The organism is Myroides sp. TSA_177.3, from assembly GCF_052691955.1.
Genome location: NZ_JBQZGD010000003.1, coordinates 230,687 through 346,029 on the forward strand (window position 1 = coordinate 230,687; position 115,343 = coordinate 346,029).

Annotated in this window: 100 protein-coding genes; 50 read left to right on the forward strand and 50 right to left on the reverse strand. The window is 36.9% G+C overall.

Features of this window, described 5'->3' with window-relative positions; genetic code table 11:
• Window positions 1-16 precede the first annotated feature (16 nt).
• Window positions 17-829 (forward strand): endonuclease/exonuclease/phosphatase family protein, encoded by an 813-nt coding sequence (locus ACUTSE_RS04835; protein ID WP_445639448.1) that lies wholly within the window; start codon window positions 17-19, stop codon window positions 827-829.
• A gap of 61 nt (window positions 830-890) precedes the next feature.
• On the opposite strand, the gene ACUTSE_RS04840 is transcribed toward ACUTSE_RS04835, so the two are convergent.
• The 4 genes from ACUTSE_RS04840 to rimP form a co-directional block, all read right to left on the reverse strand.
• Window positions 891-1,562, reverse strand: a complete 672-nt coding sequence (locus ACUTSE_RS04840) for a zinc metallopeptidase (RefSeq protein WP_181816770.1) — start codon at window positions 1,560-1,562, stop codon at window positions 891-893.
• 130 nt (window positions 1,563-1,692) lie between these two features.
• A complete protein-coding gene (gene infB / locus ACUTSE_RS04845) occupies window positions 1,693-4,686 on the reverse strand; it encodes a translation initiation factor IF-2 (RefSeq protein ID WP_002989062.1) in 2,994 nt (997 codons plus the stop codon).
• Window positions 4,687-4,737: 51 nt separating this feature from the next.
• Window positions 4,738-5,976, reverse strand: coding sequence for a transcription termination factor NusA (gene nusA, locus ACUTSE_RS04850; RefSeq protein WP_002989060.1), 1,239 nt, complete (start codon window positions 5,974-5,976; stop codon window positions 4,738-4,740).
• Between the two features lie 11 nt (window positions 5,977-5,987).
• Window positions 5,988-6,455 (reverse strand): ribosome assembly cofactor RimP, encoded by a 468-nt coding sequence (gene rimP / locus ACUTSE_RS04855; protein ID WP_002989059.1) that lies wholly within the window; start codon window positions 6,453-6,455, stop codon window positions 5,988-5,990.
• A 179-nt stretch (window positions 6,456-6,634) separates the two neighbouring features.
• On the opposite strand from rimP, the gene ACUTSE_RS04860 reads away from it, so the two are divergent.
• Window positions 6,635-7,462, forward strand: a complete 828-nt coding sequence (locus ACUTSE_RS04860; protein WP_002989057.1) for a universal stress protein — start codon at window positions 6,635-6,637, stop codon at window positions 7,460-7,462.
• A gap of 471 nt (window positions 7,463-7,933) precedes the next feature.
• On the opposite strand, the gene ACUTSE_RS04865 is transcribed toward ACUTSE_RS04860, so the two are convergent.
• The 4 genes from ACUTSE_RS04865 to ACUTSE_RS04880 form a co-directional block, all read right to left on the reverse strand.
• Window positions 7,934-8,761, reverse strand: coding sequence for a mechanosensitive ion channel family protein (locus ACUTSE_RS04865; RefSeq protein ID WP_002989055.1), 828 nt, complete (start codon window positions 8,759-8,761; stop codon window positions 7,934-7,936).
• The gene (locus tag ACUTSE_RS04870) at window positions 8,742-8,972 is read right to left on the reverse strand and encodes a hypothetical protein (RefSeq protein ID WP_115092210.1); all 231 of its coding nucleotides are present in this window, start codon (window positions 8,970-8,972) and stop codon (window positions 8,742-8,744) included. The genes ACUTSE_RS04865 and ACUTSE_RS04870 overlap by 20 nt, the downstream gene beginning before the upstream one ends.
• A complete protein-coding gene (locus ACUTSE_RS04875) occupies window positions 8,972-9,556 on the reverse strand; it encodes an RNA polymerase sigma factor (protein ID WP_002989051.1) in 585 nt (194 codons plus the stop codon). The genes ACUTSE_RS04870 and ACUTSE_RS04875 overlap by 1 nt, the downstream gene beginning before the upstream one ends.
• A gap of 66 nt (window positions 9,557-9,622) precedes the next feature.
• Window positions 9,623-10,216, reverse strand: a complete 594-nt coding sequence (locus ACUTSE_RS04880; protein WP_445639449.1) for a riboflavin synthase — start codon at window positions 10,214-10,216, stop codon at window positions 9,623-9,625.
• 57 nt (window positions 10,217-10,273) lie between these two features.
• Between ACUTSE_RS04880 and pdxA the strand changes: the two genes are divergently transcribed.
• The 22 genes from pdxA (at window position 10,274) to ACUTSE_RS04990 (ending at window position 30,028) form a co-directional block, all read left to right on the forward strand.
• Window positions 10,274-11,344: a 4-hydroxythreonine-4-phosphate dehydrogenase PdxA gene (pdxA, locus tag ACUTSE_RS04885; RefSeq protein WP_445639450.1), complete on the forward strand. Its 1,071-nt coding sequence runs from the start codon at window positions 10,274-10,276 to the stop codon at window positions 11,342-11,344.
• A 50-nt stretch (window positions 11,345-11,394) separates the two neighbouring features.
• Window positions 11,395-11,967, forward strand: a complete 573-nt coding sequence (locus tag ACUTSE_RS04890) for a YceD family protein (RefSeq protein ID WP_445639451.1) — start codon at window positions 11,395-11,397, stop codon at window positions 11,965-11,967.
• A gap of 9 nt (window positions 11,968-11,976) precedes the next feature.
• A complete protein-coding gene (gene rpmF, locus ACUTSE_RS04895; protein WP_002989043.1) occupies window positions 11,977-12,174 on the forward strand; it encodes a 50S ribosomal protein L32 in 198 nt (65 codons plus the stop codon).
• A gap of 161 nt (window positions 12,175-12,335) precedes the next feature.
• Window positions 12,336-13,331: a beta-ketoacyl-ACP synthase III gene (locus ACUTSE_RS04900; protein ID WP_002989038.1), complete on the forward strand. Its 996-nt coding sequence runs from the start codon at window positions 12,336-12,338 to the stop codon at window positions 13,329-13,331.
• Between the two features lie 35 nt (window positions 13,332-13,366).
• Window positions 13,367-13,849 (forward strand): acetyl-CoA carboxylase biotin carboxyl carrier protein, encoded by a 483-nt coding sequence (gene accB / locus ACUTSE_RS04905; RefSeq protein ID WP_002989035.1) that lies wholly within the window; start codon window positions 13,367-13,369, stop codon window positions 13,847-13,849.
• Window positions 13,850-13,916: 67 nt separating this feature from the next.
• Window positions 13,917-15,269 carry an acetyl-CoA carboxylase biotin carboxylase subunit gene (gene accC, locus ACUTSE_RS04910; protein WP_060875513.1) on the forward strand — a complete coding sequence of 451 codons (1,353 nt, stop codon included), beginning with the start codon at window positions 13,917-13,919 and terminating at the stop codon, window positions 15,267-15,269.
• A 206-nt stretch (window positions 15,270-15,475) separates the two neighbouring features.
• A complete protein-coding gene (locus ACUTSE_RS04915) occupies window positions 15,476-15,676 on the forward strand; it encodes a cold-shock protein (protein ID WP_115092205.1) in 201 nt (66 codons plus the stop codon).
• A gap of 210 nt (window positions 15,677-15,886) precedes the next feature.
• The gene (locus tag ACUTSE_RS04920; RefSeq protein WP_002989025.1) at window positions 15,887-16,252 is read left to right on the forward strand and encodes an NADH-quinone oxidoreductase subunit A; all 366 of its coding nucleotides are present in this window, start codon (window positions 15,887-15,889) and stop codon (window positions 16,250-16,252) included.
• A 12-nt stretch (window positions 16,253-16,264) separates the two neighbouring features.
• Window positions 16,265-16,819, forward strand: coding sequence for an NADH-quinone oxidoreductase subunit B (locus tag ACUTSE_RS04925; RefSeq protein ID WP_002989023.1), 555 nt, complete (start codon window positions 16,265-16,267; stop codon window positions 16,817-16,819).
• 2 nt (window positions 16,820-16,821) lie between these two features.
• Window positions 16,822-17,343, forward strand: a complete 522-nt coding sequence (locus tag ACUTSE_RS04930) for an NADH-quinone oxidoreductase subunit C (protein WP_002989021.1) — start codon at window positions 16,822-16,824, stop codon at window positions 17,341-17,343.
• Window positions 17,344-17,365: 22 nt separating this feature from the next.
• Window positions 17,366-18,601, forward strand: coding sequence for an NADH-quinone oxidoreductase subunit D (locus tag ACUTSE_RS04935; RefSeq protein WP_002989019.1), 1,236 nt, complete (start codon window positions 17,366-17,368; stop codon window positions 18,599-18,601).
• Window positions 18,602-18,604: 3 nt separating this feature from the next.
• Window positions 18,605-19,135 carry an NADH-quinone oxidoreductase subunit NuoE family protein gene (locus tag ACUTSE_RS04940; RefSeq protein WP_002989017.1) on the forward strand — a complete coding sequence of 177 codons (531 nt, stop codon included), beginning with the start codon at window positions 18,605-18,607 and terminating at the stop codon, window positions 19,133-19,135.
• Window positions 19,136-19,139: 4 nt separating this feature from the next.
• Complete coding sequence (nuoF, locus tag ACUTSE_RS04945; RefSeq protein ID WP_353117325.1) at window positions 19,140-20,498, forward strand: NADH-quinone oxidoreductase subunit NuoF; 1,359 nt, start codon at window positions 19,140-19,142, stop codon at window positions 20,496-20,498.
• 30 nt (window positions 20,499-20,528) lie between these two features.
• Window positions 20,529-21,554 carry a 2Fe-2S iron-sulfur cluster-binding protein gene (locus tag ACUTSE_RS04950; RefSeq protein ID WP_002989013.1) on the forward strand — a complete coding sequence of 342 codons (1,026 nt, stop codon included), beginning with the start codon at window positions 20,529-20,531 and terminating at the stop codon, window positions 21,552-21,554.
• Between the two features lie 11 nt (window positions 21,555-21,565).
• Complete coding sequence (nuoH, locus tag ACUTSE_RS04955) at window positions 21,566-22,597, forward strand: NADH-quinone oxidoreductase subunit NuoH (protein ID WP_002989011.1); 1,032 nt, start codon at window positions 21,566-21,568, stop codon at window positions 22,595-22,597.
• Window positions 22,598-22,603: 6 nt separating this feature from the next.
• Entirely contained in the window at window positions 22,604-23,152 is a 549-nt protein-coding gene (locus ACUTSE_RS04960) for a NuoI/complex I 23 kDa subunit family protein (protein ID WP_002989009.1), read from the forward strand.
• Window positions 23,153-23,154: 2 nt separating this feature from the next.
• On the forward strand, window positions 23,155-23,670 hold the full coding sequence (locus tag ACUTSE_RS04965) for an NADH-quinone oxidoreductase subunit J family protein (protein WP_002989007.1): 516 nt from the start codon (window positions 23,155-23,157) through the stop codon (window positions 23,668-23,670).
• Window positions 23,671-23,672: 2 nt separating this feature from the next.
• Complete coding sequence (nuoK, locus tag ACUTSE_RS04970; protein ID WP_002989006.1) at window positions 23,673-23,993, forward strand: NADH-quinone oxidoreductase subunit NuoK; 321 nt, start codon at window positions 23,673-23,675, stop codon at window positions 23,991-23,993.
• Window positions 23,994-23,999: 6 nt separating this feature from the next.
• Window positions 24,000-25,886, forward strand: coding sequence for an NADH-quinone oxidoreductase subunit L (nuoL, locus tag ACUTSE_RS04975; RefSeq protein WP_115092201.1), 1,887 nt, complete (start codon window positions 24,000-24,002; stop codon window positions 25,884-25,886).
• A gap of 9 nt (window positions 25,887-25,895) precedes the next feature.
• Window positions 25,896-27,329 (forward strand): complex I subunit 4 family protein, encoded by a 1,434-nt coding sequence (locus ACUTSE_RS04980; RefSeq protein ID WP_445639452.1) that lies wholly within the window; start codon window positions 25,896-25,898, stop codon window positions 27,327-27,329.
• A gap of 48 nt (window positions 27,330-27,377) precedes the next feature.
• Entirely contained in the window at window positions 27,378-28,757 is a 1,380-nt protein-coding gene (locus tag ACUTSE_RS04985) for an NADH-quinone oxidoreductase subunit N (protein ID WP_445639453.1), read from the forward strand.
• Window positions 28,758-29,782: 1,025 nt separating this feature from the next.
• Complete coding sequence (locus tag ACUTSE_RS04990) at window positions 29,783-30,028, forward strand: hypothetical protein (RefSeq protein WP_445639454.1); 246 nt, start codon at window positions 29,783-29,785, stop codon at window positions 30,026-30,028.
• An 87-nt stretch (window positions 30,029-30,115) separates the two neighbouring features.
• Here the strand turns inward: ACUTSE_RS04990 and ACUTSE_RS04995 are convergent, their stop codons facing one another.
• The gene (locus ACUTSE_RS04995; protein WP_445639455.1) at window positions 30,116-30,649 is read right to left on the reverse strand and encodes a hypothetical protein; all 534 of its coding nucleotides are present in this window, start codon (window positions 30,647-30,649) and stop codon (window positions 30,116-30,118) included.
• A 38-nt stretch (window positions 30,650-30,687) separates the two neighbouring features.
• Window positions 30,688-30,825: a hypothetical protein gene (locus ACUTSE_RS05000; RefSeq protein WP_445639456.1), complete on the reverse strand. Its 138-nt coding sequence runs from the start codon at window positions 30,823-30,825 to the stop codon at window positions 30,688-30,690.
• A gap of 720 nt (window positions 30,826-31,545) precedes the next feature.
• Here ACUTSE_RS05000 and ACUTSE_RS05005 point away from each other — a divergent pair.
• Window positions 31,546-32,304: a hypothetical protein gene (locus tag ACUTSE_RS05005; protein WP_445639457.1), complete on the forward strand. Its 759-nt coding sequence runs from the start codon at window positions 31,546-31,548 to the stop codon at window positions 32,302-32,304.
• The gene (locus tag ACUTSE_RS05010; protein ID WP_445639458.1) at window positions 32,301-32,846 is read left to right on the forward strand and encodes a hypothetical protein; all 546 of its coding nucleotides are present in this window, start codon (window positions 32,301-32,303) and stop codon (window positions 32,844-32,846) included. The genes ACUTSE_RS05005 and ACUTSE_RS05010 overlap by 4 nt, the downstream gene beginning before the upstream one ends.
• A 180-nt stretch (window positions 32,847-33,026) precedes the next feature.
• On the opposite strand, the gene ACUTSE_RS05015 is transcribed toward ACUTSE_RS05010, so the two are convergent.
• The 4 genes from ACUTSE_RS05015 to ACUTSE_RS05030 form a co-directional block, all read right to left on the reverse strand.
• Window positions 33,027-33,161, reverse strand: a complete 135-nt coding sequence (locus tag ACUTSE_RS05015) for a FeoB-associated Cys-rich membrane protein (RefSeq protein ID WP_002988992.1) — start codon at window positions 33,159-33,161, stop codon at window positions 33,027-33,029.
• Between the two features lie 5 nt (window positions 33,162-33,166).
• Window positions 33,167-35,275, reverse strand: coding sequence for a ferrous iron transport protein B (feoB, locus tag ACUTSE_RS05020; RefSeq protein WP_002988990.1), 2,109 nt, complete (start codon window positions 35,273-35,275; stop codon window positions 33,167-33,169).
• Window positions 35,276-35,293: 18 nt separating this feature from the next.
• Entirely contained in the window at window positions 35,294-35,533 is a 240-nt protein-coding gene (locus ACUTSE_RS05025) for a FeoA family protein (protein WP_036462925.1), read from the reverse strand.
• A 189-nt stretch (window positions 35,534-35,722) separates the two neighbouring features.
• On the reverse strand, window positions 35,723-36,430 hold the full coding sequence (locus tag ACUTSE_RS05030; RefSeq protein ID WP_002988986.1) for an SCO family protein: 708 nt from the start codon (window positions 36,428-36,430) through the stop codon (window positions 35,723-35,725).
• A 241-nt stretch (window positions 36,431-36,671) separates the two neighbouring features.
• Here ACUTSE_RS05030 and ACUTSE_RS05035 point away from each other — a divergent pair, with 241 nt between their 5' ends.
• Window positions 36,672-38,738, forward strand: a complete 2,067-nt coding sequence (locus tag ACUTSE_RS05035) for a M13 family metallopeptidase (protein WP_445639459.1) — start codon at window positions 36,672-36,674, stop codon at window positions 38,736-38,738.
• Window positions 38,739-39,035: 297 nt separating this feature from the next.
• Here the strand turns inward: ACUTSE_RS05035 and ACUTSE_RS05040 are convergent, their stop codons facing one another.
• Together ACUTSE_RS05040 and ACUTSE_RS05045 are read right to left on the reverse strand one after the other, a co-directional pair.
• Window positions 39,036-40,607, reverse strand: coding sequence for a S41 family peptidase (locus tag ACUTSE_RS05040; protein WP_445639460.1), 1,572 nt, complete (start codon window positions 40,605-40,607; stop codon window positions 39,036-39,038).
• Between the two features lie 10 nt (window positions 40,608-40,617).
• On the reverse strand, window positions 40,618-41,046 hold the full coding sequence (locus ACUTSE_RS05045) for a deoxycytidylate deaminase (protein ID WP_002988978.1): 429 nt from the start codon (window positions 41,044-41,046) through the stop codon (window positions 40,618-40,620).
• Between the two features lie 255 nt (window positions 41,047-41,301).
• Here ACUTSE_RS05045 and ACUTSE_RS05050 point away from each other — a divergent pair, with 255 nt between their 5' ends.
• Complete coding sequence (locus tag ACUTSE_RS05050; RefSeq protein WP_002988976.1) at window positions 41,302-41,730, forward strand: TerB family tellurite resistance protein; 429 nt, start codon at window positions 41,302-41,304, stop codon at window positions 41,728-41,730.
• A gap of 51 nt (window positions 41,731-41,781) precedes the next feature.
• Here the strand turns inward: ACUTSE_RS05050 and fbp are convergent, their stop codons facing one another.
• Window positions 41,782-42,792 carry a class 1 fructose-bisphosphatase gene (gene fbp / locus ACUTSE_RS05055; protein ID WP_002988975.1) on the reverse strand — a complete coding sequence of 337 codons (1,011 nt, stop codon included), beginning with the start codon at window positions 42,790-42,792 and terminating at the stop codon, window positions 41,782-41,784.
• 94 nt (window positions 42,793-42,886) lie between these two features.
• Between fbp and ACUTSE_RS05060 the strand changes: the two genes are divergently transcribed.
• The 5 genes from ACUTSE_RS05060 to ACUTSE_RS05080 all read left to right on the forward strand — a co-directional run bounded on the left by ACUTSE_RS05060 (window position 42,887) and on the right by ACUTSE_RS05080 (window position 49,661).
• On the forward strand, window positions 42,887-43,357 hold the full coding sequence (locus ACUTSE_RS05060) for a GNAT family N-acetyltransferase (protein ID WP_181816769.1): 471 nt from the start codon (window positions 42,887-42,889) through the stop codon (window positions 43,355-43,357).
• A gap of 6 nt (window positions 43,358-43,363) precedes the next feature.
• Window positions 43,364-44,617, forward strand: a complete 1,254-nt coding sequence (locus ACUTSE_RS05065) for an aspartate kinase (protein ID WP_445639461.1) — start codon at window positions 43,364-43,366, stop codon at window positions 44,615-44,617.
• A gap of 198 nt (window positions 44,618-44,815) precedes the next feature.
• The gene (locus ACUTSE_RS05070; protein WP_445639462.1) at window positions 44,816-48,226 is read left to right on the forward strand and encodes a hypothetical protein; all 3,411 of its coding nucleotides are present in this window, start codon (window positions 44,816-44,818) and stop codon (window positions 48,224-48,226) included.
• A gap of 436 nt (window positions 48,227-48,662) precedes the next feature.
• Window positions 48,663-49,226, forward strand: coding sequence for a 2'-5' RNA ligase family protein (locus ACUTSE_RS05075; RefSeq protein ID WP_445639463.1), 564 nt, complete (start codon window positions 48,663-48,665; stop codon window positions 49,224-49,226).
• Window positions 49,227-49,310: 84 nt separating this feature from the next.
• Window positions 49,311-49,661 carry a tRNA-binding protein gene (locus tag ACUTSE_RS05080; RefSeq protein WP_002988966.1) on the forward strand — a complete coding sequence of 117 codons (351 nt, stop codon included), beginning with the start codon at window positions 49,311-49,313 and terminating at the stop codon, window positions 49,659-49,661.
• Window positions 49,662-49,697: 36 nt separating this feature from the next.
• Here the strand turns inward: ACUTSE_RS05080 and ACUTSE_RS05085 are convergent, their stop codons facing one another.
• The gene (locus ACUTSE_RS05085) at window positions 49,698-50,804 is read right to left on the reverse strand and encodes a DUF2891 domain-containing protein (RefSeq protein WP_445639464.1); all 1,107 of its coding nucleotides are present in this window, start codon (window positions 50,802-50,804) and stop codon (window positions 49,698-49,700) included.
• 187 nt (window positions 50,805-50,991) lie between these two features.
• On the opposite strand from ACUTSE_RS05085, the gene ACUTSE_RS05090 reads away from it, so the two are divergent.
• The 5 genes from ACUTSE_RS05090 (at window position 50,992) to metG (ending at window position 55,072) form a co-directional block, all read left to right on the forward strand.
• On the forward strand, window positions 50,992-51,558 hold the full coding sequence (locus ACUTSE_RS05090; RefSeq protein ID WP_445639465.1) for a hypothetical protein: 567 nt from the start codon (window positions 50,992-50,994) through the stop codon (window positions 51,556-51,558).
• A gap of 3 nt (window positions 51,559-51,561) precedes the next feature.
• Window positions 51,562-52,020, forward strand: coding sequence for a cytochrome d ubiquinol oxidase subunit II (locus tag ACUTSE_RS05095; RefSeq protein ID WP_115092184.1), 459 nt, complete (start codon window positions 51,562-51,564; stop codon window positions 52,018-52,020).
• Window positions 52,021-52,044: 24 nt separating this feature from the next.
• The gene (locus tag ACUTSE_RS05100) at window positions 52,045-52,293 is read left to right on the forward strand and encodes a hypothetical protein (protein WP_002988959.1); all 249 of its coding nucleotides are present in this window, start codon (window positions 52,045-52,047) and stop codon (window positions 52,291-52,293) included.
• A 71-nt stretch (window positions 52,294-52,364) separates the two neighbouring features.
• Window positions 52,365-52,838, forward strand: a complete 474-nt coding sequence (locus tag ACUTSE_RS05105; protein WP_002988957.1) for a hypothetical protein — start codon at window positions 52,365-52,367, stop codon at window positions 52,836-52,838.
• A gap of 173 nt (window positions 52,839-53,011) precedes the next feature.
• Window positions 53,012-55,072 carry a methionine--tRNA ligase gene (gene metG, locus ACUTSE_RS05110; protein ID WP_445639466.1) on the forward strand — a complete coding sequence of 687 codons (2,061 nt, stop codon included), beginning with the start codon at window positions 53,012-53,014 and terminating at the stop codon, window positions 55,070-55,072.
• A gap of 48 nt (window positions 55,073-55,120) precedes the next feature.
• Here metG and ACUTSE_RS05115 read toward each other — a convergent pair whose 3' ends face one another.
• Entirely contained in the window at window positions 55,121-55,576 is a 456-nt protein-coding gene (locus ACUTSE_RS05115) for an HAD family hydrolase (RefSeq protein ID WP_445639467.1), read from the reverse strand.
• Between the two features lie 32 nt (window positions 55,577-55,608).
• Window positions 55,609-56,043, reverse strand: a complete 435-nt coding sequence (locus ACUTSE_RS05120) for a hypothetical protein (protein WP_445639468.1) — start codon at window positions 56,041-56,043, stop codon at window positions 55,609-55,611.
• A gap of 133 nt (window positions 56,044-56,176) precedes the next feature.
• Between ACUTSE_RS05120 and ACUTSE_RS05125 the strand changes: the two genes are divergently transcribed.
• Complete coding sequence (locus tag ACUTSE_RS05125; protein WP_445639469.1) at window positions 56,177-57,568, forward strand: hypothetical protein; 1,392 nt, start codon at window positions 56,177-56,179, stop codon at window positions 57,566-57,568.
• 88 nt (window positions 57,569-57,656) lie between these two features.
• Here the strand turns inward: ACUTSE_RS05125 and ACUTSE_RS05130 are convergent, their stop codons facing one another.
• From ACUTSE_RS05130 to ACUTSE_RS05180, 11 genes are all read right to left on the reverse strand, one after another.
• Entirely contained in the window at window positions 57,657-58,607 is a 951-nt protein-coding gene (locus tag ACUTSE_RS05130) for an aldo/keto reductase (RefSeq protein ID WP_445639470.1), read from the reverse strand.
• Window positions 58,608-58,760: 153 nt separating this feature from the next.
• Window positions 58,761-61,625, reverse strand: coding sequence for a TonB-dependent receptor (locus ACUTSE_RS05135; protein ID WP_445639471.1), 2,865 nt, complete (start codon window positions 61,623-61,625; stop codon window positions 58,761-58,763).
• Between the two features lie 105 nt (window positions 61,626-61,730).
• Window positions 61,731-63,353 carry a glucose-6-phosphate isomerase gene (pgi, locus tag ACUTSE_RS05140; protein WP_445639472.1) on the reverse strand — a complete coding sequence of 541 codons (1,623 nt, stop codon included), beginning with the start codon at window positions 63,351-63,353 and terminating at the stop codon, window positions 61,731-61,733.
• 17 nt (window positions 63,354-63,370) lie between these two features.
• Window positions 63,371-64,594 (reverse strand): M23 family metallopeptidase, encoded by a 1,224-nt coding sequence (locus tag ACUTSE_RS05145; protein ID WP_394358318.1) that lies wholly within the window; start codon window positions 64,592-64,594, stop codon window positions 63,371-63,373.
• Window positions 64,595-64,631: 37 nt separating this feature from the next.
• The gene (locus tag ACUTSE_RS05150; RefSeq protein ID WP_445639510.1) at window positions 64,632-65,507 is read right to left on the reverse strand and encodes a tryptophan 2,3-dioxygenase family protein; all 876 of its coding nucleotides are present in this window, start codon (window positions 65,505-65,507) and stop codon (window positions 64,632-64,634) included.
• Between the two features lie 53 nt (window positions 65,508-65,560).
• A complete protein-coding gene (locus ACUTSE_RS05155) occupies window positions 65,561-66,340 on the reverse strand; it encodes a DUF3108 domain-containing protein (protein ID WP_445639473.1) in 780 nt (259 codons plus the stop codon).
• Window positions 66,341-66,597: 257 nt separating this feature from the next.
• The gene (gene hppD, locus ACUTSE_RS05160) at window positions 66,598-67,758 is read right to left on the reverse strand and encodes a 4-hydroxyphenylpyruvate dioxygenase (protein ID WP_002988933.1); all 1,161 of its coding nucleotides are present in this window, start codon (window positions 67,756-67,758) and stop codon (window positions 66,598-66,600) included.
• A gap of 49 nt (window positions 67,759-67,807) precedes the next feature.
• Entirely contained in the window at window positions 67,808-68,968 is a 1,161-nt protein-coding gene (locus ACUTSE_RS05165; protein WP_445639474.1) for a homogentisate 1,2-dioxygenase, read from the reverse strand.
• 219 nt (window positions 68,969-69,187) lie between these two features.
• Window positions 69,188-71,416 carry a patatin-like phospholipase family protein gene (locus ACUTSE_RS05170; RefSeq protein ID WP_445639475.1) on the reverse strand — a complete coding sequence of 743 codons (2,229 nt, stop codon included), beginning with the start codon at window positions 71,414-71,416 and terminating at the stop codon, window positions 69,188-69,190.
• A gap of 25 nt (window positions 71,417-71,441) precedes the next feature.
• Window positions 71,442-73,232, reverse strand: coding sequence for an excinuclease ABC subunit UvrC (uvrC, locus tag ACUTSE_RS05175; RefSeq protein ID WP_002988926.1), 1,791 nt, complete (start codon window positions 73,230-73,232; stop codon window positions 71,442-71,444).
• Window positions 73,233-73,823: 591 nt separating this feature from the next.
• On the reverse strand, window positions 73,824-74,405 hold the full coding sequence (locus ACUTSE_RS05180) for a hypothetical protein (protein ID WP_445639476.1): 582 nt from the start codon (window positions 74,403-74,405) through the stop codon (window positions 73,824-73,826).
• A gap of 303 nt (window positions 74,406-74,708) precedes the next feature.
• Here ACUTSE_RS05180 and ACUTSE_RS05185 point away from each other — a divergent pair, with 303 nt between their 5' ends.
• The gene (locus ACUTSE_RS05185; RefSeq protein WP_445639477.1) at window positions 74,709-76,487 is read left to right on the forward strand and encodes a helix-turn-helix domain-containing protein; all 1,779 of its coding nucleotides are present in this window, start codon (window positions 74,709-74,711) and stop codon (window positions 76,485-76,487) included.
• Between the two features lie 74 nt (window positions 76,488-76,561).
• Here the strand turns inward: ACUTSE_RS05185 and ACUTSE_RS05190 are convergent, their stop codons facing one another.
• The 7 genes from ACUTSE_RS05190 to porZ form a co-directional block, all read right to left on the reverse strand.
• Window positions 76,562-77,125, reverse strand: coding sequence for a 5-formyltetrahydrofolate cyclo-ligase (locus tag ACUTSE_RS05190; RefSeq protein ID WP_445639478.1), 564 nt, complete (start codon window positions 77,123-77,125; stop codon window positions 76,562-76,564).
• Window positions 77,118-78,074: a succinylglutamate desuccinylase/aspartoacylase family protein gene (locus tag ACUTSE_RS05195; protein ID WP_002988914.1), complete on the reverse strand. Its 957-nt coding sequence runs from the start codon at window positions 78,072-78,074 to the stop codon at window positions 77,118-77,120. The genes ACUTSE_RS05190 and ACUTSE_RS05195 overlap by 8 nt, the downstream gene beginning before the upstream one ends.
• 175 nt (window positions 78,075-78,249) lie before the next feature.
• Complete coding sequence (locus ACUTSE_RS05200; RefSeq protein WP_002988913.1) at window positions 78,250-78,843, reverse strand: lipoprotein signal peptidase; 594 nt, start codon at window positions 78,841-78,843, stop codon at window positions 78,250-78,252.
• A gap of 85 nt (window positions 78,844-78,928) precedes the next feature.
• Window positions 78,929-79,315: a TraR/DksA family transcriptional regulator gene (locus tag ACUTSE_RS05205; protein ID WP_002988912.1), complete on the reverse strand. Its 387-nt coding sequence runs from the start codon at window positions 79,313-79,315 to the stop codon at window positions 78,929-78,931.
• A gap of 10 nt (window positions 79,316-79,325) precedes the next feature.
• Entirely contained in the window at window positions 79,326-82,730 is a 3,405-nt protein-coding gene (gene ileS / locus ACUTSE_RS05210; protein WP_445639479.1) for an isoleucine--tRNA ligase, read from the reverse strand.
• Between the two features lie 478 nt (window positions 82,731-83,208).
• Window positions 83,209-83,922, reverse strand: coding sequence for a DNA repair protein RecO (gene recO, locus ACUTSE_RS05215; RefSeq protein ID WP_002988910.1), 714 nt, complete (start codon window positions 83,920-83,922; stop codon window positions 83,209-83,211).
• Entirely contained in the window at window positions 83,922-86,246 is a 2,325-nt protein-coding gene (gene porZ / locus ACUTSE_RS05220) for a type IX secretion system anionic LPS delivery protein PorZ (protein ID WP_445639480.1), read from the reverse strand. The genes recO and porZ overlap by 1 nt, the downstream gene beginning before the upstream one ends.
• Window positions 86,247-86,513: 267 nt before the next feature.
• Between porZ and ACUTSE_RS05225 the strand changes: the two genes are divergently transcribed.
• The 4 genes from ACUTSE_RS05225 to ACUTSE_RS05240 all read left to right on the forward strand — a co-directional run bounded on the left by ACUTSE_RS05225 (window position 86,514) and on the right by ACUTSE_RS05240 (window position 90,611).
• On the forward strand, window positions 86,514-87,599 hold the full coding sequence (locus ACUTSE_RS05225; RefSeq protein WP_445639481.1) for a PCMD domain-containing protein: 1,086 nt from the start codon (window positions 86,514-86,516) through the stop codon (window positions 87,597-87,599).
• A complete protein-coding gene (locus ACUTSE_RS05230; RefSeq protein ID WP_445639482.1) occupies window positions 87,586-88,407 on the forward strand; it encodes a porin family protein in 822 nt (273 codons plus the stop codon). The genes ACUTSE_RS05225 and ACUTSE_RS05230 overlap by 14 nt, the downstream gene beginning before the upstream one ends.
• 281 nt (window positions 88,408-88,688) lie before the next feature.
• Window positions 88,689-89,816, forward strand: coding sequence for a PCMD domain-containing protein (locus ACUTSE_RS05235; protein WP_353102250.1), 1,128 nt, complete (start codon window positions 88,689-88,691; stop codon window positions 89,814-89,816).
• 12 nt (window positions 89,817-89,828) lie between these two features.
• A complete protein-coding gene (locus tag ACUTSE_RS05240; RefSeq protein ID WP_002988899.1) occupies window positions 89,829-90,611 on the forward strand; it encodes an outer membrane beta-barrel protein in 783 nt (260 codons plus the stop codon).
• Between the two features lie 66 nt (window positions 90,612-90,677).
• On the opposite strand, the gene ACUTSE_RS05245 is transcribed toward ACUTSE_RS05240, so the two are convergent.
• Complete coding sequence (locus ACUTSE_RS05245) at window positions 90,678-91,946, reverse strand: alkaline phosphatase family protein (RefSeq protein ID WP_445639483.1); 1,269 nt, start codon at window positions 91,944-91,946, stop codon at window positions 90,678-90,680.
• 94 nt (window positions 91,947-92,040) lie between these two features.
• Between ACUTSE_RS05245 and ACUTSE_RS05250 the strand changes: the two genes are divergently transcribed.
• Window positions 92,041-92,835, forward strand: coding sequence for an NAD(P)H-binding protein (locus ACUTSE_RS05250; RefSeq protein ID WP_445639484.1), 795 nt, complete (start codon window positions 92,041-92,043; stop codon window positions 92,833-92,835).
• A 30-nt stretch (window positions 92,836-92,865) separates the two neighbouring features.
• Here ACUTSE_RS05250 and ACUTSE_RS05255 read toward each other — a convergent pair whose 3' ends face one another.
• From ACUTSE_RS05255 to ricT, 5 genes are all read right to left on the reverse strand, one after another.
• Complete coding sequence (locus tag ACUTSE_RS05255) at window positions 92,866-93,522, reverse strand: CoA transferase subunit B (protein ID WP_002988894.1); 657 nt, start codon at window positions 93,520-93,522, stop codon at window positions 92,866-92,868.
• 25 nt (window positions 93,523-93,547) lie between these two features.
• Window positions 93,548-94,249 carry a CoA transferase subunit A gene (locus tag ACUTSE_RS05260; protein WP_002988892.1) on the reverse strand — a complete coding sequence of 234 codons (702 nt, stop codon included), beginning with the start codon at window positions 94,247-94,249 and terminating at the stop codon, window positions 93,548-93,550.
• Between the two features lie 67 nt (window positions 94,250-94,316).
• Window positions 94,317-96,617, reverse strand: coding sequence for a penicillin-binding protein 1A (locus ACUTSE_RS05265; protein WP_445639485.1), 2,301 nt, complete (start codon window positions 96,615-96,617; stop codon window positions 94,317-94,319).
• A 15-nt stretch (window positions 96,618-96,632) separates the two neighbouring features.
• Window positions 96,633-97,127 carry a gliding motility lipoprotein GldH gene (locus ACUTSE_RS05270; protein ID WP_002988887.1) on the reverse strand — a complete coding sequence of 165 codons (495 nt, stop codon included), beginning with the start codon at window positions 97,125-97,127 and terminating at the stop codon, window positions 96,633-96,635.
• On the reverse strand, window positions 97,114-98,808 hold the full coding sequence (ricT, locus tag ACUTSE_RS05275; protein ID WP_445639486.1) for a regulatory iron-sulfur-containing complex subunit RicT: 1,695 nt from the start codon (window positions 98,806-98,808) through the stop codon (window positions 97,114-97,116). The genes ACUTSE_RS05270 and ricT overlap by 14 nt, the downstream gene beginning before the upstream one ends.
• Window positions 98,809-99,110: 302 nt before the next feature.
• On the opposite strand from ricT, the gene ACUTSE_RS05280 reads away from it, so the two are divergent.
• Complete coding sequence (locus ACUTSE_RS05280) at window positions 99,111-99,869, forward strand: 5'-methylthioadenosine/adenosylhomocysteine nucleosidase (RefSeq protein WP_353102245.1); 759 nt, start codon at window positions 99,111-99,113, stop codon at window positions 99,867-99,869.
• A 36-nt stretch (window positions 99,870-99,905) separates the two neighbouring features.
• Here ACUTSE_RS05280 and ACUTSE_RS05285 read toward each other — a convergent pair whose 3' ends face one another.
• A complete protein-coding gene (locus ACUTSE_RS05285) occupies window positions 99,906-100,979 on the reverse strand; it encodes an endonuclease/exonuclease/phosphatase family protein (protein WP_445639487.1) in 1,074 nt (357 codons plus the stop codon).
• A 112-nt stretch (window positions 100,980-101,091) separates the two neighbouring features.
• Between ACUTSE_RS05285 and ACUTSE_RS05290 the strand changes: the two genes are divergently transcribed.
• Both ACUTSE_RS05290 and ACUTSE_RS05295 read left to right on the forward strand, forming a co-directional pair.
• Complete coding sequence (locus ACUTSE_RS05290; RefSeq protein ID WP_445639488.1) at window positions 101,092-103,911, forward strand: carboxypeptidase-like regulatory domain-containing protein; 2,820 nt, start codon at window positions 101,092-101,094, stop codon at window positions 103,909-103,911.
• 16 nt (window positions 103,912-103,927) lie between these two features.
• The gene (locus tag ACUTSE_RS05295; protein ID WP_445639489.1) at window positions 103,928-105,403 is read left to right on the forward strand and encodes a DUF5689 domain-containing protein; all 1,476 of its coding nucleotides are present in this window, start codon (window positions 103,928-103,930) and stop codon (window positions 105,401-105,403) included.
• Window positions 105,404-105,463: 60 nt separating this feature from the next.
• On the opposite strand, the gene ACUTSE_RS05300 is transcribed toward ACUTSE_RS05295, so the two are convergent.
• On the reverse strand, window positions 105,464-106,531 hold the full coding sequence (locus tag ACUTSE_RS05300; protein WP_445639490.1) for an endonuclease/exonuclease/phosphatase family protein: 1,068 nt from the start codon (window positions 106,529-106,531) through the stop codon (window positions 105,464-105,466).
• A gap of 124 nt (window positions 106,532-106,655) precedes the next feature.
• On the opposite strand from ACUTSE_RS05300, the gene ACUTSE_RS05305 reads away from it, so the two are divergent.
• Together ACUTSE_RS05305 and ACUTSE_RS05310 are read left to right on the forward strand one after the other, a co-directional pair.
• Window positions 106,656-109,493 (forward strand): carboxypeptidase-like regulatory domain-containing protein, encoded by a 2,838-nt coding sequence (locus ACUTSE_RS05305; protein ID WP_445639491.1) that lies wholly within the window; start codon window positions 106,656-106,658, stop codon window positions 109,491-109,493.
• A 12-nt stretch (window positions 109,494-109,505) separates the two neighbouring features.
• Window positions 109,506-111,473 (forward strand): DUF5689 domain-containing protein, encoded by a 1,968-nt coding sequence (locus ACUTSE_RS05310; protein ID WP_445639492.1) that lies wholly within the window; start codon window positions 109,506-109,508, stop codon window positions 111,471-111,473.
• 190 nt (window positions 111,474-111,663) lie between these two features.
• Here ACUTSE_RS05310 and atpG read toward each other — a convergent pair whose 3' ends face one another.
• The 4 genes from atpG to ACUTSE_RS05330 all read right to left on the reverse strand — a co-directional run bounded on the left by atpG (window position 111,664) and on the right by ACUTSE_RS05330 (window position 115,256).
• Window positions 111,664-112,527, reverse strand: a complete 864-nt coding sequence (gene atpG / locus ACUTSE_RS05315) for an ATP synthase F1 subunit gamma (protein ID WP_445639493.1) — start codon at window positions 112,525-112,527, stop codon at window positions 111,664-111,666.
• Between the two features lie 67 nt (window positions 112,528-112,594).
• Window positions 112,595-114,169, reverse strand: a complete 1,575-nt coding sequence (gene atpA / locus ACUTSE_RS05320; protein ID WP_002988862.1) for a F0F1 ATP synthase subunit alpha — start codon at window positions 114,167-114,169, stop codon at window positions 112,595-112,597.
• A 42-nt stretch (window positions 114,170-114,211) separates the two neighbouring features.
• Window positions 114,212-114,748: an ATP synthase F1 subunit delta gene (gene atpH / locus ACUTSE_RS05325; protein WP_002988860.1), complete on the reverse strand. Its 537-nt coding sequence runs from the start codon at window positions 114,746-114,748 to the stop codon at window positions 114,212-114,214.
• Window positions 114,749-114,755: 7 nt separating this feature from the next.
• The gene (locus tag ACUTSE_RS05330) at window positions 114,756-115,256 is read right to left on the reverse strand and encodes a F0F1 ATP synthase subunit B (protein WP_002988857.1); all 501 of its coding nucleotides are present in this window, start codon (window positions 115,254-115,256) and stop codon (window positions 114,756-114,758) included.
• Window positions 115,257-115,343 lie beyond the last annotated feature (87 nt).

A 115,343-nucleotide genomic window follows, 5' to 3' on the forward strand; every position in this document is an offset into this window, starting at 1 on the left:
ATCTAAAGTAATTAACATGCCTCGTTTATTTAAAACCTCCTTGGTTTTCCTTTTTGTACTTGCCCCTCTTCTGTTATTCTCCCAAGTGAAAATCATGACTTGGAATCTAAAAAATGTTGGAAGCAGTAAAACAGAAGAAAATATCAGCTATATTGCTCAAATCATGAAACAAGCAGATGTAGTTGCTATTCAAGAAGTCGTAACAAATCCAAGTGGCGCGCAAACCATTTTAGCCCTACATGAAGAGCTCAATAGAAAAAGTGGTGCTAAATGGGATTATGCACTCAGTGATCCTACCGTAAGTTCTCCTTATCGATCAGAACGCTATGCTTATCTGTGGAAAACGAAACAGCTCAAGCTACAAAAAAAGGCCTTTTTAGAACCAACCTATCAAATGGAAATTGAACGCGAACCCTACATGGCTACCTTTCAACATAAAGATTTCCAATTTACCTTGGTCAGCCTGCATGCATTGCCCAAAAAACATCAACCTGAACAAGAGATCAAGTATTTGAAATTCTTACCTGCACTTTATGAGAATAAAAATCTTATTTTCTTAGGGGATTTCAATACACCCGAATCGAACTCTGTTTTCAACCCACTAAAGAAACAAGGATACACCCCTGCCTTTACCAATCAGAAAACATCTTTGCGCCAGAAATGTATCAAGGGAGACTGCTTGGCAAGCGAATATGACAATATTTTCTTGCAACAAGAACTTTTTACTGTCAAAACCGCCAAAGCTATTTTATTTTTTGAAGATTTTGAAACAATCAAAGAAGCAAATAAGGTTTCTGACCATATCCCTTTATTGATTGAGATAGAATAAAAAAAGGATTTCAGTAATTGAAATCCTTTTCTAAACAATTAAAATATAATAAAAACATCTATTACCTTCTATTCATGTAAATCATTACATAGTATAGCAATGTCCCTAAAGAAGAAAGCGCCGCTACTACATACGTTCTTGCAGCCCATTTCAAGGCATCTTTAGAGCCTACTAATTCTTGAGGAGTTACGATATGTTTCGCCTCCAACCATTTCAATGCACGATTACTCGCATCGTATTCAACTGGTAGTGTTACAAAAGAGAATATCGTAGTCAACGCAAAAAGAACAATTCCCAATAACAATAATTGAGGAAACGTTTTCAGCATTAATACACCTCCGATTAAAACAAACGGCATAAAGCGGGACGACACTTCTAAAATGGGAACCATTCTTGAGCGCATCGTTAACCAAGAGTAAGCCTGTGCATGTTGCACAGCGTGTCCTACTTCGTGAGCTGCTACAGCTGCCGCTGCCGCATTGCGTTGATTGTATACGGCTTCACTTAAGTTTACCGTTTTATCCATCGGATTATAGTGATCAGTTAATCTACCTGGTGTAGAAATCACGCGTACATCGCGAATACCGTGGTCTAAAAGCATTTTTTGTGCAATTTCGGCACCACTCATCCCATTCTGTAAATGAACCTCAGAATACTTCTTAAATTTAGCTTGTAAACGATTACCCACCCACCAACTGGCAAGCATCATGGCAATCATAAAAACCCATATCATCATAGATACAACAATTAATGTTCTTTACTGATATAGCAAATGACGCGCCAAATAAAAAAAGCAGTCATTTTGTCATAAAAAAAGAGAGACTCTTGCGAATCTCTCTTTTATATTTTGATTAGAAATCAGCTTATTTAAGCTTTTTCTTAACTTCCACTTCTTGGAATGCTTCAATCGTATCGTATTCTTTGATATCGTTGTAGTTTTTAATTTGAATACCACAATCATATCCTTTAGATACTTCTTTCACGTCATCTTTGAAACGTTTAAGCGCAGTAAGTTCTCCTGTATAGATAACTACACCTTCGCGGATTAAGCGGATCTTAGAGTTACGGAAGATCTTACCATCAATAACCATACATCCTGCAATTGTACCCACTTTAGAAATCTTGAATAACTCTCTAATTTCAGCAGTACCTGTTACTTCTTCTTTCAACTCTGGAGATAACATACCTTCCATTGCGTCTTTCAAGTCATCGATTGCATCATAGATAATTGAGTAGTTTCTGATGTCGATTTCCTCTTTATCTGCTAATACTTTAGCCGAAGCCATTGGACGAACGTTGAATCCGATGATAATTGCATCTGATGCAGAAGCTAACAATACGTCAGATTCTGTAATGGCACCCACTCCTTTGTGAATGATATTGATTTGAATTTCTTCTGTTGATAATTTCGAGAATGAATCCGAAAGTGCTTCAACAGATCCATCCACGTCTCCTTTTAAGATGATGTTCAATTCTTTGAAATCTCCTAAAGCGATACGACGTCCAATCTCAGCAAGTGTGATATGTCTTTGTGCACGAACTGATTGCTCACGTAATAATTGAGTACGTTTTGCAGCAATTTGTTTTGCCTCTTTTTCTTCTTCGAATACGTTGAATTTATCTCCGGCTCCTGGTGCTCCGTCTAATCCCAATACAGAGATTGGTCTTGATGGTCCAGCTTCTTGTACTGCATTTCCACGTTCATCATGCATTGCACGAACTTTACCGTGGTTACATCCTGCTAATAGGTAATCTCCTACTCTCAATGTACCAGCTTGTACTAATACCGTAGATACATATCCACGTCCTTTATCTAAGTATGCTTCTACAACAGTACCTGATGCTAATTTGTCTGGGTTTGCTTTTAATTCAAGCATTTCTGCCTCAAGTAAAACTTTCTCCAACAATTCTTTCATTCCGATACCTTGTTTTGCAGAAATATCTTGTGATTGGTATGTACCTCCCCATTCTTCAACCAATAAATTCATAGAAGCTAATTTCTCTTTAATCTTCTCTGGGTTAGCCGTTGGCTTATCCACTTTATTGATTGCAAAAATAATAGGTACTCCAGCAGCTTGTGCGTGACTAATCGCCTCTTTTGTTTGTGGCATGATGTCATCATCCGCTGCAATTACAATAATTACAATATCGGTAACTTGAGCTCCACGTGCACGCATTGCGGTAAACGCCTCGTGACCTGGTGTATCTAAGAAGGTAATTTGTTGACCATTCTCTAACGTTACTCCATATGCTCCGATGTGTTGTGTAATACCTCCAGACTCTCCTGCAATTACGTTCGCTTTACGTACGTAATCCAGTAAAGATGTTTTACCGTGATCCACGTGTCCCATTACAGTCACGATTGGTGCACGAGGTTTTAAATCTTCTGGTCTATCTGGAGTCTCTTCAATTGCTTCTTCTAAATCAGCAGTTGTAAAGTCAACTTCATAACCAAACTCATCAGCAACAATTGTCAATGTTTCAGCATCTAAACGTTGGTTCATGGTAACCATGATTCCCAAAGACATACATGTTCCGATTACCTTTGTAATAGGCACATCCATCATGGTAGCAACTTCACCTACAGTAACGAATTCTGTTACTTTCAGTACTTTGTTTCCTGCTTCTAATGCTCTTTGTTCCTCATCTGATTTTTTACGGTGAACATCACGTTTATCACGACGGTATTTCGCTGCTTTCGATCTGTTTCCTTTACCTTGTAAACGCTCAAGCGTTTCTTTAATTTGGTTTTTAACTTCTTCTTCCGTTGGCTCAGCTTTTACAACTGGAGCATTTCTACGGTTGTTGTTGTTATTTTTATTGAACTTACCATTGTTTCCACCTGGTTTATTCGCATTATTTCCACCTGGGCGGTTGTTATTTCCTCCTGGTCTATTTGCGTTTCCACCTGGTTTATTAGCAGTTCCACCTGCGTTATTTTGGTTTGCACCAGCGCCTTCTGCATTGGCAGGTTTTGCAATACGTTTTCTTTTATTACGCCCAGCAGCATTGCCTTTTTTGTCGTCTTTCTTCTCCTCCTTCTTCTTCTTAGGCTTGTCAAACTGAGACAAATCGATCGTTTGCCCTGTAAAAGTAGTCCCTGAAAGTTTTTGATAATTCGTTTTGATGATTTCATCACCTAACTTCGCATCAACTTTATCGTCTTCAACTACTTTAGTTTCTTCGTTTGCTATTTTAGCAGACTCCTTATGTTGCTTTTCTTCCACAGGTTTGTCTTTTACTTTTGATTCTTTATTCGCTACTTTCTTCGCTTCAACTTTTTTTGTCGTATTTTTTGCTGAATCAGTTTTTGAATCGACATCAACCTTAGCAACAGGAGCAGCCTCAACTTTCTCCTCTACTTTTTCTTGTGCAACGCTTTCTTTCGCAACTGGTTCTTCACTCTTTACAGGCTCAGCTTTCTTTTCTTCTTTCTCAACCACTTTTTCAGATACAGCTGAAGAAGATTCTAAAGTTTTTTTAGGTTCAAGATCAATTTGACCCACAGTTTTGATAGCAACTTGCTCTTCTGCTTTGGCTCTAATGATTTCTTGTTCTTTCTTGATACGAGCTTGTTCTTCTTGTTTTCTCTTTTCTTCTAATTCACGTTCACGCTCAACTTTAAGCGCTTCCTTTTCTTTTCTTTTCTCTTCACTCACTTCAATAGAAGCTTCCTTTTTCCCTCTATCAGCAGAAAACTGTTTATTCAGAACGTTAAATTCTTCTTGGGAGATCTTTGCATTTGGTGTTGCATCAATTTCATACCCTTTGCCTTTCAAAAAGTCCACGGCTCTATCTAGAGAAATATTTAATTCCCTTAAAACTTTATTTATTCTTATTGCTCTTTCTTCAGACATATTATCTTTTTAGTGTATTATTTGTGTTGTGTTTTTAATAGAAGTGTTGGTTTAATCCTCAAACTCTTCCTTAAGAATACGAAGAACCTCTTGAATCGTTTCTTCTTCTAAGTCTGTACGTTTGATTAGTTCCTCTACACTTAAATTCAACACGCTTTTTGCTGTATCTAATCCAATCTTCGCAAACTCCTCAATCACCCACACGTCGATTTCATCGCTGAATTCTCTTAATTCAACATCATCATCTTCTGGGTTCAATTCGCGCATTACATCGATATCAAATCCTGTTAACATTCCTGCTAACTTAATGTTTTGCCCTCCTTTTCCAATTGCTCTAGAAACTTCTTCCGTATCTAAATATACGTTTGCTTTTTTGGTTTCTTCATCAAATACAACCTTATTTACTTTTGCAGGCGCTAATGCACGTTTAATAAACAAGTCTGTATTGGTTGTGTAATGAATAACGTCGATATTTTCGTTTCCAAGTTCTCTAACGATTCCGTGGATACGCGACCCTTTCATTCCAACACAAGCTCCTACAGGATCAATTCTATCATCAGATCCTTCAACTGCAATCTTTGCTTTTTCACCTGGAATTCGAACTACCTTCTTAACTTGGATTTTGTCTTCTCCAATTTCAGGAATTTCTTGTTCTAACAAACGCTCTAGGAATCGGTTCGATGTTCTAGACATGATAATTTGAGGTTTTGCTCCTTTCAATTCAACAGCCTCAATAATTCCTTTTACTGTATCTCCTTTTCTGAAAAAGTCAGAAGGAATTTGTTTTTCTTTTGGCAAAACAATTTCGTTTCCTTCATCATCCATCAAAATTACAACTTTTGGTCGAATATGATGTACTTCTGCAGCGTAAATCTCTCCGATTACCTCTTTAAACTGCTTATATAGCGTAGCATTGTCATGCTCTGTTACTTTTGAGTTCAAATATTGACGTAAAGCTAAAACAGCTCTTCTTCCAATATCCTCTAACTTCACCTCTTCCGAAACTTCTTCTCCTACTTCAAAATCCGACTCAATCTTTCTAGCTTCACTTAATGAAATCTCATATTTATCATCCTCAACCTCACCATCGTTTACAACGACTCTACTTCTAAAAACCTGGAAATCTCCTTTATCAGGGTTAATAATGATATCGAAGTTATCGTCATCACCATATTTCTTTTTCAATGCATTTCTGAATACATCTTCTAAGATGGCCATTAACGTAACTCTATCAATGTATTTTAACTCTTGAAATTCTGAGAACGATTCTACTAAACCACTATTCTCCATCTGATATTTTTTTAAAATGAAATTATTATACTAGCTTCTTTTATATTTTCGAATGGTATAACAGCTTCTTTTTCAACTGTAACCTTTCCTTTTCCAACAGCTTTTGCTTCACGCGCTTTCCACTGTAATACGATCGATGCTTCTCCGACTGATGCGATTGTTGCTTCGTATTTCTCTTGATTTAAAGTAACTAATTTCACTTTTCTACCAATATTCTTCTTATACTGACGCAACAATTTCAACGGTGATGTCGCACCCGCAGAGGCAACTTCTAGAGCGAAATCGTGTTCTTCTCTATCTAAGTTGTGCTCTATGGCTCTACTTACATCAATACAGTCTTGCAAATTAACCCCGTTATCTCCGTCTAAGGTCACTAAGATCTTATTATCTGGAGAAATTGTCATTTCAATCAAAAACAACTCTTGCTTCTCAGCTAAAGCTGCATCCAACAACTCTTGTACTTTGTTTTTAAATGTCATATGCTATAAAAAGAGGGGACTATTATGTCCCCTCATTATTTAACTTCTTTAATAAATAACGGTGCAAATATACTATTTTTTTTGTACTAATAAAAACTTTTGTGTATTGATAATTATATGCTTAAATTTAGAACACTAAAAAAACATGTTAAACACTTAATCCACTTTTACACTTAATTATGAAAAAAATACTAATACCAACGGATTTTTCACAACAGGCACATAACGCAATTAAAGCAGGTGTAAATTTTGCGAAAAAACACAACGCTGAAATCATTTTACTACACATCCTTGATTTACCACAAGAAGCAAGTGATGGTATTAGTAAAGGAACACCAGCTCCAGAAGTAATGTTTTTCAAAAACGCTGCTGAACAAAAATTACAACAAATTGCACTAGATTCTTTATTTGATGGGTTAACGGTTTCTACAAGCTTAATTTTAGACCGTACTTCTCAAGGTGTGACCAAATCAGCCATTCACAATGAAGTGGACCTAATCGTTATGGGATCGCACGGAGCAAGTGGAATGAAAGAATATTTTGTTGGATCAAACACACAAAAAGTAGTGCGTACCTCTCCAGTTCCAGTATTTGTAGTAAAAGGGGAATTTGAAGACAACTGTATTAAGGACATCGTTTTTGCTTCTGATTTCACAAGCGAAATGAAAGATTCTTTCAAAAGCACATTAGCCTTAAACAAAGTAGTGGGTGCTGACTTACACTTATTAATGGTCAACACACCAAACAGTTTCAAAGCAACACATGTAGCAGAAGAAACGCTTGAAACATTCTTAGAAGATATTACAGATAAAGAATTTGATTTAAGCATCTACAATGATATCAACGTAGAAAAAGGGATTTTAAATTACTGTCAAAAAATTGACGCTGATTTAATCGCGATTGCTACGCATGGTCGTACAGGATTAGCACACTTCTTTAACGGAAGTATCAGTGAGGATTTGGTAAACCACTCACCTATTTCGGTATTGACATTTAAAATTGACTAATTTTTTGATTGGAGATGGGTTATGGGTAAATTTCTTTAGATTGATAAATCACACATCTTTACGACTTTACAAATAACAATTTCACTGGATAAAAATGCATAAATAAAAAAGGTTCGATTTAAAAAATCGAACCTTTTTTATTGGCAGTCAGTAGGAGGTTGTACTTTGTGAAGTCGTAGGTTGCTTTTTTGTGAAGTTGTGAGTTTTATCGATTAAAGAAGGAACTCAGTTTAATTAGAAGATGTTCTCTCCCTTTTCTCATTTCCCCTCTCCACTTGATTTGTGAGGTTTGGTTTTTATAAAATCATAAAGTTATTATTCACTCCTATCATTCATTAAATTTGAACTATACACTAAACAAATAATAGCAGCCAAAACCTTTCAAAAAAGCGAAAAACAAAAACACAAAAAAAAGCAAGTATCCTTTTCCCTTCGCTCAACTCCAAAAAAAAATGCCCGAAGGCATTTTTATTATTTTAATATTTCAATATGACTTTCCGAAACAGTCTTAATTGGAATGTAATTCTTTTTACCATCCACTAGCAGACACAGGTATATATTATCAATAGAAATCACATAACCTTTCAATCCATTGATTCCAATATATTGCCCTACTTCTAAATTTTTTCTCGCATAAAAAGAGTACAGCAATTTCGTAACCACATCTTTTGCACCCAACCCTAACGATAGTGCTACCGTCAGTAAGATAGCTCCTATAATAATAGAGATATTACTTGTAATTATAGACGTATCAATACCCATTTGATTCAACGTTGTAATCACAACGAAAATCAAAATCAAATAGAACAGAATATTTCCAATCATTCGCGCACCAACGAAATCTACCGCTTTCAGCACTTCTACAATTACCTTCTTAATCCAAGAAGCGAAGTACAGTCCACCAATAAAAATCAGCAAAGCCACAAATAACTTCGGCACGAACATCATCAGATTACCTATTTCACGCGAAACGATTTCTAACCCGAAAAGCTCTGCGCCAATAAGCACCATTAAAAACACAAGAAAAACCTTGACAAAGAAGAGCAGAATAGCATCAACTTTTACTCTAATCTTGATTTTGCTCAAAAACTCATTATCATCTAATCCCTCTTGAATTTTATCTAAACGAACCAGTTTAAACATCTTCTTAAGGATATAGGAAAAAAGCTTAAGCATTAGCCAGCAAAGCAATACATAACCTGCAATAAGCAGAAAACCAAAAACGCCCTTAACCAGTGAATTCATCACATCGTTAATCATCTCACTTGGATATTCAAAATTATATAATTTCTCCATCATGATCTTCTTTTTTAATTTTTTCTATTATTTTCTTTTCTTTCTCTTTATCAACATCTCCTAAAAACGATTCAACCACTTTGGGCACTTGAACCGTATAAAGTTCAGATACGTCTAAGGAAAGTTTAATAAAATTCAAATTGTCAATCACCCGATCTTTCAGATAGTCCGGCAATTTCTCGTCTTGCAGTATTTTCTTAAAAGGATTCTCCATTATGACAACGAATTATATAATTCTACAATCTTCTTTTTAGCCCTGTGTAATCGCATTTTTACAGCACTTTCTCCCAATTCAAGTAGTTGTGCTATTTCGCGTATCGATTTATCATCTTGATACTTCATTAATAAAACGATTTTATCCTCAGGATCAATTAAGCCTAGTGCTTCTTGAAGTTTTTCAACTGTTAATGAAAAAATTTCTTCGTCCGTCACTTCCTCGTCTGCAGTAGAAACATACATTGCTTCTTCCTGTAATTCCACATTATCTCTTTGCCGCTTTAAAATAGACTTCGAATAATTAACGCAATGATTATACGTAAAGGAATAAAGCCAAGTCGAAAATTTCGCTTCCCCCCTGAATGACTTTAAATTAAGGTATAATTTCACGAAAACATCTTGCGTCAAATCTTCTGCAGCATCTCGGGACTCAGCGAACCCCAAACATTTTTGATAGACTTTCTGCCCATACCGGTCATAAAGAATACCAAATAAACTTGTATTTCCATTGTGAATGATGAATTGTACCAACTCCTCATCCGTCATCGAAACAAAGTTTTGACTTTGCACATCCATTTTCATATTACTGTTTTACAATTCAAATGTAATAGATAGGAACAAATACATCGAATTTTTAACAAAAAGTTCTTAAATACTCCTAATGTGCAGTAATTTCTCCACATACTTTCCGATCACATCAAACTCCAAGTTTACTACTTGTCCTACCTCATAATGTTTGAAAATAGTATGCTCTTTTGTATACGGAATAATCGCAACGCTGAATGTATTAATTTCAGAATCCACAACAGTTAAGCTCGTTCCATCAATCGTAATTGACCCTTTAGAAATCGTCGTATGTTTTACGTTTTTATCAAATTCAAATCCGTAATACGTACTTCCATCCGCATCTTCAATTGACACACAACGACCAACCGTATCTACGTGTCCTTGCACAATATGTCCATCCAAACGCGCATTCGCCAACATCCCGCGTTCTAAATTAATTTCTTGTCCGATTTTCCACTGTCCGATTGTCGTAACATCAATCGTTTCTTTGATAGCCGTCACAGTAAAGGTTTCGTTTTCAATCGCCACGACTGTTAAACATATTCCATTGTGTAAAACACTCTGATCAATCTTCAGTTCATTAACGAATGAACACGATACAGTTAGGTGTATATTTTCTTTTTCTCGTGCAATATTTTTAACGATTGCAATTTCTTCAACAATTCCTGTAAACATTACTCCATTTATTTTATTAAATTTGTTTTCAAAATTACTAATAATTTATACGAAACTATGAGCCATAAAGAAGAAAATGTTAGGGTAGGTATATCAATAGGCGATTTAAACGGTATTGGACCCGAAGTTATCCTTAAATGTTTCGAAGACAACAGAATGCTTGAGCTCTGTACGCCCGTTATTTTCGGTAGTTCAAAGCCCTTATCTTATATTAAAAAGAACATCAATAGCAATGTGAATTTTCAAGGCATTGATAGTTTAGATCAAATTGTCACAGGTAAGCTTAACGTATTAAACCTTTGGAAAGAGAACGTCAACATCAACTTTGGCGTGAACGACCCAGTTGTAGGCAGCTATGCAATCAAATCATTTGTTGCAGCAACAGAAGCCTTAAAAAATGAGGAAATTGATATTTTAATCACTGCTCCGATTAATAAATACAACACCCAATCAGAAGAGTTTAAACACCCTGGGCATACAAATTATCTAAACGAACAGTTAGAAGGTAATGCTTTGATGCTTTTGGTTAGCGACGATTTAAAAGTGGGATTATTAACGGATCACCTTCCTTTAAAAGACGTTGCACAAGCAATTACTCCACAGCGCATCGAAGAAAAAGTAAAGACTATTCGCGAAGCACTGATGAACGATTTCAACATCTTCAATCCGCGTATTGCTGTTTTAGGACTTAATCCACATGCAGGAGATGAAGGCGTTATTGGAACGGAAGAGCAAGAAATCATCAAACCAACGATAACTAAACTAGCAGAAGAAGGCATACTCGTATCCGGTCCATTTCCAGCCGATGGCTTTTTTGGATCACAACTTTACAACAGCTTTGACGCAGTCATTGCGTGTTATCACGACCAGGGCTTAGCACCTTTCAAAGCGCTTTCTTTCAGTAAAGGTGTAAATTACACCGCAGGTCTAAATAAAATTAGAACTTCGCCTGATCACGGAACAGCTTATGATATAGCAGGTAAAAACCTAGCTGACCCTACTTCTTTTCGCGAGGCCTTGTACTTAGCCCTTGATGTTTTCAGAAACCGAAACCGAAACATTGAAGCCAAGAGTAACCCACTTGTGCCCCAAGAAAAAGAAAATAATACAAAAAAATTTGATAATTAGCTTGTAATAATAATAATTTTTTATCTTTGCACGCTCAAATCATGTATTTGATGAATACTGAAAAAACATATTCGATATCCTTCATAGGATTGAAAAATGGAGAACATACTTTTGAATATCAAATAGATAGTGATTTTTTCAAAAATTACGACTACGATGATTTCAACCGTATAGAAGCAAATATTAGCGTTCTTTTAAATAAAAAAGCTACCCTTTTAGAGGTAAACTTTAAGGCAAAAGGAGTTGTAAACGTTCCTTGTGATGTCACAAATGAAGACTTTGATCTTCCTATTGAGAATGAATTCAATCTAGTTGTAAAATTTGGAGAAGAATTCAATGACGATCACGATGAAATACTCATCCTCCCAATGAATGAATACGAGATTAAGCTCTCGCAGTACATCTATGAATTACTTGTATTGTCCATTCCTGTCAAACGAGTGAGCCCTGAAGCAGCAGAAGACGAAGACTTCGATGAAGAAGAATTTGATTTTTTATTTGGAGACGAAGACGAAGACAATGAAATGGAAGAATTACAAGAAGAAGAAACGACAAGTGATTCAGACAAGGCAGATATAGACCCTAGATGGGAAAAATTAAAAAAACTATTAACGGATAAATAATATAGTAAAATGGCACATCCTAAGAGAAAGACCTCGAAAACAAGAAGAGATAAAAGAAGAACGCACTACAAAGCTGTAGCTCCAACTATCGCTACTTGTCCTGTTACTGGTGAAGCTCACTTATTCCACAGAGCTTACTGGCACGAAGGAAAACTTTACTACAGAGGACAAGTTGTAATAGACAAAACAACAGCAGTAGAAGCATAAGCTTTTCAAAAACACAATAAACTCTCACAATGTGTGAGAGTTTTTTTTTGCCGAAATTTACCAAGAGAGCGAGTTTTAAGACTTAAAAAGGCTCCAGTTCGTTTTTTTTTCGTAATTTTCGCTTCTTTTTGGAATGTTTTTATAAAGTAAAGCAACACCATATGACAAAAATACATGCAGCCATTACTGCTGTTGGTTGTTATTTGCCCGAGACAAAGTTAACCAACGCGGATTTAGAAAAAATGGTTGAAACTAACGACGAGTGGATAACCTCTCGAACAGGAATTAAAGAACGTCGCATTCTTAGAGAACCTGGACAAGGCTCTTCGTATATGGCTATCAAAGCTGCGGAGAATCTAATTAAAAAATCAGGAGTAGATCCGAAAGAAATAGACTTAGTCCTATTATCAACCGCTACCCCAGACATGCCTGTAGCAATTACAGGAGTATACGTAGCTTCTCAAATTGGTGCTACAAATGCTTTTGCTTTTGACTTACAAGCTGCTTGTTCAAGCTTCTTATATGGAATGTCTGTTGCTTCTGCTTATATCGAATCTGGTAAGTACAAAAAGGTACTACTAATCGGATCGGATAAAATGTCTTCTATTATCGATTATACGGATCGTGCAACTTGCATTATTTTTGGAGATGCTGCCGGAGCAGTTTTATTTGAACCCAACACGGATGGTTACGGAATTATAGATGAATATCTAAGAAGTGACGGAATCGGAAGAGAATACTTAAAAATTGACGCTGGTGGCTCTATTTTACCAGCAAGCGCTGAAACAGTTGCCAATAAGCAACACTATGTTTTCCAAGACGGAAAAACTGTTTTCAAATACGCCGTATCAAACATGGCTGATGTGAGTGAGAAAATCATGCAACGCAACAATTTAACACACAGTGATGTAAATTGGTTGGCAGCACATCAAGCAAACAAACGCATTATCGATGCTACTGCTCACCGCATGGGAGTGGATGATTCTAAAGTTCTAATGAACATCGAGCGATACGGAAATACAACCTCTGCTACTTTACCCTTATTATTATGTGATTATGAAAACCAATTGAAGAAAGGTGATAATATTATCTTTGCTACCTTTGGTGGAGGTTTCACATGGGGATCGATATATTTAAAGTGGGCTTACAATAGTTAATTAATTTAGGAAAAACAACTAACCAATACATTAGTATGGACATTAAAGAAATTCAAAACCTAATCAAATTCGTAGCGAAATCAGGAGCTACAGAAGTAAAATTAGAAATGGATGATTTTAAAATCACCATCAAAACGACAGAAACAGGAAGCACTGAAACAACGTATATCCAACAAGTTCCAGTTGCACCATCAATGCCACAAGCACCTGTAGCTGCAGCACCAGTTGCAACTAGTGAAGCTCCAGCAGCTGCACCACAAGCAGGAGAAGATGCAAAATACATCACTGTAAAATCTCCAATCATTGGAACATTCTACAGAAAACCAGCTCCAGACAAAGCTCCTTTCGCAGAAGTAGGAACAGTAATCAAACCTGGAGATGTAGTTTGTGTTATTGAAGCAATGAAGTTATTCAACGAAATCGAATCTGAAGTATCAGGTAAAATCGTGAAAATCTTAGTTGACGATTCGTCACCTGTTGAGTTTGATCAACCTTTATTCTTAGTTGACCCATCTTAAGAAATTAAACAACCCTTTTTTGCTTGCGAAAAAGAAAAGTACAATTTAGAATTTAAAATTTCAGAAGATGTTTAAAAAAATATTAGTAGCTAATAGAGGTGAAATTGCTTTACGCATCATTAGAACGTGTAAAGAAATGGGAATAAAAACTGTAGCTGTTTATTCAACTGCAGATGCAGACAGCCTTCACGTACGTTTCGCTGACGAAGCAGTATGTATCGGACCTGCACCCTCAAACCTATCGTATTTAAAAATTTCCAACATTATCGCTGCAGCTGAAATCACAAATGCTGATGCGATTCACCCTGGATATGGTTTCTTAGCTGAAAATGCAAAGTTTTCTAAGATCTGTCAAGAGCACGGAGTAAAGTTTATCGGTGCTTCTCCTGAGATGATCGAAAAAATGGGAGACAAAGCAACAGCGAAAGAAACAATGAAGTTAGCTGGAGTACCAACGGTTCCAGGTTCAGATGGCTTATTAGAGTCATTAGAACACGCAAAGAAAACAGCCAAAGAAATTGGTTACCCTGTCATGATGAAAGCAACTGCTGGAGGTGGTGGTAAAGGGATGCGTGAGATCTTCAAAGAAGAAGAAATCGAGAGAGCGTGGGAAAGTGCTCGTCAAGAAGCTGCTGCTGCTTTTGGAAATGATGGAATGTACATGGAAAAACTAATCGTTGATCCACGTCACATCGAAATCCAAGTTGTAGGAGATTCGTATGGTAAAGCATGTCACTTATCTGAAAGAGACTGTTCAATCCAAAGACGTCACCAAAAACTTACTGAAGAAACTCCTTCTCCATTCATGACTGATGAATTGAGAGACAAGATGGGATTAGCTGCTGTAAAAGCTGCAGAATTCATCAAATACGAAGGAGCAGGAACGATTGAGTTCTTAGTGGACAAAGATCGCAACTTCTACTTCATGGAAATGAATACGCGTATCCAAGTGGAGCACCCAATTACAGAACAAGTGATTGATTACGATTTAATTCGCGAACAAATCCTAGTTGCTGCAGGTGTGCCAATCTCTGGTAAAAACTATACGCCTAAATTACACTCTATCGAATGTCGTATCAACGCTGAAGATCCATTTAATGACTTCAGACCTTCTCCAGGAAGAATTACTACGTTGCATGCGCCAGGAGGTCATGGAGTGCGTTTAGATACACACGTGTATTCTGGATACTCTATTCCACCAAACTACGATTCAATGATTGCAAAGTTGATCACAACCGCTCAAACAAGAGAAGAAGCAATCAACAAAATGAAACGTGCATTAGACGAGTTTGTAATCGAAGGAATTAAAACAACAATTCCTTTCCACAGACAGTTGATGGATGATCCAAATTACAGAGCAGGTAACTATACAACTGCTTTCATGGAATCATTCCACATGAAACCGTTAGAAGAAGAATAAACATATTCTACCTATACAAATAGAGGGAGCTAAATTTAGCTCCCTCTATTTTTTTTCTAAAAATCCATCTTTTAAAGCGTCAAAAACGCGATAAAAATTAGAAAAAACACAAGCTAGAATATTTTTTAGTAAAAAATTCAAATTCAATTCTTTTAGACTCCAAAAAAACTATATATTTGGTGTTCTAATATTTTTATTTTTTTAAAATGCACACAGGCGTAATTAAATTCTTCAACGAAGACAAAGGATTCGGTTTCATTACTAATGAAGCTACTAAACAAGACATCTTTGTTCACATCACAGGTTTAAGAACAAAGAATGTTGAACAAGGTAACCGCGTTTCTTACGAAGAGGAACAAGGTAAAAAAGGGCTTATTGCCACTAATGTACAAGTGATAGAAGATTAAGAAAATATATATAATTTTCCGTTACAGTAAAGCTATCTAACTCGCGTTAGGTAGCTTTTTTTTTATTCCTTTAATCACTATTTATAATTAATCTAAATACATATTGGGCTATATTAAAGAATTAGCACAAGACCAAGAGTTCCAAAGCTTTGTAAAGACGATCTAGGGCTCTATATTTGTATGTTGTATTCTAACATAAAACTTGTACTTATGCAATCAAGTCAACTCGATTTTATACCAATTTTAATGCAAATTGCACTAGCTGCGGGATTTGTATCTATGACGATATGGGTTTCTGGGAAACTAGGACCTAGAAAAAAATCAAAAATCAAGGATAGTACTTGGGAATGTGGACTAGAATCATTGGGAAACGCACGTATTCCTTTTAACGTAAAGTATTTCTTAGTTGCTATTCTCTTTGTTCTATTTGATGTTGAAGTAGTATTCCTTTATCCTTGGGCGATGAACTTTCAAGAATTGGGATGGGAAGGATTGGCCAAAATGGGAATTTTCTTATTCCTTTTGGTAGTTGGACTATTATATGAATTTAAAAAGAAGGGTCTCGAATGGGATTAAAAAACTAGGAAGATGAGCGATAAAAAATATAAAACAGTAGAAGCTCCTGATGGATATGTAGGAGAAGGTTTTTTTGCCACTAAATTAAGTGAAGTAGTTGGTTTGGCACGTTCTAACTCAATGTGGCCTTTACCTTTTGCCACTTCATGTTGTGGTATTGAATTTATGGCAACCATGGCTGCAACATATGATATTGCCCGTTTCGGATCAGAGCGTATGAGTTTCTCTCCTAGACAAGCAGATATGTTGATGGTAATGGGAACTATTTCGAAAAAAATGGCCCCTATCCTACGCCAAGTATACGAACAAATGGCTGAACCTAAATGGGTAATCGCTGTTGGTGCTTGCGCTTCTTCAGGTGGTATTTTTGATACTTATTCTGTATTACAAGGAATTGACAAAGTGATTCCAGTAGACGTATATGTACCAGGATGCCCTCCTCGACCAGAACAGATTCTTGATGGCGTTATGAGATTGCATGAAATCGTTAAAGCAGAATCAGTTTATAGACGTGGTACAAAAGAATACGATGAGTTATTAAAATCTTATAACATAGAAAGTAAATAGATATGGCATTAGATAATCAAACCATTCAAAAAGCTTTAATCGACCAATTTGGTTTGTCGGTTAAGGAATTTCACGAACAACACGACATGCTTATTTTTGAAGTCGCGCCTGATACTCTTCACGCAGTTGTTCAGTTTTTGAAAGAAAATGACCAGATGAATTTCAACTTTCTAACGGATGTTTGTGGGGTTCACTACCCAGATTCAGAAGAAGATCGTCAATTTGCCGTGGTATACCACATGCACAATTGGATGGACAACGTGAGAATTCGCTTCAAAACCTTTTTGAACAGCAAAAATCCAACGGTTGATTCTGTTGTAGATTTATTCAAATCTGCGAATTGGCAAGAAAGAGAAACCTATGATTTCTACGGCATTAAGTTCAAGAATCATCCACAATTAAAACGTATTTTAAATATGGATGAAATGGAATCTTTCCCACTGCGCAAAGAATTTCCATTGGAAGATGAAGGAAGAACAGACAAAGACGATCGATTCTTTGGTAGAACGATTCACAATTGTTAATAACTGATTAAGATTCAAGATTATGTCAGATTTATTATTACCACCGGAACAGAGATACGCGAAGCTGATTGAGGAAAAGTTTCAAGAAGATGGAACAGAGTTACAGATCTTAAACTTAGGTCCTACACACCCAGCAACGCATGGTATCTTTCAAAATATTATCTTATTAGATGGGGAAAAGGTACTAGATGGAGAAGGAACGATCGGTTATATTCACCGTGCCTTTGAAAAAATCGCAGAAAACCGCCCATTCTACCAAATCAACGTATTAACGGATCGTTTGAACTATTGTTCATCGCCAATCAACAATACGGCTTGGTGGATGACAGTAGAAAAAGCTTTAGGTATTGATATTCCAAAACGCGTGCAATATATGCGCGTGATTGTCATGGAATTAGCACGTATCGCAGACCACATCATTTGTAGTTCTGTTATGGGTGTAGATACAGGAGCCTTAACTGGATTCTTATATGTATTCCAATACAGAGAAAAAATATACGAAATCTACGAAGAAATCTCAGGGGCTCGTTTAACGACAAACATGGGACGTATTGGTGGATTCGAAAGAGAATGGAGCCCAACAGTATTCAAAAAAATTGAAGAATTTTTAGCTGAATTCCCTGCTATTTGGAGCGAATTTGAAGGTTTATTAACTAGAAATAGAATCTTCATGGATCGTACAGTAGGTGTAGGTGGAATCTCCGCAGAAGAAGCAATCAACTTCGGATTTACAGGACCAAACTTACGTGCGGCTGGTGTAGATTACGACGTTCGTATCGCTACTCCTTATTGTTCTTATGAGGATTTTGAATTTGAAGTTCCTGTAGGAACAGCTGGTGATTGTTACGATCGTTTCTGTGTGCGTAACGCAGAAGTTTGGGAAAGTATGAAAATCATCCGTCAAGCATTGGATAAAATGCCAGAAGGGCCTTTCCACGCAGATGTTCCGGAGTACTACCTTCCTCCAAAAGAAGATGTATACACCAATATGGAGGCTTTAATTTATCACTTCAAAATTGTGATGGGTGAAGTACCTGTTCCAGTAACTGAATTGTATCACGCCGTTGAAGGAGGTAATGGTGAACTAGGATTCTACTTGATCACAGATGGTAGTAGAACACCGTATCGCTTGCATTTCAGAAGACCTTGCTTTATCATTTACCAAGCGTACAATGACATCGTAAGAGGAGGTATGCTATCAGATGCGATTATTACCCTATCAAGTTTAAACATCATTGCAGGAGAATTAGACGCTTAAATCATGGAAACGAAGAAATACAAACAAAATATAAATATCACGCCTGAACTTCAACAACGCATTGACGAATTGTTGAGCCACTACCCTGCTGATAAAAAGAAATCAGCACTTTTACCTGTTTTACACGCAGCACAAGATGCACATGACAACTGGTTGAGCGTAGAATTAATGGATAAAGTGGCGGAGATATTAGGCATTTCATCTATCGAAGTATACGAGGTAGTTACATTCTATACGATGTACAACCAAAAACCAATGGGTACGTATATGTTTGAGTTTTGCTTAACTTCATGCTGTGGCATTCGTGGAGCAGACGATATGATGGAATACGCTTGTGAAAAATTAGGTATTAAACCAGGAGAAACAACACCTGATGGGTTATTTTCTGTGGTGGGTGTTCAGTGTTTAGGCGCTTGTGGATATGCACCAATGATGCAGTTAGGCGACTTCTACAAAGAGCACCTGACGCGAGAAAAAATCGACCAAATCATTGATGATTGTAAAGCAGGAAAAGTAATTCTTCACGACAAATAGTAATATGGCGACAAAAATATTATTAGACAAAATCAATATCCCTGGGATAAAATCATACGAAGTATATCGTCAAAATGGCGGGTATGCATCGGTTGAAAAGGCATTGAAAACAATGGCTCCAGACGATATTACAGAACAGGTAAAAGCATCAGGACTAAGAGGTCGTGGAGGTGCAGGTTTCCCTGTTGGTTTAAAATGGAGTTTCATCGACAAAAAATCAGGTAAACCAAGACACTTGGTATGCAACGCCGATGAGTCTGAACCAGGAACATTTAAAGATAGATACTTAATGGAATATATCCCTCACTTATTAATTGAGGGAATGATTACGGCAAGTTATGCTTTAGGAGCAAACTTATCGTACATCTATATCCGTGGTGAATATATGTGGGTATTCAAAACCTTAGAAAGAGCCATCAAAGAAGCGTATGCTGCAGGATGGTTAGGGAAGAATATCCTAGGAACTGATTACTCTCTTGATTTACATGTGCACTGTGGTGCTGGAGCGTATATCTGTGGAGAAGAAACAGCCTTAATTGAATCCTTAGAAGGAAAAAGAGGAAATCCTCGAATCAAACCACCTTTCCCTGCGGTAAGTGGTTTATGGGGAAACCCAACGGTAGTAAACAACGTAGAATCAATTGCTAATATTCCATGGATTGTCAACAATTCTGGTGATGATTATGCTAAAATTGGTTTAGGTCGTTCTACAGGAACAAAATTAATTTCTGCTTCAGGACACATCAGAAAACCTGGCGTTTATGAAATTGAAATGGGTATTACCGTAGATGAATTTATCAATTCGGATGAATACTGTGGTGGAATGATGGATGATCGTCCAATCAAGGCTTTAATCCCTGGTGGATCATCAGTGCCTATCTTACCTGCTCACTTAATATACAAAACAGCGAATGGTGAAGATCGTCTCATGACGTATGAATCTTTATCTGATGGTGGTTTTGAAAGTGGATCCATGTTGGGATCAGGTGGTTTTATTGTTTACAATGATACCGCTTGTATCGTAAGAAATACATGGAACTTTGCTCGTTTCTATGCACATGAAAGCTGTGGACAATGTTCACCATGTCGCGAAGGAACAGGATGGATGGAAAAAGTATTGCACCGCATTGAAACTGGACACGGAACAATGGAGGATATTGACCTATTATGGAATATCCAAAGCAATATTGAAGGTAACACAATTTGTCCATTAGGAGATGCTGCTGCTTGGCCAGTTGCTGCTGCTATTAGACATTTTAGAGAAGAGTTTGAATATCACGTTTTATTCCCTGAAAAAGTAAAAGACAGAAATCACTATGTCAATGAACCTTTTGAGAGCGTAAAACACCTGATTAATAAATAATGCTAATTTTTTAGCTAAAAAGCACAATTTATGAAAGTTACTATAGACGGACATGAAATAGAAGTAGAACCAGGAACATCCATTCTACAAGCAGCAAGAATGATTGGTGGGGAATCAGTTCCACCAGCGATGTGCTATTACTCAAAACTAGAAGGAACGGGAGGAAAATGTAGAGCTTGTTTGGTTGAAGTTTCGAAAGGTAGTGAAGCAGATCCACGTCCGATGCCTAAACTAATGGCTTCTTGTAAAACAGGAGTTATGGATGGTATGGAAGTAAAAAGCATCTCTTCACCACGAGTTTTAGAAGCGAGAAAATCAGTAACCGAATTTCTTCTTATTAATCACCCTTTAGACTGTCCTGTTTGTGATCAAGCGGGAGAATGTGATTTACAAAACTTAGCGTTTCAACACGGAAAAGAACAAAAAAGATACCAGGAAGAAAAAAGAACATTTGAACCTGAAAACATAGGAGATAACATCCAATTACACATGAATCGTTGTATTTTGTGCTACCGTTGTGTAAAAACAGCAGAGCAATTAACAGATGAACGCGTACACGGTGTTTGTGGTAGAGGGGAACACGCTCAAATCTCAACTTATATTTCAGCAGCAATTGAAAATGAATTCTCTGGAAACATGATTGACGTATGTCCAGTGGGTGCATTAACAGATAAAACCTTCCGTTTTAAATCTCGTGTTTGGTTTAATAAACCGTACAATGCACACCGCAACTGCCCTACTTGTTCTGGAAAAACGACGGTATGGATGTTTGGAGATGAAATTCAACGTGTAACGGCTCGTAAAGACGAATTCCACGAAGTAGAAGAATTTATCTGTAACTCGTGTCGCTTTGACCACAAAGAAACAAGTGATTGGGTAATTGAAGGACCGCGTAAATTCGAAAAATTCTCTGTAATCAATCAAAATAATTACACGAAGAAATTAGATCACGTAGTAATTAAAACAGAAGAACATATTTTAGAAGGACGTGAGCAGGATCGCAAAAAGATCAGTATGAAAGCTATCCCTTTTACTAACGAAGAATCTAAAGAATAAAACGGTATAAAATGGATAAAGCTATTATTATTGATAAAGCAGTTATTATTGTAGTTGTATTCGCAATTACAATGCTTATGGCGATGTATGCTACGTTAGCTGAACGAAAAATTGCAGCGTGGATACAAGATCGTTTAGGTCCAAACCGTGCAGGTAAAGGAGGGGTTTTACAACCTTTGGCCGATGGTTTAAAACTATTTGCTAAAGAAGAATATGAACCAACAACACCTAACCGATTCTTATTCAAATTTGGTCCTTTCCTAGCCATGACCTTGGCACTTATGACAAGTGCTGTATTGCCTTGGGGTGACAAATTTGTTCTTTTTGGAAGAGAGATTATTCTACAAGCCGCAGATCTTAACGTAGGAATCTTATACGTTCTTGCTGTATTATCTGTTGGAGTTTACGGAATTATGATTGGTGCTTGGGCATCTAATAATAAATATTCATTGATGAGTGGTATTCGTGCTGCTTCTCAAATGATTTCATACGAAATTGCAATGGGACTTTCACTTATCTCTTTGTTGTTATTGACACAAAGTATGAGTATGAGAGAAATTGCATTGCAACAAAGTGGAATGAACTGGAACGTATTTTATCAACCTTTAGGGTTCTTAATCTTCCTAATTTGTTCATTCGCTGAAACAAATAGAGCCCCTTTCGACTTAGCTGAATGTGAGCAAGAGTTAATCGGTGGATTCCACACGGAATACTCTTCGATGAAAATGGGATTCTTCTTATTCGCAGAATATGCAAACTTGTTTATTTCTTCTGCTATCATCGCGGTGTTGTACTTTGGAGCTTATAACTATCCAGGTATGTCATGGGCTGTTGAAAATTGGGGAGTGAACATTGCCAATGTTTTGGGAATTGTAGCCCTATTTATAAAAATCTGTTTCTTCATCTTTGTATACATGTGGGTACGTTGGACTTTACCGCGTTTCCGTTATGACCAATTGATGAACTTAGGATGGAAATCATTAATCCCATTGGCATTATTGAACTTAATCGTTACAGCAGTTGTAATCTTACTATTAAACTAATTAAACATGTCATCAACTAATACATATTCTTTATCAGGAAGAAAGAAGATGGTTTCTAACAAGAAACTAACTTGGAGTGAGCGCATCTATTTGGTTGCGATTTTCAAAGGAATGATGGTTACCTTAAAACACATGTTTAAGAAAAAGGTGACAATCTCTTATCCTGAACAAACCCGTCCATTTAGCCCTGTATACCGTGGTAGACATACGCTAATGCGCGACGACGAAGGAAGAGAGCGCTGTACTGCTTGTGGTTTATGTGCTTTATCTTGTCCTGCAGAAGCAATCACGATGAAAGCTGCAGAACGTAAACCAGAAGAAAAACACTTATACCGCGAGGAAAAGTATGCTGAAATCTATGAGATCAACATGCTTCGTTGTATCTTCTGTGGTTTATGTGAAGAATCTTGTCCTAAACAAGCCATTTACTTGACTAAATCAGGAGAGATTACCAAAGCAGATATCACGCGTGAAAACTTTATCTACGGAAAAGATAAATTGGTTATGCCTTTAGAGGCAGCTATTGCTAATACGAACAAACAGAATCAAGCGTAATTATGATAGAAATTTTATTTTACATCCTTTCGACCATTACACTCGGAAGTGCAGCGTTAACGTTGTTGAGTAAAAACCCTATTCACAGCGCTTTGTGGTTGGTTGTTAGTTTCTTCTCAATAGCAGGTCATTACATCCTATTGAACTCACAGTTTTTAGGAATGATCCATATTATGGTATACTCAGGGGCCATTATGATTTTAATGTTATTTACCATCATGTTAATGAACTTAAATATCAGCCACGAAGTATCTAAACCTTTAGTGTCTAAAGTAGTAGCAACGATTGCCTTCTGTTTAGTAGGGTTATTGTTGTTATCAATCACTTTAAGAGGAAATCAAGCGTACGAATTACAATATGCTAGCCACGGACAAGACTTCCAATCTGTTCACGTACTAGGAAAAGTATTATTGAATGAATACGTAGTTCCATTTGAAATGATTGCAGTATTATTATTACTAGCAATGATTGGAGCTGTATTGATTTCTAAAAAAGATAAATCTGAAAAAGCAGCATAATTATGGAAAATGTAATTGAAATCATCGGTATTGATAAATACATCTACTTATCGATTCTATTATTCTGCATCGGAGTATTTGGAATATTATATAGACGAAACGCAATTGTGATGTTTATGTGTATTGAGATTATGTTGAACTCAGCTAATATGTTATTAGTTGCATTTTCAACTTATCACCAAGATGCACAAGGACAAGTTTTTGTTTTCTTTACTATGGCAGTAGCCGCAGCAGAAGTTGCCGTTGGATTAGCTATCCTCGTATCGATTTACAGAAATATCGGCGCAATTGATATTGATAAATTAAAGAACTTAAAAGGATAATTCCTTATGGATACAAACGTAATTTTACTTTTATTATTAGTCCCATTAATTGGGTCTTTGGTCAATGTTTTCTTCGGAAAAAAATTAGGTAATGGTTCAGGAATTATCGCAACTGTAGCAGTTTTAATTTCTTTTATCATTTCACTATTGGCATTCATCCAGGTGAACAGTACCAAACAACCTATTGAGATTGAACTATTCGAATGGATGGCCTTAGCTAACTTCAATGTTACTTTTGGCTTTTTGCTGGATCAACTTTCTTTGTTGTGGTTGTTATTTGTTACTGGAATCGGAACATTGATTCACTGGTATTCGACCAACTACATGAAAAATGACGAAAACTACGGTAAGTTTTTCGCTTATTTAAATCTATTCATCTTCTTCATGATTGTGTTAGTTACAGGAAGTAACTTATTAATCACATTCATCGGATGGGAAGGTGTAGGATTATGTTCTTACTTATTAATCGGATTTTGGCATAAAAACCAGTCGTATAACGACGCCGCTAAAAAAGCATTCATCATGAACCGCATTGGGGATTTAGGCTTTTTAGTTGGGGTATTTATCTTGGCTTTCTTATTCCAATCTTTGGATTATATGACGATTAAAGAAGCATTAATGCACGGAACAAACCACCAAATCAATACGTGGATTGGATGGGCTGCTTTAGCCTTATTCATTGGTGCAGTAGGAAAAAGTGCTCAAATTCCATTGTATACTTGGTTACCCGATGCGATGGCAGGACCAACACCTGTTTCTGCGTTAATTCACGCGGCAACAATGGTTACTGCAGGTATCTTCTTAATCACTAGATTAAACTTTGTTTTTGACTTAGCACCGCATATCCAAAATATCATTGCCATTGTAGGAGCTGTAACTTCTTTGTTTGCTGCTACTATTGGTTTGGTACAAACCGATATCAAAAAAGTATTGGCCTATTCAACCGTATCTCAATTGGGGTTAATGTTTATGGCTGTTGGTTTTGGTGCTTACGAAATCGCGGTGTTCCACGTGGTAACACACGCTTTCTTCAAAGCTTGTTTATTCTTAGGATCAGGATCTGTTATCCACGCTATGGGTGGTGAACAAGACATGAGAAATATGGGAGGTTTAAAGAAATTTATGCCTGCAACTTATGCTACTTTTCTTTTAGCAACAATCGCTATTTCAGGATTCCCTCCTTTCTCGGGATTCTTCTCGAAAGACGAAATCTTATTAACAGCTTTCAGTCATAATCCAGTATTATACGTAATCGGATCTATCGCGTCTATCATGACGGCATTCTATATGTTCCGATTGTTATACTTGACTTTCTTCAAAAATTTCAGAGGAACGCAAGAACAAAAAAATCATTTGCATGAAAGTCCAGCTGCCATTACCGTTCCTTTATGGATTTTAGGTATTTTATCTGTGGTAGGTGGAGCAATTAGCTTACCTGGAAACAGTTGGTTAAATAGCTATTTAGAACCTATTATCGTGAACAGTGCTAACGCACATCCACACGTATTAGGTACAACAGAATACATCCTAATGGCTATCGCAGTTATTGGCGCATGTATTGGTTTATTTATTGCGTATAGCAAATACATCAAAAAAGGTGAACTTCCTCCTGCAGATGAACAAATGACAGGATTCCACAAGGTATTATACAACAAATACTATATCGACGAAATCTACATGAAAGTAATTGTAAAACCAATTTACGCGCTTGCAGTATTCTTTAGAGATGTAGTAGAAGTAGTATTGTCTGAAGCCATTTATGGATTAGGAAAAATAGCAGATGGATTATCACTACAAGGGAAAAAAGCACAAAACGGAAATATCGGATTGTACTTATTTGCTTTTGTATTTGGAATCTGTTTGATGTTGTATTATTTATTCATTGCAAGATAATTTAGAGAGATGAACGTAACTATATTATTATTAACGTTATTAGTTGGAGCATTTGCTACGTTTTTAGCAAATAAAACACTTGCCCCTAAAATTGCTTTGCTATTCGGGTTAGTCGCATTTGTAGAAACAATTGCCATCATTTGCCAACACAATTCAGGAGTAAATGCCGGTTTTACAACGCAATGGATTATGAATCCTAATATTCACATTGCCTTAAAAGCGGATGGATTAGCTTTAGCCCTTGTTTTATTAACAACGATGCTAACACCGCTAATCATTTTATCCTCTTTTGGAAATCACATTGAAAAATCAAATCTATTCTACGGGTTAGTGATGTTTATGTCATTCGCTATGACTGGAACATTCTTAGCTGCAGACGGATTTTTATACTATATTTTCTGGGAATTATCTTTAATTCCAATCTACTTCATTGCTTTACTATGGGGGAATGATACTTTCGAAGCGCGTAAAAAAGCTATTTTTAAATTCTTTATTTACACCTTTGCAGGATCTTTATTCATGTTGGTTGGGTTCATTTACCTTTACCAAAAAGCAGGTAGCTTCTTATTAGCAGATTTATACAACGTAAGCTTAACAAGTCAAGAGCAATACTGGATTTTCCTAGCGTTCTTCTTAGCTTATGCAATTAAAATTCCTATTTTCCCTTTCCATACTTGGCAAGCATCAACCTACGAAAAAGCACCTACTGTTGGAACCATGCTTTTATCTGGGATTATGTTGAAAATGGGATTATACTCGATCATCCGTTGGCAATTACCGATCACTTCATCAGCAGCGAAAGAGTTGATGCCAACTATTTTAGTATTGTGTATCATCGGAGTGGTATATGGATCAATCGTAGCTCTAAAACAAGTGAATATCAAGCGTTTCTTCGCTTATTCTTCACTAGCTCACGTTGGTTTAATTGCAGCAGGTGCTTATACCCTAACATTGGATGGTTTACTAGGAGCAGTTTATCAAATGCTAGCCCACGGTTTTGTAATCGTTGGTTTATTCTACGTAGCTGAAATTATGTACAATCGATTCGAAACTAGAGCAATTAATGAAATGGGAGGAATTCGCCAACAAGCGCCACAATTCGCTTCTCTATTCATGATCTTGTTGTTTGCTTCGATTGGTTTACCAGGAACATTCAGTTTCATTGGTGAATTCAGCTTACTATACGGTCTATCGCAAATCAATATTTGGTACGCGATCATTGGAGGAACAAGTGTCATTTTCGGAGCTTTCTATATGTTGCGTATGTTCCAAAGATCTATGCTAGGGGAAACGAATACCAAAGTATTTAAAGAAGTGTCAGTAAACGAGAAAATTGTATTAGGCGTATTAGTAATCACCGTGATTTTCTTAGGTATTTACCCTAAACCAATTACCGATTTAATTACACCAAGTTTGGTTGAAATCGTATCCTATATTAAATAACAATTGAGATTCAGCTTATTCTGAAGCCATAATTCCAAAATATAAAAGATGAATACATTAATAGCAGTTGGAGTATTAGCGGTTATCGTTCTACTAGCAGAGATCATTAATTTGAGAAAATTAATCATCCCGCTAACGATTGTAGGACTACTGGGAATTCTGGGTTACACGCTTTGTACAATTGATGTGGTGGAAGCCCATTACAACAATATGATTGTGACTACTAAGTTTTCTAGTGCCTTTACTTCTTTATTTCTTGCATTAACTATTTTGTTAGTTGCTTTGAGTAAAGACTTTTATCAAACGCAATTTTCTAAAATATCAGACTATATTTCTTTAAAGTTATTCTTGCTGATGGGAGCGATTTCCATGGTGAGTTTTGGAAATATGGCGATGTTTTTCGTGGGATTAGAAATTCTTTCTATCACCCTATACATTCTTTGTGGATCAGATCGTACCAACATCAAGAGTAACGAATCTGCCATGAAATATTTCTTATTAGGATCTTTTGCTTCAGGGGTAGTTCTATTCGGAATTGCTTTGATTTACGGAGCAACAGGATCTTTTGATTTGGCTCAAATCACACAATTAACGACAAGTAATCCAATGCCTGTTTGGTATGCATTAGGAGTGACGATGGTTATTATCGGTATGCTTTTCAAAATCGCAGCTGTACCTTTCCACTTCTGGGCACCAGACGTATACCAAGGAGCACCAAACTTAACAACGGCGATGATGAGTACGTTGGTAAAAGTAACAGCGGTTGCCACTTTGTATAAAGTATCGATTAACTTGTTACACCAAATGCCTTCACACTACACTACTGCTATTGTTATCATTGCAATTTTAACGATGACTGTAGGTAACATCATGGCGTTACGTCAAGATAATATGAAGCGTTTATTAGCGTATTCTGGTATTTCACATGCTGGTTTTATGATGATGGCTTTAACAGCATTAGGTAGTGCAACACCAAACCTATTCTACTACGCTACATCATACGCGTTCGCAGGTATCGCAGCTTTTACGGTATTAACCATTGTAACTAAAGGAAAAGATAACGAACACATCAATAACTTCAAAGGATTAGGCAAATCTAACCCCCTTTTAGCGGTTATCTTATCTGTTGCGTTATTATCTATGGGAGGGATTCCAATCTTCGCTGGTTTCTTCGGAAAATTCTTCTTATTCACAGAAGCAGTGAAAAACGGATTCATCACTTTAGTCATCTTTGGGGTAATTAACTCTTTCATCAGTATTTACTACTACCTGAAAATTATCATCTTGATGTTTACAACACAAGAAGAGGAAGAAGAAACAACAACAATCCAAGTGCCTTTATCTTACAAAATCGTTGGTTTAATCGCTGTTGCTGCTGTTGTAGTATTCGGTTTATTCCCATCATTAGTATTGGGATTATTCAACTAAGAACAAATAAATAACAATTCAATAAATTACCTAAGACCAAGTATTCATCTGGATACTTGGTCTTTTTTTGTTTACAATAACAGTTGGCAGTTCACCCTCTTTTTTTTATAATTTATCTTGTTACTTGGCAAATTGCCATTTGCCACTACGGGGTTCTACATCTCATCATCTCACCTTCTCATCATCTCACCTTCTCATCAACCACACCTCCTCACCTTCTCATCGCCTCACCTCCTCACCCTCTCATCGCCTCACCATCTATCTCACAGCGTTTATATTTTGTTTTGGTGTTCGATGAATCTACACTGCGTTTCGATTTCACCCCCTCTACAACTCACCTTCCTTCGCCCTCTCTTCGACCTTTCTTCGACCTTTCTTCAACCTTTCTTCAACCTTCCTTCGACCTTCCTTCGACTTTCCTTCGACAAAAAGGCCTTTTTTCCTAGTATACTCCAAGCATTCTCCAAGGAATGTCGAACAAAACCACTACTAACCCATTACTAACCTAATACTAACCCCCTTTTGTGAAAGATAAATGGTAAGAGTAAAAGACTCACCTCCTCGCCCTCTCATCGCCTCACCATCTATCTCACAGCGTTTATATTTTGTTTTGGTGTTCGATGAATCTACACTGCGTTTCGATTTCACCCCCTCACCCTCTCACCATTCTCACCTTCTATCTCACGGGTTTCTATTTGTTTTGGTATTCGATGAATCTACACTGCGTTTCGATTTCACCCTCTCACCCTCTCACCATTCTCAACATCTCACCCCCTTCCCCCAAATCAACAATTCAAACAACAACCAAAAATCTCGTTCACAAAACAAATAAAACACAGATTTACAACAACTTAAGTTAATTTTTATAATAAAAAAAAACTATTTTAGTACTCTCAACATTAACTTTTTAACTTACTATAACACCAGTGATCTCTTTGGTACTTGTACATAAACCAACCAGCACAACACATGCTTGGTACACAAGTTCCATCACGAGGATAACTGGGTTATTTAAATCACAACTTATGAGTACAAAACCCCAACATCGTGTCATTTCAGCCAATGATTGGCACAACCTTTCTCTTTTACAACAATTGTATAACCACAATCCCAACTTTGCGTCTTATGCGAAAAGTATCAGGGCGCTTTTCTTTTTCTATATGCACAATTGCACACAACAAAATGATGACTTTACCCTAAATACAGATGATGTACAAGGCGTGCTAGAGTTAGTCAATGCACTACAGAATCTAAAACACCCCAGAACTTAAGGATTCAACTAAACTATTTTTCATAATTAAAAAAAGCAGTAGCAAACCAAGTTTGTTACTGCTTTTTATCTTTTTTATTCAAGAATCTCAACGTTCTTTTTTCATTTGCTTCCAAATCTCCATCGTTGATTCATAACACTCAAGGCTTCTCAACGTATTGTGTCGCTGTTTTTCTCGAAACAAAGTTCGCAATGAATCAATATATTGATCCAAGTCTTCACTTTCATAAAAATCAAAAGCTCGCCTAAACGTCATATGTGCTTTTAAGTTTTTATCGTCCAAAGGCATATAGGGCCCATATTCCTTCTTTAACCATTTATCTCTTATCCGATTGTAGTTTTCATCTATATACGAAGGATGATCCTCAGAATAAAAATCCATTACTATACAAAACTCATGAAATAATTCCATTCTTGAAATATCAACTAAGGAATCATACGGAATCTTAAACTGTTCTTTCTCTTTCGTTAAAGCTCTATTGTATAAATCCATAAAAGCATATTGCCGATGGATTGCCAACAAACCTTCTATTTTTTGATTAATGAGCTCTTGTTCTCTTTTTACAGTTGTTGAACAACTAATGAGAAACAGGCATCCGAAAATAAAAATTACTTTTTTCATCTAAAAATATCCGTTACCATTAAAGCCATATTACAAACCTACTTTATATTAATGATTTTATCAACTATAGCTAGTAGTTCTCCTTTATGAATTTCATTAACAGCTTCGTAACCCACGTCTAATTCATTAGTTAAAATACTTTCCAAATAGATAATCAACTTTTCTTTATTCTCCATATTTTTAATTATTCCAGGAATATAAGCCTGACACTCATCTTGCGCAATCTGCTGATAGCCAATAGCTAACGGATCTAACTCTGATAAAATTTGATTAATTGCCCTTATTTTTTTTCATACTTTTCAGTTAAAAGAATTAATGTTACCTGCTCCTACTTAATCCTTTACATCAGTTACTGGGCCTGTAAATATACGAGGTTCTAAAACTAGTGAATTATACTTCCTCTAATTCTATCGCTTACTTACTAATTCAAAATTAAACAAAACAAATCTAAATCAACAATCTCATTCAAAATTCAAATAACCACCTAAAAAACAACACATTAACTAATTAAAAAAAACGAAATACATAGTATATTTAAAATTCCTAAACAATAACATTATACTTCTAAAAGATACTTCCGTAAGACAAGGTGGCATACTTGGAAACAACTGCAATGCTGTTATTGGCATAGGACACCTAAACCTCACGGTTTTTCATATCATTCTTAAAACAATAACATTTATGAGCACAAAACCTCAACCCAGCATGCTATCCAAAAACGATAGCCACAACATAACCTTGTTACAAGAGTTGTATGACCTAAATCCCAATTTTGTCTCTTACACACAAAGAATCAATGCACACATTTTCTTCATAAAGTTTAATTAAAAATGAGCTTTAATCACAATATAAAAAAACAACATAGACTATTTTACTATATGCATTTATTAAAAATAATGAGAATAGCAATAATTTGTTTGCTTTTTACAGCTTGTGTAAAAGAAAAAAAAACAAATATCGACTACGAGGCTAAATATACATATATAGAAAACAGATTCCCTCTGCTACTTAATAATTTAAACAAGAAAGAAATTGACTCTTTTATTAATGTAATGAAATTTAATGAACAAGGCATACTATCATCATTAGATATAGATTTATTAAAAAAGGGAAGTAAAAAAGAGTTTAAAAATTACATTGTAAACTTCACTAAAGATTTGGGTAGTAATGTAGATTATATCGCAATAATAAATGAAGTCGGTGAAGAGGAACCATTAGTAAATGATTATTTTACTAATACCTCTAATGAAGAGATTCCTTTAAGTGAAATAGAAACATGGGATGGTTTGTTCGTAATTACGTCCTTAAGGTGTGGACATTGTTTAGAATTTTTCAAAACTTTAAATAACTTATCTAGTAGTGATGTAAAATTAGTGGCTCTTTTTCCACAATCATCTATCATTCTTGAAAATTATAAAAAAGGAACCGCATATTCAAATTTTGGTTTTCTTAATAACAATTGGAATATTTTCTTTAATTCAGAAGATATAGTAAAACAACTACTTCCATCATATAGTGATAATACTGATGGTTTTCCCTATGTCTTTTATAGGAAACATGGCAAAACAATTAGATTAAAAATGGATATGAATTTTTTCACAGAAGAAAATCTAAAATCCCTTTTAAAAAAATACAATCAAAATCATATAAAATGAGAAAAAACTTTTTTTGTTTAGGACTGCTTTTATGCACAATTTCTTTTATCTCTTGTGAAACAGAAGAAAAAGAATTAGTATCAAATAATAATTCAACCTTAGATTTACCTGCTAAACCTGGAACATATTTATATAAAAACATGGAAAATAGATGGTTTTGGTTAAGTGGTTGTACAGGGACAAGTGGTTTATGTGTTATAGAAGTCAAAAAACTAGAAACTGCCCCAGATAGAATTAACCTTACCCCTTATAAGGGCGATCATTTACAATTAGAAAACTTAAAGAATGTATATATCGCTGAAAATTTAATTGAGGTACAAAAAAATTTAGATGTTAATGAATTAATTACGTTTAAAGAAATAATGAAATTCAATAGCGATAAGAATTTAGTTTCGTATGATTTAGATTTATTAGAAAAAGCGTATCAATCAAAGGATTTATTTTATAATAAAGTTTCTGAGATAACTTTAAAACTTGATCAAAAAACTGAAAATATAATTATTGTAGAAGAATCAGGTAAAGAAATAATAATTAAAAAATAAGTGAATAAAAACAAGCACCAATACTTAATTGCAAACAAAATATTTTAGAAATTTATCTTAATTTAAAAATTGTAACTAAATTACTTTAACCAGGTGCACAAAAAAAAAGCAGCAATAAACTCAAGTCTATTGCTGCTTTTCTATTTTTATTTACTTGCCTTTATAAGGCCTTACATTGCATTATGAACATCCACAGTTTCCGCTCCCACAAGAGCCTCCACCTTTTTTGTTACTTTTCTTTCCAAAGCTTTTTTTAATAAAATAACCAATGGCAAAAAGCAATAAACCATAAACGATAATCTCTTGGTAATCCATCTACTTTACTTTAAGAGTTGATAGGCTATAAACGCTGCCACATAAGCGAGAACCGTCATAAAGACCAATTGATAAATGGTCCATTTCCAAGATTTTGTTTCTCTTCGTACAATCGCTACTGTAGCGGTACACTGCATCGCGAAAGCATAGAAAAACATCAAGGATACTCCACTTGCTAGGGTAAATACTTTTTCACCTGTATCTGGCCAAATCTCAGCAGCCATTTTTTGTTTGATACGTCCATCTTCGTCGTTTTCATCTCCCGATCCAACATTGTAGATCGTTCCTAAAACACCGACAAAAATCTCACGTCCTACAAAAGAAGACAATACTGCAATTCCCACTTTCCAATCATACCCCAACGGTTTGATTACAGGTTCAATCGATTTACCTAATATACCAATATACGAGTTTTCTAAGCGGTAACTTGCCACATATTCACTCATTTCCTCTTCTGATACTTCTTTATCTTGGTGCATTTGAGCCATGTGCTCTTCTGCATTTTCAAATTTATCACCAGGACCATGTGCACCTAAGAACCATATAATGATTGACAGTACGAAAATAATCTTTCCAGCTCCCACAACGAAAGCCTTTGTTTTTTCGTACATATTCGCCACTACGTTTTTGATAATAGGCGTACGGTAATTTGGCATCTCAATCACAAAATACGATTTGCGTTCGCTTTTGATGTACTTGCTCAGCGCCCAAGAAGACACAAGTGCTGCTAAGAATCCGATAAAATAGAACAACGTTAAGGTCAATCCTTGCAAGCTCAAGAACCCAAATAAACGCGTTTCTGGGATTACTAAAGCAATGATGATAATATATACCGGAATACGGGCAGAACACGTTGTAAATGGCGTTACTAAGATGGTAATCAATCGCTCTTTGGGATTCTCGATATTACGCGCAGACATAATCGCCGGAATAGCACAAGCATTTCCAGAAATCAAAGGCACTACTGATTTTCCACTCAATCCAAAAGGACGCATTAATTTATCCATCAAGAATACTACACGACTCATATAGCCTGTCTCTTCTAGAATAGAGATAAACATGAATAGGATAGCAATCTGCGGAATGAACGGCATTACTCCCCCAATTCCTGGCACAATACCATCGGCTATTAAATCCGTTAGTTTACCTGGTTCCATTACTTCATGTACCCATGAACCTAAATTTGAGAATTGCTCATCAATCCAATCCATTGGAATACTCGACCATTCAAAAATCGCTTGAAAAACCAACATCATGATTCCGAAGAAAATCAAATACCCATACACTTTATGCGTTAAGATTCGATCTACTTTCGTACGAAGTCCCGTTGCTTTTGTTGTATCACGTGTATACGTTTCTTTCAGCGTATCATTAATAAACTGATAGCGCTTAATCGTCTTCTTATGTTGTAATTTTTTTATTTCATTATCTGACAAGTGAATGCCTTTAGCCTCGATGTCTTTCTTCCCAATATTTCCAATGGTAATATCTTGCGAATAAATCATCCATAACTTGAATACAGATAAATTCGAGAAAGTCAAGGCTAATTTTCCAAAGAATGCTGGATCAACATCTGTTGCATTCAGACAAGGTTCGATGGAATAATTTTTATAATCTAATACGGCTTGTTTTAATTCTTGAATACCCAATTTCTTCTTGGCACTCATCAAAACAATTTTAGTATTGAGTTTCTTTTCTAAGGCTGCAACCTGAATGCTAATTCCCTTTTCATCCATGTGATCCGCCATATTAATGGCTAAAACCGTAGGGAATCCCAATTCTTTCACTTGGGTAAATAGCAGTAAGTTTCGCTTTAAGTTTTCGATTTCAGCAACGACAATCGCTACATCGGGATAGTCTTCATTGGTTGAATCAAACAATAAATCCAACACAATACGCTCATCTTCTGAGCTGGCATTGATACTATAGGTTCCAGGTAAGTCGATGATGGTAGCGGTTACCTCATCATTTAACTTTGTTGTACCTGATTTTTTATCAACGGTAATACCAGGATAGTTCCCGATTTTGTGATTTAAACCCGTTAAGGCATTGAATACAGAGGTTTTACCTACGTTAGGATTACCTATTAGGGCAACTTTAATATCTTTTTTCATCAATTGGTTCTACTAATCTTACTTCAAATCGCCTTCTAGGCTCACTACAATTTCTCTCGCTAATTCCTTGCGAATTGATAGATGTGTATCATTGATACAGAAATAAATTGGGTCTCCTAATGGAGCAACTTCCAAAAGCTCAACAGCATTACCTGGTAAACATCCCATTTCTAATAATTTTAAAGGAACTTTATGCATGTCAAAATCAGCAATTACGCCCTTTTCATTTCTTTTCAATAAGTCTAATGTTGTATTCACCTTATTTAGATTTAATTCACATTGCAAAAATAAGCAATAAAAAAAGAATTAGAACATAATTTAAGGATTAATTAGTCCAAATACTACTAAGTCAACGTCTTGAATCTGCATTGTAGACTAGGATTTTGGTAAAAACGAAAAAGCCATGCTGTTTTCTCAGCATGGCTTTCTTCTATTCTTGTTATTCGTTTACTTTGTTTCCTTTTCATGTTGGTATAACCATTGGATATCTTCCCATAGTTCTTCCATATTCTTATTTTCAGGATCCTTGGTATTCAAATTTGTTCCGTCATAAAATCCTCGGATACGTCCTTCACTATCTACTAAAACGAAATTCTCCGTATGTACCATATCGTACATCTCCTCTGGTGAACCTGTTTTTACAGCCAAGTACGAATTTCTGGCGATATAGTAAATGTCGCGTTTATCTCCCGTGACTAAATTCCAAATGGAATCGTCTACTCCGCGTTTCAAAGCGTATTCCTTCAAAACTGGAACGCTATCAATATCAGGCGTAACGGTATGGGAAAGTAACTTCACCCCAGGTAGTGTTTTGATTTTATCTTGTAACCACTCCATATTATCACCCATAATAGGGCAAATGGTTGGACAAGTAGTAAAGAAGAAATCGGCGATATAAATATGCCCTTCGTAATCTTTATTGGTAATGGTATCTCCATTTTGATTGATAAAAGTAAAAGGAGCAATACGATGCTTTTGCTTATTCGCCTCGTGTTGAATTAAACTATCTACCATTTCTGGATTAACCATGGAAGGTGTATACACTGGCAAGCTCTTTCTATATTTCAATGCATTGTAAAACAAAACGAGAATTCCACAACTCATCAAAAAGAAAAATAGAAAGAAATATCTATAGCGTTTAAAAAATTGAAACATGATACTTTGAGTTTCCTACAAACTTACAAATTCCAACCTATAAATACGTTAAAGCTAGCTTAAAACCGCACCCCTTTCCTCTATGCTTTTCTCCTTTCTTTTTTGCATTTTAAAACCGTAAATCACGCCAAAAAAGAAGATTTATTCCTAAAAATTCAATTTATAGCCTCAAAAGGAAATTACTCAAAAGATATTTTCTATTTTTGTTTAAACTAGAATTAAAGTAAAAACTTAAATACAAATGAAAAAAAGAGTATTATTAACCTCTGGTCTAGCTCTAGCTTCATTAGTTGCTTGTAAAGATGGCAAGAAAACAGAAGAAGTTGCAGATCAAGAAAATCACGGAATTAACTTAGAGTACATGGACCTAAGTGTTAATCCTGGTGACGACTTTTTCCGTTTTGTAAACGGTACGTGGTATGATAACACAGAAATTCCTAATGATAGAACACGTTGGGGAAGTTTTGATGAATTGAGACAGAATACAGATAAAGATGCCTTGGCTATTTTAAAGAAAGCAGCTGAAGCTCATGATTTGGATGCAAAATCAGATCAAGCGAAAGCAGTTGCTTTATTTGAAACGTATTTAGATGATGCTACACGTAACAGTGTAGGTGTAACTCCTCTAAAACCTTACTTGGATCAAATCAACGCGATTCAAACTCCTGCTGATGTTACGAAGTTAATCAATGACTTAGCGGACGAAGGTGGTTTAGGGTTCTATTCTTCTTATGTTTATGCGGATGCAAAAAACTCAAATGAAAACACGATTTATTTAAGTACAGGTTCTCTAGGGTTACCTGATCGTGATTACTATGTGTTGCAAGATGCTGACATGAAAGAAAAACGCGAACAATACGTTGCACACGTAGCACGTATGTTAGAGATGGCAGGTGAATCAAAAGAAGAAGCTACTGCAGACTCAAAACGCGTTTTAGCAATCGAAACAAAAATGGCTGAGCCTCGTTTAACAAGAGTAGAACGCAGAGATAGCCGTTTAACTTATAACCCAATGACAATTGCTGAGTTACAAAAAACAACTCCAGTAGTTGATTGGACTGCTTATTTTGATGCAACAGGTTTGAAAAACATCGATAAAGTTGTTGTTTCTCAACCAAGATATATGAAAGCATTAAATGACATTTTATCGGCTAAAAACATCGCAGATGCAAAAGCGTATTTAAAATGGACGTTAGTGAACGGATATGCTAGTACATTGTCTACAGACATGGAGACAGCAAACTGGGAGTTCTATTCTAAAACATTAGAAGGAGCAAAAGAACAAAGACCTGCTGAAGAAAGAGCACTTGCTGTTGTAAACAATACAATTGGTGAGGCTTTAGGTCAATTATACGTAGCTGAAAAATTCCCTGCTGAAGCGAAAGCAAAAGCTCAGGCGATGATTAAAAACGTATTAACAGCATTTGGTGAGCGTATCAAAAACTTACCTTGGATGGCTGAAGAGACTAAAAAAGGAGCGTTAGAGAAATTAGCGACTACTACAGTTAAAATTGGTTACCCTGATAAATGGGAGGATTATTCTAAAATGGATATCAAAGCTCCTGCTGCTAAAGGAAACTACTTTGAGAACATGAGAAATGCTTCGAAATGGGAAGTAGCTAAAAACAGAGAAGATTTCGGTAAACCAGTAGATAAAACTAAATGGGGAATGTCACCGCAAACAGTAAATGCGTATTTCAACCCATTATACAACGAAATCGTATTCCCTGCAGCTATCTTACAACCTCCATTCTACGATTATAAAGCAGATGAGGCAATCAACTACGGTGGTATTGGTGCTGTTATTGGACACGAGATCTCTCATAGTTTTGATGATTCTGGTGCTCGTTATGACAAGAATGGTAACTTAAACAACTGGTGGACAGATGCTGACTTAGAAAGATTTACAGTATTAGGTAATAAATTAGCGGATCAATACAGCGCATTAGAGCCTCTTCCAGGTGTATTTGTAGATGGTAAATTTACTTTAGGTGAAAACATCGGAGATTTAGGTGGTGTGAATGCTGCTTACGACGGATTAAAAATCTACTTGAAAGAGAATGGAGATCCAGGTCTAATCGATGGATATACACCAGAACAACGTTTCTTCATTTCATGGGGAACAATCTGGAGAACGAAAGCACGTGATGAAGCGGTTAAAAACCAAGTGAAAACAGATCCACACGCGCCAGGTTATTATAGAGCATTTGTTCCTTTGCAAAATGTTGATGCTTTCTACGAAGCATTTGATATCAAAGAAACAAACAAACTTTACATCAAACCAGAAGAACGAGTTAAGATTTGGTAACAAAAAAAGGGGGAAATTTCTAAATGAAATTTCCCCCCTTTTTTTATGGGTTATCAGTTATGGGTTATGGGTTATCAGTTATGGGTTATCAGTTATGTGTGATGAGTTACGGCTCCTAGCTCTTAACTCCTAACTCTTAACTCCTAACTCTTAACTCCTAACTCCTAACTCCTAACTCCTAACTCCTAACTCCTAACTCTTAACTCCTAATTCCTAACTCTTAACTCCTAACTCCTAACTCTTAACTCTTAACTCTTAACTCCTAACTCCTAACTCTTAACTCCTAACTCTTAACTCCTAACTCTCAACTACTTTCAAAACCATTGGATCAATCTTCAACAACCATTCATAATAGTCCTTTTGTCCTTTCAATTGATTCAAATATTCAGCTATTAGAAAATGCATGACTAATTCTTTATGGCGGTCTAGTTTAAAAAACAACTTATTGCTTTCTAAATGACGCTTGAAGGAACTGTATTCTTTTTTATCTGCTTGTAGATAGGCAATCAGTTCTGCTGTGGTCATGTTATTATACATTTGGCGTGCTTGATCAATTTCTTGAAACACATAATAGCTCACCATTCCTGATTTCATCATCATGACAATCGCCTCTTCTCCGTGTTTTCTGGCAATAGGAACAAACAAGTCGGGAACGATTCCACCACCTCCATACACAATTCGTCCTTTTAGTGTTTTAAACTGCAAGCTATCCGCCACTTTAATACTATCGGCAGCATACAATTCACCATGCTCATAACGCGAACGGAAATCGTTGTTGTAATCTTCTATACCATTCTTGTAATTCTTTTGAATAGAACGCCCAGAAGGTGTGTAATAACGCGCTGTTGTTAGCCGAATGGCAGAACCATCACCCAACATTAATTCACGTTGTACTAATCCTTTTCCGAAAGTGCGTCTTCCAACAATAGTCCCTCGATCATTATCCTGAATCGCTCCGGCAATAATTTCACTAGCTGAAGCACTATTTTCATTCACTAATACATAAAGGGGTTTCGTCGTAAAGAGATTCGTGCTCTTCGCTTTGGTTACTTTTTCTTGTCCGCCGCGATTAATCGTTTTAACGATGGTTTGATCCGTCAGCAATAAATCATTTAAGATCTTGCTCGACTGATCCATATAGCCTCCACTGTTATCGCGTAAATCAATAATCAACCCTTGAATGCCTTCTTCAATGAGTTGTAACAATCCCGCTTGAAACTCTTCATAGGTTGTGCTCGCAAAGCGATTGATCTTGATATAGCCATATTGGTTGTCCAACTTAATAGCAATATCGACACTTTTCAATGGGATAGGCTCTCGTTTTACCTTGATATTTTTTCTTTCTTTGGTGGTTTTCCGGTACACTTCTAGGGTAATAGCAGTGCCTTCATCGCCCCTTAATACCGAAGAAATCGTATCGGAAGAGATTTCCTTTCCATATAATACTTCTTGATTTGCTTTGAGGATGCGGTCACCAGCCAGAATACCAGCTTGAATAGAAGGACCTCCCTCTATTGGTTTAATCACAGCTAAAGAATCTTGATACAAATAATATTGCACCCCAATACCGACAAAACTTCCTTGCATCGATTCTGTCACCTCTTTCATGAGGTCTTTACCAATGTAAACCGAATGGGGATCGAGTTGTTCTAGGATCGTGGTTACTGTGCGATCTACAATAGAATCTGTATCTACTTGATCCACGTATTCCTGTTCAATGAAATCAAGCAAGCGATTTAGCTTTAGTTTATTGTGATTGGTAAAAAAGTTACCTTGTGAACGCTGAGAAGCGGACACTAAAAAACCACCTAACAAAACGCCAAGGGAAATAGAAATTGCAACAATAAAAGGCCAAAAAAACTTTTTCATAGCACACGCATTAATCTAGGTCCTCGATGTGGACCACCTCAACTCCGGCTTTATGTAGAAAATCAATTCCAGCCATATCTTTGTATCCTTCCACATACACCACGCGTTTTATACCCGCTTGATGGATTAATTTACTACAATCACGACAAGGAGACATGGTAATATATAAAGTTGCATCTTGACAGCTTTGGGTAGAGCTTGCTACTTTAAGGATGGCATTGGCTTCGGCATGTAATACATACCAATGCGTTTGGTCATTATCATCTTCACAACAATTATCGAATCCTGTAGGTGTTCCATTATATCCATCCGATATAATCATGCGATCTTTGACTATGATTGCACCAACTTTTTTGCGCTTACAGTAAGACAATTGGCCCCATTCACGTGCAATACGCAAATACGCCTTATCGTACTTAGTTACTTTAGGATTTGACATAAACCTCTATTTTATAACTCATAATATACGACAAAAATACACATAAGTTTCACGTGACTCTCTATACTCGTTTGAAATAATGTAATTATCCTCGTAGAATTACTTATTTAAGACTCCCTAACACCCGCTATCTCCATCATTAGCGTCTTTTTGACCTCCATTTTTTTTTGCTTCGAACACGCATTATTATAAAGATTTTTTGTACATTACTTCTAATTAACACCTTAAACCAATTAACAACAAAAATGAACTCATATGGCTTATTTAGATTTATATAACAGTGATTTTAAAGAGCGTAACAAAGGGCACTTTGCTTCTATTGTTCGCGTTGCCTTAGCGGATGGAGATATCAGTGAAGAAGAGCTTAAATTCTTAAATGAATTAGCAGATAAATTGGATATCTCAACAGATGATTATGATAAAATCATGGCCAGCCCCGAAAAATACCCTGTTAACCCTCCTTACTTAGAGATTAACAGAATTGAACGTTTGTATGATTTGGCTCGTATGGTCTATGTGAATCACATCTTGGGACCAAAACAAAAGGATATCTTGCGCAAATTTGCTTCTGCACTTGGATTTACGGGAGATATTGACTTGATTGTAAACAAATCTTTGTCACTCTTAGTTCTAGAAGTTGATATCGATACTTTTATAGCAGAAATTCAAAAAATAAAGCATTAAAAAAAGGGGGTTTTACGATGTAAAACCCCCTTTTTGGTGCTTGCTATTTTCTTATTGGTGCAAAGCCATAAATTCTTCTGCTTTTTCCACCATATTTTTACTTCCACAGAAGAACGGAACACGTTGATGTAACTCCGTTGGTTCAATTTCCATGATACGGTTATATCCGTCTGACGCTCTTCCTCCCGCTTGTTCCATGATAAAAGCAATTGGATTACATTCATACAACAATCTCAATTTTCCTTTCGGTGCTTTTGTACTTGTTGGATAAATATAAATTCCTCCTTTTAAAATATTGCGGTGAATATCAGAAACTAAACTTCCGATATAACGAGCTGAATAAGGACGATTTCCTTGTTCTTCTTGACAATATTTCAAGTAGTCTTTCACCCCTTGTGGGAATTGGATATAGTTTCCTTCATTGATGGAATAAATACTTCCGTCTTCTTTAATTTTCATGTTTGGATGAGACAAGTAGAACGTTCCAATCGCTGGGTTCAATGTAAAACCATTTACTCCTGCCCCTGTTGTGTATACCAACATCGTTGATGAACCATACACAATATAACCCGCTGCTACTTGGTTTTCTCCTTTTTGTAAGAAATCTTCCAATTGCACTGGAGTTCCAGTAGGCGTTACACGACGATAGATAGAGAAAATAGTCCCTACTGAAACGTTTACATCAATATTAGAAGATCCGTCTAATGGATCAATCAATACCACGTATTTACTGTCGTTATCTCCTTTTTTTCCTTGAATGGTAATAAAATCATCTTCCTCTTCAGAAGCAATTCCACATACAATTTCGCGATTAACTAACGTATTGATAAAAACCTCATTCGCGTAAACGTCCAATTTTTGTTGTTGTTCTCCTTGTACGTTTTCAGTACCAAAAGCTCCTACGATATCAACTAAACCAGCTTGGTTTACTTGATGACTAACTACCTTCGCTGCAAGTCGTAAAGAGTTAATTAAGCGAGAAAGCTCTCCCGATGAGTATTTAAAATCCTCTTGTTTGTCAATAATAAACTCCCCTAGTGTTTGGTGTCTTTTTGTTGTCATGGAAAAATGATTCTTTAGTTGTGTATTTTGCTGTGCAAATATCGTTAATTTTGTCATTCAAATGAAGTTATTAACCATAAATCCAACAAAAGACATGAATGTTAGAGCCGCTACTCCAGCTGATATGCCAGCTGTACTACAATTAATTCAAGAATTAGCCACATTCGAGAAGCAGCCCGATGCAGTTGTCCTAACGCCAGAGGACCTTATTCGAGATGGTTTTGGTGCCCATCCCCTTTTTCGCGTATTAGTTGCAGAGCACGAAGGTGAAATTATTGGTATGGCCCTATTCTACTATCGATATTCTACTTGGAAAGGCAAGACCATCCATTTAGAGGACCTCATCGTAACAGCAGAAGCAAGAGGAACAGGAGCGGGAATGGCTTTATATAAAAACGTGATTCAACTAGCCAAAGAAGAACAGGTAAGACGCGTAGAATGGGTGGTTTTAAATTGGAATCAACCCGCTATTGAATTTTATCAGAAATCAGGCGCGCATGTTTTGGAAGATTGGTATACGGTACAAATGGATGAACAAGGTATTCATGCCTTTATCAATAATTAGTGGACAATGAGAATATATAAATTTGGTGGAGCTTCGGTAAAAGATGCCGATAATGTAAAAAATGTAGGTCATGTTTTGCGTACTGTCGGTTATTCAGATAGTTTACTGATTGCCTCTGCAATGGGTAAGACAACCAATGCCTTAGAAGTTGTGGTGCACAACTATTTTCAAAATCGTTTTGATTTGGCCGAATCGGTTCAGGTAGTGAAAGACTATCACCTTGCGATTCTACGTGATTTATTCGCCGATTCAACAGATGCCGTTTATCAAGCTGTCGATCATCTATTTGAATCGCTCACTTCATTTTTACTCAACAACAAATCGCCCAACTACAATTTTGTCTATGATCAGATTGTCAGCTATGGGGAGTTGTTGTCTACAACGATTTTACATCATTATTTGCTGTGCTGCAATATTGAAAACACGTGGATTGATGCGCGTAATCTAATTAAAACAGATACAACGTATCGCGATGCCAATGTGCAATGGGAGAGCACTGAAGCTGCTATTACACAAGCAATAGACAAAAAAGAATTATATATTACCCAAGGTTTTATCGGGTCAGATTACAATGGTTTTTCAACTACATTAGGTCGAGAAGGCTCAGATTACTCTGCTGCAATTTTTGCGTATGCACTAAACGCAGAAAGCGTAACCATTTGGAAGGATGTACCAGGCGTCCTCAATGCAGACCCACGTTACTTTGACGAGACTACATTATTGGAGCAAATTTCCTATCAAGAAGCTATTGAATTAGCCTTTTATGGTGCTTCTGTCATCCACCCTAAAACCTTACAACCCCTGCGTCAAAAGGAAATTCCGTTATATGTAAAATCCTTTGTCAACCCAACGTTAGCAGGAACCTCTGTATCGAAAGGAGCTGATCTAAAGCCAGCAATTCCTTGTTTCATCGTAAAGAAAAATCAATTGTTGATTTCTCTTTCTTCGAAAGATTTCTCTTTTATTATGGAACAAAACATCAGTGATATTTTCAAATTATTCTGTGAATACAACATTAAGGTGAATGTCATCCAAAACTCAGCGATTAGCTTTTCAGTTTGTGTGGAAGATAAATTCAATCACTTTGAAGAATTGCGTCAAAAACTAAATGATCAATATCGCGTCAGCTATAATGAAAATGTTTCACTCTATACCATTCGCCATTTTGACGAAACCTCAGCGGACCGTATCCTACAGGATAAAACCCTGTTATTAAAACAAGTAAATAGAGAAACCATGCAAATGGTGACAAGAGAATAAAGAAAAAAGCTTCACGTCGTTGAAGCTTTTTTTATCTCTATTCATCCTTTTTGGTATAAAACTGATTTCATCACGCTGCTTTTTTCATTCCCCTAAGGCAAGTACTTACACTTCCTTCGTTTTAAAATTTCATTGCATGAGATTTCGTTAATTTTGGGTTAAATACACTACTTTTGGTATTTTGGAGTTTATACTTACATGAACCTACAGCGATTTCTTTTTCTTTTCCTTTTTTGGTATTCTTGTACTTATGCACAAGAAGGAAATTCGCTGTATCAACAACGGACATGGGAAGAACAACAAACCACATTGCAGCTTCCACTCACTCCTTTAAACAATAGCTATTTTGAAATTTTAGATGCCCAAGAAGTGGTTGTTCCAACATCGGCTTATCGCATCGATTTTGACACCAATACCGTTACCTTACTCCAAGCGAATCTCGCCTTTCCGTTAACGGTCTACTATTTAGAACTTCCCTCTTTCCTAACGACACCAATTAGTTATTATGATACCTCGCGTATTGTTCCCAATGAAGCGGGTAGCTTTACCTATCAACATCAAACCAACAACCGCGCTGCATTTGTACCGTTTGAGGGTTTAAATACAATGGGAAGTTTATCTCGAGGACTAACGATGGGAACCAATCAAAGTGCGGTGACTTCTTCGAATTTAGATTTACAAATCACGGGAAATTTATCGGATCGCGTCAAGATTCGCGCTTCCATACAAGATAATAATTTACCCTTACAATACGGCGGATATTCTCAGAAAATTAATGAATTCGACCAGATTTTTATCGAGTTATTCTCCGACGATTGGTCGATTCGCGCAGGAGATATTTACTTAGAAAATCGAGCGAGACGCTTTTTAAATTTCAATAAAAAAGTACAGGGATTATCCACGCGTTTTGTCTTTGATCACGGCGAAAGCAAAACAACTGTTGAAGCAGCGGCAGCCTTAGCTAGAGGACAATATACCCGCAGTACGTTTAATGGACAAGAAGGCAATCAAGGGCCTTATAAATTAAAGGGGAGTAATGGAGAATTGTACATCCTCATTGTTTCTGGCTCAGAAAAAGTATACGTCAATGGTTTACTGCTCAAACGAGGAGAAGAAAATGACTATGTTATTGATTATAATTCGGGCGAATTGCGTTTTACCACGCGATATCCCATTACATCAGATATGCGAATTGCGGTGGAGTATCAATATACCGACCGCAACTACACGCGTTTTGTGGGGTATGGCAATATTCAACACGAGGCTGAAACCTGGCAATTGGGGTTGAGTGTATTTACAGAAACCGATTTAAAAAATCAATCCCTTCAACAGAATCTAACGGAAGAGCAAATTGACATTCTCAAACAAGCAGGAAACGACCCTAATCGCATGATTGCTCCTTCTGCTTATAGAGATACCTATTCCGAGAATAAAGTGTTGTATACTCGAGAGCAAACCCCAGAAGGGCAGTATTATTTTGTATTTTCCACCGATCCTGAAGCAGAACTCTATCACGTTACCTTTACTACTGTAGGAAACAATCAAGGAGATTACGTCATACAAAGTACACAGTCTATTGGACGTATTTATGAATACCGAGCACCTGTGGGAGGCATTCCGCAAGGGAACTATTCCCCTGTCGTGAAACTTATTGCTCCCATACAAAATACAATCGCAACAATTAACGCCGCTTATCATCCTTCTGAAAAGACTACTGTTGATTTAGAGCTTGCCTTTAGCAATCACGATGCAAACCTTTTCTCTTCTATTGACCAAGAAGAAAACAAAGGTTGGGCTACTGCATTGAAAGGAAAACAGCGCTTGTGGACGCACAATCAAGCGCAACTAAATGTATTAACCGACATTCAATTCATCCACAAAAATTTCCATGCTTTAGAGAATTTATTCTCTATTGAATTTGATCGCGATTGGAATTTACAATATGCTGAAGGGAACCAGAGTTTAGTCACAGGAGGATTGGAATTTCTTCTTCCTGGTAAAGCAAGTGCTACGTACTTATTTGAGCAGCTCAATTTTGGTACAGATTACAAGGGAAATAGACAAAATTTAGCTGGAAAATGGCAAGCAGACCCTTGGTTGATCCAAACGCAGAACAGCTTGATGCAAGCAGATGGATTAACCTCCAAAACGACCTTCATTCAAAGTCATTCCCAAGCGAAATACCACTGGCGTACCAATTATATAGGGACAAAACTCGACTTTGAACAAAACAAAGAAACCAATCAAGAGACTCAACTACTCAATCCGTTGAGTCACCGTTATTCCTCCCTTGATTTATTTATCGGTAAAGGAGATTCTCTAGGACAAAATATCGAATTGGGGTATCAATTTCGATTAAATGACAGCTTGCAAAACAATCAATTGCAACGTTTTTCGAAAGCTCATACCTTTTACCTCAAATCCCAATTGCTCAAGTCTGAAACAAGGGATTTGAATCTCTATGCAAATTATCGATCGGTTCGCCATGAAGACACCAATAAACCCACTGAGAATACAATTAACAGTGTCCTCACCTATCGCGACCAATTTTTCAAAGGATTTGTTCAAGCCCACACCTTATATGAAATCAGTGCGGGAACAATTGCGCAACAAGAATACACTTATTTAGAGGTGGAGCCTGGCCGTGGACAATACATGTGGATTGATTACAACAACAATGGCATTCAAGAATTGGAAGAATTTGAGCTTGCGCCCTACCCTGATTTAGGGAAATATGTGCGTTTGTACTTACCGAGTCAGGTGTTTTTACCGACCAACCAAAATAAGTTCACGCAGACCTTAACCTTGAACCCTGCAGCACTTTGGCAAAATGAGACGGGTATCAAACGAATTTTAGCTTTCTTCTACAACCAAACGTCTTATAGTATAGACCGCAAAGATTTGAAGAAAGGCAACCAGATTCGACTTCATCCTTTTACTGCTGATGAGGAACAAATGGTGGGATTAATCGAGAACTTCAACAACTATTTATATTACAATCGCGGGAAAAAACGCCACAGCGTAACCTATATGTATACCCAATCGAAGAGTAAAAATCTACTGTCTTTTGGTTCAACGGAAAACACCATTAAAACGCATCAATTGGGTTATAATCACTTGATTCGAAAAACTTGGTTGGTAGATCTTTTAGGAAAAACAACCCAACAAGAAACAAAGTCGCCTTCGTATGCTAGTAAGAATTACGAACTCCAAATTCAAGGTTTTGAGACGAAATTATCCTATTTATTTTCCTCTCAAGCACAAGTAGATATCTTTTATAATTTCCAGGAAAAGAAAAACCAAACGGCTGATTTTGAAACCTTAGAACAACATCGTTTGGGTGTGTCTTTTGCTGTGAATCAGATTAAATTATTCACGATGAATGGTGAATTCTCCTTTTTTCAGAATACCTTTACGGGTAATGCCTTTTCGCCTATTGGTTATCAAATGTTGGAAGGATTACAACCCGGAAAGAATATGACTTGGCGATTGATGTTCCAGAAAAACCTAACGAATTACTTGGATTTAAGTTTGAATTACCAAGGTAGAAGCAATGAATCAACAGCAACTATTCACACGGGAAGTGTGCAGTTGAGAGCGTTTTTTTAAGGGCGATGAGAGGGTGTGGTGATGGTGAGAAGGTGTGGCGGTGTGATGTAAAACCCCGTAGTGGCAAATGGCAATTTGCCAAGTAACTGGATAATTCCGGATGAGAGCGTGAGGTGGTGTGATGTAAAACCCTGTAGTGGCAAATGGCAATTTGCCAAGTAACTGGAGAATTCCCGATGAGAGCGTGAGGCGATGAGGCGGTATGATGTAAAACCCTGTAATGGCAAATGGCAATTTGCCAAGTAACTGGATAATTCCGGATGAGAGCGTGAGGCAGTGTGAAGGTGAGGCTTTGTAATGTAAAACCCCGTAGTGGCAAATGGCAATTTACCCAGTAACTGTCACTTCTTATTTCTCACAAAAAATGAAATTATAAATTTAGAACTAGAAACTAAACGGTACACTGTTCTCCGTAAACTGTAAACTATAAACCACCATGTATAGCGATAAATATTCTTTGTGTTTTCAGCCTGATGAAGTTTTGATTGAACAAGTCAAAATCATGAAGTTAGATTTAGCAGAAGTCATTGGGTGGTATCACAGTAAAAATTCGCTGGCTCATTTAACCATTGCGGAATTTCAGGCCAGTGAAAAAGATATTGCGCGCATGCATCAACAAATTACGCGTTGTTGTACAGGTTTTACTCCTGTTGAAACCCATCTAACTTCTTTCGGAACTTATCCCAACGGCACTTTTTTCCTTGAAGTGGACGGCGTTGCTAAACCTCAATTAAAAGCCTATGCGCAAAAGCTCTTTCAAACCTTACAATTGAAAAATGCCTACAAATGCACAGATCCTCATCTTTCTATTGGGCGAAAATTAGAAGAAGCTAAGATCCAACAAGCCTATGCGGCATTCAAACAACCGAACCTTTCCTTTTGTTGCAACCAAATTGTACTACGTAGACTGAATATGGAGCGTAGACAATTCGATATTATCCAGTATTATCCTTTTCTATCCCAACCCACATCAGAAGAAACACAATTAACCTTATTTTAAACGAGTGGATTTGATCTTTTTCGCATTTGGCAAGTCGTCTTTTTTATTTTTTCTTTATTTTTGAGTTTACACAAAACTTAAATTATGGAAAACAGCAACAATAATACGCTAACGTGGGATGATTTTATGAAAGTAGAAATGCGCGTTGGTACGATTATTCAAGCCGAAGAATTCAAAGAAGTCCGCAATCCTGCTTATAAATTAGTTGTTGATTTTGGAGAAGAAATTGGAATGAGAAAAACATCTGCCCAAATCACAAAATTATACACCGCTGAAGAATTAATCGGCAAACAAGTGATTGCGGTTGTTAACTTTCCTCCAAAGCAAATTGCCAATATCATGAGTGAATGTTTGGTTATGGGTGCAGTGGAAGGCAAAGAAGTAACCTTGATGAGTTTAGACAAACCCGTTAAAAACGGATTGAGAATAGGATAATAAAAAAGGTTTCGCATGGCGAAACCTTTTTTTATATTATTGATGGAGTAAAGCGTATAAGGCAAAGGTTCCTAACCAGTGACTTCCCATATAATCATCGTTTGTAATATTCCCGAAAGAAGATTCAAAATGATGCTTTCCAATGGCTTTTACATGGGCTAATTCTGGTAATTTCTTAGCCAAATCACTTAAACAGGCAGCTCTACTAAAATTCAGCCCATCCAAATGAACTAAATGTCCATCTGTTCGATCCGATACTTTTCCTACTTCCAATTGAAAATCCGGTTCAAATATTTCTGGTAAAAATGCCGTCAACCACGTTTTAAAAGTAGCTGCATCTTGAATCTTGCTCATCAATCGAGCTTCTTCTAGACAAGGAGACAGAAAATCATGCCCACTAGGCTCAAAGGCTAGATTGCAGTTGGTATCTTTCGCATATAGACGATTTGCCGTTTCAACCAGTAGCTGTTCAAAAGCCGTTTCTTTCATTAATCGCGCATATTCCAAAGACAGCGATAATCCGTAGGCTGTATTATCATGTGTTCCCGTGCGAATAGGGTAATTCAATTTGGGCAAATAAGTTTCATAGCGCTCCATTAATACTTTGGCTAAAGGCTCTAATAATTTTGCCCAACGCTGTGCATCCTCATCCTCCCAAGTCGCTAAAGCACCATGTAGTTGGAATAACCAAGCCCATCCATAGGTACGCTCAAACGTTTTATTATTGGGATCATCAAAAAAGGCCAACTCTACTTGCACATTTTCTGCTGTAATCAACGTATTCAAGCGTTTGCGAATTTGATGTGTTTCATTGAGTGCTGGAAAGCGTTTCATCAATTCAATAATCGACCAATACCCATGAACAGAAGAATGCCAATCAAAACAACCATAAAAAATAGGACGTAGTTGCTTCGGTGTTTTCAAGTCTGAATCAGCACCTAACACTTGCCCCAATTTATTGGGGTATTCTTGTTCAATACAATGTAAAGGCAACGCAATAATTTTTTCAGCTTCCTTGATAGTCAACGTCAAAGGAGTAACTTCCTCCACAATTTTCGTTCCTTCCTCGTCTGCTTTTTTCTCTTTGGGTGTACATCCCAATAACAATAATCCGGCAAGGGCAACTACACTAATTTTTCTCATGGTTTTACTTTTATTGCCTAATGTAGGAATTATTTGAAAATAAAGACTTCAAAAATTCGAATATTCTTGTTCCCACAGCACATCAACCCCCGCCTAACTATTTGATGTTCTTTTTCTTACAAAAAAGAATCCAATCTAAAATTAATACGTTTTAGCCTGCTACTTTTTTGTACATTTGAAATAAAAAATGCAAAAATTCATCGTATCATTTGTAGGCTTATTTTTAGTTGCCCTCACGGTTATTTCCTGTGATAATAAATCGCTAAATTCCTCCAAAGCCCTTAGTGCCATTGAATCATACATGGAAACGCAACCCATATATGAGAGCACAACATTTACGGTAGGCGACACCAAATTAAGACAAAAGAAAGATGCTGCACTGATTGAGCGCTATCAACAATTAGCGGATGAAGGGTATTTAAATCTCGCTGATTTCACCGCAAAGAAACGTTTTCTTTCTAAAGACAGCATTTGGCAAGGAACCATTAAGCTAACGGAAAAGGCACATCCGTATGTACTAGAGCAAAAAGGCAATAAAATCAAAATTAAAACCATCGAATACTTGGTGGACAAAGACAATGGTTTTCAATTGGATGCTAAAGGTAAAAAATCGGCAACAGCGACCGTTATGCTAAAGAAAAATCCAACGCCTTTTCATTTCTTAAAAGAAGATAAATCTCCTCATACGGAATTTATTACGAAAAAGTTCAGAATGAAATACGCAGAAGAAACGGGTTGGAGAATTACAAATTAACAGATGGGAAAAAATATTTTCATTTTAGTTTTAATACAGGCACTTATGGCTGTATTAATGTCCTTTATGATTGCTAAGATGTCCTTTATGGGACGTATGGGCATTACCTTTTTATATCGCGAATACTTGGTTCTGAAATCTCCATGGAAAACAGCGGCACTTATTTTTGCTATTCAGCTTTTTCTCATTGTCATTTTAGCTTTCTTCAAGTATTTCACCCCTGCTAAAATTGCCAATGCGCTTTCCATCTTTACGATCTTACTTGGTATTGGTGCGGCCTATTTTACTTACTTAGATTTCACGACTACCTCACACAAATACATGAAGAGTAATTTTCATATTGGGGTCTATTTATTTTGGGTTGCTTGGGTCTTTTCTGCTATTTTCTTTTTATTTTTAAAGAAAAAGAAAGTGGCTTTGACGGATTTAGAGCCAACAACCGCTATTCCAGAAACGGAATAGTTCTTTAATTTTAAACGAATGACTATGAGATTATCAGCTATACTCCCTTTATTTGTTCTTGCTTTGGGATTGACCAATTGTACAGACAAAAGTAAAGAAACACAGGAGCCACAGTACATTAAACGCGAACAGACTACTTCTACATCTGGATCACAGCCTGTTCAAATTCCGATGCACGGAACAAAAGAAAACAGTTCTTCTGGCATGAGTTCTTTCAAAATGAAAGAAGACATGAAAGAAAATACAACCGAAAAAAATACAGCGGACGAATAAGGTTTAACACGCTACTATTTTTTTTCCAATAAAAATTAGTTAAGTTTACTTAACAAACCAATAGGCTAATCATGAAAAATTATTTATTTGCGTTATCCACGCTATTACTTTTAGGCTTAACTGCTTGTAAAGATACAGGAAAAGAACCTTCAAATATTTCTATTGATGGGACTACAACAGAACAACCTGCTACACCAGCTGATGGAGAAGCAACGCCTGTTCAGAGTACTCCAGCAACAGCAAACGAAGGTGCTGCTGTAGCAAACAACAATATCAACCCTGCCCATGGACAACCAGGACACCGTTGTGATATTCCAGTAGGAGCTCCATTAGATTCACCTCCTGGAGGTGGTAATGCGATGCAAACTTCTGCACAACCAGCAACTAGTAGCCAAGGACAGCCATTCTTAGTTAATGATGAGGCAAAAAACCGCATCATGCAAGAACAAGGACAACCTGCAACAGCGAATAGTGGAAAAATCAACCCTCCACATGGTCAACCAGGACACAGCTGTGAAATACCTGTAGGACAACCACTACCATAATGTAGTTATTTTATTATTTAATATCCGTAAAAAGGCGAAATCAAGTTGATTTCGCCTTTTTTATTGCTTTATTCGATTCAAAAGAACGCCAAAACACCACAAAATAATCCATTCAACTTCCAGCAATATTGCTTATTTTTGCATTCTTATTAATTTCATATAGAATATAGTTTATGATACAAGATCCGAAGAGATATACGCTAACTGCGGCATTGCCTTATACCAATGGGCCAATCCATATTGGACACCTAGCAGGTGTTTATGTTCCAGCTGATATTTATGCTCGATTCTTGCGAATGCAAGGCAAAGATGTTGCCTTCATCTGTGGAAGCGACGAACACGGGGTGGCTATTTCTATGAAAGCGAAAAAAGAAGGCATTACCCCTCAACAGGTAATTGATAAATACAACAGCATTATCAAACAATCTTTTGAAGATTTTGGTATTTCTTTTGACAACTATTCTCGTACTTCCTCTTCTATTCACCATCAAACAGCTTCTGAATTTTTCAAGAAATTGTACAACGAAGGGAAATTCATCGAAGAGGTAACGGAGCAATTATACGATGAACAAGCACAACAATTCTTAGCAGACCGTTTTGTAACGGGAACTTGCCCGAAATGTGGAAATGAAGAAGCGTATGGAGACCAATGTGAAAAATGTGGTACCTCTTTAAATGCGACGGATTTAATCAATCCTAAATCAACCATTTCAGGTAGTAAACCCATTTTAAAAGCAACAAAACACTGGTTTTTACCATTAGATCAATACGACGGATTCTTGCGTCAGTGGATTTTAGAAGGACATAAAAACGATTGGAAACCCAATGTATATGGACAAGTAAAATCTTGGTTAGATGATGGATTAAAACCGCGTGCAGTAACTCGAGATTTAGACTGGGGTATTCCTGTTCCTGTTGAAGGTGCAGACGGAAAAGTATTATACGTTTGGTTTGATGCACCTATTGGGTACATTTCATCAACGAAAGAATGGGCTGCCCGTGAAGGGAAAGATTGGGAACCGTATTGGAAATCAGAAGATACTAAATTGGTTCACTTCATCGGAAAAGATAATATTGTATTCCACTGTGTTATCTTCCCAGCGATGTTAAAAGCAGAAGGAAGCTATATCTTACCTGATAATGTACCTGCGAATGAGTTCTTAAACTTAGAAGGAAACAAACTTTCTACGTCGAAGAACTGGGCCGTTTGGCTGCATGAATACTTGGAAGATTTCCCAGGAAAACAAGATGTATTGCGTTATGCTTTAACTGCAAATGCACCAGAAACAAAAGACAATGACTTTACATGGAAAGATTTCCAAGCGAGAAATAACAACGAATTAGTGGCTATTTTTGGAAATTTCATCAACCGTGTAGTGGTATTAACGAATAAATATTACAACGGTGTAGTTCCACAACCGCATGCCTTTTCTGATGTGGATATTGCTACATTAGAAGAATTAAGAGCTTATCCAGCTGTCATCGAAAGTTCAATCGATCGTTACCGCTTCAGAGAAGCTTTGGGTGAAGTAATGAATGTGGCGCGTTTAGGAAATAAATACTTGGCGGATGAAGAACCTTGGAAATTAATCAAGGAAGATGCGGACCGCGTTCAAACGCAAATGTATGTAGCTTTACAAATTGCTGCTGCCTTAAGTACATTAGCCGAGCCATTCTTGCCCTTTACTGCAGCAAAATTAAAGTCAATTTTGCGCTTAGAAACACCGATTGCATGGTCTGCTGTTGAAGTAGATCAACCGTTAATTCAACATGGACACCAAATTGGAGAAGCTGAGTTATTGTTTGCTAAGATTGAAGACGAAGAAGTTCAAAAACAATTGGATCGTTTAGAAGCATCTAAACAAGCAAATAAAGCAGCGAATGCTGTGGTGGAGCCGCAAAAAGAAACAGCTACCTATGATGATTTCACTAAGTTAGATTTACGTGTAGGAACAATTGTAGAAGCGGAGAAAATGCCAAAAGCAAACAAACTTTTAGTATTAAAAGTGGATACCGGAATGGATGTAAGAACGATTGTATCGGGAATTGCTGAGCATTTCAAACCGGAAGATATCATCGGGAAACGCGTAACGGTTTTAGCGAACTTAGCACCACGTGCTTTACGCGGTGTAGAAAGTCAAGGGATGATCTTAATGACAGAAGATGCCAACGGTAAATTGGTTTTTGTCAACCCAGATGAAGAGGGTGTAAAAAACGGAGCAACGATTAATTAATCGAATCGCTATAGAAAAAAGGGTGTCTAGTGGACACCCTTTTTTTGTTTATTCTTGTTCTATTCTTTGAATTTCTTGTTTGATGTAAGACTCCCAATTCTCCTGCTTTGGATCGACGATAATTGTTTTAAAATTATACTTTTCTCCTTCCATTCCCACACCTTTGGAATCATCAATATGTACATCAAAATCAAAACCTCTGGGGTATTTAGAAGCATAAACGTTGAGCTCCTTTAATCGAGTACTATTCTCTTTTTGATTAACAATGCGATTGACCTGTATCCCATAATAACGCAACGTCCATCGAATTCGATGCTGCGTTCGATAGGAGGTTGTATAAATGTGAATTTCATGTCCTTGCTGTTGCAAATCCTGAATCAAAGTTCTCGTTCCTTTCCGAATAGGTTCAAAACCAACTAATTTTGCTACCCAATTTCTTTTCTCGGTTTCAAACTCTTTCCCATTGGGAATTAACGTACTATCTAAATCGAAGCTGATGTTCATTTACAGGTGGCTTATTCAAACAAAATTATTTTTTACGAGGACTTTAAAATGGATACAATCTTTTTGGGCTTAAGCATTTGTTTAGACCAAAATACAATAGCTCCATCATAGCCTCCTGTTTGTTCTTTTTGATTTTCATCAAATACGTACAGCGTACTTGAAACTGAAGAGTTGAATTCAAAATACCAAGATTTCACATCTCGAAAAAAACGGGCTTTATCTGTTTTTGACACTGAACAAATAAATGCTATTTTTTTACCTTTCAAATCCAAAGACTGTCCGTCTTGCTTAAAATAATCCGCTAAGAAAAGGCCTTCCTCTTCACTCAAGATGGACAAACCATCTTGTCCCAAAGTATTCAATTTTTCACACCAATGTTCGGGTATATCTTTCCAATCTACACGGAATTGCTGAGCAAGGCAGCTATAACCCACCAATACAAAAAATAAAACTAAATAGTTTTTCATCTAAAACAATGCTAAAATAACTACTCAAATATAGAAATAAATACCAAGCAATAGCAGTATTCCTAAGCGATATACTCTTCCTCCCAATTATACCTAGATAAAATCTATATTTGCATAAAATTGAGTACAACTAATGAAATTTATTTCAACCCTACTCCTACTTTGTTTTGTAGGCATTTTACAAGCCCAAGTGAAAGAGGTAAAAATACCGACGAATTTGGGAAAAATTACCCAAGCGTATCACTATAACACCCAGCAAAAGAATTTCTTTTTCTTAAAATCTTATAATCAACTACAAGGGGTGCAAATGACGGATAGCCTAACGGTGAAACAATCCTTGTTCACACTTGTTCCTGATTATTTTGATGATACGGTTGTTGCCTTTACTGCGGCTGAAGAGAACAAAGCCACCATGTATATCGTGACAAAAAAAAATATTCTGACAAAAACCTTTGATTTTGAGCAAAATATAACAACTACAGCCGCTCCTTTTACCTGGGACCCGCAAGAAGAGGATTCCTTTTTACATTTTTCACATGGAGATAAGTTTTATGCGTTTCATTCTAGAATCAGAAATAGTCAAATCCGTTTCTTGCAATTGGATGCAGACTTAAAACCGCAAAAAGATACCATGATAAACTTTACAGGGCATAATTTTTATTTAGGCCCTCACAGTCAGGTATCTCTTAATCAAGCTTTACAAGATTCAGTACCAATGACGTACATAGAAATGAATCAACCCACAGATTTACTAAAGGCAGCAGCACAGAGAAAGTACTATATTCACAACGATGTTCTTTATATTACCTTGGATACATCAAACCAAAGTACAGAAGTTTTGAGCATTGACCTAACGACGCAAGAAACTACCTATGCTAGTTATCCACAACCATTCAACAAACCCCGTTTAAACCATCCTGGTTCTAACTCCCTACTTTTCGATAATAAGCTTGTACAAGCCTATTTTGACAAACAATTTATTACAATTGTACTACGAGATGAACAAGGGGAACCGATAAAAACGTACCAAATGACAAAGGATCATGCTGATTTTATAACAGGAGGCATGGTATCGATTAGCAATATCAGGGGTTTATATAAAGACAAGTATGCTCCAATAGAGAAACGAAGTAATTTTTTACTCCGAGCAAAAAATGCAAGTTTATATGGAGTTATTGCCTATCCCGTTGGAGACCATATTGTTCTACAATTTGGATCGGGAAATCGAACAAAACCATTCGCTCGTAACTTTTTCTTTGATGCTTTTATCAATGGACCTAGAACAAATATGTTTAACCCCTATTTTAAATCAGTTGTTGCCCTTGCATCTACAGCCTTAGATCAGCAATTAAATCCTGATTTTTCTTTTACAATACCCAGCGAAGATAAACTGAGAACATTGAGAACAAAACGAGGATTCAGAATAACAAGTAACAAGTATAAGCTTGTACTAAAAATTAACGATCAACACTACTACGGTAAACAGGAATCGAGAAGCAAAACATTTGATTTAGTACCGTTTTAAACTAAAAACCCGCTTGCATCAATTGATGCAAGCGGGTTTGTTTTAGTATATTTTTTCTTTGATAATCACAAGAAGAAGTAGTCATTCCTTACTTCCATTGACTTGCTGTTTCCAATACAGCTAAATCATCAATATCTAGCTGAATAGCTGTTGAACGCACAAGACTCTGCAATTGAGTTGAATTAGTTGCGCTAACAATTGGCGCCGTAATTACAGGTTGATGCAACAACCAAGCAATTGCTATTTCGGCACTTGTTGCTTGATGTTTTTGAGCCGTTTTCGCTAAAGCATCTAAAATAGCTAACCCGCGATCGTTTAGATAATGTTCAACCATCATTTTTCGTGCACTTCCTTCTAAATCTGCGGCTGTTTTATACTTCCCTGATAAGAAACCACTAGCTAAAGCGAAATAAGGCGCTACAGCCAGCTTTTCTTTCACAACAATATCTTTGTACTCCGTTTCGAATTGCGCTCGGTCATAGAGGTTATATAGCGGTTGTAGGGCGATGTATTTCGTCCATCCTTTGGCTTCCGCTACTTGATTACTTTCAAGTAAGCGTTCTCCACTTAGATTAGACGCTCCAAGTGTACGAACTTTTCCTGCTTGAATTAGTTCCTGAAATGTTCCCATGATTTCTTCTACTCCAACATTCACATCATCGTGGTGAGAATAGTATAAATCAATATAATCTGTACGCAAACGCTGTAAAGAAGCATCGACTCCATCGATAATCTGTTGTCTAGTCAACCCTTTCTCTACTCCTTGCATGCCTCCACCTACTTTAGTAGCTAATACAATATCTTGTCTTTTTTTACTTTCTGCAAACCACTTTCCTAAAATGCGTTCTGACTCTCCACCAGTATTCCCTTCTACCCAGTGAGAGTAACTATTTGCTGTATCAATAAAATTAATGCCTTGATCGTGTAATTCATCTAACATGCGCAGCGATGCTTTTTCATCTAAAGTCCATCCAAATACATTTCCTCCGAAGCAAATTGGAGCAATACTCATTTCCGCATTTAAATTCTTTCTTTTCATGGTGTTTTGGTTTTTGTTATTTTTTGTAGTTTCATTCATTGACTAAACCGCACTAAACTCTATAGTGGAGTACCTTTGTCCTAGCTTACAAAATACAAAAAAAAGGGCGATTATAAAAATAATCGCCCTTTTTTAGCTTATAAAAATAACTTACTAGAAGTTAAATCTCATTGTAAAGTTCCATGTTCTACCAGCTCCTAACATTACTTCGTTACGAACATCAATTCCTTTCCAAGTAGTACTCTCAGGAGTTGCTTCAATATTTGTTCTTGCAGAAGAAATATAAGTCGTATCGAATACGTTATTTACGTTGAAACGCATAGTCAAAGCATTTTGTTTTTCTTTTCCAACTTCCATACGGTAAGATAATCCAGCATCAACTAAGTTAAATGCAGGTAGTTTCATTGAACCGCTTTTTTCTTTTGAATCTGTTTTTTCAACATCTAATGAACCATAGAAATTATCATTGTATCGGTAGTTAGCATCGATTTTCAATCCTTTTACGATTTCATAGCTAGCTCCTAAGTTAGCAATCAACTGAGGTGCTCCACCCACTTTTGCTCCATCAATATATAAAGTCTGTGTTTTAAATCCTGACTCAGGTTCTCCTGGGTTATTATAGATAGGTTGATTCGTCTCTTCGTTATAGTACGTTCCTGTTACATTTGATGCATATTTCCAATCACCCCATGAAAAAGATCCTGTAATTGTTAAACGATCAACTGGGTAGTAAATGAAATCCATTTCCATTCCAGAGTGAATTTGTTCCACCCCAACTAAAGTAGCATACCCATTTGCATCAACAATACTTCCATCTGTTCCTATATCTTTAACTTTAGAAGTTACACGCGTCACTCTATCTTTCCAAGATGTTCTATACAAGTTTAAATTAGCTCTTAATTTATGACTTCTATATCCATAACCAGCCTCTAATCCAAATACTTTTTCATTTGTCAAATCAGGATTCAACGTATTTGTATTATTTAAATACACTCCATTGTTCATAAATGGTTGACGAGAGAAATAACCTGAATTCACAAATACATTATGATTTTCGTCAATGTTATAGTTTGCTCCCCCTTTAATACTACCTCCTAAAATACTTTCCCAATCCGTTTTGTAATCTTTTGCTCCTTCAGCAGTAGAACGGTCATAACCAAAATAATCAACACGTTGCATCCATTGGTTTGAAATAGCTCCTTGAACGAATACTGAAAGATTCTCTTTAGAGTATTCCACTTGTCCAAATCCACCTAACCATTTTACATTACCATCATTGTGGTATCCAACTTTTTCTCTATTATTCCAGTTTACCCATGGATTCATAGAAGCTTTAGCATCATATGTTTGACCTACAATATAATGTTGGTTATTATTATTCTTATTTTTAGCTACATAGAAACCATCAGCTCCCATTAAATTATCTAATAATTGATAGTGGTATCCTTTATAAATACGTCCATCAGCACCAAAATCAACCGTCCAGTTCTCATTTACTTTCGCATTTAAATTAATTACCGTACCATACCAGTCATGTGAGTTGATACTTGAACGACGTGCCCAACCACCTCTATATGCCTTAGTTTTATTATCGAAATCAGTAATATAGTATCCTTGTTGACCTGGATTCATAGGATCATCCATCAAACTATTACTTGTACCAGGTCCAAATGGTTTTTTATCTTTACCAATTTCTTTCCAATCAGCAATGGTTTCACCTCTATTCCAAGCAGCGATATCATCAAAACGCATATGTCCATTAGCATCTCTTACTTCCGTACCGAAATCTCTGTAACCATTTGGTCCACCACCAATTGTTCCAGTTCCTCCACCACGTCCCCAAGATCCGTAAAATACAGCTCCTAACGTCCAAGTTTCGTTAATATTGAAATCGTAGTTAATAGACATCACAGGTTTGTTATAGTAGTTCGATCTAAAATTAAAACGTTCTCCATTATAAAATCCTGTATCAGGGTTGAATCTTTTGTTCATTTTCCCGTCATTCCATTTTTGGATATTTTCGATAGAAACTGAAGTTGATCGTTGATCGTGATCTTGTTTCGCACCAGTAAATGTAAATTGAACATTGTGACGAGAATCTTTTGATTTATATCCTAAACCTAAGTAATAGTTATATCCTTCAAATCCCGTTCCTTCAACATATCCATCACCTCTTGTATAACCTAATAATACCGAAGCAGACAATCCGTTTTCCAACACACCCGTATTGTAAGAAGCTAAACCTTTAAAGTAGTTTTCATTTCCAATACCTGCAGAAATAGATCCACCTTCCCTAGCATCAGATGTACGTGTCAAAACATTGATTGTTCCTCCTACAGAAGAAATCGCAATTTTAGAAGAACCTAAACCGCGTTGTACTTGCATTGCAGAAGTTACGTCTGATAAACCAGCCCAGTTTGACCAGTATACAGCTCCACCTTCCATATCATTAACAGGCATCCCGTTAATTAATACAGCTACGTTTCTTTGGTCGAATCCACGAATATTAATATTCGAGTCTCCATAGCCTCCACCACCTTTAGAAGCATATACTGAAGGTGTAGTGTTTAAAATTTCAGGAAATTCTTGAGATCCTAATTTTTCTTGAATTTCAGCTGCTTTAATTGTAGAAACAGCAACTGGTGTTTTACGGTCTTTTGCAACGTCCGCAACTCCCATGATTACAATGTCAGCTAACATGTTTTCATCAGGGTTAACCACAATGTTGCCTAAGTTAGCAACTTTGTTTGCATCAACGGTAAAAGCAACCGTTTTTGATTGATAACCAATAAAAGAGATAACTACTTCTCCTTTATCGCTAGTAACGTTCAAGGTAAACGCTCCATTTGCATCTGTCGACACTCCATTTTGCGTTCCTTTCACCAATACAGTAGCTCCTGGTAAGCTCATATTAAGCTCTCCATCGATAACCGTACCCTTTACTTTGTTTTGTGAAAATGCAGATGTTGACGTAATAACCATTACGATAAACAACATCCAGTTCTTCAAGTTTTTCATTTTGTAAGTGTAAGTGATAATTAATTTCACGGCAAATGTACAAAAAGAAAATCCTATAATGTTATCTAATTATTAAATTTTGTGTGTGTCCCAATTTATTGAATTCTAAATACTTCTGTTCGTTAGGTAGTAATTCAGCAAAAAGGCTGTAGAACTGTCGTGTTTCAATACATTATTCGAAATAATTTCACGCTGAATATTTTTTGCTAAAACCTTGCCATATTCCACGCCAAATTGGTCAAAACTATAAATATTCCATATCACTCCTTGCACAAAAGTCTTATGTTCATATAAGGCCACTAAGGCTCCTAATGTTTCTGGAGTAAGCTTATCAATCAACAACGTATTCGACGGTTTGTTTCCAGCAAATTCTCTAAAGTTCTGAATCAATGCATCTTCTTCTTCTCCTTCACGTGTGGCTGCTTTTCCATTCAACAAGGCTTCTGTTTGTCCAAAAAAGTTAGACATCAAAATTGTATGATTGGTATCTTGATCCGAAAAAGGATTGACAAAGCCTATAAAATCAACAGGAACTACTTTCGTTCCTTGGTGAAACAATTGGAAAAAGGCATGCTGAGCAGATACGCCTACCTCACCCCAGATTAATGTTCCAGTTTCATACGACAATTGTTCGCCATTGCGATTCTTGTCTTTTCCATTACTTTCCATAATCATCTGTTGTAGATGGGCAGGAAATTTTTCTAAAAATTGACTATACGGCACAACGGCTTCTGTCTGGTACCCATAAAAATTGTTATACCATACACTTAGTAAAGCACAAACAACAGGAATATTATCTTGAAAAGGGGCTGTTCTAAAATGCTGATCCATTTTATGTGCACCTTTTAATAATTGTTCGAAGTTAGCATAACCAATAGACAACGCAATCGACAATCCAACAGAGCTCCAAAGCGAAAATCGTCCTCCAATATAATCCCACATTGGAAAAATAGTCGATCGATCAATACCGTAAGCAACCGCGCGTTCCACCTCAGCGGTAACCCCCACTAAATGTTTGGCTAAATCCTTTTGTTCTACCGCTGCTGAAAGCCATTGTACAACTTTGTCTGCATTTAATACTGTTTCTTGCGTAGTAAATGTCTTAGAAACAATCAAGACTAACGTAGTTGCAGGGTTTAACTTATTTAATACCGCATACAAATAATCATCATCAACATTAGAGATAAAATGAGTCTTTAGATGATTGCGATAATTTTCTAATCCATTTACAACCATCTTTGGTCCTAGATCAGATCCTCCAATACCAATATTGACAACATCTGTAAAAGGTTGTCCTGTACTTGAAAGATAACGTCCTTCTACCACTGCTGTAACGAAATGCTCAATGCGCGTTCTTGCTTCTTGAATTTCTTCTAACACATTGACACCGTCCACCATAATTGGTGACGCTTGAGTAAAATCACGTAAAGCCGTATGCAATACGGCTCTATTTTCTGTTTTATTTATCTTACCGCCTGTGAATAAAGCTTCAATTGCTTGTTTCAATTGTACTTCTTCACCTAATTGAAGCAAATACGATAAGGTTTCTTTTGTAATTTTATTCTTAGAATAATCGAGCAAAAATGCATCGAAATGAATATTAAAAGAATTCCCTCTACTAGCATCCTCTTGGAAGAGGTCTTGCATTTGGATAGACTTCATTTGCTCAAAGTGCTCACGTAGCTTGGTCCATGCAGCAGTACTAGTAGGATTAATAGATTGTAACATTTTACTTGAAACAGAGGTTATTTATTAAATTTTTCTTTAATCACAGCATCTAACTCTGCTTTTAAAGGTTGAATATGCTCTTTAAAAGCGGGGATATCTTTTTTATCCATGGGTTCTGAGTTTGGTAGAACCTGTCCTAGAGGATCTACTTGTACTCCGTTTTTCCAAAAGCGATAACACACGTGTGGTCCTGTGGCTAATCCCGTACTACCAACAAGTCCGATGGATTGCCCTTGTTCTACAAACTGTCCTTTTCTCACTAAGATCTTAGACATGTGCAAATACTGTGTAGAATAAGTCCCGTTGTGTTTTACCTTCACATAGTTTCCATTTCCTGCCGTATATCCTGTGCGTTCTACCACTCCAGAGGCAGTAGTCATAATTGGCGTTCCTGTTGGAGCGGCATAATCCGTTCCGTTATGGGATTTCCATGTTTTCTGTACAGGGTGGAATCGACTCTTGGTATATCTTGAAGTAATTCTAAAGAACTTCAATGGTGCTTTTAAGAACATACTCTTCATTGGACGTCCCTCTTCATCGTAATAATCCTTGCCTTTCGCTCCAGTTCTTTGGTATGGGAATGAATATAAATCCTTTCCTCTATAGTTAAAATAAGCCGCTTCCACTTTTGAAATTCCAACATAAACCGTATCGTTAATGTATTTCTCTTCAATCGTAACAGCAAAGCGATCTTCCGGTTGTAATTTAAAGAAGTCAATCGACCAGGCAAAAATTTGCGACATACGTGTTGCTAGCGATTGATCCACTCCTTCTTTGCTCAAACTCATCGATAGCGATCCATCAATTGTAGAAGCAACTGTTCTTCTTTTAATCGTTACAGGATATGTTTTTGTATAAGCTGTAATCGTATCGCGGAGATCAATCACTTGATAACCTGAAATATTAGGATGATAAACAAATGCAGCTAATTTATCCGGGTTATTTTTGTATTTAATCAACGTATACGGTTGTCCTGCTCGAATTCCTCGAACATTGATTGTATCTTTTACTTTGGTAACAATATTGTGTACGTCTGAAGCATTGAGGTTATAATTGCCAAAAATCTTCCCAAGGTTATCTCCAGACCTAATCGTATCTTCTGATACCACATAGTCCTTCAAATTAAACCCATACAATTCAGCGACAATCTCCTCTACTGTTTCATTTTCCGTATCCGTACTCACTTCTATTTCTCCTTCTTTTTTACAAGAAGAAAAAAGAAGCAAGCCTGCTAACAACATAAAAATTTTATACTTCAAAACTTCCTTTTTTCTATTTTTAAACCAATCCTTTACCCCAATTTGCTAATTCCTCTTCTGACCATAAGCCTGGGAAAAATATTCTCTTTTGATATTCTGGCAACATATATTTTTTCCAATCACTACCACCTGTAGCTTCTTTGGTAACTCCTGTACTTTCTAAATACTTCAGCGCTGTTTTGTAATGTCCAATCACCCAAGTAACATTAACGGTATAATCGTAATGTTTCATCGCTTGAATTAATTCTGGACATGCTTGTGCTTCTTTAGGAAGCTCAACAAATTTCTGCCATAAATTTGTTTTTTCATAATCTTTCATTGCTTTAACAAAAGTTTGACTGTATTTTTTTTCAAACGCACCAAGCAAGTAGGACTTTTCGCCTGTCTTGTAATTTTTTCCTGCTGCTTGCCAGTATAGATATTCTAACGCTTCTTCTTCAGAAATATTCTCTGGCAAATCGCGAATAAAGCGTTTATCAATTAAATTAATCCAATCTGTTGAAGCAAATTCGATTAAGCGGTATTGTGCGCTTTGAAATCCGCTGGCAGGAGCTAGTGTATTTCTGAACTTATTATACTGTTCTACATCCATTCCATCACCCATAATGCTAAAAGAATTAGTCAACATATCAAAATATCGGCTAATTCTCATCAATTTATCGGTAAAGACATCTACTGCGATTGGTGTAGGTACAGCTAATTGCTCCATTTCCCACAAAATCATTTTAAACAATAATTCATTGACCTGATGGTACATGATAAACACCATTTCATCTGGGTATAAGGTACGCTGAATTTGCAACCCTAATAAGGCATCTGTTTGAATATAATCCCAATACGTCAAAGGCTTGCCATACAACAAACCTTCTAAATGTACATTGGGATTTTGTCCCATTTGGGTAAATTTTTCTTCTAAATTTTTTATATGTTGATTGGTGATATCATTCATTACTTTTCTGTTTTTAACGTTGAAACTAATCCTTTGTACTCTTCTAAATCTGCTTTTAGCGAACCAACTGCTAAACTTGCTTTGATTCGCAATGGAACTTTATTCGCATCAGCAGAAACCCAAACAGTCAAACTTTCTTTTTCTTTGAAAACACGTCCTGCCATTACATAAGGTCTAAAACTCAAGGCTTTCACCTTTCCAAATTTAGTTTTCAATTCCGTTGTACCGAGGTATAACAATTTAAAACGAAACACTTCTCCATCGAAAAACATATCAATTTCAACAGCTTCGTTCTTTTTTAAATTATCTAATTTCGGGTGATTTCTCAGGTAATAAAAGGCAGATACAATATCCTGTACTTCAGAAACAATAGGATAGGTACTTTCTTTCTTTTTCTCGTAATCTTTTACGAGTACATTTTTTTTGGTATAATCGAAGAAACCTTCTTGGTCTTTGGTATAACCGCCTTCATCAATTTTTCGGATAAAACGATGGGGTACGACTTGATCTTTCTCAAAATAACTTTGATAATCGTCATACACTTTAAAGAAAACCTTAGAAAGCCCAGTAGTATAGCCAATACCTTTGGCATGATACATACTTTTTCCTTTGTAGGTTGTTTCAGATAAGGTCAGTTCTGCAATACCTGCATTCAAAATACCATAGGACACTCTGAATTTCAAGTATTCTCCCGCTTTAAACGCTTGAGGTTTAGTTTGTGCAAAAGTAGTTAGTGCACATAATAGGAAGGTATAAAAAACAAATAATACTTTTTTCATAGTTGGCTAATTTTATTCAAAAATAACAAACAAAAAAACCCAGTCAAATAATTGACTGAGTTTTTATGCTATTAACCAACCAAAAAACTATAAATTATGAAAAATTTATTACACTCAAATAAAGCTTATGACATCTTTATTTTTGCGAGTGCAAATGTACAGTTTTTTATTGATTATTTATATATCTCCTATCTTTTAACCCCACTTTAACGATAACACGTTCAAAATGAAGGTTTTTAAGATATTCTTAACTCAGATTATAACGTTCCTCTCAACTCTTGCTCACGCTCAATTGATTCGAAAAGCGCCTTGAAGTTACCTGCACCGAATCCTCTTGCACCCATTCTTTGAATAATTTCGAAGAATAAAGTTGGACGATCCTCTACTGGTTTTGTAAAGATTTGTAATAAATATCCTTCTTCATCAGCGTCAACTAAGATACTCAATTTTTGTAATTCTTTGATATCTTCTTTCATCATATCCATGTGAACTCCTAAACGACCAGGAATTGCATCATAGTACGCTTGTGGTGGAGCAGATAAAAACTCAACTCCTCTTGCTCTCATTTCACCAACTGTTTTGATGATATCATCTGTTGCAACAGCAATGTGCTGAACTCCAGGACCGTTATAAAAATCTAAATATTCTTCTACTTGTGATCTTTTCGCTCCTTCAGCAGGTTCGTTGATAGGGAATTTAATACGTCCATTACCGTTTGACATTACTTTACTCATCAAAGCAGAATATTCTGTATTAATTTGTTTATCATCAAAAGATAAGAAGTTTACGAATCCCATTACGTCTTCGTACCATTTTACCCACGTATTCATTTCGTTCCATCCCACGTTTCCTACCATGTGATCCACGTATTTCAATCCAACTGGTTTTGGATTGTATTCGCTTTCCCATTTAACGAAACCAGGTAAGAATACACCTGTATAATTTTTTCTTTCAACAAACATGTGAACAGTTTCACCGTATGTATAGATACCAGCGCGAACAGTTTCACCAAATTCGTCTTTTTCAACAACTGGTTCCATGTATGATTTAGCACCACGGCTTGTTGTTTCTTCGTATGCTTTACGTGCATCTTCTACCCAAAGTGCAACTACTTTAATTCCATCTCCGTGTTTTACGATATGGTCATTTAATTCAGACTCCGCTGTTAAAGGTGTAGTTAAAACGATGCGGATTTTATCTTGTACTAATACGTAAGATGCTCTGTCTTTCACTCCTGTTTCTAATCCTGCATACGCTAATGATTGGAAACCAAACGCTGTTTTATAAAAGTGAGCCGCTTGTTTTGCGTTCCCAACGATAAATTCAACGTAATCTGTTCCTAATAAAGGCAAGAAATCTTGCGCTCCTTCAAATATTTTTTCTAAGCCAAATTCAACCGACTTTACTTCTTTACTCATAATATAGTTTTTGTTGTTGTTTATTTATTCTCTTTACTCTTGTTGTTTGTTATTCTTCTAACCACGATTGGTAGTACTGTTCATCGGCAATCTTCATTGCTTCTTCTGTTACCATCAACGGTTTAAAAGTATCTACCATTACGGCTAACTCTTCTGTAATGGTTTTTCCGATTGAACGCTCTGCAGCACCTGGATGCGGTCCGTGTGGAATACCTGCAGGGTGTAATGAAATATGACCTGGCGCGATATCATTACGACTCATAAAATCACCATCAACATAGTACAACACCTCATCACTGTCAATATTACTGTGATTGTAAGGAGCAGGAATAGCATCTGGGTGATAGTCATATAATCTCGGTACAAAAGAACAAACGACGAAACCAGCGGTTTCAAATGTTTGATGTACTGGAGGTGGTTGGTGAATACGTCCGGTAATCGGCTCAAAATCGTGAATTGAAAAGGCATACGGATAGTTATATCCATCATAGCCTACGACATCAAAAGGATGCGTTGCATATACCATTTCGAAGATCTCATCTTGTTTTCTCAACTTGATTAAAAAATCTCCTTTTTCGTCATAGGTTTCTAGGTTTTCTGGTCGACGGATATCTCTTTCACAGAAAGGAGAGTGCTCCATCAATTGTCCAAACCAGTTTCTATAACGTTTAGGTGTATAAAACGGATGTTTAGATTCCACAATAAACAAACGATTATCTTCGGTATCGAAATCCATTTTATAAATCATTCCTCTTGGAACAACTAAGTAATCACCATACTTAAAGGTTAAATTTCCTAAAAAAGTACGCAGGGTTCCTGATCCTTTATGGATAAAAATCAATTCATCAGAATCGGTATTCTTGTAGAAATAGTCCTCCATTGATTTCTTAGGAGCCGCTAATACAATGGTACAGTCACTATTGGTCAAAACTGCTTTTCGGCTTTCTAAAAAATCATTTTCGGGTTCTACCTGGAATCCTCTTAGTCGGTAAGATTGAATGTTATTTGCTTTCGCAATTTTAGGTGCAACTGAATACTGTTTACGTATTTCTTTCACCTGTGTCGGTCGGTGTACATGGTACATATTTGTTGACATTCCGTCAAAACCAACTGTACCAAACAATTGTTCATAGTATAAGTCACCGTTTTCCTTACGGAAAATCGTATGACGTTTAGGGGGAATACTCCCTAAGCGATGATATAAAGGCATAATTACTTATAGTTTTAAGGTTGGAAAAAAAATGATATAAGTAAAAGTTTCTCATTCAGGATTTCTCTTGATCAGAAACTTAATGTAAGCCAATAAACCGTCCCATTGTATTTTCATAATATCACAAATATCGAAATAAAAATGATATATCCAACTTCTTAACCAAATTTTATTTGCGTATTGCTAAAACACAAGGAGTTAAGTCGCTTTAATTCTTAACTAAAACCAAAAGCCAACAGAGAAATAAGTATAGCTTCCTCCTGTATCTGGTGAATAGCTGTATTTCACTTCAATAGGCCCAATCATCGTTTGCATCCCATACCCTATTGCATACCCTGAATACTTTGATTTAAACAACCATTCAGAGCCAGAAAAGATATCTTCTCCTACATTCGCTAGGTTTGCAGAAAAGTTTATGTGATGCTTTTTAAAGATTTCATAATCTAAGTTCAATGATCCTGTGATATACGAATTACCAGCTATGCTCAACAAATCATACCCATAAAAAGGAATAAGATTATCCCGATCAGCAAATCCATATCCTCCTAGAAAATACATGAAGCCCATAGAAGGTGTATTGCCAATGGTTGCCCCCACACGTGAACGCAAATCGACAAACAATTTATCTGCTAGGCGTGTTGCATACCCCACCTGCCCAGTAACCATCGAAAAGTTCTGGAAATTCCCAAGGTAATCCGACGAGTAGAAGTAGTTTTTATACTCTCCTTTGAACATGAATCCTTTGCGTGGAAAATACTTATTGTCATAGGTATCAAAAGTAAAATTTGCAAATGCGCCCAAATAGGTACTGCGATCAAAATTGCTTTCTTTTACATTCAGCGTATTGCTCTTAATATCGAAGTAACGATGCTCTAATCCTGCCGCTAATAGGAATTTCTGTTGATAAAAAGTTTGAAAAACCAAGCGATTTTCTAAGTCTTTGTAATCGACATTAAACTTCGCAGGCAAACTAGCGAGATCAATATCGGAAGGCAACTCAAAATGGTCATTTTTCAATAGCATTTTAAAGCGTAAGTCATGACTAAATTGATTGTATTTTGAGTTAATCCCTACACTCCAATAAAATCCATTATCCACGAAATAATTGAAATTGTAGCGCACATTATCCCCAACAGCAACATCTAAAGAAGCCACATCACTTTTCATCAATAGATTCTTCTGTGTTATGTTTAATAAGGCAGCTGATTTGTATAACCCGTCATAGTGAACACCTAATTTTAAATAGCGTTTCGTTGGGTTTTCAACTAAATCTAAAACCAATTCATCTCCTTCTCCATTCGCATCAAAGCGATAGGATATACTGCTAAAGTTGTCCGTTCCGTTCAGCTGATCTATTCCTTTTTCAAGTTCATCAAACGTCACCATACTATTCGGTTTAAACCCTAACTTTCCGTGCACATAACGTTGTGTATATCGTGTTAATCCATTAATATCAATCGAATTTACATATATTTTATCGGTGTATTTCGGTACAAATTGCTTCTGCAATACATCCTTTTTCCCGCCAATTTTCTTTATTTCATCCAATTTCGTTTCAGCCGCTGCAACTCCACGTTGAATAATTGCTTTCCCATCTTCAAAAGAGACTACGGTATACCCCGAGATATCGGGTTTGATGTAGATATCCGTTTCTCCAATCTTATTCTTCATCTGATTGATGGTTGAATAATTGGAAATTTGCAACAACACATCCGCAGCACCACTGATAGCATCTATATCTTTTAATCCATCTTGAACATCAACTCCAATCACGATATCTGCTCCTAATGCTTTTAGTTCTTCGATCGGATAATTATTGACAATACCACCATCGATCAAGTGTTTATCATCAATTAATACAGGGGCAAATAAAGAGGGAAAAGCCCCACTCGCCAAGATGGCTTGCGGTAAATATCCCGAATCAATCAAAACAGGTTTACCTGTTTCGATATTCGTTGCAACACATAAAAAGGGAATATTGAGATCATTAAAATCACGCACATGTCGAACATGCGCTAATAATCGATTCATCAAGTTGTAGTTGTACATGCCTCGCGAAAAAGCTTTTGGCAATCCAATCTTAAACTTATCAAAGGGCAACGTTAAGGCATAAATTTCATCGTTTTTCTTTTCGTAAAACGATTTAGAAATACGGGGAATATAGTCTCTAATTAGCGCTGTAGCATCAATACTGCTAAAGATGGAATCCAATTCTGAAGCGGTATATCCAGAGGCATATAATCCCCCTACAATAGCTCCCATACTAGTTCCTGTAATATAGTCTACTTGTACGCCTTGCTCTTCCAACACTTTCAATACGCCGATATGTGCAAGACCTTTTGCACCACCACCACTCAGCACCACTCCTACTTTAGGACGATCCTCTTCTTGGGCAAAACTCGTACCTGCCGCTAATACTATTGCTAATAATGCTATAATTCTGCGCATAGTTATCCTTTTTTATCCTACTAATTTAGTTTAAATGTTCCAATAAAACTTTAGTTTTTGCTTTTCCGATTACACTTTCTATCTCTTCCATAGAAGCTTCTTTGATTCGCTTCACTGATTTAAAGTGATTCATCAACTTCGTTTTTGTTTTTTCTCCAATACCAGGTACCTCGTCTAATCGACTTGTAATCGCATTTTTACTGCGTTGATTGCGGTGAAACGTCAATCCAAAGCGATGGGCCTCATCTCGAAGGTGAATAATTACTTTCATCGTTTCCGATCGTTTATCCAAATAAAGCGGATAACTATCCCCTGGGTAAAAAATTTCTTCTAAGCGTTCAGCCAAACTGATAATGGGAATTTTTCCTCTTAGCCCTAAATTTTCCAAACTCTTTAAGGCAACGCCCAATTGTCCTTTTCCTCCATCGATAACGATAAGATCAGGAAGTGCTTCTTTTTCTTCGAGTAAACGCTTATATCTTCGGAAGACAATTTCTTCCATCGAAGCAAAATCATTTGGTCCTTCAACGGTCTTAACATTAAAATGACGGTAGTCTTTTTTACTTGGTTTACCATCTTTGAAGACAACACAAGCGGCAACTGGATTGGTTCCTTGAATATTGGAGTTATCAAAACACTCAATATGGCGTGGTTCTTTTGGCAAGCGCAAATCTTTCATCATCTGTTGCATGATGCGCTTTACGTGACGATCTGGATCCACAATTTTAATTTGTTTTAATTGATCCATGCGATAAAATTTGGCATTGCGTTCTGATAAATCCAACAGCGCTTTTTTATCTCCCATTTTGGGTACCGTCACTTTCATCTGTTCCCCTAAATCTAAATCAAAAGGAACGAGAATTTCTTTGGTTAGCAATTCAAATCTACTGCGGATCTCTATAATAGCTAAGGCCAATAATTCTTCATCTGTTTCTTCTAGCTTCTTCTTTAGCTCTAAGTTATGTGAGCGAATAATGGCTCCGTATGAAACTTGTAAAAAGTTGACATAGGCATTAGTTTCATCAGAGATAATAGAGAAGACATCCACATTGCCAATTTTTGGGTTAACAATGGTTGATTTCGCTTGGTAATTCTCAAGCAATTCTATTTTTTCTTTGATTTGTTGAGCTTCTTCAAAACGCATCGCCGTGGCCAATTCCAACATATAGGCTTTAAACCCCTTCAAACTTTCTTTGAAGTTCCCTTTTAGGATATCGCGTATTTCAGTGATTTTCTTATCGTATTGTATGCTCGTTTCATAGGCTTCACAAGGTCCTCCGCAATTGCCGATGTGATATTCTAAACAAACTTTAAACTTTTCACTTCGGATATTCTGCAAGGACAAATCATAACTACAAGTTCGAATAGCGTACAGTTCTTTGATCAGCTCCATGAGCGTATTCACTGTTTTGATACTTGTATAGGGTCCATAGTATTCTGAACCATCTTTCACCATACGACGCGTAACAAACACTCGAGGGAAAGGTTCTTTTTTAATACAAATCCACGGATAGGATTTATCATCCTTTAATAGGACATTATAACGAGGCTGCAATTGTTTGATTAAATTGTTTTCCAACAGCAACGCATCTGTTTCCGTGGGCACAACGATATGTTTAATCTTCACAATTTTTTTGACTAATACATTGGTCTTTGCATTATCGTGAATTTTATTAAAGTAAGAGCTCACCCTTTTTTTCAAGTTCTTCGCCTTACCAACATAAAGAATCTTACCTTCTTTATCAAAATACTGATATACACCAGGTTGATCTGGTAAGGTTTGTATCTGTAACGCTAACTCTTCTTTTACTTGCATCTACTCTGTAATTTAGGAACAAAAATAAAGCTTAAAATTAGGACGGCAAAAGATGCTTTCCTAAAACGTAGTATTCTTGGTTGAAGTTACAACATTTACTTCTAGGAGAATCTCAATTGCAGTCAATAAAAAAGGGTGTTCGATTGAACACCCTTTTTACCATCTAAATTAATCAATTATAATGGATATAATTCCTCTATTTTTTACCCGTCTAAAACGATAAAGCTTACTATTTTTTGCCTCGCTTGTTGATTTACTGATTATCGTATTAAAAGTTAAGGCTTTGCCTTGAACAACTTAACACTGATCCCCAAAACCAGAATCATACAAACAATGGCAACCCAAAACCAGGCCGGTGGAAACACCCAAAAGTTCATCCCTGCCCATAGTAGCAATAACACTGCAAATATTTTAAACCGATAGGTAATTATAAGTTCCATTACTATTTTTACTTTCTAAGGATATTAGTATTTATTTCACTCTCATGTACCCTCTTCTTTGTTCATTTTCTCTTTTGTATCAATTACTTTGTTTCTGACCAGCATTCCGGACTGCTAGCTCTATAGAAACAACACTTATTGATTTCTTGATTTACTTTTTTTCTACTTGTTCTAGCACTAAAGACAAAACAATAGCACGTGCCAGACTATCTTCATATCCTTTTACAAAAGCGACTCTCCTCTTTTTATCCCACTCCCAATCTTTATCTGGTCCCCATGTATAGGTCAAAAACGTCAATAATTCCTTATCTCTGGCAGAAACTCCTTTATCCGTTGCTGGATTCGTTTCCCATGGCCCACGAACTACTAACATTTGATTTAAATAATAGTTGGTTGCGTCAGAGTAATTCAATTGTCCTAATATGGTAGCTTCATCATTATTTAACAAATATTCTACTTCGGAAACTGTAGGCGTCACGTAGCCTTTCATATCCAATTTTTTAAAATCGGAATTAGCGAATGCTGCATTTTCTACACCCGAAATTATTTCTTCTGTCGTATTATAACTCGATGTTACACTCGAACTATTGATAGCATCTATTATATCCTTCCAATGTGTTTGGCCTACAACATTTACTGTTTTCACATCTTGTATTGACTCCTTTGTTCCATCTTCTGTACTACATGAAGCAAAGAATAATCCCAATGCTGCACAGATATAAATCTTTTTCATAGTTTTGCGGTGTTAAATTAAATGTTACTTTTTTCAATCCACATTTTGTTTGTGACATTGAAAGCAAACTTAGTTCGCTCAATACAAAAGCACAAGTTTTTTATCTATCAACAATGGATGAATTGTAAAATTTGATTGGACATTTTCGAAACGCTCTGATTTTAAATGAGTTATTACCTCGATTTTAGATAGGTGGAAAAATTGTAATCAAGAAGGAAAAATTGTAAAAAATACTGACTATCAACATCTTATAAAACACAAAAAAAACTTATCTTTAAAGAAAAGCTTCTAAACCCTTACCAAATGTTACTAAAAAAATTCTGGACTTTCTTTTTTATAACCTTTAGTGGATATTTTTCTAACAGTGTATCTGCTCAAAATAATGCTGATTATAAAGATTGGTCTTTGCAAGAATTACTTTTTACGATTAATAACAGTGTACTCACTCCTAAAGAAAAGGAAATTGTTACTGAATATTATCTTCAAAAAGCAAAATCGGAACAAAGTCCCAATGACGTTATTAAAGGTTATTTGAAAAAAATATTTTTAATTAAAAGTTATGAGCTACAGCTAAAATATGCTGATAGTTTACTTAACTATACCTTGCAACTAAACGACATTCAAGCTATAGGCACTGCCTATAACACGAAAAGCCACGTAGAGTTTGTAAACAAAGACTACAAAAAGGCACTCGAATATGGGCTACAAGCAGAGGATTATTTAAAGAAAACAGACGACAAATACACCCTTAATAAAGTAAAGTATGCTATTGGCTCCATTTACTATCACTTGGATGACTTGGACAAATCGGCAAAGCTTACGAAAGAATCTATGTCATATTATCGTGGTCAATTAAATGACAGCAGCAACGCCTACAATAATTTACGTGGATACATCAGCAACATTTATGCCTTGAGTAAAACAAGTTTTCGCCAAGAAAAAAATGACACGATTCGAATTTTACTTCAAGAAGGGTATGAGGCAACAACTAGGCTGATTAAGAAAGATAAAGTACTTGAAATAGCTTATTTTGACTTCATCAACGGAATGTATAATCATCGATTACATCGTTTTGAAACCTCAGATTCTCTATTAACCAAAGCATTAAATCCAATTGTAGATAATGATGATTATGCTAATGAGCATTTAATCTACCTCTATTTTGGTAAAAACATGTGGGATAGGGGCAAAAAAGAACAAGCACTGCCTTATTTTCAAAAGATAGAAACACTGTATAAAGAAACCAATTTTGCTAATACCGAATTAAGTGAAGCCTTTAACTACTTAATCACCTATTACCAAGAGAAAAAAGACCTAGAAAAAGAGCTGTACTATACCAAACTCTTGATGGGATTATCCACTGAATTACACAAAAACAACAGCCAACTCAGTTCCTATATCCATACACACTTAGATACGAAGAAATTAGAAGCGTCTAAACAAAAGCTGGAATATGAACTATCTAAAAGTCAATCTCAAATTAAAGGATTATATGGACTTGTAACGGTTTTAATTCTGGTTGTATTTATCGGATTGGTTTACTACCAGAAAAAACAACAAAAATTACAACAACAATACAAGCAGCTGATTCATGAATCACCGAAAGAGGCAATACAACTGTCACAGCGTTTACTACAAGAACAACAGTTAGATACTGTGTCCGTTGTTGACTTAACTGAATCTCAACAGCCATTAAACACAACTCAGGTACTCATCAAAAAATTAGAGGACTTTGAACGCAAAAAAGGATATTTACAGAAAATTACACAAGATGAATTAGCTCGTCAATTTGGAACGAACCGCAATACCTTGTCCAAATTCTTTAATGAGGAAAAGAATATCAATTTTTCAGATTACCTTAAACGCCTTCGCATTCAACATGCGGTACGCGAATTGACGTACAATCCCAAACTTCACCTACTCAACCTGACGGGGTTGGCTGATGAATTTGGTTTTGGTAGTTCAAAGAGTTTCTCTAATTCTTTTAAAGAGATTACAAAAATATCGGTGACTGATTTTATTAAAATGCGTCAACAAGACGAGGATTTCAAAGAGATGGATCAAAGTAAAACTGCGCATTAAAAAACACTCTGTTACCGCAACGATAAAAAATGCCCCAAAAGGTAACCTTTTGGGGCTTTTAGCTTTCATCTCTTTTAAAAAGCATATATTTTATGTGGTGTTACACAATAATCCAACGCAATATCAAGGGGAGAAACATCCTCAATATGAGGTTCAGCCTCAAAGAAACTAAGTCCAACTTTAATTACATCGGGTTTGCATTTTTCCAAAAACCTATCGTAAAATCCTTTTCCATACCCTACGCGATTGCCTTTTTCATCAAAAGCCAACAACGGAACGAACACAACATCCAACTGATTTTCTTGGATTTGAATGCCGTCTTGTGGTTCTGGTATTCCATAGCTATTGACGCGTAATACCGTATTATCAGTCAATAAAAAATGCTGCATATCCCCAGTTTTAAAATCGGATTTCGACAGAATTATATTTTTATCCTTACCTGCCAAGACCTGCATCAAGAAATCAGTATCAATTTCCTTTTTCTGTACAATGGACAAAAACAAATGGTAATTGATCTTATCCCAAATAGGCAAACGCAAACATTGATTAGCAATGGCTAAACTTCTTTCTTCAGCCTCCTCTTGTGTAAGTGTTTCTCTAGCTTGGATATACTTTTGACGTGCTGTAGTTTTATTCATTGGTACTATTTTTTGACAAGTGAAATATAGCATCTCCTTGATAAACAATCGGTGAGTCATTAACATTAATGACATACCCACTATTAGGTGCTTTAATCATTACATTTTCTCTTCCATAAGGGTCTGAGATATACGCAAGCGCTTCTCCTTTTCTTACAAAGGTTCCCACAGCTACTTGATCATGCATTAAACCGGACTGTTTTGCTCTAATCCAAACAGATTGACTAATAATCACCATTTTTTCTTGGCGACTTTCAACTTCAATCTCTTCGCGTAACATATCAAAATGGCGGAGAACACGCTTGGTTCCCTCTACTCCCATTTTAGATACTTCTGCATTAATATCTAACGATTTCCCTCCTTCAAACAACAACATTTTAACTCCGCGCTTAGCACAAGCACTGCGGAAAGATCCTGTAATTTGATTGGAATACAATAAGAAAGGGGGATGGAAAATTTTTGCCAAAGGTTCTAATACAGCTTTATCATCCATCGCAATGCGCAACTGAGGTGCATTGAATCGACTTTGACCTCCTGCGTGGAAATCAATCACGAAATCAACATGTGGAATAATATGCGTCAAGATATGGTACGCAAAACGCCCCGCTAGTGAACCTGTTTTACTACCAGGAAATACGCGATTTAAATCTCTCCCATCGGGAAATTCACGCGTTTTATTAATAAACCCAAAGATATTAATCACCGGAATACAAATAATTGTTCCCCTTTTTGGGCGATTTAAACCCTGATGTACAATTTGGCGCACAATATCAACCCCATTAAGCTCATCTCCGTGTAAACCTGCTGAAAAGAGTATCGTTGGTCCGTCCTCTAAGGCACGCGAAATAATTACGGGGATTTTTAGCTTAGTTGCCGTATGTAATCTTGCAATTTCTAAATGTAAGGTCTTGCTCTCACCGGGTAAAATCACTTCCTCTAATATCTTCATAGCTTGCTTTATTTTCGAGAAGTGAAGATAGTGAAAATTGTAAAGGTATGAAGTTGTTTTTTGTGAAGTTGATGAGACGATGAAGAAGTGAAGTTGGAAGATCTATCGATTAATGGATGCTTTTGCTATTTAGAAAATTCACCCATTTCTCATAACTCATAACCATCCAAAGAAATTAATTTTTGAAAATGCGCTTATTCCAAACAATTAAAATACCAACCCCTACCGAAATAGCGGTATCTGCGAAATTGAAGATTGCATTAAAAAACGTGAAGTACTTTCCTCCCCAAATAGGTAACCATTCAGGTAGTGTTCCTTTCCAAATAGGAAAATAAAGCATATCCACTACTTTTCCATGGAAAAGGGTTCCATAAGGTTTATCCGTAAATAGCGTTGCCAATTGATGTGTGCTATCGTCAAAAATAACACCATAGAAGATTGAATCTATAATATTACCCACTGCACCTGCTAAAATCAAAGAGATTGCAACAATTAGATAATTAGAAAGCTTTTTCTTTACTGAATCTTGCAACCACCAACCAATACCAAATACAGCGATGATGCGAAACAACGTTAAGGCCAACTTCCCATAGTCACCAGGAAGAGAAACTCCCCAAGCCATTCCCTCGTTTTCTATAAAGTGAATTCTAAACCAATCAAACACAAAAATTTCTTCATCTAATAAAAAATTCGTTTTGATGTAGATTTTTGACCATTGGTCGATAATTAAAATTATAGCAGCTAGTAAATAGGCTTTCTTTAATGACATTCTCTTCAGTTTTAGAAGCAAATGTAAACGATTTTACGAGATAAAAAAAGCGCTCTTTTATTAAAAAGAGCGCTTCGTTATTCATTTAACGTTGCATATTTTTAGCTTCGATGCTCATTGTAGCATGTGGCACTAATTTTAATCGTTCTTTATCGATTAATTTACCTGTCACTTTACATAAGCCATAGGTCTTATTTTCGATGCGGATCAAAGCGTTTTTTAAATCTCTAATGAACTTTTCTTGACGAATAGCCAATTGAGAATTCGCTTCTTTAGACATCGTTTCACTACCTTCCTCAAATGCTTTAAATGTAGGAGATGTATCATCAGTCCCATTATTTAAATCATTCATATATGCACTTTTGATTAATTCTAAATCAGCTTGTGCTTTTTCAATTTTAGCTTGAATCAACTCTTTGAATTCTGCCAGCTCTGCGTCAGAATAACGTACTAATTCGCCAGTCTCTTTCATAATTTTAATTTTATTTTAAAATTAATACTCGTGTTTTCAGCTCATCAAACTCTACATCCACTCCGTTTTCTAGCGTGTCTACAAATTCTAATGTATGAGTTAATGTTTCAGATTTTATATAATCTTCATTAGCCAAAACAGCTTCTCTTATTTCTACTACATCTTGCAATGTAACTTTTACTTTGTCTGTTACTTCGAATCCACAGTCTTTACGAATATTTTGGATACGGTTTACTAACTCTCTGGCAATTCCCTCTTTGCGCAATTGTTCTGTAATTGTAATATCAAGCGCAACGGTAATACCTCCTTCATTAGCCACTAACCATCCTTCGATATCCTGAGAAGTAATCTCTACATCCGAAAGTGTTAATATAATACTTTTTTCTGTTAATTTTAAAACTATTTCACCGTTTTTCTCAATTTCGGCAATATTCTCTTGGTTGAAGTTTTGTATTTCCTTAGCAATCAAGCCCATATCCTTACCAAAACGCGGTCCTAATGTTTTAAAATTAGGTTTAATTTGTTTCACTAAGATACCTGAAGCGTCATCTAACAGTTCAATTTCTTTTACGTTTACCTCCGCTTTGATCAAATCTTCAACAGCTTGAATCTCTAAACGCTGATTTTCATCCAAAATTGGAATCATAATGCGTTGTAACGGTTGGCGTACTTTAATCATTTCTTTCTTGCGAAGCGATAAAACTAAAGAAGAAATAATCTGTGCTTTATGCATTCTGCTTTCTAACCCTGCATCGACAAATGAAGCATCGAATTTCGGGAAATCAGCCAAATGTACGGATTCAAAATTTTCTGAATTCGTGATTGATGTTAAGTCTCTGTAAAGTCTATCCATAAAGAATGGAGCAATAGGAGCACCTAATTTAGCTACTGTAATCAAACACGTATATAACGTTTGATATGCCGCAATTTTATCTTGTGCATATTCCCCTTTCCAGAATCTTCTACGACACAAACGCACGTACCAGTTACTCAAGTTTTCTGTTACAAACTCTGTAATTGCTCTTGCTGCACGTGTTGGTTCATATTCTGCATAGTATTCATCCACTTTTTGCACCAATGTATTTAATTCTGATAGAATCCAACGGTCAATTTCAGGTCTGTCTTGAACAGGAACCTCTGCTTCTGCGTATTTAAATCCATCAATATTAGCATACAACGCAAAGAAGTTATACGTATTATATAATGTACCAAAGAACTTTCTACGCACTTCTGTAATTCCTTCTAAATCGAATTTCAAGTTATCCCAAGGATTTGCATTCGATATCATATACCAACGTGTCGCATCAGGTCCGTGTTCAGCTAGCGTTTCAAATGGATCAATCGTATTGCCTAAACTCTTCGACATTTTCAATCCATTTTTATCCAATACTAGTCCGTTTGACACTACGTTCTTATACGCTTTTGTATCAAATACCAACGTTGCAATCGCATGAAGTGTATAGAACCAACCACGAGTTTGATCCACACCCTCAGCGATGAAATCTGCTGGGTATGCCCCATTTTGATCCACCAATTCTTTGTTTTCAAATGGATAATGCCATTGTGCATACGGCATTGCACCAGAATCAAACCAAACATCGATCAAGTCAGATTCGCGATACATTGGTTTACCACTTGGCGAAACTAAAACGATACCATCCACTACATTTTTGTGTAGGTCGATTTTGTCGTAGTTTTCTTCTGACATATCACCAACAACAAATCCAGCATACGGATTATCTTTTTGGAGTCCTGCTTGTTGAGATTTTTCAATCTCCGCCATCATTTGTTCTACTGAACCAATGATTAATTCCTCTGTTTTATCCTCTGTTCTCCAGATTGGCAATGGGATACCCCAATAGCGCGAACGAGATAAGTTCCAGTCATTGGCATTTTTCAACCAATTTCCAAAACGTCCTTCTCCAGTTGCTTTTGGTTTCCAGTTTATCGTTTCATTCAATTCGAACATACGGTCTTTTACCTCTGTAATCTTGATGAACCAAGAATCTAAAGGATAGTACAATACCGGTTTGTTGGTTCTCCAACAATGTGGGTAACTGTGTACGTATTTTTCTACTTTGAATGCTTTATTCTCTTCTTTTAGTTTAATTGCAATTTCAACATCTACTGAACGTTCTGGTGCAGTTCCTTCATCATAGTACTCATTCTTCACATACTTACCACCTAACTCTTCACCCATTTCTTTCACAAAACGGCCTTGTAAATCAACTAATGGCACCGGGTTTCCTTCTGCATCTAAGATTAACATAGCAGGTACTTCTGGAGTTGCTTCCTTTGCAACCTTCGCATCATCCGCTCCGAATGTAGGGGCTGTATGTACGATACCTGTACCGTCTTCTGTTGTTACGAAATCTCCAGCAATTACTCTGAAGGCATTTTCAGGATTTTGATAAGGCAAGGTATACGGCAATAATTGCTCGTATTTAATTCCAACTAAATCAGCTCCTTTAAAATCTTTCACAACCAAATAAGGAATTTTCTTATCTCCCTCTTTGTATGCGTTTAATTCTTCTTCTGTTTCTACTGCAGCAAATTTTCCAGCGAATTGTTTCCCTACTAAAGGCTTCGCTAAAACAACCTGAATCGCTTCACCAGTATACTGGTTGAATGATTTCACCAAAGCATAATCAATTTTTGGTCCCACTGTCAAAGCTGTATTCGAAGGCAACGTCCAAGGAGTTGTCGTCCACGCTAAGAAATGGATTGTTCCAAAACCTTGTAAAAAGGCAGGTAATGTAGCTTCTATCGCTTTAAACTGTGCAACGATAGTCGTATCTGTTACATCTTTGTATGCACCTGGTTGGTTAATCTCATGAGAAGACAAACCTGTACCTGCTTTTGGCGAGTATGGTTGGATAGTATATCCTTTATACAATAAATTTTTATCGTAAATCTGTTTCAACAACCACCATACAGACTCCATGTACTTCGGCTTATAGGTAACATACGGGTCATTCATATCCACCCAGTATCCCATTTGTTGCGTCAGTTCATTCCATAAGTCAGTATAACGCATTACTGTGCGCTTACATGCTTGATTATATTCTTCGATGGTAATCTTTACCCCGATATCTTCTTTCGTAATCCCTAATTCTTTCTCTGTCCCTAATTCAACAGGTAATCCATGCGTATCCCAACCTGCTTTACGCTTTACTTGGAATCCCTTTTGTGTTTTATATCGACAAAAAATATCTTTAATCGTACGAGCCATTACGTGGTGAATCCCAGGTTTACCATTAGCTGAAGGTGGTCCTTCAAAAAATACAAAAGGCTTGTTATCCTCTCTCGTACTAATACTTTTCTCGAATATGGATTGTTCCTTCCAAAACTCTAGCATCTCCGATGCTACCCCTGACATGTCAAGATTCTTATATTCTGTAAATTTAGTGCTCATCGTTATTATTCTACTATTTTTTAATCAATTGGGCGAATTTACGCATTTTCATTTAATTACATACCAAATAATTGCTACTAAAAAGAGCAAAAATTGACTGTTTTTTGTTTTTTGTGAGATTGGATGGTTGTTTTTTTTTATGGTGAGGCGGTGTGATGGTGAGGTGTGATGGCGGTGAGGGGGTAAGAAGGTGAAGTGGTGAGACGATGAGAAGGTGAGACGGTGAGCGAACCTCATAAAGAACAAACCTCACAAATCCCTATATCTACCTGTAAGAGAAGCACCTAAAGATGGTCAATGCTAGCAAAAAACGGGAAGATTATACTTGATTAATTCTTAACCCTATATCAAGAAAGGATTAGACTTTAATTGAAATCTAGTTACTTGGCAAATTGCCATTTGCCACTACGGAGTTTTACATCACACCACCTCATCGTCTCACCACCTCACCTTCTCACCTTCTCACCACCTCATCCCCTCACGAAAATACTTCCTTCAAAATCTCCAAAGATTTTGGTTTTCTGAAAGCCGTAAAATGCACTTCATAATATTTCATCAACAAGGCTAAAAGCGTTTTTCTATCTCGAGAAGAAAACACCTTTTGGTCCGACTCAAATCCTAAGTCTAGCAAGCGTTTGAACAAAAATGTTTCTTCTGCATCAAAACAATTTGCAACGTGAATATCAGTAAACACGCCTTCATACCAGTCGAAATAATGGCAATCCATCTCGGAGGAATCCGGATAAAATCCGAGGTATTTTGATAATTCAACCAAGAGCAACAAATGGAAATTTGCTGTTTCATCATGTGTATCTAGCCACAAGAGTGCTGTCTCGATAAACGAATAAAATTGTTCATCGCGTTCTTGTTCACTCACTACCATACTGAGAATCTCACTAACAAAGAGAGCAATGCTATTTTTTGAAAAGTCATAGTAGATACTGTGATAGACTTGATCGACTTTAATTTCTTTGAAGTACTCCATACCGCCTTTATTCTTGAAAGCGAATGTAATGTCCAACAACATCAAAGGTTGAAAATACGCTATTTTCTGTGCGTTTTTTCCTTTAGCAAACGCATTGCGAACGAAAAAGGTTTGAATCCCCACTTCTTTCGTCAAGCACTTCACTATCAAACTCTTATCTTGGTATTTTATAGCCTGTAATACAATGGCTTTTGTCTGTATAACCATTAACGAATAATCATCAATTTTTTAACTTTGGTATTGCCGTGATCAGCCGACGACACCATAATCAAATACACGCCTGAAGCTACTCTTTTACCATTAAATGCGTGTGTATCCCAAACCACGGTTCCACCATTCGAGGTTGCTTCAAAAACTAAATTTCCTTCAATATCAGTAATCTTTACTACAGAGCGATCCATTAACCCAACAATACGCACTTCACCAAGGTATTCTGGGCGAACAGGATTGGGGTAAGCATAGAATGAACTATTCGTATCTTGTCCTTCGGAAGTATCCGCCATAAAGGAAACAACCCCTAAGTCAGTGGCAAAAAACACTTCTCCAGATACGGGATCTGTAGCAATATCATTGATGGTATTACTAGGCAAAGGCGAATTATCTTTAGTAAAATGATAGATGACATTCTTTCCTGTTGCAGCGACTAAGAATACCCCTGCATCTGCAATGGCAACCCATTTCTGATTGGCACCATCCACCTCTATTTTTGTGATATACTGTTGATAAAACAATTCTTCTGCAATTCCATTTTCTTCAATCACGATATTGGTTGGCTGTAAACTCGTCGTTTGCAAAAATTGATTGACGTTTTGAATCACGCGCAATCCTTTATTTGTACCAATCCACAATTGATTGTTTTTATCTAACGCTAAAGCACTTACATTATCCGAAGGCAGATTACCCAAATCTGTATTCAATTTGGCTACACGGTTATTTTTTGTCTCATTAAATGCCGTTAATCCATCTTCTAGGGATGGGATCCACTTGGTTTCATTTTTATCCACCACTAAACGCCCATAATTTCCTCTTTTATAATCAAACATACCATAAGTCGAATAGTACGATTGCCATTTTTGATTGGCATCCATAGCCTTCAATGCACTAGACACAAAGTTATTCGTTACCCATAGTTTTCCTTGTTTATCAAACACAACCCCATTTACACGTACTGTTGCATAGCCTGGAGGAAAAGAAGGGTCATTGGGATCAATTTCCATATTCTCCAAGCCCGTAGTACCCGTATTTTCATGGTTAAACAAGACCACTTCACTATCTTGAATACTATTGTTCTTCCATTTTATTTGCAATAATCCTGAATGGTACGATCCTACATATAATTCTTTATCATTCTTCGGATTCAGCGCAGCATAGGTTAATGCACGTGCATCTTTCAATGCGCCAAATGGCAAAAACTCCCATCCTTTTTTCTTATTAAAGTAGCTTAATCCTTTGGCTGCTAAGGTAGGTACATAGGGGTTATACGTATTTTTATCATATCCTCCACTAATGAACCACGTACCCTCTCTTGTCGACAACAGTGAAAATACACGATTCGATTCTGGTCCATCAGGCGATAACGATTCTTTCTGTCCGTTTTTCGACATTTGAAATAATCCTGCTGAACTACTCGCAAAATAATACACCCCATTCACCTCAACAGCATCCACAAGATTGCCGTGCTGTATGGTTTCGATTAATTGATTTCCGCCTTGTAACATCAGCACTTGTGTCGGTGTAATCACCAGCAATTGTCCTTGCTCGTTTTCATTAAAATTTACAATTGGTTGCTTGGCTTCCGCCACCATTACGACTTGATTTGGTTGCGTTAATTCATAAAGGGTAGTCTCTTCTTTTGCACTCAAGAAAATCTTATCCCCTATTGCATATCCTTTTTCCCAATTTGATCCATTCTCCCAAGTAGTCCATTGTCTAAAATCAACCTTATTGGGATTTTGAAGTCCAATTTGTTTAATTCCCTCCGCTGTAATAGCCAACAAATCTTGATTTGTTGCTATGATATCCTTCACGATGCTATTTTTTCCATTGGCTCCAATATAATAGCTATCACCAAATGAATTGTCATTCATATTGAAGGCACTAATTCCGTAATTCGTCGCGATATATACTTGTCCCTTAACCTCTAAGAAAGCATTAATTCGACGTTCAAATACCTGTAAAGAGGGTTTATTTTTAATATCAGATAAGGTACGTATACGGTCATTTCTCAAATCAAAAACGAGTAAGCTACCATCTTCATTTCCAATTAATAGCTTTTGGTGTACCTCACTAAAATGCAAGGCTGTAATTTGATTGGTTTTTAATCCACTAATGGAGTTGTATACTTCAATATTCTGTTGATTGACTGAAAAACGCAACAAAGCGGAAGGCGTTGCTCCAAAAACGACATCGCGTCCTTTTGCAAGAGCCACGACCTCCGTATAAGAGAAATAACTATTCCACTTGTGATTATCTTGAGCCCAAAGGCTCGTAACCCCTAAAAGCAACAAATAAATTAAATGCTTGGTTTTCATACAGACTATTTACAATCAAACAAATATACTACTATCAAAAGAAATATAAACTCCTTCTTATCATTTTGGTTTTTCCATGCATTGAGGAGCTCATAGTAACTCTATCGACGCAAAATTTAAAGGTCTATTTTACAAAATAAAAAGTAAAAAATAAACGTTTTAACTAAACAAAAATACATTACCTTCCGTGTTAGAAAAAGCTTAACACAAAGCAATCAAATTTGGCAAGAAAATTGTAAATATGTCATTACTTAATACTATACCCCTATGAAACACCGCGTTTCTCTATACTTAGTAGGACTCAGCCTTTTGTGCAGCAGTTGCATCAAAGAGGAAGAATTAGACACTAATGCCGACATATTAGAAGCTTATATTCCAAGTGAATACCTCAAAATGGACCCGATTATCACGAATACATCGGTTGAATTTAGAGTAAAATCAAATGTAGATTTAGAGCATCAGTCGCCTTTTTTTATCATTTCTCCCAATTCAACCATGGATCCACCCAATGGAGTTACGCGTGATTTTTCAACTGCCCAAGAGGTCGTTATCACAGCCCAAGATAAACGTTGGCAAAAAAAATATCTGGTTAGCTTTACGAGTGATGAATTAAGTACCTATTACGATTTCAACAATGCCGAACTAACCGATCGAGATCGTTACTACCGCTTTTATGAAATTGGCTCTAATGGGGAGAAAATTTACGATTGGGATAGTGGAAACCAAGGATATGCTACGATTGCTGGTTCAACACCCGCAGAGGCCTATCCGACAACGGTAGCACCAGGTCGAAGAGGAGGATTAGCTGTTAAAATGCAAACTGTATATACGTCCAATTTTGCTGCGGCAACTGGAAATCCGATTGCTGCAGGTAATTTATTTTTAGGACAATTCAAACTCAACCCGTTTAATACATTGAAATCCACTCGTTTTGGGCTTCCTTATAGTGGTGCTTTGCCTCAGACCTTACGAGGTATCTATAAATACACGCCTGGAAAAGTAGTGACAGATGAGAATTATAATGAAGTACCTGGTGCACAAGATTCATTCGACATCTATGCCATTATTTTTGAACTACAGAAAAAAGACAACTACCTAACGGGTGATCATGCGTTTGCTGATCCTCGAAATGTAGCCATTGCACGCATCCCAGCAGAAGATCGCAAAGAAACAACAACATGGAGTACCTTCTCCATTCCCTTTACTGTCATTCCAGGAAAAACCTATGATCCGAACAAAGATTATATGATTGCCATTGTCATGACTTCGAGTATTGATGGGGCTGAATTTAAAGGAGCCATTGGCAGTACACTTTTAGTTGATGAAATAGAATTAGTTTATGAAAAAGAATAATATACTTCCGTCCTTATATCTGCTGTTGGTTTGCCTACTTGCATTCCCCTACCGTTCATTTGCTCAGTCACCAGACACATCAGCGATAGAACCAGCACCGCCCACTGTCTTTACAACATTCTTTACGAAGAATATGGACTATCAAGCCCGTGCGCAATTCAGCATAGGTGGAAGTACACCTTTGGGAATTCCAGCACAAATTCGCGAAATCAACAGCTACAATCCCACCTTACAAATGGGATTAGAGGTTAATGCAACTAAATGGCTCACGGATGATCAGACATGGGGAATTCGAACAGGACTGCGTTTTGAAGGACGCGGGATGAAGACAGATGCGCGAGTAAAAAACTACTACACACAAATTGACGGCGAAGAAGGCAAACAAACCAAAGGGTATTTTACAGGAAATGTAAAAACAAAAATGAAGAACTCTTATATTACTTTTCCTATACTCGCCGTATACAATGTCAATTCAAAATGGAATGTTTATGGTGGAGTTTATTTATCGGGACTCATTGATGGCGATTTTACAGGGTATGTATATGAAGGGGTATTACGGGAAGGTAATCCCATTGGAACGCCTATAGAATTTGAAGAAGATGCCAAAGGAGAATATGATTTCTCTTCCGATTTAAACCGCTTTCAATGGGGAGCAGAATTGGGATTTGAATATAAAGTGAATAATCAGTTCCGCTTGTTTTCCGATTTAAATTGGGGGCTCAATGGTTTATTCAAAAAAGACTTTGAAGCCATTACATTCAACATGTACAGCATTTATTTAAATCTCGGATTTGGCTATCAGTTTTAAGTAAAAAACGATGCCTTGTTTAAAATAGAGACTATAATCGAAAGATTGTAGTTTTTTTTATCCTAGACCTGACACCTTTTTGACATAAAAAAGAGTTTTTATCTTAATACTAATGAAAAAATTGAACATTTTTATTCATTTTAAGTATTGAAAATCACAATCTAACGAAGTAAAATGCAGAAAACGCGTATTCTCAACATTATAGCGTAAATTTGTAGATTAAAGGTTATGCAATCATTACGATTACATGATATAAACATTAATAAATACTAATTTCAACGATGAGAGATAAATACATTTTTCTTCTAACCCTATTGGTAGGGTTATTTTTTTCATCTTGTATCAAAGATGAAGCGTTAAATACGGAAGCTGATATCGTAACAGCTAAAATTCCAGAGAACCTTATAAAACTACCCGTAGAAATTGAAAATGACTTCGTTACATTTTATGTAAACGGGTATGCAGATATCACGCAACTGGCTCCTGAATTCACATTGACTGAAGGCGCTACAATAAATCCTGCCAGTGGGACAATGCGAGATTTCACAAACCCACAATTTTATACTGTAACTTCACAGAATGGTGCCTACTCAAAAACATATAAAATTAGCGTTTATACAGCTGAAATATCTAGTACATTTTCATTTGAAAATACCCGCATATTTTCAAATGGTGGGTTTTATGAATGGATAGAAGTTGATGGTGAAAAAGAAGCTAAAATATGGGATAGCGGAAATTCTGGATTTTATCTCAGTTTCTTGACGGATCCACAAAATAGACCTGACAAAGATCACATGATTACAACCATTGAACCTCAAGGAAAAATAGGTCAAGGAGTTCGATTAGAAACACAAAAAACTGGAAAAATGGGACAAGCTTTTGCGGCTATAGCTGCTGGAAACCTTTTTACTGGAAAATTTGAGACTAATATTACAAAACCAGAAGAATCGCCACGATTCGGAACCAATTGGGAAAAAGCACCAACCAAATTAACGGGATATTTCAAATATAAAAAAGGAGAAAAATTCGAAATACACAGCAAAGACGGACAAAGTAATCTAACGGAAGATACCTTTGACATCTATGCTATCTACTTTAAAAAAGATTCACCTAATGATTATCTAAAGGCAACACATGATTTTAGATTCATTGACAATCCTCAAGATGATCCACGTATTCTATCTTATGCAAGAATCAAACCGGAAGATCGAATTGAGACAGAACAATGGACCTATTTTGAATTACCTTTTATCACTATCGCAGGTAGAGCATATAATCCTGATGATGAATATATGTTAGCCATCGTTCTAACTTCTAGTCTTGAAGGAGACAAATACAATGGAGCTATTGGAAGTCGTCTCTCAATAGATGAAATTGAAGTGTTAACTGATCAAGAAATAAACAACTAATTAAAGAAACAAATGAATTTTAAATATATCCTTTCTGGGTGTTTGTTCTTTGTACTAGGAACAACCCTATATGCACAAGAAGCACAAGAAAACCCATCCTCTAAATTTCAAGCTTTTTTTACACAAAATATGGATTACCAAGTAAAAGCTCAATTTAGTATTGGAGGATCAGCTCCCTTGGGATTACCCCGTGAGATCCGCAGTGTAAAAAGTTACAACCCAGGTTTACAAACTGGGTTTGAAGCCAATGCAACAAAATGGGTGAACCAACAATGGGGAGTTCGACTAGGGGTTCGATTTGAAGAAAAAGGAATGAAGACGGATGCACGTGTGAAAAATTACTTAATAGAAGTAAATTCTGCTAAAGGTCCAAGTAGAGGATACTTTACGGGAGATGTTTACACCAATGTAAGCAATACGTATCTAACCTTTCCTATTTCAGCCGTTTATAATTTATCTGAAAATTGGAACTTATATGGAGGAGTCTTTTTATCTGGTTTAATTGATCGAAATTTTACAGGAAATGTTTCGAACGGTTACTTACGTGAGAATGCTCCAACAGGTCTAAAAGTTGAATTTAATGATGATGCTTCAGCTGATTTTGACTACTCTGATGATTTAAATCGCTTTCAATGGGGCTTTCAAGCAGGTGGAGAATGGAATCTAAACAGTCATTTTAGACTTTTTAGCGATGTAAGCTATGGTGCAAACCGATTGTTTAAAAAAGACTTCGAAGACATTTCTTTTAGCATGCACAACATATACTTGAACCTCGGTTTTGGTTATCAATTCTAAAATAAAAAAAACTCGATCTAACGATCGAGTTTTTTTATGTCTTTATTCCGTGAAACAAAGGAGTTTTTATTTCAAAACCTCTTTAGCAACAGCTCTAGTTCCATCTATTTGTTTCTCATCTATAGTTAATCCTAAGATTTGTGCAATCATCGGATAGATGTGTACATTCTCAAACGATTTTACTGTATTCTTCTCTTTGATATTCGGGCCAACAGCCATAAATAATGCGTGCATTTCTTTCACTTTTGCTGGATCAAAACCATGACTTCCTGCCAAAGGTCTATTCGTAAAGTAATACGGAGCATGGGCAGTCAATACGATATCCCCTACTCGATTATAACGATCATCTTTTGATCTGAAGTGATACTCTTGAGGTAAATTGTCTTTTAGATGCACCTCCATTAGTTTTGGATCAATGGATTTTTTTATCTTATCATACCACGTTTTAATCTTCTTCGGATCCTTGATAAATAAGCTGACATACGTTCCGTTAGAAGCCACTGCCATTTCTTTTTCATCAACTTCGAAAGGCAATTTTAATAGCGTTTTTTGATCCAATTCTAACATTCCATGATCTGAAACAATCACTAAATTAATTGGCAATCCTGAATTTTTAACTAAGGTATACAACTTTTCCATGGCTTCATCTACGTACTGAACCGCTTTTGTAGTTTCCTCTGCGTCTGGACCAAACTGATGCCCTGCATGATCTACTTCAGGCATGTAAAATGTAATGAAATGTGGTCGTTTTTCAGCGGGTAAAGTCAACCAGTTTTTTACCTGCATTAAACGGCTATCAATATCTGATTTTTCTGAATATTTATAATAATAGGTAGGCAATACCTTCTGAATCGGCGCTTCAGATCCTGGCCAATAGTAACAAGCACTCAACATACCTTGTTGTTCAGCTAGTACCCATAGCGGAGTTCCGCCATACCATTTCGCATCCGTAACAGCCTTTGCGTTACCCAATGAATAGCGCTCTTCTGTATTTCTATCATACATAGTATTTCCAACTAAACCGTGATGTCCTGGATACATCCCCGTTACAATAGAATAATGGTTTGGAAAAGTAACAGACGGATATGAAGGGATTAGCGATTCTGCCTTTGTTCCCAAACTTGCAAATTCAGCTAAAAACTTTGCGTTGTGTTTTTCTATATAATCATAGCGAAAACCATCCAAGGAAACTAATATAACATAAGGGCTTTCTTCCTTCTTTGCATCGTTTTTTCTTTCTTCTATAACCAGTTGCTTCTCTATTTCTTGTGCTTGTAAGGACAAACTTCCCCCTACGAGAAATAAAGTCATCAGGGATAATGCTAATTTTTTCATGTCTACTGAAATTTATAATTTCAAATATCACCAGATAAATTCACTCCCCCAAAGGAATTGTTTACTTTTAGCATTTAATTAAAAGATACGCCAGATGAAAACGATAGGAATACTAGGTTGTGGTTGGTTGGGTTTACACTTAAACCAATACCTTCAAGATAAACAATACACCATCAAAGGATCGACAACAAGTGAGGCTAAAATACCTGAATTACAGGCGGCAAACATAGATCCTTATCTTGTGAATTTACAGGAGCCAGACGAAGAACAAATCCAACTATTTTTAAAAGATGTAGACGTATTAGTCATTACTATTCCTCCCATTCGAGGAGAAGAAAGTGACTTGTATGCCCGTAGTTTTGAGCGATTAATTCCTTATCTCAAACAACAAGGCGTACAACAAGTCATGATGATGAGTTCTGTTTCAGTATATAGCCCTCAAGAACAAGAGGTAACAGAAGAAAGTGTAGACTACAGCAATGATCCTACAAGCAGGCAGATTTTAGCAGCTGAAGAGCTATTGCTGAATACCAGTGAAATTACAAGTTGCATTTTGCGCCTAGGAGGATTGTTTGGTCCAGATCGTAAACCGGTGCGCTATATTGTAAACCGTGGCGTTCTAGACAACCCCGATTTACCCGTGAACATGATTCACATTCGCGATATTGTAGCCTTTACAGCGGCTCTACTTGCCCAAGGACTAACCAACAATGCAATATACAATTTAGTATCCCCACATTACAAGAATCGCTTAGATTATTACACCCAAGAAGCGGAGGAATTGGATTTAACCTTACCTCCACTAGGAGAAAACGATTGGAAAACTTATCGCAAAATTACAGGTGATAAAATTGTTCAACAAACGGGTATACCGTATCAAACGCTATAAAAAAAGGAGGTTTAAAACCTCCTTTTCTATTTAATCTATATTCATTTCTGGAATATCTCCTTCAATAATTAGCGTTACTTCTGTTGCTTTGACAATATCTTCAACAGAAACACCTGGTGCTCTTTCTAAAAGCTTCATTCCATTTGGTGTAACTTCCATTACGGCTAACTCCGTAACGATCTTTTTTACACATCCTACTCCGGTTAATGGCAAAGAACATTCTTTTAAGATTTTTGATTCACCTGCTTTATTCACGTGCATCATCGCCACGATGATATTCTCAGCAGATGCAACTAAATCCATTGCTCCTCCCATTCCTTTTACCATTTTACCTGGAATTTTCCAGTTGGCAATATCTCCCTTTTCAGAAACTTCCATCGCTCCTAAAATAGTCAAGTCTACGTGTTTTCCTCTGATCATTCCGAAGCTCGTTGACGAATCAAAGAAAGACGCCCCTGCTAAGGTAGTTATCGTTTGTTTTCCTGCGTTAATTAAGTCCGCATCTTCTTCTCCTTCATAAGGAAATGGTCCCATCCCTAAAACGCCGTTTTCACTTTGAAAATCAACATTCATTCCTTCTGGTACATAATTAGCCACAAGTGTTGGGATACCAATACCTAGGTTTACAAAATATCCATCTTGTAATTCTTTTGCAATTCGCTTTGCAATACCTACTTTATCTAACATAATTTCTCTTTAAACGGTTGGTGGGTTACTTTCTTTGACGTACAGTGCGTTGTTCGATTCTCTTTTCATATTTTTCACCTTGAAAAATACGTTTTACAAAAATACCAGGCACATGAATTTCGTTTGGATCTAGTGATCCAATTGGCACTAATTCTTCTACCTCAGCAACTGTAATTTTTCCAGCACCTGCCATACATTCATTAAAGTTTCTTGCTGTTCCCTTAAAGATTAAGTTCCCTGCTTCATCCCCTTTCCATGCTTTTACAATAGCAAAATCTGCATCGAAAGCTTCTTCTAAAATATGAGGTTTTCCATTGAAAACACGTACTTCTTTTCCTTCTGCTACTTCCGTTCCATAACCAGCTGGTGTGAAAAAAGCGGGAATTCCCATCTTAGCAGCTCTACATTTTTCTGCTAAAGTTCCTTGTGGAGTCAACTCAACATTAAGTTCTCCTGACAGCATTTGACGTTCAAACTCTGCATTTTCACCAACATAGGATGAAATCATCTTATCAATTTGGTGTTTTTGCAACAACAAACCTAGACCAAAATCATCTACACCTGCATTATTAGAAATACACGTTAAGCCTTTAGTATTCTTGCGAACAAGCTCTGCGATTGAGTTTTCAGGTATTCCACACAATCCAAAACCACCAAGCATTATCGTCATATTATCTTGAACATCAGCTAATGCTTCCTGAACATTGGCTACTTTTTTGTTTATCATAATCTTTGGTTTAATTAACTGCTCTAAAGTATAAAAAAAACGCCTTTAAAAAAAGGCGTTTTCAATATTAGAAGTCAAATTCATTTGTGTCTAGTCCTTCGTCTTCCGTCTCGGCTTCTTGTACGATTTTTGTACAATCTACGCGGATGGATAATCCTTCAGGAACTTCGAAAGCAGATTTAGAAACATGTAGTGTTTTATCTGCGTAACATTTATTCATAAACAAGCCCCAAACAGGTAGTGCCATCGTTGCTCCTTGTCCATATAGCATGGTTTTAAAGTGAGCAGCACGATCGTCATTACCAACCCAAACACCCGTTGCTAAATTCGGCACCATTCCAATAAACCAACCATCACTGTTATTCTGTGTTGTTCCGGTTTTACCTGCGATTGGATTCGTAAATTTATAAGGGTGACCAGTTACTCGTTTATATCCTGGGCCTTGCCAAGTCGTTCTCAAACGCACCCCAGAACCACTTTCTGTAACCCCTTCCAGTAATTTCACTACCGTGTAAGCCACATCTTTGCTCAATACATCTTTTGTTTCTGGAACAGCATTAAATAGGATTACGCCATTTTTATCCTCAATTCGCGTTACGAAAACAGGTTTCACGTAAATTCCTTGGTTGGCAAACGTACTGTAAGCCGCCACCATATCACTTACTGTAATATCAACTGCACCAAGCGCAATAGCCGGACTTTGTGGGATATCTGCTGATACACCCAAATCTCTAGTCATGTTTACTACCGCTTTTGGTCCTACTTTATCCATCAACTTCGCTGTAACAGTATTCACAGATCCTGCTAACGCTTGCTTTAACGTCATGATTCCCTTGTAACTTCTATTCGAGTTCTGAGGAGACCAATCTTGGCTAATTCCATATCTACCTTTAGGCATTGTAAAAGGTGAATCGATAATAGAATCACAAGGAGAATAATGCAATTGCTCAATAGCTGTAGCATACACAAACGGCTTAAATACCGATCCTACTTGTCTTGCTCCTTGCCCAACGTGATCATACTGGAAATGTTTATAGTTGATACCTCCAACCCAAGCCTTAATATGACCCGTTTGAGGTTCCATAGACATCAATCCTGTTTGCAAGAAGTGTTTGTAATAAATAATCGAATCTCTTGGTGTCATCACCGTATCGATTTCCCCTTTCCAAGAGAAAATACGCATCTCCGTTTTCACTTTGAAAGAATTCAAGATTTCCTCTTCCGATTTACCTTGTTCTTTCATTTGACGCCAACGTTCTGATGTTTTCATCGCACGATTGATAATCGCCTCTGTTTCTTTATCGTTAATATTAAAAAACGGTGCGTTTTTATTATTCTTTTGCTGAATGAAGAACTCCTCTTGTAAATTACTGATGTGTTCTTGTACCGCTTCTTCCGCATATTTTTGCATGCGCGAATCGATAGAAACATAAATTTTTAGACCATCTCTATAGATATCATATGTTGTTCCGTCTTTTTTCGGGTTTTCTTTCACCCAACGGCGCATATAATCGCGTAAATACTCTCTAAAATAGGTAGCAATTCCCTCTCTGTGGCTTTCTGGTGTAAAGTGCAAAGACAAAGGAAGTTCTTGCATACGAAGACTTTCTTCTTTCGTAATGAATTCATTTTTTGCCATTTGATGCAAAACAACATTACGTCTTTTCTGTACTAATTCAGGTCGGCGCACAGGATTAAAATAAGCCGGGTTCTGAAGCATCCCTACTAACATAGCGGCTTCATCAATGGTTAAATCTTTCGGCTCTTTACCTAAATATACTTTCGCTGCTGAACGAATTCCAACCGCATTATTCACGAAATCTGCTTTGTTTAAATACATCGTCAAGATTTCTTCTTTGGTATATTGGCGCTCTAATTTAATCGCAATAACCCATTCTTTTGCTTTTTGTGCAATACGCTTTGCTAGGTTACGAGATCCTTCCCCGTGAAATAACAATTTCGCTAGCTGTTGTGTAATCGTACTTGCCCCACCGCTACTCCCTACAGAAGTCACAGCGCGTAAAGTTCCTCTAGCATCAATTCCAGAGTGACCATAAAAACGTTCATCCTCTGTTGCAATTAACGCTTGCACCAAATGAGGAGGTAAATCATCATAGTTCACAGGAACGCGATTTTCTAGATAGAATTTCCCAATCGTCTTCCCGTCCGAAGAGATAATTTCGGTTGCCACATTACTTGATGGATTTTCCAACTCATCAAACGTAGGCATCGCTCCAAAAACTCCCCAAGAAGCACAAAGGAAAAATAATACAATAGCCACCCCTAGTCCAAAAAAGGCAATCCAAAAAGCAGATACATACTTTTTGAAATTAGTGGCATTTTTATTCGTTTGTTTTTTGTTTTTCATACAACTTTAAAAAACTTATTCTGCTTTTTCGATTCTCAATCCAACTTCACTTATCCCTGGTAAGGCAGGGACACCTTCTACATCCCCTAGTGCTCTAACAGCCTGTTCTACTGTCATTTTGTATTTTCCAGTTTCATTGAAGATGTAGTGTTCTTTCAACCACAATGTACTCTCCTTTACGTCTGAAAATCCATTACCCAACAGGGCCCCATTAGGGTCAGCCATTTGAAATTGAATCGTATCAATCACAATAGCCGTACTAGGTTTGTAAATTTTGAAAATCACAAACATATTACTGTAAGGATAATCATTGTTTACTCTGACGTTCATAAACAAATCATGAGCCGTCAACGTATCTTGTACATCCCAAACAAAGGTCTTCACATCATTTTTCTCCCAGACCCCTTTAGTGGGTTGGTACTCATCAAAAACGACTTTGCTATCGTGTTTACAGCTGATAAACAAGCATAACAAAAGACTCAAAGCTAAATAAAGACTATTTATTTTCACCGTCTTGTTTATTTGTTGGGTTTGTATTTGGGTTCGTTGGTCGAGGTTTTCTCTGTTTCGGTTTATTGGATCTCGGTTTTTGATTCTTGCCTTTGTTTTCCTCAGCTCCTTGTTCATTCGCTGGTTTAGGCTCTCTATTACCTCCTTTTTTATCCGATCTACCCTCAGGTCTACCTTCCGATTTTTCATTTCGATCTGCCGGTTTACGCTCTGATCGACCTTCCGTTTTACGTTCTGGTCTACCTTCTACTCTTTCCTTGCGATCTTCCGCTTTACGCTCTGGTCTACCTTCTGTTTTACGTTCTGGTCTACCTTCTACTCTTTCCTTGCGATCTTCCGCTTTGCGCTCTGGTCTACCTTCTGTTTTACGTTCCGGTCTACCTTCCGTTTTGCGTTCTCCGTCCTTGCTTACTGGTCTATCGTTACCATCCGCATTTTTGGCTGGTCTATTCTTCGGTCTGCGTTTTCTATCCTCTCTTGCATTCGGTGTTTCTTTATCCTCGCTTCCTCTTGCTTCTGCCCCTCTAGGTGCATTGCCCTCGCGCTCTCCAGATTTACCTTTTGCCTTTGTATTTTTTCTTTTTCGTTTTGGTTGATCAAAACGCGTTACACTATCTTGCTCTATTGCATTTTGGAAGTGATCTTTATCCGAAGGAATATCCTCGCTATAACTTCCAAGTTCATTTCCTTTTTCATTCTGTGCATTTAATTCCAAGATTTCTTTTACGTGCTCGGTAGACAAAACATACCAATTGGCAGAGTTATTCGCATAAGCAAACCACATTTGCCCTTTGAAAATATCTATTTTCTGGCAAAAAGCAATTCCCTTCACTGTCATTAGCTTCGTATCTGAATCGGGCATATCTTTCAATGCCTCTAAATACGTATCCAATTCAAAATTTAAACAACATTTTAATTTTCCACATTGTCCTGCTAATTTTTGCGGATTCAGTGACAATTGTTGGTAACGTGCTGCAGCCGTATTTACACTTCGGAAATCCGTCAACCAAGTTGAACAACACAATTCTCTTCCACAAGATCCAACCCCACCTAAGCGTGCTGCCTCTTGTCGGAAACCAACCTGTTTCATTTCGATTCGAATGCTAAATTCTCTAGCAAATTCTTTAATTAACTGTCTAAAATCAACACGCTCACTCGCCGTGTAATAAAACGTAGCTTTTGATCCATCCCCCTGAAACTCAACATCTGATATTTTCATTTCTAGGTTTAAATTGATGGCGATCTCTCTTGCTCGCATTCGCACAGGTTCTTCTTTTTCGCGAACTTCCTGCCAAATATCAATATCTTTTTGTGTTGCTTTACGATAGATTTTTAGGATTTCTCCGTCTGGATCTGCTTTCTTTTTTTTCATTTGAACCTTAACCAGTTCACCTACTAAAGAAACAATCCCTACATCGTGTCCTGGAGAACTTTCAGTTGCAACGATATCTCCCATTGCTACTGTCATTCCACTTGGATAACGATAAAAATCTTTTCTTCCGTTCTTAAATCGAACCTCAACTATATCAAAGATGCTGTCTGAATTTGGATAAACCATATTTGACAACCAATCAAAAACTGCTAATTTATTACAGCTGTCTGTTCCGCATGTTCCTTTACTCTGACACCCTCTGGGTACGCCATTACTATCTGTCTTCGTTGAACAATTTGTACAAGCCATTTATATATTTATGTATTTATATATTAATCCTTCTAAATTAAGAAGGAATTATTTTCTCACTTTTCGTTGTAAAGATACTATTTTTTTATAGGTTGATTGAAGATTTTTTTAGGACAAACAATTCTCTGTTTCCTTATAAAAAAAAGAAATAAGTCGCAGATCGTTATTTTATTAGCCAAAAAAAGCAGTTAAAACCAATTGTGCTGTGCATTGGATTACAATCGTTCAACTATCAATCGGTGCATACCCCATGCATATTAAACATTTATTTCTACTTTTGGTGTCCAACTATACAATTCAACATGGAGGAACAGATTATAGGAATAATGGGAGCCATCCCTCAAGAAGTCGATGGTATTATCGCTATTTTACAAGATAAAACAGCTGTTACCCTTGGCAATCGCACCTATTACCAAGGCGTATTGGGCAAGCAAAAAGTGGTAGTCGTTTATTCGCGCATCGGCAAAGTTGCTGCTTCTGCAACAGCTTCAGCTTTACTGTTGCGTTTTAATGTGAATGAAATTATTTTTATCGGCGTTGCTGGTGGTATTGCTCCCCATATTGAAGTGGGAGATGTTATCGTTGCGCGAGATTTGATTCAATACGATATGGATGTATCGCCTTTGCGTCCAAAATACGAGATTCCCTTGCTCAACAAGACGTATTTTGAAACCAATGAAATGCGTTCCAATCAGGTAATCCAACATATTGAACATTTTCTATCCCCTGACATCCTTTCTACAAAGATTGCAGCTCAAGAATTAGATAAATTTGCAATCAAACAACCCCAAGTTTACTTTGGAACGATTGCTAGTGGTGATCAATTTTTCTCTACAAATCAGCAAAAAGAGAATTTGCAACAGGCCCTTCCAGAGGTACTATGTGTAGAAATGGAAGGAGCAGCAGTTGCGCAAATTTGCTATGAGTATGGCATCCCTTGCACTGTGATTCGAACCATTTCCGACAAGGCCAATCAAGAAGCTAGTTTTAGCTTTGAATCTTTTGTAAAACAAGTATCACAAGTATACGGACAGGAAATTATCAAACAACTGTTTCAATAAAATAACGAGGTAGCTTCAGGCTACCTCTTTTTTTACTCATCGTTTACGCAGCAAGTAGATATACACCGGAAAATGATCACTAAAACCCGGTTCACTATTGCTATTTCTCAGCGGATATCCTTTGTATTGTCCTGTTGCTTGCACCATAAACGGTTTCTGAAAAATACGCGCTTTCCAATACGTCCAACTCTCTTGCTTCGCTTGCAAAAAAGATTGAGTAATCACGAGGTGGTCGAAAATATCCCAAGCATCTCTATAGGCTAAAGTGCCGTATCCTTGCTTCGCCATTTTATCCATTGGATTAAATAATCCTTGAACGGGAACTTTCTCCTTTACTCCTTCCGTTTGAAGCACCTTTTTCATACTCGAATTAAAGGGACCATCATTCATATCTCCCATGGTAATAATTTTCGCTTGTGGGTTAATGCGTTGAAGGGAATCGATAATCTTCCTATTCAATGCCGCCGCCGCTTCTCTATTGGGGCGACTCAATTGCTCTCCTCCTACCCTTGAAGGCCAATGGTTGACAATCACATGTATTTCTTCTCCATCCAATAAACCCGAAACTAACAATTGATCACGTGTGAAAATTCGCTTTTCCTTCTGTTCTTTCCGCTTCTTTGGAAATTGAGCGTAGATATACAACGGGTGTTTTGACGTATGAAGCACAGCGAAGTGCTGCTGATCATATAACAAACCGACATCAATACCTCGTTTATCTGGAGAATCATAATGCACAATCCCATAATTTATTGCCTGTAAGGCTGGTGCTCGAACCAAATCTTCCAGCACTGCCCTATTTTCTACTTCCGCAACACCGATGATAGTGGCTGGCATGCTAGGATTGTCCTCTCGACCTACTTGCGATAAGACACGCGCTAAGTTATTAATCTTCTTTTCGTATTTCTCCTTCGTCCAAGCTCTTGCTCCATTTGGCGTCCAATCTTCATCGTAAATCTTTGGATCACGCAGGGTATCGAACAGATTTTCACAATTGTAAAAAGCAATGGTTCGGATATGATATTGCTTTTCTTGGGCCACTCCCACTTTCATCGACAAAAACGCAATAAAAATTATCATTTTCAAACATATATACCTAATTTCATTCATATTCATAACATTTATTCATTATTATTAATTAAAAATAAAGAATAATTCAATAAAAAATTAACTTTATAGGAAATAAATCAATTTCAACCCTATTTTTTAATCGAATTAACTTATGAGAGAACTATTACTTCTTTTATTTCTAGCCCATTACTCGAATTTGGCTCACGCACAACATCGAGTAGAACTCAAGGGAAAAGTAGTTGACGCACGGTTTCACCGGCCTTTACAAGAAGCCTTGGTGCAGGTTAGCGTCACTGATCAGTACACCTTAACGGATGCCTTAGGTGACTTTGTACTATCTATTGCTGCCGAAGACACTTACATTCTCGAGGTTTCATATCCCTCTTATAGTACAAAGCGGTTTACTCTATCTCTTCTACCCCAGCAGCTTCTTGATATAGGTATCGTTGTGTTAGAAGAAGATTCCGTTACCGTAGAGCAATTTGGCTTAATCCACTTAGCGGACAATGACCTAGACGACGATGACTCAACCACAGAGGGATCTGCGAGTTTGCTTCAAGCGACTAAAGATCCCTTTCAGCAAGCTGTAGCCTATGCTTGGAGTCCGGGTTTTTATCGCATGCGCGGATTAGACAATGCGTATGGCAAAACACTGTTGAACGGTTTAGTCATGAATAAATTACAAACAGGTCGTCCGCAATGGAACAATTGGGGAGGATTGAATGACGCTACACGCAATCAAATTTTTACTATTGGTGTGTCGCCTTCTCCTGTTGCTTTTGGCGGTATTCTAGGTACGCAGCAGATTACGACTCGAGCCTCTATGTTGCGCAAAGGAAAGCGCATCGGCTTCTCAGGATCCAACACCAGCTATCGTTGGCGCACCTTTGGGACTTATGCCTCAGGTTTGCGTAAAAATAACTGGGCGTATGCAGTTTCTGGTTCTTATCGCGGAGCCAAAGAGGGGTATTGGCCTGGGAGTAATTACGATGCTACTTCTTTTTTTGTGGCTGTAGAAAAAAAGTTCAACGCCGAACATAGTTTGAATCTCTCTGGCCTATATGCCAAAAATAAACGCGCTAAAAACTCTTCCAATACACAAGAACAAACGGACTTGAAAGGCCTAAACTACAATGCTTATTGGGGATGGCAACAAGGAGAAAAGCGCAATGCTCGGTATAAAGACCTTGCAGAGCCCTTGGTGATGCTTACTCATTATTGGGATATCAATGAGCATAGTACACTAACAACGACGCTCGGGTATCAATGGGGATACAGTGCCAACAGTCGATTGGACTATCAAGACAACCTCAATCCTGATCCAACGTACTATAAAAATTTACCGAGTTACTATCTCGCTCAAATTGATAGTGCTTATTGGCAACTCTCTCCCGATGAATTTGAGGCATTATCGGATGATGATCCTTTTAAACAAGAAACATTAGCAGCTTTACAGCAAGCGCAGAGTGCACAAACAGCCTTTATCCGCGAGGGACAACTAGATTGGACAAGTATCTACCAAAAAAATCTACAGTTCAATGGACAAAGTAAAATCATCCTCTTTGAAGATAGACAAGAAGATCGAACGCTGGCTGCTACAACCCATTTTCACACCCTATTGACGGATCATCTTACCCTGGATTCAGGCATTTCCTATCGAAAACTAAACACTTCTAACTTTAAAAAGGCGGTCGATTTATTGGGAGGAACTTCCTACATGGATATTGATTCCTTTCAAGACATCGGGTTTCGCGATAGTGATATGCACCATCCCAATCGGCAGATTCGCCTTGGCGATACGTATGGCTACAACTACCGTATTTTGGGAGAGGAAGCAGAGGCCTTTACCTTATTTACGTTCAATTACAAACGCTTGAGCTTTTACTTTGCTGAACAGCTACACTATACTGCTTATCAAAGGGAGGGGCTATATAAGAACCCCCTTTTTGCCACCACTTCCTTTGGAAAAAGTGAGGTTGTTCTGTTTCATAATTTGGGACTCAAAGGGGGTTTTACCTACTATCTCTCTGGAAAGCACATTTTCAGTGTCAACGGTGCTTGGTACAATCAGCCCCCAACGGTACACAATACCTTTCCGATTATTCAAAAGAGCAACAACATCATTTCGAATTTAAAACCAGAAACTGTGTTGGGAGTTGATGCTAGTTACAACCTGAGAACTGCCCAATTTCAGGCGAAACTTACGGGGTATATCGCGAACATCAGTCACGGTACACAACTAACAACGTATTATACAGAAGGTTTAGGCCTTGGCGATACAAAAGGGGTTTTGCTTTCTGAAATTCTCACTGACGTAAACAAGCGCCATATTGGTTTTGAATTTGGAGCAGCCTATCAATTCACCCCAGTGTTGCGCATGACAACGGCGGCGGGCATAGGGCAATTTTTTTATACGCAAGATCCGAAATTGCAACTACAAACGCATCAACATGCCGAGCCTTTGGATTATGGAAAAGCCAAACTGACGAACTATCGCCTAGCCAATGGACCACAAACAGCCTTCTCTTTGGGTATAGAGTATCGAGCACCTTCCTTTTGGTTTATCAGTACTTCGCTTAATTATCTCGCAGATGCCTTTGTGCAGGTTGCATCTTTAAAACGGACGCAAAATTTTATTATGGATCCTGAAAAAGTGGGACAGGCCTTTGATGATCTAACCTACGAAGAATTACATCGAATACTGCAGCAAGAGAAACTTCCCGCCTTTTCTTTGGTTGCTTTAACTGGAGGTAAATCATGGCGACTGTTGAATCGCACCATCCTCGGTTTCTTCGCTTCTGTCCAAAATCTCTTGAACACGACCTACCGAACAGGAGGATACGAACAAGCGAGAAATGCTACGTACGCAGAAGAGCTCGCCGGTTCCAAAGGAGATCATCCAATGTTTGGCACCAAATATTGGTCTGGCTATGGACGTAGCTTTTTTATTCAAGTTTACTATAACTTCTAATCTTCAACCCATGCAAATGCTACAAAAAAAAATAATCACACTCAGCTTCACAGCCTTACTGTTGCTTGGCTGTACTAAAAACGACAACTTTTCACTCCCTACTCTTGATTGTGTTACTCCAACCTTTGAGCCTAATACAACTCTTGAGCAGTTGCAAGTACAAGCAGACGCTACCATTCAGCAGTATCCTAGTCAGACTAAAGACGTCTTGACTGGGGTTGTCATTTCCAGCGATCAAGGCGGAAATTTCTACAACAAATTACACCTTGTTGATGAAATTACACAAGTACCCGCAGTCCTCAATTTAGAAATGGGAGCTTCTTTTACCGCCTTTCCTCCTGGTACAAAAATCGCCATCGCCTTAAGTGGACTCTATTACAGCTATGCTTTTGGCAAACTCAATATTGGCGGTGGAATCTACACTTCTTCTGCGGGTAAAAAATACATTGGTAGCCTTGCTAAAAATGCCATCAACACAACCATTCAAAAGTACTGCGAGCCTTTAAATCTCGATGCTTATACCACGAAACTCTCCTTAGCTACCTTAAAGCAAGAGATAGAAACCTATACGGGTCGATTGGTTTTACTCGAAAATGTACAATTTGATCGCAAATTGGTTGGTAAAACACTATACGACCCTAAAGAAGTTGATGCACAAGGCTATACGTTGCGCAAAATTGTAGATCAAAAAGGGAATAGCCTTTATATTCGCACAGGAAAATTGACTAAGGACTTTGCGGATTACGTTATTCCTGCACAAAGTGGTACTATTATTGGAATTGCAGATGTATTCAGTAAGCAAATTCAATTTTATCCTCGGGTATTGGAGGATTTCAACTTTGATCAATCCCCTTTTGAAGCGGGAACGACAGATTCGGAAGATACAGAAGAGGAGGAAGATGTAGAAGAACCCGTACACATCGTCGTTGAACCAGGACAATCTTTGGTCTTTCCTGGTGCAGACTTCGAAAATTGGGAACAGTTTCTTGGAGTACTCAAGCGCCCTGGGTTAAAATTCGCTACGCAAGCTATAGAGGAAGGGTGGAACAACTCAACGGGATTAGCCTTTCGAGGTTCCCCTACAAAAACAGAAAATGCCTTTACCATAACTCAGGTTCAGGTGCCCTCAAATGCAACAGCTATATCTTTCTTACTCAAAGGAACAGCCAATGCGAAATCCTTGTCTATTTATCTCTATCAAGCGGATGGTGCTTATGTTGCATTTAATTTGGAACATCTCACAACCAGTAAAATAGTACAACCTACCTCATTTACCAACCAACAGGGCAATGTCAATAAGTACAAAGGCATTATTGACACACAGGGTGAATGGATTAAAATCATCTTACCGTTACAAGACGTTAGGTACAACACAACGGGAGAAGGAGATTTTCTCACGTTTCGCTTTGGAGGTAAAACAGCGACAATACCCAGTGATTACAACCTAATCCTGGACGAAATTCGCTTTGAAGAAGAGCCACTTTCAGAATAAAGCAACCTATCCTACCTATGAGTAAAAAACAAGAGCGGCTCAGGAGCCGCTCTTTCTTTATTATTGTTCCTTAATTAAATAAATATAAACAGGAAAGTGATCACTAAATCCAGGTTCACTGTGACTATTTCTCAAAGGATATCCTTTGTATTGGCCTGTTTCTTGTACCATAAATGGTTTTTTAAATATTCTAGCTTTCCAATATTTCCAAGACTCGTAGCCATCTTGTAAATAGGCTTCTGTTAGTAGCATTTGATCAAAGATATCCCAAGCATCGCGGTAGGCTAAAGTTCCTAAACCATCCTTAGCCATTTTTTCCATTGGATTAAACAATCCTTGAGGTTGAACATTTTTGCGCTCACCCTCTGCTTTCAACACTTTTTTTATACTCTTATTGTAAGGGCCGTCATTCATATCACCCATTGTAATAATTTTAGCTTGGGGATTGATGGTCTGCAAAGAATCGATAATTTTCATATTGAGCGCTGCAGCAGCCTCGCGATTGGGGCTACTTGCTTTTTCACCTCCTACTCTTGAAGGCCAGTGATTAACGATAAAATGTACTTCTTCTCCATCCAATAATCCCGTTACTAACAATTGATCACGCGTATAAATACGCTTTTGAGACGCAGGATCCTCTTTTTTTCCTTTCAGTTGATCATAAATATACAGCGTATGTTTAGAGGTATGCGTCGGCACAAAGTGCGTGGTATTATATAAAAACCCAACATCAATACCGCGTTTATCTGGCGAATCATAGTGTACAATATCATACGTGCCCGCTTGCATAGCTGGTGCGTGAATTAAATCTTCTAATACGCCTCTATTTTCAACTTCAGCAACGCCAATAATAGTTGGCATTTTTGGATTTTCATCCGTGCCAATCTGGGACATGACGCGCGTCAGATTATCAATTTTCTTTTCGTATTTCTTCTTGGTCCATGCCTGAGCCCCATCAGGAGTCCACTCTTCATCGTAAATTTTAGGATCGCGAATGGTATCAAACAAATTCTCCACATTATAAAATGCGATGGTGTGAATTTGAAACTTTTTTTCTTGTGCATGAAGGTTTATACCCAGTCCTACTAGAAATATCAATAAAATCAGTTTTTTTACCATAATCTTCATAAGTTAACGTAATTTACAAAAATACTTCCTACAAAAGTAGCAGTTTTTACCTTAAAAACTTAACTTTACTAGTATAAAAAGTATCGCACTTTTTAGATTAGCACTTTAATACATAATCGTACTTATGAGGAAACTTTTATTTGTTTTGCTTGGTGTAGTATCGACATTTACGTATGCACAAAGCAATCACGAGATTAGAGGAAAAGTACTCGATGCCAAATCTCAAACCCCTATCAATGCTGTAGTGGCACGAGTAGTTGGCTCAAACATTTCTACTCTAACCAATGGTGAAGGAATCTTTGTTCTTGAAAACAATCAGATGGGCAACCAAATTGTTGTGATATCCTATCCGGGATTTATTAGCAAACAGTTTCCCATAGACGCTCAAGCGGGTCAGTCCCTTGATTTAGGCGACATTTTCATTGAAGAAGATTTGGTGACGCAAGCCCAAATAGGCTTTATCACCCTGACTGAAAATGATCTTAGCGATGACAACTCTGGTTCGGATACGTCTTCGGGATTATTACAAGCAACGAAAGACCCATTCCAACAGGTTGCAGCATTCAACTGGGGACAGGCTTTCTTTCGAGTACGGGGACTTGACAATGAATACGGCAAGACGTTAATCAACGGAATTGAGATGAACAGAATGTTAGATGGTCGTCCACAATTCAGCAACTGGGGAGGATTAAACGACGTGATGCGCAATCAGGAATTTTCTTCTGGTTCCACTCCTTCCGATTATACGTTTGGTAGTATTTTAGGAACACAAGCAATCTCTACCCGGGCTTCTCATATTCGAAAAGGATCACGAGCTACTTTCATCGGAACGAATACGAATTATAACTGGCGACCAACCTTCACGCATTCTTCTGGGATGAATAAAAATGGATGGGCTTATGTTTTCTCTGGTTCTTATCGAGGCGCTAAAGAAGGCTATTGGGAAGGAAGTAATTACCATGCAGCTTCTTTATTTGCCGCAGTAGAAAAGAAATTCAACGACAACCATAGCTTAAATTTTTCTGCTATTTATGCGAAAAATAAAAGAGGAAAAAATGCTCCTATTACCCAAGAACAAGCCGATATCAAAGGCTTTAAATACAATTCGTATTGGGGATATCAAGGAGGAGATAAACGAAATTCGCGCTACAAAGACGTGGAGCAACCCATTTTCATGTTAACCCACTATTGGAATATCAATGAGAAAAGCAGCTTAACTACCACTGCTTCTTACCAATTCGGGCATATTGCGGATAGTCGTTTTGGTTATCAGAACAATCAAAATCCCGATCCGACGTATTACAAAAACTTACCGAGTTACTATTTAACGCAGATTGATCCGCGTTATTGGGCAATGTCCCCAGCGGAATTCGACGATATAGATGACAATGATCCCTTTAAAAAGGCGACTCTTTCTTATTTGGGGCAAGCGGATCAAAATAGAGAAGCTTTCCGTCAAGGAGGGCAAGTAGATTGGAATTCTATTTATCAGCTTAATACAGGAAATGATAAAGGAAGTCAAGTTGTCCTATATGAAGATAGACAACAAGAAAATATCTTTTCATTTAATTCGACATTTCGCACGAAGCTCAATGCAAATACAACCTTAGATGCGGGTGTTAATTACCGAAAATTACACTCCAATAACTACCAAAAATTAACCGATTTATTAGGCGGAACCTTCTTTAGGGACATTGATACGTACCAAAAACCAGGGCTCCAAGATAAAGACATCAATCGTCCGAATCGTCTAGTGAAAGAAGGTGATCGTTTTGGTTACAACTACAAGCTTACGGCTGATGTAATTAACGTATTCACGCAAGTGGTCTTTGATTATGATTTCTTTGATTTTTACTTGGCGCAAAACATAGGGTATACCTCATATCAAAGAGAAGGGTTATATAAAAACCCTGTTTACATGAATGATTCTTATGGAAAAAGTGACAACAAAAGCTTTAATAATTTTGGGTTTAAAGGAGGTGCAACCTTTCATATAACAGGTAAACATGCGCTTGATTTCAACATTGCTTACATCAGTCAGGCTCCATCCATTAAAAGTACTTTTGCCAATATCCGAGTGAATAATTACCTTGTTCCCAATTTGGATAATGAGGATATTTTTAGCGTAGATGGGAGTTATATTTTGCGAACACCACAAATAAAAGCTAGAGTAACGGGATATTTATCAGAAAGTAAAAATGGAACCAAAATCAACTATTACTATGGAGATGGTGTAGGATTAGTAGATGAAGAAGGCGCCTTATACAACAATGGAGGATCGTTTGTATCCGAAATGATAACAGGCATCAACAAAAGACAATTAGGATTGGAAATCGGTGCGGAATATCAGATTACACAAACTGTAAAAGCGACTGCAGCAGCAGCCTTAGGACAGGCATTCTACACCAATAATCCCAACGTTTACCTATCCTCTGATAATCTCGCTAGAACATTTGATTATGGAGAAACAAGTCTTAAAAAATACAAACTTTCCAACGGACCTCAAACGGCCTTATCCTTTGGATTAGAATACCGAGATCCTAAATTCTGGTTCATCGGAGCAAACATCAACTATTTAGCAGATGCTTATACTGATGTATCTGCTATTAGAAGAACGCAAAACTTTGTTATTGATAATAGCAATGCAGGGCATCCTTTCGAAGATTTATCAGATGAAACGCTACGCAGAGTCTTAAAGCAAGAAAAACTAAATGATTTTACCCTTGTGAATATCACAGGAGGAAAATCTTGGCGTATGCCTGATCGATCGATTATTGGATTCTTTGCTTCCATCAATAATGTCTTTGATAAAGAATATAAAACAGGAGGATTTGAACAAGCAAGAAACTCCAATTATAAGCAAGAAGTACAACGCAATAGCGGTCCCTACAACCTATTTGGCAACAAGTATTTCTATGGGTATGGCCGTAACTTCTCAGTCAACGTTTACTACAACTTCTAATTCTTTTACTCTATGAAAACAATTTTAAAATCCATATTTTTCACTGTACTTACGGCGCTATTCGTGTCGAGCTGTGCAAAGAATGATGACTTTTCGGTTCCTTCTCTAAAATGTGAGGAGCCTCAAGTTACGATAACGAAAACCATCGACGATCTTTATTCAACGATAAAAGGAAATGCTATTAGCCCTTATATGGGAGATTCCAAAGACATTCTTCGAGGAGTTGTCGTTTCTAGTAATAAAGGAGGGAATTTCCACAATAAGTTACATGTACTAGATGAGAAAACACAATCGTTGCTTCTTGTCAACTTAGACAAATCAGATAGCTATGCGGCCTATCCTCCAGGAACAATTATTTATGTAAAATTGGGTGGATTATATCTCCAAAACAATGACAGTATCATCAATATAGGAGGAGGTATTAACGGTCAATACATCAGCAATATTTCCAAAAATGCTGTAAATGCTTATATTGGTAAATACTGTACAAAAGCCAAAATAGAAGACTATACTATCAAACTAACGGTAGCCGAATTACTAAAAGACAAAGGAAAATACAAAGGAAAATTAGTTACCGTAACAGATGTACAATTCGACCCTTCCTTAGTTGGAAAAAAATTATATGACGCTAAAGAAGTTGATGCGCAAGGGCAAACCTTAAGAGCGGTAGTAGACAATAAGGATAATACTTTTAATATCAGAACTAGCACCTATGCAAATGATTTTCATTCTTATGAAATTCCAGCAAAAAGTGGTAACATCACAGGAATCTATGATATTTTCAATAAAAATGTTCAGTTTTATCCACGTGTCATTGAAGATCTTGACTTAACGAAAGACCCTCTTATACCAGACGACGGTGGGCCAGTTGAACCAGGTAAATTCTTAGCTTTCCCTGGCGCTGATTTCGAAAAATGGGATGATTTTCTTCGTGTAATTTTTAACAATCAATTGAGCGACCCTACAGGGCAAAAAGCAGAAGGTCAAGGTTGGAAAAACTCAACAGGTTTAGCCATTAAAGGAAGTAGAGAACAAAATGGTTATCTTTTCTCCGTACAAGGAGTAAAAATGCCGAAAGATGCAACGAAGCTTTCTTTCCTTATGAAGGGAACTTCAGAACGATCTTTATCCATCAACATTCACAGAGCTAATGGTATCAACTATAAAGCGTACAACCTAGAAAATGTAACACGCAGTAAGATAGTAGTAGCCGATGAAACACCGATGGATAATAATCCAGACAATACAACCAATAAATACAATGGTAAAATTGACACGCAAGGTAAATGGGTAAAAATCACCTTGGATTTAACCTCTTTCAATGGGCAATACCATACGGAAGGAACGAGAACGTTTATCAGCTTCAAAAATGGAAACAAAGCCAATTATGACTTAGTCATTGATGAAATCCGATTTGAAGATGGAACACCTGTTGAAGATGATGGCGGTCCTGTTGACCCAGTAGACCCGGAGCCAACAGAAGCGGATATGTTGACTAACTTCAACAACTGGGATGAATTTACCAGTAAATTGAGTACCCATGGACTGAAATCGTATGCTACACAAGCACCCGGAGAAGGGCGAAATGGCAAAGCGGCAATGAAACTCTCAGGAACTACGACGGCCAATGACTTTGTATTTACCATCAATGGAAAACAAGTTCCAGAAGGAAAAACGAAATTAGTTCTTTGGGTAAAAGGAACCTCTGATAAAAAATCGCTTTCATTCAACGTAAATAAACCTGCGGGTGGATATGATCCATTTAACGCAGGATTTATCGCCTCAACAAATTTAGATCTAGTTAAGGCGACAGCGAACCAATACAATGGTACAATAGACACTGGTGGACAATGGGTCAAACTAACCCTTGATTTGAGTGACACCGCTTACAACAGTACAGGTAGCGGCGATGTATTCTCTTTGAAAACAGGAAGTGGCTCAACCTATGAACTCTTAATCGACAGTATTTATTTTCAATAAATAGAAACAACAGTTAAAAAGCTCGGCTCGTCCGAGCTTTTTTTATTGCCATACCCAAAAGAAACCGTCCCCCTATACCCTTTTTTAACGCATCTAAGCAACAAACAAGTTGAAATGAAGCCACAAACCCTATACAAACAAAAAAGGCGCTCCAAAGAGCGCCTTTTAAAAAGTATAATTATTTTTTCGATTAGTTTTTCAATGCTTCTGCACCTCCAACAATCTCTAAAATTTCATTTGTAATCGCAGCCTGACGAGCTTTGTTGTACGTTAATTTCAACGCATCTCTCAATTCTTGTGCATTATCTGTTGCTTTGTGCATCGCAGTCATACGAGCTCCGTGCTCAGACGCTACAGAGTCAGCAATTGCTTTGAACAATTGTGTTTTTAACGACAAAGGAATCAAGGTCTCTATGATATCCTCTTTTGAAGGCTCATAAATATAATCAGATGCTGCTGCAGTTGCTTCAGTTTCGATTGGCAATAATGGCAAAAATTGCTCTGTAACTACATTTTGAGTAGCTGCATTTTTAAACTGGTTATATACAATTTGAATAGAGTCGTATTTCTCATTCACAAACGCTTCCATTACATGCTCAGCAATAACTGCTGTATGCTCAAAATCAAAATGATCATATAATGAACTTTGATTGTCAACAACGTGGAAAGATTTTTTAAGAATATCATTTCCTTTTTTTCCAATTGTCAATAAATCAATGTTTGCTCCTTGGTACGCTGTATTCGCTAATACATTAATTTGTTTAATAATGTTAGCATTGAAACCACCACATAAACCTCTATTTGAAGTTACAGTAATGAACAATACATTTTTTACCTCTCTAACTTGCGAATATACACTTGAATTTTCTCCTTCTAAAGTAGAACTAACATTTTGAATAATCTCAGTTAGCTTCTCTGAATAAGGACGCATAGCTGTAATCGTATCCGTAGCTTTTTTCAATTTTGCTGCAGATACCATTTTCATCGCAGATGTAATCTGCATTGTAGATCCAATAGAAGAAATCCTATTGCGTATTTCTTTAAGATTTGCCATTTGAAAACGTATATAATTCAGAAAGAGAATAAGCTTTTAGACAAGCTTAGACTCTTTCAAAAAATTCTTAATATTTTGAAGCTAATTCTTTAGCTACTTTCTCTAAAACACTAGTTTGTTCGTCACCGAATTTACCAGCTTTTAATTGATCTAAAATATCTCTGTGACGTGCGTTAAGAGCTTCTAAGAAATCTTTTTCAAACTCTTTTACTTTGTTTACAGGAACATTTCTCAATAAGTTTTTAGATCCAGCATAAATAATTGCTACTTGATCTTCCACTGTATAAGGATCGTTAACTGCTTGTTTCAAGATTTCAACGTTACGTTGACCTTTAGAGATAACGTTCATTGTAGCTGCATCTAAATCAGAACCAAATTTCGCGAAAGCTTCTAATTCACGGAATTGCGCTTGGTCTAATTTTAATGTACCTGCTACTTTTTTCATTGATTTAATTTGAGCAGAACCTCCAACACGAGATACAGAAATACCTACGTTGATCGCAGGACGTACCCCTGAGTTGAATAAATCAGACTCTAAGAAAATCTGTCCATCCGTAATCGAAATTACGTTTGTTGGAATATAAGCAGAAACGTCACCCGCTTGTGTTTCAATAATAGGTAAAGCTGTTAATGATCCACCACCTTTAACGAAAGGTTTGATTGACTCAGGTAAGTCATTCATGTTTTTAGCGATTTCATCATCACCAATAACACGAGCAGCTCTTTCTAATAATCTTGAGTGAAGGTAGAAAACGTCTCCAGGGTAAGCCTCACGTCCCGGTGGTCTTCTTAAGATCAAAGACATCTCACGGTAAGCAACAGCTTGTTTAGATAAATCATCATAAATAATCAAAGCTGGACGACCAGTATCACGGAAGTATTCTCCGATTGCAGCACCTGCCATAGCAGAGTAAACTTGCATTGGAGCCGGATCTGATGCATTAGCCGCAACAATGATTGTATAAGCCATTGCACCTTTTTCTTCTAATGTTTTAGCAATCGCTGCAACAGTTGAAGCTTTTTGTCCAATAGCAACATAGATACAGTAAACTGGTTGACCTGCATCATAGAATTCTTTTTGGTTAAGAATTGTATCGATACAAACCGTAGTTTTTCCAGTTTGACGGTCACCAATAACTAACTCACGTTGTCCACGTCCAACAGGGATCATTGCATCAATTGCTTTAATACCTGTTTGTAATGGTTCAGTTACTGGTTGACGGTAGATAACACCTGGTGCTTTACGCTCCAATGGCATTTCATATAAATCACCTTCGATAGGACCTTTACCATCGATTGGTTGTCCTAACGTATTTACAACACGTCCTACCATTTTCTCTCCTACGCGTAGAGAAGCGATACGACCTGTTCTTTTAACTGTAGCACCTTCGCTTACACCAACAGAAGAACCTAACAATACAATACCTACGTTATCTTCTTCTAAGTTTTGTACCATTGCCTCTAATCCGTTGTCAAATACAACTAGCTCTCCGTACTCCGCATTTGTTAACCCGTAAACACGAGCAACTCCATCTCCTACTTCTAGTACTGTACCAACTTCTTCTAAAGAAGCCTCAGAGCTAAATCCAGATAATTGTTTCTTTAAAATCGCTGAAATCTCAGCTGGTTTAATGTCCGCCATTTTTATCTATGTTTATACACGAAAATTCGTGCGGTGATTTTTTTACTTAATTAATTCTCTTTTTAATACTTGTAATTGATTTGCTAAAGAAGCATTGTATTGGATATCTCCAATTTTCAAGATAAACCCTCCTAAGATTGATTCATCTACAATATTTGTAATTACCGCTTCTTTTCCAGGAGCTAAAGTTTTTACTTTCTCAAGTACCTTAGCCTCTATACTAGCATCAATAGGCATTGCTGTAGTAACAGTTACTTTCTCAATACCTTTATACAAATCGTATTGTTTTTGAAACGCTAAAGCCGTTGCTTCTAAAATTCCAAATCTACTATTTGCTTTTAAAACGTTGAATAGTTCTTTTGTTCCTTCATTAACTCCAGCGAATACTTCTAATAAAGCATTTAATTTCAACTGATCTTTAACAATCGGATTTGTAAGAAACACCTTCAATTCACTGCTTTGAGCTATTGATTGAGAAATAAGGATCATATCCCCATTGATAGCATCAACATTTCCTTTTTCTAAAGAAACCTCAAGCATTGCTTTTGCATAACGTGCCGCAGCTCTTGTGCTTACCATAGTGATATTAGTTTAATTTTACATCATCTAACATTTTCTCAACCAATTTAGCTTGAGCTTCTTTGTTAGATAATTGATCTTTCAATAATTTTTCAGCGATTTCAATTGAAATAGATGAAACTTGCGTTTTTAAGTCAAGAATAGCCGCAGCTTTCTCGCTTTCAATTGTAGCTTTTGCTTGAGCGATTAATTTTTCACCCTGAGCTTCCGCTTCTGTCTTAGCATCTGCAATCAATTTTTCTTTGATCTCACGAGCTTCTTTTAGTAAAGTATCGCGCTCCGCACGAGCTTCAGCTAATAACTTCTCGTTATCTGCTTTTAAATTAGCCATTTCTCTTTTAGCGTTTTCTGCAGCTGCTAATGCATCAGTAATACCCTCTTCACGAGCTTCTAAAGCATTTACAATTGGTTTCCACGCGAATTTTCCTAAGATAACAACAATTACTATCATAATAATTAGTTGCCAGAAAAATAGTCCAAAACTGAAATCGTTAATTAACTTATCCATTATCTAAAATTATACTTTTTAATATCTGATTTTGTTTAATTAAAATAAGAAGTTTACCTGCAACCAACCGTTGCAGATAAACTCTTT

Bases quoted from the DNA above. Each gene is read 5' to 3' on its own strand.
- pdxA (WP_445639450.1), top strand. From the start codon at position 10,274: ATGAGCCATAAAGAAGAAAATGTTAGGGTAGGTATATCAATAGGCGAT.
- infB (WP_002989062.1), bottom strand. From the start codon at position 4,686: ATGTCTGAAGAAAGAGCAATAAGAATAAATAAAGTTTTAAGGGAATTA.
- ACUTSE_RS04925 (WP_002989023.1), top strand. From the start codon at position 16,265: ATGAGCGATAAAAAATATAAAACAGTAGAAGCTCCTGATGGATATGTA.
- ACUTSE_RS04860 (WP_002989057.1), top strand. From the start codon at position 6,635: ATGAAAAAAATACTAATACCAACGGATTTTTCACAACAGGCACATAAC.
- ACUTSE_RS04920 (WP_002989025.1), top strand. From the start codon at position 15,887: ATGCAATCAAGTCAACTCGATTTTATACCAATTTTAATGCAAATTGCA.
- ACUTSE_RS05185 (WP_445639477.1), top strand. From the start codon at position 74,709: ATGTTACTAAAAAAATTCTGGACTTTCTTTTTTATAACCTTTAGTGGA.
- ACUTSE_RS05005 (WP_445639457.1), top strand. From the start codon at position 31,546: ATGAGAATAGCAATAATTTGTTTGCTTTTTACAGCTTGTGTAAAAGAA.
- ACUTSE_RS05330 (WP_002988857.1), bottom strand. From the start codon at position 115,256: ATGGATAAGTTAATTAACGATTTCAGTTTTGGACTATTTTTCTGGCAA.
- ACUTSE_RS04915 (WP_115092205.1), top strand. From the start codon at position 15,476: ATGCACACAGGCGTAATTAAATTCTTCAACGAAGACAAAGGATTCGGT.
- ACUTSE_RS05310 (WP_445639492.1), top strand. From the start codon at position 109,506: ATGAAAACAATTTTAAAATCCATATTTTTCACTGTACTTACGGCGCTA.
- ACUTSE_RS05230 (WP_445639482.1), top strand. From the start codon at position 87,586: ATGAAAAAGAATAATATACTTCCGTCCTTATATCTGCTGTTGGTTTGC.
- ACUTSE_RS05030 (WP_002988986.1), bottom strand. From the start codon at position 36,430: ATGTTTCAATTTTTTAAACGCTATAGATATTTCTTTCTATTTTTCTTT.
- ACUTSE_RS05135 (WP_445639471.1), bottom strand. From the start codon at position 61,625: ATGAAAAACTTGAAGAACTGGATGTTGTTTATCGTAATGGTTATTACG.
- atpG (WP_445639493.1), bottom strand. From the start codon at position 112,527: ATGGCAAATCTTAAAGAAATACGCAATAGGATTTCTTCTATTGGATCT.
- atpA (WP_002988862.1), bottom strand. From the start codon at position 114,169: ATGGCGGACATTAAACCAGCTGAGATTTCAGCGATTTTAAAGAAACAA.
- ACUTSE_RS05265 (WP_445639485.1), bottom strand. From the start codon at position 96,617: ATGAAAAACAAAAAACAAACGAATAAAAATGCCACTAATTTCAAAAAG.
- ACUTSE_RS05045 (WP_002988978.1), bottom strand. From the start codon at position 41,046: ATGTCAAATCCTAAAGTAACTAAGTACGATAAGGCGTATTTGCGTATT.
- ACUTSE_RS04880 (WP_445639449.1), bottom strand. From the start codon at position 10,216: ATGTTTACAGGAATTGTTGAAGAAATTGCAATCGTTAAAAATATTGCA.
- ACUTSE_RS05080 (WP_002988966.1), top strand. From the start codon at position 49,311: ATGGAAAACAGCAACAATAATACGCTAACGTGGGATGATTTTATGAAA.
- ACUTSE_RS04950 (WP_002989013.1), top strand. From the start codon at position 20,529: ATGAAAGTTACTATAGACGGACATGAAATAGAAGTAGAACCAGGAACA.
- ACUTSE_RS05040 (WP_445639460.1), bottom strand. From the start codon at position 40,607: ATGAAAAAGTTTTTTTGGCCTTTTATTGTTGCAATTTCTATTTCCCTT.
- ACUTSE_RS05190 (WP_445639478.1), bottom strand. From the start codon at position 77,125: ATGAATAAAACTACAGCACGTCAAAAGTATATCCAAGCTAGAGAAACA.
- metG (WP_445639466.1), top strand. From the start codon at position 53,012: ATGATACAAGATCCGAAGAGATATACGCTAACTGCGGCATTGCCTTAT.
- ACUTSE_RS05305 (WP_445639491.1), top strand. From the start codon at position 106,656: ATGAGGAAACTTTTATTTGTTTTGCTTGGTGTAGTATCGACATTTACG.
- ACUTSE_RS05290 (WP_445639488.1), top strand. From the start codon at position 101,092: ATGAGAGAACTATTACTTCTTTTATTTCTAGCCCATTACTCGAATTTG.
- ACUTSE_RS05085 (WP_445639464.1), bottom strand. From the start codon at position 50,804: ATGAGAAAAATTAGTGTAGTTGCCCTTGCCGGATTATTGTTATTGGGA.
- ACUTSE_RS05035 (WP_445639459.1), top strand. From the start codon at position 36,672: ATGAAAAAAAGAGTATTATTAACCTCTGGTCTAGCTCTAGCTTCATTA.
- ACUTSE_RS05115 (WP_445639467.1), bottom strand. From the start codon at position 55,576: ATGAACATCAGCTTCGATTTAGATAGTACGTTAATTCCCAATGGGAAA.
- ACUTSE_RS05225 (WP_445639481.1), top strand. From the start codon at position 86,514: ATGAAACACCGCGTTTCTCTATACTTAGTAGGACTCAGCCTTTTGTGC.
- ACUTSE_RS05090 (WP_445639465.1), top strand. From the start codon at position 50,992: ATGCAAAAATTCATCGTATCATTTGTAGGCTTATTTTTAGTTGCCCTC.
- ACUTSE_RS05205 (WP_002988912.1), bottom strand. From the start codon at position 79,315: ATGAAAGAGACTGGCGAATTAGTACGTTATTCTGACGCAGAGCTGGCA.
- ACUTSE_RS04865 (WP_002989055.1), bottom strand. From the start codon at position 8,761: ATGATGGAGAAATTATATAATTTTGAATATCCAAGTGAGATGATTAAC.
- ACUTSE_RS05130 (WP_445639470.1), bottom strand. From the start codon at position 58,607: ATGAAAAGAAAGAATTTAAATGCGGAAATGAGTATTGCTCCAATTTGC.
- ACUTSE_RS05095 (WP_115092184.1), top strand. From the start codon at position 51,562: ATGGGAAAAAATATTTTCATTTTAGTTTTAATACAGGCACTTATGGCT.
- ACUTSE_RS05125 (WP_445639469.1), top strand. From the start codon at position 56,177: ATGAAATTTATTTCAACCCTACTCCTACTTTGTTTTGTAGGCATTTTA.
- ACUTSE_RS05075 (WP_445639463.1), top strand. From the start codon at position 48,663: ATGTATAGCGATAAATATTCTTTGTGTTTTCAGCCTGATGAAGTTTTG.
- nuoH (WP_002989011.1), top strand. From the start codon at position 21,566: ATGGATAAAGCTATTATTATTGATAAAGCAGTTATTATTGTAGTTGTA.
- ACUTSE_RS05065 (WP_445639461.1), top strand. From the start codon at position 43,364: ATGAGAATATATAAATTTGGTGGAGCTTCGGTAAAAGATGCCGATAAT.
- rpmF (WP_002989043.1), top strand. From the start codon at position 11,977: ATGGCACATCCTAAGAGAAAGACCTCGAAAACAAGAAGAGATAAAAGA.
- ACUTSE_RS04995 (WP_445639455.1), bottom strand. From the start codon at position 30,649: ATGAAAAAAGTAATTTTTATTTTCGGATGCCTGTTTCTCATTAGTTGT.
- recO (WP_002988910.1), bottom strand. From the start codon at position 83,922: ATGGTTATACAGACAAAAGCCATTGTATTACAGGCTATAAAATACCAA.
- ACUTSE_RS05295 (WP_445639489.1), top strand. From the start codon at position 103,928: ATGCTACAAAAAAAAATAATCACACTCAGCTTCACAGCCTTACTGTTG.
- ACUTSE_RS05060 (WP_181816769.1), top strand. From the start codon at position 42,887: ATGAATGTTAGAGCCGCTACTCCAGCTGATATGCCAGCTGTACTACAA.
- nusA (WP_002989060.1), bottom strand. From the start codon at position 5,976: ATGGAGAATAGTGGTTTAGTAGAATCGTTCTCAGAATTTCAAGAGTTA.
- uvrC (WP_002988926.1), bottom strand. From the start codon at position 73,232: ATGCAAGTAAAAGAAGAGTTAGCGTTACAGATACAAACCTTACCAGAT.
- ACUTSE_RS05250 (WP_445639484.1), top strand. From the start codon at position 92,041: ATGAAAACGATAGGAATACTAGGTTGTGGTTGGTTGGGTTTACACTTA.
- ACUTSE_RS05200 (WP_002988913.1), bottom strand. From the start codon at position 78,843: ATGTCATTAAAGAAAGCCTATTTACTAGCTGCTATAATTTTAATTATC.
- ACUTSE_RS05180 (WP_445639476.1), bottom strand. From the start codon at position 74,405: ATGAAAAAGATTTATATCTGTGCAGCATTGGGATTATTCTTTGCTTCA.
- feoB (WP_002988990.1), bottom strand. From the start codon at position 35,275: ATGAAAAAAGATATTAAAGTTGCCCTAATAGGTAATCCTAACGTAGGT.
- ileS (WP_445639479.1), bottom strand. From the start codon at position 82,730: ATGAGCACTAAATTTACAGAATATAAGAATCTTGACATGTCAGGGGTA.
- ACUTSE_RS04835 (WP_445639448.1), top strand. From the start codon at position 17: ATGCCTCGTTTATTTAAAACCTCCTTGGTTTTCCTTTTTGTACTTGCC.
- ACUTSE_RS05165 (WP_445639474.1), bottom strand. From the start codon at position 68,968: ATGCCTTTATATCATCGCTTAGGGAGTATTCCCCCTAAACGTCATACG.
- ACUTSE_RS04890 (WP_445639451.1), top strand. From the start codon at position 11,395: ATGAATACTGAAAAAACATATTCGATATCCTTCATAGGATTGAAAAAT.
- ACUTSE_RS05070 (WP_445639462.1), top strand. From the start codon at position 44,816: ATGAACCTACAGCGATTTCTTTTTCTTTTCCTTTTTTGGTATTCTTGT.
- ACUTSE_RS05195 (WP_002988914.1), bottom strand. From the start codon at position 78,074: ATGAAGATATTAGAGGAAGTGATTTTACCCGGTGAGAGCAAGACCTTA.
- nuoK (WP_002989006.1), top strand. From the start codon at position 23,673: ATGGAAAATGTAATTGAAATCATCGGTATTGATAAATACATCTACTTA.
- ACUTSE_RS05050 (WP_002988976.1), top strand. From the start codon at position 41,302: ATGGCTTATTTAGATTTATATAACAGTGATTTTAAAGAGCGTAACAAA.
- ricT (WP_445639486.1), bottom strand. From the start codon at position 98,808: ATGGCTTGTACAAATTGTTCAACGAAGACAGATAGTAATGGCGTACCC.
- ACUTSE_RS04965 (WP_002989007.1), top strand. From the start codon at position 23,155: ATGATAGAAATTTTATTTTACATCCTTTCGACCATTACACTCGGAAGT.
- accC (WP_060875513.1), top strand. From the start codon at position 13,917: ATGTTTAAAAAAATATTAGTAGCTAATAGAGGTGAAATTGCTTTACGC.
- ACUTSE_RS05285 (WP_445639487.1), bottom strand. From the start codon at position 100,979: ATGAATGAAATTAGGTATATATGTTTGAAAATGATAATTTTTATTGCG.
- ACUTSE_RS05010 (WP_445639458.1), top strand. From the start codon at position 32,301: ATGAGAAAAAACTTTTTTTGTTTAGGACTGCTTTTATGCACAATTTCT.
- ACUTSE_RS05240 (WP_002988899.1), top strand. From the start codon at position 89,829: ATGAATTTTAAATATATCCTTTCTGGGTGTTTGTTCTTTGTACTAGGA.
- ACUTSE_RS05120 (WP_445639468.1), bottom strand. From the start codon at position 56,043: ATGAAAAACTATTTAGTTTTATTTTTTGTATTGGTGGGTTATAGCTGC.
- porZ (WP_445639480.1), bottom strand. From the start codon at position 86,246: ATGAAAACCAAGCATTTAATTTATTTGTTGCTTTTAGGGGTTACGAGC.
- ACUTSE_RS04990 (WP_445639454.1), top strand. From the start codon at position 29,783: ATGAGTACAAAACCCCAACATCGTGTCATTTCAGCCAATGATTGGCAC.
- accB (WP_002989035.1), top strand. From the start codon at position 13,367: ATGGACATTAAAGAAATTCAAAACCTAATCAAATTCGTAGCGAAATCA.
- ACUTSE_RS04985 (WP_445639453.1), top strand. From the start codon at position 27,378: ATGAATACATTAATAGCAGTTGGAGTATTAGCGGTTATCGTTCTACTA.
- ACUTSE_RS05170 (WP_445639475.1), bottom strand. From the start codon at position 71,416: ATGCGCAGAATTATAGCATTATTAGCAATAGTATTAGCGGCAGGTACG.
- ACUTSE_RS05015 (WP_002988992.1), bottom strand. From the start codon at position 33,161: ATGGATTACCAAGAGATTATCGTTTATGGTTTATTGCTTTTTGCCATT.
- ACUTSE_RS04980 (WP_445639452.1), top strand. From the start codon at position 25,896: ATGAACGTAACTATATTATTATTAACGTTATTAGTTGGAGCATTTGCT.
- ACUTSE_RS04870 (WP_115092210.1), bottom strand. From the start codon at position 8,972: ATGGAGAATCCTTTTAAGAAAATACTGCAAGACGAGAAATTGCCGGAC.
- ACUTSE_RS05105 (WP_002988957.1), top strand. From the start codon at position 52,365: ATGAAAAATTATTTATTTGCGTTATCCACGCTATTACTTTTAGGCTTA.
- ACUTSE_RS04940 (WP_002989017.1), top strand. From the start codon at position 18,605: ATGGAAACGAAGAAATACAAACAAAATATAAATATCACGCCTGAACTT.
- rimP (WP_002989059.1), bottom strand. From the start codon at position 6,455: ATGACATTTAAAAACAAAGTACAAGAGTTGTTGGATGCAGCTTTAGCT.
- pgi (WP_445639472.1), bottom strand. From the start codon at position 63,353: ATGTTACAATCTATTAATCCTACTAGTACTGCTGCATGGACCAAGCTA.
- ACUTSE_RS05260 (WP_002988892.1), bottom strand. From the start codon at position 94,249: ATGATAAACAAAAAAGTAGCCAATGTTCAGGAAGCATTAGCTGATGTT.
- ACUTSE_RS05300 (WP_445639490.1), bottom strand. From the start codon at position 106,531: ATGAAGATTATGGTAAAAAAACTGATTTTATTGATATTTCTAGTAGGA.
- nuoF (WP_353117325.1), top strand. From the start codon at position 19,140: ATGGCGACAAAAATATTATTAGACAAAATCAATATCCCTGGGATAAAA.
- ACUTSE_RS05100 (WP_002988959.1), top strand. From the start codon at position 52,045: ATGAGATTATCAGCTATACTCCCTTTATTTGTTCTTGCTTTGGGATTG.
- ACUTSE_RS05000 (WP_445639456.1), bottom strand. From the start codon at position 30,825: ATGGAGAATAAAGAAAAGTTGATTATCTATTTGGAAAGTATTTTAACT.
- atpH (WP_002988860.1), bottom strand. From the start codon at position 114,748: ATGGTAAGCACAAGAGCTGCGGCACGTTATGCAAAAGCAATGCTTGAG.
- ACUTSE_RS05280 (WP_353102245.1), top strand. From the start codon at position 99,111: ATGGAGGAACAGATTATAGGAATAATGGGAGCCATCCCTCAAGAAGTC.
- nuoL (WP_115092201.1), top strand. From the start codon at position 24,000: ATGGATACAAACGTAATTTTACTTTTATTATTAGTCCCATTAATTGGG.
- ACUTSE_RS04960 (WP_002989009.1), top strand. From the start codon at position 22,604: ATGTCATCAACTAATACATATTCTTTATCAGGAAGAAAGAAGATGGTT.
- ACUTSE_RS05255 (WP_002988894.1), bottom strand. From the start codon at position 93,522: ATGTTAGATAAAGTAGGTATTGCAAAGCGAATTGCAAAAGAATTACAA.
- ACUTSE_RS05145 (WP_394358318.1), bottom strand. From the start codon at position 64,594: ATGTTGTTAGCAGGCTTGCTTCTTTTTTCTTCTTGTAAAAAAGAAGGA.
- hppD (WP_002988933.1), bottom strand. From the start codon at position 67,758: ATGAGTAAAGAAGTAAAGTCGGTTGAATTTGGCTTAGAAAAAATATTT.
- ACUTSE_RS05150 (WP_445639510.1), bottom strand. From the start codon at position 65,507: ATGGGACAAAATCCCAATGTACATTTAGAAGGTTTGTTGTATGGCAAG.
- ACUTSE_RS04875 (WP_002989051.1), bottom strand. From the start codon at position 9,556: ATGAAAATGGATGTGCAAAGTCAAAACTTTGTTTCGATGACGGATGAG.
- fbp (WP_002988975.1), bottom strand. From the start codon at position 42,792: ATGACAACAAAAAGACACCAAACACTAGGGGAGTTTATTATTGACAAA.
- ACUTSE_RS04930 (WP_002989021.1), top strand. From the start codon at position 16,822: ATGGCATTAGATAATCAAACCATTCAAAAAGCTTTAATCGACCAATTT.
- ACUTSE_RS05235 (WP_353102250.1), top strand. From the start codon at position 88,689: ATGAGAGATAAATACATTTTTCTTCTAACCCTATTGGTAGGGTTATTT.
- ACUTSE_RS05245 (WP_445639483.1), bottom strand. From the start codon at position 91,946: ATGAAAAAATTAGCATTATCCCTGATGACTTTATTTCTCGTAGGGGGA.
- ACUTSE_RS04935 (WP_002989019.1), top strand. From the start codon at position 17,366: ATGTCAGATTTATTATTACCACCGGAACAGAGATACGCGAAGCTGATT.
- ACUTSE_RS04900 (WP_002989038.1), top strand. From the start codon at position 12,336: ATGACAAAAATACATGCAGCCATTACTGCTGTTGGTTGTTATTTGCCC.
- ACUTSE_RS04840 (WP_181816770.1), bottom strand. From the start codon at position 1,562: ATGATATGGGTTTTTATGATTGCCATGATGCTTGCCAGTTGGTGGGTG.
- ACUTSE_RS05155 (WP_445639473.1), bottom strand. From the start codon at position 66,340: ATGAAAAAAGTATTATTTGTTTTTTATACCTTCCTATTATGTGCACTA.